Source organism: Halorientalis marina, from assembly GCF_023028345.1.
In the GTDB taxonomy this organism is placed as follows: domain Archaea; phylum Halobacteriota; class Halobacteria; order Halobacteriales; family Haloarculaceae; genus Halorientalis; species Halorientalis marina.
Genome location: NZ_CP095487.1, coordinates 1 through 108595, shown reverse-complemented (window position 1 = coordinate 108595; position 108595 = coordinate 1). Strand labels below are relative to the sequence as shown.

Below are 108595 nucleotides of genomic sequence, written 5' to 3'. Positions count from 1 at the left end.
TGTACGTCGGCGACGCGCGGGTGGTTGTCGAGCGCGTCGATGTCCACGTGTTCCATACCGACCGATACCACGCAGGGATCCCACATACCGTTTGCCCCCACAGTCACGACCCCGGTTCCGTTACCCGCCGTTCTGGACCGCCGCCGCGACGATGCCGACGGTCTGTCCGCCGCCGACGACCGCCAGCCCACCGACCGTCGCCACCGAATCGTCAACGATACCTACGAAGGCAACGGAGTAAGCAGCAGTGCCGAGCAGCGTCAACGCTGCGGCGGCGAGGTACGCCTGGCGGTAGGGTGACCGAACCGTCTCCCGGCCGGTTCGCACGTAGGCAACAGCCGGGAGGAGGAACCACGCGTACAGCGTGACGGGCAGCGCGGGGTTGCTGGCGGGGTCGACGAGCAGGTCGGCGGTGCCGAGCAGGTTCGCCAACAGGCCGACCAGGAGCACCTGCCGCCAGGCCGAGAGGACTGGCCCGGTCATCTCCCCGGACGAGGCGGCGGCGAAGGCGACGAGGAGGACGTCCATCACGCCGAGGCCGATCAGGAGCGTCCGGTCCGAGACGAGCGCCGCGTGGGCGGCGATGGTCAACAGCCACGCCGCCGGCACCATCCCGGCGGGCGCGAGGTCCGTTACGCGTCCCATCGGCCCCGACGACGGCCGCCGGCGACTTCAACCCCGAGGCCGAATCGACCCGGTTTTCACGCTCGGCGTTGCAGGTCCGCACATGACCGAGGCCGACGACGACCCGGCGGTGCCCGTCCACTGTCCCGAGTGCGAGACGACCACGCGGGTCCCGATCTCCGACCTCGCGACGGCCATCGAGCGACACAACGAGAACCTCCACGACGGCGAGGAATGCGCCCGGGTCGACCCGGACGTGGCCGACGAACTGGCCGATATCGTCGCCGAGGAACTCGGCCTGCTGGAGTGACGCCGGGCGGCTACTCGTGGATGGAGTCGTGATCGAGGAGCTGCCGCTCCATGCCCGCCGGCTGTGGGTCGTAGGTGATGACCTCGAGCAGGTTCCCGTCCGGATCGAGGAAGTAGAACCCCTCGAACTCCCCCCAGTCGTAGGGCCCCTGCTTGGGGAACTGGCCGTCGAGACGGTCGATCAGGGCCTCGTAGGTCGCCCGGTCGGTCTCGAAGGCGAGGTGGGCTTTGTCGAGCGGGTGGTCGAGGCCGCGCTCGTCCCAGGCCTCGGCGCGCCCAGTCTCGGCGAGTGTCACGACGGTTTCGCCGGCCTCGAACATCGCGTGGTCGCCCTGGAAGTCCGACGGCGGCCGCAGGAGGTCGAGGTCGAGGACCTCACGATAGAACTCGTAACAGGCGTCGAGGCCGTTCACGTCGACGTTGATGTGGTCGACCGCGTCCATGCGACCGATTGCACCCCGAACCGGCAAAACCGTTTGGGACGGGGAGAGCCGGCGGTTCCGGACCGCCGGTACGCATATACCGCGGGCAGACGTGATTCGGTAGCATGAACCACGTGCGTGGCTCGCTCCTGTCGATCGACGTGGGCGAGCAGGCGGCGGCGACGGTCGCGATTGACGACGAGCGCTCGTCTTTCATCGGCGGACGGGGACTCGGCACACGGCTCGCTCACGAGCGTATCCCGTTCGACGCGGACCCGTTCGGGCCGGAGAACCGGCTGGTCTTCACCACGGGACCGCTCCAGACCTCGACGATGAGCTTCACCGGGCGGATGAACTGCACCGGGCTGTCGCCGCTGACCGACGGCCTGCTGTCCAGCAACGCGGGGGGCTACCTCTCCCGGAACTTCGCGGACACGGGGTACGCGGCGGTCGAGATCACCGGCGTGAGCGACGACCTCCTCGCGGTCCACGTCCGGGACGAGGGCGTCTCCTTCGAGCCGGTCCCTGAACTCGCCGACGCGGAGGTCTCGCGGGTCTCGGCGTACGTCGAGAACGAGCACCACCTCGGTGAGGACGCCGTGGCCTGTGTCGGCCCCGCCGGCGAGCGGCAGGTGCGGTTCGCGTCTATCATGACTACCGAACACCGGACCTTCGGTCGGGGAGGCCTTGGCGCGGTCCTGGGTGCGAAGAACGTGAAGTTGCTGACCGTCGCCGGCGACTCGCGGCGCCCGGTCGACGTGCCCGACGTCACGGCCGACGTCCACCGCGAGGCGGCCACCAGTGACCACATCATGAAACGCCAGGGGACGACGAGCGTCACGGAACTGGCGAACGAACTCGATGCCCTGCCGACCCGGTACTTCTCGGAGCAGTCCTTCGAGGGCGCCGCGTCCATCGGCGGCGACGCCGTCGAGTCGAAGAAATACGAGAAGGGGACCTGCTCGCAGTGTGCCTTCGCCTGCAAGCTCCCGACGAGAGACGAGGAGAGCGGCGTCGAGACGGAGGGGCCGGAGTACGAGACGGTGATGGCCTTCGGAGCCAACGCCGGCATCGACGACGTGGTGGACGTGATGGTGTCGAACGACCTGTGTGACGAACTCGGGCTGGACACCATCTCCTGTGGCGACGTGGTGTCGGCGTACCTCGCCGCCGAGGGCGAGTTCGGCAACGCGGAACTGGCACACGACCTCGTCGAGAAGATCGCCTACCGCGAGGCCGAGGGCGACCTGCTCGCGGAGGGCATCGACCGCGTCCACGACGAACTCGGCGTCGAGAACTGGACGATGAAGGGGATGGAGTTCTCGGCTCACGACGGGCGGGCGCTGAACGGGCAGGGTCTGGCCTTCGCCACCTCGAACCGCGGCGCCGACCACCTCTACGGGAGCATGTACGAACAGGAGTACCCGCTCGTCGACGAGTCCGAGGCGCTCGACCCCGAGGGCGTCGAAGGGAAGGCCGCCCCGCTCGTCGCCAGCGAGAACCACAACGCCGTGCGCGATTCCGGCATCGTCTGTCGGTTCTCCCGCGGGTTCGTCACGGACGAACGCCTCGAACGCCTGCTCGATGCGAGTTTGGACCGGCTCCTGGAGATCGGGGCGCGCGTCATCGACATGGAGCGGCACTTCGCCAACCAGCGGGGCCGCGACCGCCGGGCGGACGAGGCCCTGCCCTACGAGATTTCGGGTCTCGCCGACGAACTCGACGCCTACTACGAGCGACGCGGGTGGAACGCCGACGGTACCGTGCCCGCGGAGCGTGTCCCCTGAGCGGCGACGCGGCCGTCCCGCGGCCGGTCAGTCGTCGGACTCGATCGACTCGGCCCCGCCGGCCGCCTGCTCTCCCCAGTCGGGGGCCTCCCGCGGCGGGCTGAGGACGCCGACACCGACCGCGGGTTCGTCGCCGCGGTTCTCACAGCCGTGGCGTTCCCCACCCGGGAAGACGTACGAGTCCCCCGGCTCGAGGGGTACCTCCTCGCCGTCGACGAGCGCGACCAGCCGCCCGCTGATGAGGTACCCGATCTGCTCGTTCTCGTGCCGGTGTGGCGGAATCCGCTCGCCGGGTTCGACGCGCCAGTAACTCATCGACGCCCGTTCGCCCGCCGCCAGGTCGGCCAGGTGGACGCCCTGATTCACCTCGTCGAACTCCCGGTCGCCCGCTGATACTCGTTCCATGGCTGTCTCTCACACACTGTGCGTGCCTCCACTTATAAAAGTTCCCTCGTTATTTTTAAATACAGAACGGATGTATAACGTTCTCGTGTGTCTATGGGTGACAAATTAAGGTTATTCCAGCTCCCGTTCTCGTTCATGCTGCCCCAGACGGTGGCGGCGGATCGCGGGTACTTCGCCGCGGCGGGGCTCGACGTGGAGTTGGTGGAACGTGACCGGGCTAACGTGGACTGGAAGTACATCCCGGCCGACGAGACGCTGACGGGCGGGCACGACGTCGACCTGTACCCCATCTGCAAGTGGGAGAGCATCAAGCGGACGTGGGACATGGACGACGGGCAGGTGGTGGCGAAAGGGACCTTCGCGGACCAGCCCTACACCGTGTTCACCCGACCCGACTCGGACGTGGTGACGCCGGCCGATCTGGCGAACGTCCCCGTCGGGGTCAACATGCGGACCGGTCAGGAGTACACGGCCCGCCGGGCACTGGAGGAACACGCGCCTGCCGAGGCCGTCGAACTCGAACACCACGGGATGCCGACCGACCGGCTCGCGGCCCTGCGCGACGGCGAGGTCGCGGCCGTGTCGCTGCTGGAACCGCACACGACGCTCGCGCGACACCTCGGGTTCGAGCCGGTCCTGGAGTTCGAGAACCACATGGGCATCGTCGGCGCCGACCGCGTCGACGACGACGTGTTGACGAGGTACCTGCGCGGGTACGGCCGCGCCGTCGAGGCCATCAACGCCGACCCGGACGCCTTCCGCGACCAGTACCTCGCGATGCTGGAGGACGACCTCTCGGTCGCGCCGGACCTGTTCGAGGCTGTCGACCTCGACGCCATCCGCGAGGGCATCGATGTCCCGACCTACGAGGCCCCCGAGCCGGCCGACCGGACGGAACTGGACCGGCACCTCTCGTGGATGAAACGCCGGGAACTCATCGACGAAGACGCCGACATCGACGCCATCGTGGCGTCCATCTAACCATGCGTATCGAGGACCAACAGTCCGCGCTCGACGAGTACCACGGGAACCCCGGCGACCGGCCGGTGATGCGGGCCCGCTTCGAGCACAACGGCAGCCCCCGCTACATGCTCTACACCATCAAGCGACTCGGCCTGGACCACGAGCACGGCTTCCACCTCGACGTCGAGCTCGTCTCCGACGCCCTCGAGGGCGGGATGGAGACCGTCGAGGCCCGCCTCCAGGACGGCGACGCCGACCTCATCGACATCGACTACATCTCTACGGCCCGCGAGCGCGCCGAGGGCGCCGACATCGTCGCCGTCCACCCGTACGGCCGGACCGTCGGCGGCCTCGTCGCCCCCGAGGACACCGACATCGAGGGGCTGGCGGACCTCTCGGGCCACCGCATCGGCGTCGTCCGCCGGCTGGACAAGAACTGGATCCTCTGTCGGGCGGCCTGCCGGGAGTACCACGGGTTCGATCCCGACGAGACGGCCACGCCGGTCGAGGCCGGCTCGAAGGTGGGCCTGACCGAGATGCTCCACGACGGCGAGGTCGACGCTGTCCTCCAGTTCTGGCCCATCGTCCCCGAGATCACCGAGCGCGGCCCCTACGAGGAGGTGTTCCCCGTCTCGGAACTGGTCCAGCGGCTCTCCGGTACCGACAACCGGCTCCCCGTCTCGACGTTCCTGACGAGTGAGTCGTTCCTCGCCGAGAACCCGGGGACCGTCGACGCCTTCCGGGACGCCTACCGCGACGTGGTCGACCGGCTCGTGACCGAGGACGACCTCTGGGCGGAGGTCGGCGAGCGGCTGATGACCTACGACGACCCCTCGATCGTTCGCGCGGTCCGCGACGGCTGGCGCGACATGGTCGTCCGCGACTGGGACGGGGAGACCATCGCGGGCATGGAACGGCTGTTCGAGCACCTGCTGGACGTGGCCGGCGCCGAGGCCCTCGGCGTCGACCACGTCCCCGACGGGACCTTCAGGCCGGGGGACTGACCGATGGAGACCGTCACCTTCCAGCTCAACTGGGAACCGAACGGCTTCCAGGCGCCGTACTTCCTCGCCCGCGACCGCGGCTACTACGAGGACGAGGGGCTGACCGTCGAGTTCGTCCCCGGCCACGGGTCGCCTTACGCCGCCGAACAGACCGCCGAGGGGCGGGCCGACTTCGGCCTCGCGGGGGCCAGCGCCGTCCTCGCGAAGCGGAGCGAGGGGTACGACCCGCTGGCGGTCGCCGCCGTCACCCAGCGGACCCCGGCGGCGGTCTACACCTTCCGCGACCACTTCGGCGAGAAACTCGAACGGCCCGAACAGCTCGCGGGCCGGACCGTCGCGCCCTCCGCGACCAAGACCCGTATCCTGACCGCGCAACTGCTCGAAGCCGCCGGCGTCCGCGACGAGGTCGACCTTCTGGAAGTGGACCCGAATACCCACCACCGCGTCCAGCACCAGTTGCTCGACGGCGAGGTGGACGCGGCCGTCGGCGTCGTCACGAACGGGACGGAACTCGAGTGGGAACACGACCGGGTGGCCGATGAACTCCCGATCGGGCACCACCTCCCGGTCTACGGGATGACCCTGGTGACGAACCCGGCGGCCGCCGCCGACCGCCCGGAGACGGTGCGCTCGTTCCTGCGGGCCACCGCGCGTGGCTGGGAAGCGGCGACGAACGATCCGGAGGCGGCCGTCGAGGCCCTCGTCGCGCGCAACGCGACGCTCGAACGGCGCCGCGACATCGAGCGGCTGAAATTCGAGACGGCCGCCACCGACCTGCAGATGACCGACGCCGTTGAGGAGCGTGGCTGGGGCAGCCACGAGGGCGACCGCTGGCGGACGCTGGCCGACACCCTGGCAGAGACCGACCTCCTCTCGGGACCGGTGGACCCGGACGCCGCGTGGACGAACGAGTACCGGGACAACGACGCGCCCGTGGTCGACGAGTACGCGGCTCGCATCGACCGGTCCTGAGCGGCCGCCCACTCACTCCGCGGACGCGTCGCCGCCGTCGGACTGATCGTCCGACGAGGCCCCGCTCGCGGCGCTCGCGTGACCGCCGTCGGCGACCATCCGGTCGGTCGCCGCGTCCGAGCGGTCGAGGTACGCCTGTCCCGCCTCGGTGGTCGCGAGCAGGTCGTCGAGGACGTCGGCGTCGACGTGGCGCTTGTGGATCGCGGTCAGCTTCGACTGGTCGAACTCGGCGAAGAGGGCGCCGTGCTCCTCGAAGAGGTCGTGCAACCATGACTGGGCCGCCTCGTCGGAGAGGAACGCCGCCGTGAACTGCCAGTGGCGGCCGCTCGCGACCTCGACGAACGAAACCACGTGGGGATCGGCCAGCAACTCGTCGTAACACGCCTCCCGGTGATCGGCGAAGTGCGTGTAGTCGAGCCCGATCTCACACCGGTAGTACTCCAGTAACCCCTCGTCGGGCAGGGCGGGCTGGTCGAACAGGCCGTCGTCGCGCATCCCTCGCAGGATTTCGTTGACGCGGTTGTGGGACAGCGAAATATCGTAGGTGTCCTCTAGACGGTCGCGAATCTCGCGAACGGACGCGTCGGGGTACTCCAGCCTCGTCTTCAGAATGACGGTGTCGCGGGGGGAGAGCTCGGGGTCGTCAGTGACACTTTCCATCTGACTCGGGTACGTTATGTGTATATTAATCCCTTTTGACTCCACAGACTCGAACTATCATCACGGCTCGCCGTGACGCGGGCGCGCCGCCGCTGTCGCCAGTCTTGCCTCCGGTCGTGTGCTGTAATCTCATACCGTGAAAAGAGTTACATCATCACGTACAGAACTGCCCGGTCGGACGCCATGACGACGGACTACCTCATCCTTCGCGAACTGCCGGAAGCAGTCACACACGATGAACTCGACGACGCGGCCGCGGCCTCGGGGGACGCCCTCGAGGAGATGCGCTCAGAGGGGACGGACATCGAGTGGGTCGAATCGGAGGTAATGACCAACGACGACGACGAGGTCGTCGGAACGTTCTGTCACTACCGTGCAGAGGACCAGGCTGCTATCGAGGAACACGGCGACAGGGCGGGACTGCCCGTGACGCGGGTCACGCGACGCGGCGAACCGCTCGGCGGCGAGTGAGGCAGGCGACTGTACCGAGACGACGCGAGAGGAACGGCCGGGTCCGTGCTCAGTCGGTGCGGATCGGAACGGCCTCCTCGTCACCGGTCTCGGCGTCGCTCTTGTGGAGCACGAACGTCCCCTCCGGTGGGGGCGAGACCTTGAACTCGACCGTCTGTGTCAGTCGGTAGTACTTGCGTTGGCTCGTCTCGTAGTACTCGACGATCCCCGCTTCTTCGAGGGTCTGCAAGTGATGGACGGTACTCTTGCCGTCCATCCCGATTCGCTCCGCCAGCTCGGAGACGTACCGCGGCTCGTCCGAGAGCTCCTGGATGATCTTGAGCCGCGATTTGCTCCCCATCACGTCAAATAGTGACATGGATGCTACTGTGAGCCCTTCACATAAAATAACTGGGAGCACGTCATCCTGAGCGGCGACAGCGCAGTGATTTATGTGCCGCTGGCCGGTGAGTAGTGACATGGTCGAACTTCCGGACAACGACAGCAACGAACAGACGGTCGTCACGGAGGGGTACTTCGAGCGCGAGGTCCGGCTCTCGGGTGCGGCGACGGCCGCGTTCCTGCGCGACCTCGCCGACCAGATCGAGGACGGCAACGACCTCACCGTTTCGAGCGACGAGTGGGAGATTCCGTTCGCGTTTCGCGAGCCGATAGAGGTCGAAGTCGAGTTCATAGGTGACGGGAAACGCGAACTCGAGATCGAACTCGAATTCGACTGGGGGGAGGGGGACCAGAAACTGGACGTGAGCTGACGGTTCACTCACCGAGTGGGACGCCACCGAAGACAGCGAGCGCGATCACCCAGTAGGCGACGTAGAGGACACCGAGCAGGACACCTTGCCACCGCTCGACGTTGCCCCGATAAAAGAAGTACGCGGCGAGCGCCGTCACGACGATCATGAACGGCAGGTGGAAGGTGAGGACCGAATCGGAGATGCTCACATCACTGAGGAACATAATTACGCCGACATTGCCGGTCACCGAGAACAGGACGCTTCCGATGACGTTGCCAACGCCGATCTCGGGGAAGCCTCGGCGGACTGGCTCCAGTGTCAGCATGATGTCCTCGAAGGTGAGAATCAGGGTGAGTATGGTCGCCCCAAAGACGGTCCCGGAGAGGCCGAACCCTTCCATCACGACCCCGGACCCGCCCTCCAGGAGCATGGCCGCGAAGACGATACCGGCGAGTGCCAGGACCGACAGGCCGAGCCACACCAACCCGGAGTCCGCGAGGTCACCGAGAATCCGCTCCTCGGCGATCTCATCGAGCGCCTCCGTACGCGTCGCGGTCCCGCCATCCGAGCGGAGCTGTTTTCCGAATTCCGAGTTCCGGAACACTGGCACGTCGCGCTGGCGCTCTCGGAGGATAAAGTAGCCGAACGCGAAAACGAAAAAGAGGGTCAGGACGACCCCGTGAATGGCCGTCAGCGTCCCGAGCAGCACGAAGGGAACGAGGATGAGCGGTCCGAGGCCGAAAATGGCAATGTAGTCCTTGGGCAGGTCGACCGGGAACGGTTCGACGACCGCCGCGAGCGCGAGCGTTATACCGATAATCGCCAGTCCCGTCCCGAGTGCCGATCCCAGCGCGGCCTCCTCCAGTCCGCCGGCCGACAGGACCAGTGCGAGGATCGTGTCGTCGAACTCGAAGCCGGTGAAGACAATCGCGAGCGCGAACAGCGACATCTTCAGATTGAGCGAGGCCCGTGTGAGGTAACTGATGAGCTTCTCCGTCGACGCCGTCAGGAGCACGACGCCGAAGATCAACACGATCACCGCCCCAATGGTGCCCTGTGACTCGATTGCACCCTCGATTGCACCCTCGATTCCGCCCTCTTCCTCTTCCCCTTCTTCGCCGGCTTCGCCGCTCTCCTGAGCCGCGACGGGCACGACGCACAGTGAGAGAACCAGCAGGCCGACGAGTACGACTGCGGGTGTGCGAGTCTTTTCCATAGACTGTCGGAGAGGGGGACGAATATGAAACCAACTTTTCAGGTAGGGAATCCCATTGAATAATTCTACACGGAGACGCTACACGGGCGGATGGACGTGAAAAAACAGAGGTTCAGCAGTCATCTCCGGTAGGCACTCGCGCACGCTGGTCGGCCGATTCGCGGCGTCATCCTGATCGCCGGGCCGGGATGCTCCTGTTGACGGCGTGTGCCGAGAAACTGATCAGCTACCTCACGCGTGCGGCGTTCGGACTACGGATGTCGCTGTTCGCGCTCGCGGTCTTCGGTGGCGTCCCCCTCGGCGGATAGCCGCTCAGGCTCTCCCGCTGCCGGCGTCGGCCTGCCGGAGCGCGGTCAGGAGCCGCTCCCAGCGGTCGACGGACTGCCAGCCCCAGCCGTGGGCCCGGGCGGTGTCGGCGGCCGCTTCCCGCTCCCGGGCGACCTCGAATCGGCGGCGTTCGGCGTCGACGACGCTGTCGCTCCGTCTGGCGACGGCGCGGGCGGCGTCGGCGGGCGACCCCGTCGCGACCGCGAGGCCGTGCATCGTGCCGACGAGGAACCGCTCGACGATCGCCGGGTCCGCGGCCAATCGGTCCGCCCGCGCCACGAGCGCGGGCCCGGGGACGGGGAAGCGGTCGGCGACGGCCACCGTGTCGACGGTGTACCCGTCGGCTTCGAGTTCGGGCGGGTCGGCGGCCATGCCTGTGACCACGTCGGCGGTTCCGTCGAGCAGTGCGCTCCGTTCTTCCCCGTCGCTGTCGACGATCTCGACCGCGTCCAGGACGCCGGCCTGTGCGAGTAGGAGCCGCGCGAGCTGTGCCGTCTCGGACCCGCTCGGCATCGCCACGGTGCGGCCGGCGAGCTGGTCCAGGTCGGTGAACGGGTCATCGAAGACGGACCGGACGGTGTACAGCACCGTCATCGTGCGCTGGTAGAGCAGGGCGACGGGCACCACCGCCGCGTCCGCTGCGAGCGCCCGACAGAGCGTGGCCGCCCCCGCGATACCCACGTCACACCGGCCCGAGCGGACCCACTCCAGGGCCTCCCCGGAGCCGCGCGCCGCGGTGAACGACACCGCGAGGTCGGCGTCGCGGTACAGCCCCCGCTCGGCAGCGAGAAACAGCGGCGCGTGGAACCCGTTGGGGCGCCAGTTCAGCGCCACCGCACTCTCGCGGACCCCCGCTCCATCTCGGGGCGTACCTTCGACGGCAGCATCGTCCCCGAGGGCGGCCGCGACGGTTCGGGCACGGTCCAGGAGGGCGGCCGCGTGGTGTTCGTAGACGAGCGTGCGTGCCACGTCACGGGCGACTGCACACTCCCACCGTTTGGGCGGTCGGCCCGGCGAGGCGTCGTCGACTGTGGTGGTCGTTACCAGGTCTCGTTCCACCAGGGTCGCGAGCGCGTCCCTGGCCGGGTCGGCCCCCAGGTCGGTCCCGATCCTGACGGCGACGCGGGGCGCCGCGCTCGACACGTCGTCGCGGTCGGCACGGAGCAACAGGTACGCGAGCACGCGAGCGGCGTCACGGTCCAGGCCGACGCCGAGCGCGTCGACCAGCGGATCGTCCTCCGCCGCGAGCACGGGGAACGAACGCGTTTGCATACTCGCACTCTTCGGCGCCACCCCGTATAGGTATCGGCGCTACTCGTCCGAGCGCCGCGACAGCAACGCGGCGACGCTCCCGACGCCGGCGAGTGCGGCCAGCACGCCCAGTCCGGGGCCGGACCCGCTCGTCGTCTCGGCGGCCGCCGTCGTCGGACTGCTGTCGCCACCGCCGTCGCTCCCGTCGCCCTCTGTCGTGGTGGGCGCCGCGGTGGTCGTCGGGGTCGGCGTCGCCGTCGTGGTCGGCTCCGGCGTCTCGGTCGGCTGATCCGTCACGACCACGTCCGTGTTCGACGGGATGCCGTCCCCGGAATCAGGAGAAACGACCTCCACGACGCCCTCCATCGATCCCGGGTGGACCTGGCAGTAGTACCGGGTCATCTCGGCGGTCGCCTCGAACTCCACCCGCTGGATGGCACCCTCTTCGGAGACGATTTCGGTCTCGATCAGGTTGTCGCCGGCGTCGTTCTCGATGACGACGTTGTGCGGTGCCGCGTCGACGTTTTGCCACGCGAGCACGTAGGTTTCGCCCTCGTACAGCGTCAGTGTCGGGTTGTCTTCACCGTCTATCGACGACGGCTCGCGCCCCGTCCAGGCTCTCGTCGCTCCGTCCAAGTAGATATCGACCTCCTGCTGGGTCGCGCTTGCGACGGACACCAACTGGCCAGCACCGACGGCTCCCGCGGTCGCAGCGAGGAACCCTCGACGCGAGATGTGCTCGTTCATGAACCGTCTCCGGATATGAAACACTCACACTTAATTTTCGGGACCCGGGAAAACAGAGACCGAATGATAAACCAGGGATGTATTCTCGACCCAGTCCGGGCGCGTGGGTGCCTGGTCAACGGGGGAATTACAGTATCACATATATCTCTCAGAAGGCGGGAACTCTGAGATAAAATACCGATGAAGGCTAAAATCTGGGGAAAAGTTAAGTGATGCGGGTTGCTCACACGGTACCATGCCACAGGTACACGACCGGAGGCAGATTTCCGACGAGGAACGGCGCCGGTTCCTAAAGGCGCTGGGCGTGGTCGGGGCAACGACAGTGGCAGGGGACTTTACACTGGACCAGATACGCGGCGAGGTCGCCCTGACCGGCGGCAGTGAACTCGCAGCCATCGGCGAGGCCATCCGGAGCGACCTCTCGGGCAGCGTGGACGCGTCACTGCTCGCCTCGGAGATGGCGGGTATCACCGCGTCCATCGGTCGCCTCCCGGAACTGGGAGCCGCGGGACTCCCAGCCGAACAGGGCACGGCCTACCAGGAGTTAACCGAACCCGCGTGGAACGTCCACGAACACCTCGTCGAGATCGGGTTCTTCGCGAGTGCGGAGGAACACATGCCGCCGTTCATCGCGGACCACATCGAGGCGTCGGCCCGACAGCTGGTCGGCACCGGCACGCTCTCGGCGGCGCTCGCGGAGGGCGGGTTCGCGTCGGAGGAGATCGCGACGCTCGCGACGACGGTCGTGAACAACGGCGAGCACCTCGCGAAGTGGAAGCCGACCGCCTTCTACGCACAGGAGGGGGTCGAGGAGTTCGACCCCGCCGACATCGCGCCGCTACACCAGCGGGCGACGGAGGGCGCGCTCCTGTGGATCGACGGGCTGGACCACTGGCTCTGGCAGAACCAGGTACTGCTCACCGAGGAGATGCTCTCGAACGGCATCTGGGACGTCAAGGCGATGCTGGGCGGCTATCAGCTGGTGAGCCAGGCCGCCCACGACATGGCCGAGGGAACGATCTCCGACGAGGAGCTGTCGGCGATGATCACCGCCGGCTCGGCGGTCGCGATCATAAGCCAGGAACACCTGGCCTTCGACGTGGCTCGGCCGACGGACGAAGCACGCGCTCCCAGAGGAGGTGCCTGACATGACCCAGGAATCCGGATCGCTCGACAAGCCGGGCGAGGCGACGATCATTCGCAACGACACCGACGCCATCCCCGAGATGGACGTCACGATGGAGATGCTGCGGAACGCCCAGGACAACCCCGAGGCCTGGTTGCTCTACGGGCGCGACTTCCGCCAGCGGCGCCACATGTCCCAGAGTGCCATCACGAAGGACAACGTCGGCGACCTCTCCCAGGAGTGGCAGATCAACCTCGGGAACCTGCCGGGCGAGTATCAGGGGACGCCGCTGATCGTCCCCACGGACCCGCCGATCATGTACCAGACCAACGGGCCGGATCACCTCCGGGCGATCAACGCCCGCACCGGCGACATCCTCTGGTACTACAACTACGACTCGCTGGCGGAGGTCGGTGATCCCTCGGCCAACCGCGGCGTCACCATCATCGACGACACGGTGTATTTCACCCAGCTCGACATGGGCATCGTCGCGCTGGACCGGTACACCGGCGAGGAGAAGTGGTACTACAACCAGGCACAGGAGTACCGCGGGGAGATGGTCGACGACCCGGACACGGAGATTCACCCGGAGACGAACTTCGTCCGTAACGTCGGGTTCTCCTCCGGAATCCCGCCAATTCCCTACGAAGGCAACCTCCTCAAGGGGAGCTTCGGCGGCGAGTACGGCGTGTCGGGCTGGATCGACGCGGTCAGCACCGACGGCGAACACCAGTGGCGGTTCAACACGACACCCCCGGAGCAGTGGGTCGGCGACGCCTGGCGCCACGGCTCGACGACCGTCTGGCAACCGCCGGCTATCGACCTGGAGAGCGGGACCGCCGTCTTCCCGATGGGCAACCCCGGGCCCGACTTCGACGCGACGGTGCGGCCGGGCTGGAACCAGTACTCGACCGGAAAGCTCGCGCTCGACGCCGAGACCGGTGACTACAAGTGGCACTACCAGGAGTCGCCACACGACTGGTGGGACTACGACTCGCCCTCGCCGCCGATCATCTTCGACGCGGAGGTCAACGGCGAGGAGCGGACCCTGGCGACCTGGGGCGGCAAGTCCGGATGGCTGTTCACCTTCGACGTCGAGACGGGGCAGATGGTCGAGCGCAGCGAGGAGTACGTCGACCACGTCAACATGTGGTCGCTCCCCAAGTACCAGGACCTCGAAGGGACGCCCTGGAACGCGCCGAACCTGCTCGGCGGGACGAACCCACAGCCCCCGTCGTACGACCCCACGACCCAGACGGCCGTCGTCAAGGGGGACAACCGGCCCTGGAAGATCACCTGGACCGACGCGGAGTACGAGGCCGGGAAGCTCTACTGGGGAATGGACGGCAATCAGTTCGCCGTGCCCGGCGAGGACGAGATCGAGGGCTGGAGCGGCGACCCCGGCGTCATCGCCGGCATCGACCCCGTCTCCGGCGAACTCAAGTGGCGGAAGTGGACCGACATCACCGAGTGGGGCGGCGTCATGACGACCGACACCGGCATCACCTTCGCCGGCTCCTCGACCGGCATGTTCTGGGCGCTCGACACCGAGACCGGCGACGTGCTCTGGGAGGACGAGATCGGCGTCGGTCTCGGCGGCGACCCGGTCAGCTGGTACGACCCCGCGGAGGGGAAACAGTACGTCGCCATCCAGGGCGGCGGCGAGGGCCCGCTGGGCGGGTACGGTGAGAAAGGCGACGTGCTCACCGTCTACTCCGTCGAAGCCGAGATGGGTGACGGGAGCGGCGACATGACCACCACGACGAGTTCGGGCGGTGACGACGGTGGCGGCGGCGACGACGGCAACGGTGGCGGCGGTGGCGACACGCCCACCGACGCCTCGACCGGCACGACCAGCGGCTCCGGTCCCGGTCTCGGCGTCCTCTCTGCACTGGCCGGCGTCGGCAGTGCCGCGGCGGGCGTCCTCTCCCGAAAGTCCGGCGACGACGACGAGAACTGATTCGGCTTCGGCAGGCGCGGCCGCGGCCCCGTTTTTCGACTGTCTGAATGCCAGGCCCCCGTGCGAGAGTGGCGACGCGGCGTGAGGGGACGGGACTGACGCCGGGCGTGGACGCGGTCACGCCGTGTCGTCGACGCCGTCGTTCGGGCCGAGGTCCTTCGCCAGCCCTCTCCCCGGCGAGGTCGTCGCAGGTCTCCCTGATGGCGCTGGTCGCGGCATCGAGCCCGAGCCGGTCGAGCGGGTCGTCGGGAACCCCGTTCGTGGGCACGCTCGCGAGTACCGGCGCCGGCCGGTTCAGCCCGCTGACCGCCCGCGACGACCGGCACAAGCCTTGTCACTGAGTACGACGAACGTGTTGACGGGTCCCAATGAGTACGGCAGACCGGTTCATGATGATCGTGCTGCTGTTAATTTTCCTGCTTATCGCGGTCGGGTTCGCACTGGCGGTGGTGTGACTAGGCAACCGCCCTGACGAGCCCGAGGAGTTCGTCGCGGGCCGCGGCGCGGCCGGTCGGGGGACGGTCGTCGGCGGGGGCTGCGGCGAGGAGGTCGCCGAGCCCCTGCACCGGGTACGCGCCGCCGGCGATCCGGAACTCGCCGCCGGTCGTCCACACGGCCAGCCACCCCTCGACGTCGAGGGACTCCGTCGGCGCCTCCCCGCCGAGGGGAAGTCTCGCGGTGAGCTTCGTGAGTCGCGCACGGTCGCCGCCCTCGGTCCGGACCCGCTGGGACCGGCCGCGGTCGACCCCCTCGAACCCACGGGCTGTGAGGTCGTCAGTGAACGCCGACAGTGCCTCCGAGCGGACCGTCGGGAGCATCGACGCGGGACCGATCCCCGGCGCCAGCGCCGGACGAAAGGACAGTGCCGTCGCGAAGAAGAACCGCCAGTAGTCGCCGTCACCGGTGTCGACCAGCCGGTCGCCCCCGTCCGCCGTTTCGGCGGCGCGGGCGAGGGCGTCCGCGGTGCCGGCCGCCGCGAGCGCATCCGCCAGCGCGGCGTCCTCGTAGACGAGCGTGCGGCCGACGACGGCCGCCGTCGGCGTCCGGAAGAGCGTCTCTTCCGTCCGGGCACACAGTCGCCAGTCGCCGCCGAGTCGCTGATCCGGAACCGTCGGGAAGCCGTCGACCATCACCCCCTCTAGAGGCGCGAGGCGGGTGTCCGTTTCGGTCGTCCCAGGACCGGCCCCTGCGGCCGCCCTGCCGTGGCTATCAGCGTTGAAAAACGGGGCGAATCCTCAAGTACGGGCTGTGATGTATGTACGATAATGACGACTTCGGAGCCGGTGGCCCGCGATGCGACGCTACGGGCCGCCGTGTACTGCGGGTCCCCGTACGCGGCGCACCGCGACGCCGTCGAAGCCGCGGTGGGCGGCATCGAGCGGGTCGAGGTCGCGACTGTCGAGTCGCTCGGGGCGCTCACCGCCGGCGACGGCATCGCCGGCGATTTCGCACTCGTCTGTGCGGACAGCGTCGTGGACGTGCCCGCCGGGCCGGTCGTCTGGGTGACGACCGACTCCGACACCGTGCGGGCGGCGACGGACGCGGGCGTGCTCGACGTGTTCACGTGGGCACCGACGGACGACGGCGACCTCCTCGCCGCGCAGTTGCGACACCGGCTCGACGCGACGTTCGGGCCGGCGACGAGCGACGACTCGGCGGCCAGCGCGTCGAAACGCGTCGACGACGGCGTGCTCACCCTCGACAGGGACGCGCGTATCACGCACTGTAACGAGACGATGGCGGCGCTGCTCGAACGGCCCGACGCGGCGCTGGCGGGCGAGTACGTCTGGGATCACGTTCCCGAGTCGGTCGCGGCCGATCTCGAACCCGTGGTCGAGCGCGTCCTGACGGAGGGCGTGACCGTCGGGACGGAACTGTCCCTCGACGAGAAGGGCCAGCGGTTCGTCGTGACCGCGTTCCCGTCGGGCGAGGGGACGGCCATCCACGTCCGGACCCCGAGCGCCGGGACGGACGCGGTGGCCGACCGCGGCCTCTACGAGTACCTCATCGAGACGGTCGGCGACGCCGTCTACATCCTCGACGACGAGGGGCGGTTCACGTTCGTCAACGACGCCCTCTGTGAGATGACGGGCTACGAGCGCGAGACGCTCGTCGGCTCGTCGGTCCACATCATCAAGGACGACCACACGGTCGAGGAAGCGGAGGACGCCCTCCGTGACCTCCTCCGGGAGCGGACGAGTGACGACGGCGACGAGGGCATCTCCATCGCCAAACTCGACGTGGACCTCGTCCGGAAGGACGGCGAACACGTCCCCTGCACCGACCGGATGACCATGCGCCCGCTCGGCGAGGACGGCTCGTTCCAGGGAACCGTCGGGACGCTGCGGGACGTTAGCCGGCAGAAGTACCGGGAGAACATCCTCAGCGGCCTGCTGGAGGCGGCCGGTGAGATGGTCACCGCCGAGACCACCGACGAGGTGGCGGAGAACGTCCTCGAGACGGCCGTCGAGGTGCTCGACATCGACCTGGCGGCCGTCCGGCGGTACGACCCGGACCAGGACGGGCTGGAACTGGTCACCACGACCGAGGCCGTCGACGAGGTGTTACCGGACCGCCCGGTCTACGACCCCGGCGAGGGGCCGGTCGGGCGGGCCTTCACCGAGGGCGAACTCGTCGTCGCGGACGCACTCGACCATATGCCCGATTCGCCCGACGACGTCTCCGGGGGCGTGTACCTCCCGCTCGGCGACAACCGGGTCCTGAGTCTCGGCCAGTCCGACGGCGGCAGCTTCGACGAGGACGAAATCCGGTTCGTCGAGTTGCTCGCGGCGACGGCGACGCCGGTTTTCGACCGCGTCGAGCGCGACCAGGAACGGCGGCGCTACGAGGCGGTCATCGAGGCCGCCGACGATATGCTGTTCACGCTCGACGACGAGGGGCGGTTCACCCTCGTCACCGAATCCTTCGCCGCCGCGCTCGGTGTCGACCGCGAGGAGTTGCGGGGTCGCTCGGTCGAGGCGGTCGTCGACGACGCCGCCGTCGCACAGGCTCTCGCCACGGCGACCGAGTGCGACGCGTCCATCTACGAGACGGACCTGCTGACCGCGGACGGCGAGCGACTGCCCGGGCGCATCTCCGTCGCGCCCATCGAGAGCGAGATCGAGGCCGGGGTCGTCGGGACCGTTCGCGATATCTCGGACCTGCGGTCGGCACAGCGCGAGGCCACCCAGCAACGCCGGCGGTTCACCGAACTGTTCGAGACGCTGACCGACCCCGTCGCGGACCTGCTGTACGCCGACGGCGAAGCCGTCGTCCGGAACGTCAACCCGGCCTTCGCGGCCCTCGTCGACGCCGACGACATCCACGACCGCTCCCTCGCCGCGGTCCGGGAGCGCCTCCCGGCGGGGATCGCGGACGCGCTCGAACCGGTCTCGGACACGGGCGAAGCCATCGAGCGGAACGTCTCGACGCGGACCGACGCCGGCGAGCGCTACTACCTCCTCAAGACCGTCCCCTACGAGGGCGACGACTCACAGCGCGCGTTCGTCATCCTGACGGACGTGACCGACGTGAAACAGCGGGAGACACAGCTCCAGGTGCTCTACCGCATCCTGCGGCACAACCTCCGGAACCGGACGACGGTCATCCAGGGGACCGCCGAGGAGATCGCCAGCCGCGACGAGTCCGGGGAGATCGCCCCGCTCGCGCAACGCATCCTCGACGCGAGCAGGTCGCTCGTGAACGCGAGCGAGACCGCACGCACCGTCCAGGGCGTCCTCGAACAACGCGAACCGGTCGAGTCCGCCCCCGTCGAGCGGGTCGCGGCCGACCTGACCGACAGTATCGGCCGGCAGTACCCCGCCCTCGGCGTCACGGTGACCGCAGACACCACCGGCACCGTCCGCTACAGCGAGGACCTCGTGACCGCCGTCCTCGAACTCGTCGATAACGCCGTCGAACACGGGGCGGCCGACCCGACCGTCGAGGTGGAACTGACCGACGCGCCCGACGGCGGCGTCCGGGTCGCCGTCCACGACGACGGTCCCGGCGTCCCCCGCGAGGAGTGGGACATCGTCACCGGCGGCCGCGAGATCACACAACTCCAGCACGCCAGCGGCCTCGGCCTCTGGCTCGTCAAGTGGGTCGCCGACACCCACGGCGGGACGCTCCGCCTCGAACGCGCCGACGAGGACGGCAGCACCGTCGCCATCGACCTCCCGCGGTGAACCGGCCGCCGCGGGGCGCTTCTCACCCGGTGGGAACGACCGGGTGGCTATATCGTTTCGGCCGACGATCTCCTGATATGAACGGCAAGCGACTCGGCGGGAGCGTCCTCGCCGGCACCCTCGTCTTCCTCGTGGCCGCCATCGGCCTGACCGCCCTGCTCGACCCCTACGTCTGGCCGTCGGCGCTCGTCGCACTCCCTATCGCCGTCGCGGCCGGTGTGATAACCGTCGCCCTGACGCACGCGATCCTGACAGACCGCGCGGCTCGTGCCGGCAACTCGTCGATCGACGGGCCCGACCCGGTCCGCGCCAGGGCCCGACTCGTGGGGGTCGTCGTCGGGAGCGTCGCGTTCGTCGTCGCCGGCTCCGCCGCGGCCGTGGTGGTGAGCGTCGGTCTCGGGTTCTCCGTTCTCGTTGCCCTCCTGTTCGTGGCGCTCCCGGTCGGCCTGTTCGCCGGCGTCGTCGCCGGCCTCGCCGCCGTGACGATCCGCTCCGGGCGCGAGAACGGATCGCGCCCGGTTACCTGACCGGCCTCAGACGCCGAGCCACTCGTCGTTGCGAATCTCGTAGCCGTGCTTCCGGCAGTACTTCGCCGCCTCCCGGCGGACGTCACGCGACCCGGGGAGTTTCCCCTTCTCGCGGATGCGCTCGACGATCCAGTCGGCCATGACGTCGATCCCCTCGTCCTCGTCGACGGCGTCGATGGCTACCAGCTCGCGGAACGTCCGCTCGTAGGCCTCCCGCTGTGACCGTTTGAGGTCGGTGTTTTGGAGTCCCTCGCTCGCTTCGACGATCCGTTTCATCGCGGCCGCGACGGTCGGGCGTGCCACCCGCACGCGGACGGCCTCGGGGGCGTCGAACTGCTCTGTTTCGGTCTCGGGGACGAGGTCCGCGACGGTGTAGTCCCCGTCGGCCGATTCGATCGGCCGGTCGCCGATGGTCTCGACAACCTCCGCCCCCGTCACGGGAAAGGACAGCGCGCCGAGTTCCCGCTCGAGATCGTTGAGCTCCGTCTCCGGGACCGGTGGTTCGGTCTCGTCCATCCGCTCCAGTTCGGCAGCGACGTCCCGCTGTCGCTGGCGGCGGTCGGCCGCTCGCGCCTGATCCTCTCGGCCCTGTTTGTCGTCTGCCATCCGGCGAACTACGTCTCCCACCCGCATAACCCTATGCCGGCGACGAACCAGTCGATAAGAAACCCGATGGAACCGGCAACCGATCAGTTCCGGTTCGGCTCGATACCGAAGTCGCTCGGCGCGAACTCCTCGGGCAGGGGCTCATCGCGCTCGCCGTCGATGTCGGCGAGCACTTCCTGGAGCAGTTCGGCGAAGAAGTCCGGCCGTTCGGTCATCGGGAAGTGGCCGACCTTCCGGAGGGCAACCGCGGTCGCGCCCTCGCCGATGCCCGCGGCGGCGGCACGGGCGTCCTCCGGGTTGGTGAGGTAGTCGTACTCGCCGTTCATGAGGTACATCGGCGTCTCGGTCGCGTCGATGTCGTCGAGGCCCTCGCGGTAGTCGTGGTCCATCGAGTAGTAGTAGAGGTCGCCACGGGAGACGCCGCTGGCGCTTTGCTGGTAGATGAAGACGTTTTCGCGGCGGCGCTCCTCCGGGCTCTGGGGGGCCATCAGCCCCGACGGGGCGTAGCCGTTGACCTCGGTGGCGTTGACGTGGGGGTGGTCGAGCCACTGCATGTAGAAGCCGGGGGTGAAGGCGCCGGCTTCGAGGCCGATCAGCGCGCGGAACGTGTCGGGGTACCAGTCGGCGAGTTCGAGCGTGAGCGTCCCGCCCATGCTCGACCCCATGTAGATGGGCTCTTCGAGCGAGAGCGCGTCGGCGATGGAGACCACGGTCTCGGCGAACCGCTCGGCAGTGAGCTGGTACTCCTCGTCCCACCACGTCTCGCCGTCCGGCGGCAGGGAGTTGCCGTGGTGTGGCAGGTCGTAGGCGACGACGCGGTAGTCGTCGGTGATCGTCCCGTCGTTCAGGAGGTGGCGCCACTGGCGGCTGTTCGCGCCGGCGGTGTGCTGACAGAGGAGCGGGATGCCGTCCGCCGGACCGTTCTCCTCGACGTAGACGCGGTGGGTCGTCCCGTCGATGTCGACGTAGACGTACTTCCCCGCGACCGGCTCGACGGCACCGTGGTCGGTCATGCTTCCCCCGTGGGGACTTCCCGCATGAGATTCAGCGCGCGCTGGACCGACCGGAAGTTCTGGAACACGGTCTTGTAGTTGCCCACGAGCTGGAAGTAGCCCTCCTCCTGCCGGACGGCCGACCGATAGACCGAGGCCACGATGTCGTTGTGGTGTGGCGGTGGCACCTCCTCGGTGAACTGTTCCCAGGCCTCACGCGGCCCGAGAACGCCGAAGTCCCAGGCGTCGTCGAAGCCCGGCGGCGAGCGCACGTCCTCGATGCGGCCGTTCTGCACCTCGACGAAGAACCGTTCCTGCCCGATGCCGAGCATGAAGTTCTCGTCGAAGTCGTCGCGGCCGTGCAGTCGCATTTCGTCGTCCTCGTTGACGATGAGCTGATACTCCGCCCAGAAATCGTCGCTGGCGAGTTCTGTCATGTGTTGGGGGGTAGGTACCACGACTGGTACCGATGCCCACAGCCGACGGGCGGCGGGGTGAAATAACTACGGGGCCAACGACCAAGCCGGGTGTGCCCGTCCATGAGGTGTGGACTCACTGGGCACGGGGAAGGGCCTCGTTGCGGCGGCCGAGGACCGGGCGGCGCCGTCGAGGAAGACGAAGACGTGGCCCCGCGGGGGTCGATGCCTTCGAAGGATAGTTACTGCTCGTTCGACTTCGCGGCGGTCTCGGCGAGCGTCTCGCGGTCGGGGAAGTAGGCCGGCGCGTCCCGGTCGACCTCGAACTCGACGATGCGCTCGACGGCCGTCGCGTCGTCCTCGACCGCCTCCTGCAGGTCGGTCGCGAGGTCGACGTACCCCTCGGCGAGGTCCTGGTACGCCGTCAGTCGGGCCTGTTTCGCCTCGACGAGCGCCTGCTTCTCCTCGACTTCCGACTCGGCGTCGACCAGCTCATCCGTCTCGATGCTCTCGGCGCCGGGCTCCGGCGGCGCGGTCGTCCCGTCGGTCGAATCGGGCTCGACGACACGGTCCCGGAGGGCCGCGAGGTCCGAGTCGAGTTCGTCGAGCAGGTCCGCGACCTCCTCCCGGAGCGTCTCGGCCTTCCCGGAGCAGAGCCGGGCCTGAAGGCGGCAGTAGTCGACGAACGCCGCGATGTCGTCCGTGTCCGCGTCCACGTCCCTCGCCCCTTCGTCGGCGTCGCGGTCTCCCGCGGCTTCGTCCGCCGTGCGGTCCCCCGCGCCCTCGTCGCTCATACGTCCCGAACGTGACGGGCGCTGAAGTGGGTTGTGTCCGCCGGCGTCGCAGCGTCAGTCCCAGGCGGGGGCGTCGGCGCGTTTCTCGACGCGCATCGGCATCCCGTCCCGCGGGTGGGCGGTGAGGGTCGGCATGAGCTCCAGCGGTCCATCGCCTTCGTAGGAAAGACGATACCGGCTGGCGGTCGTCGCGAGGATGAGCCGCGCTTCGAGCAGGGCGAGGTGTTTGCCGATGCAGTGGCGCGGGCCGCCGCCGAAGGGGAAGTAGGCGAAGCGGGGGCGGTCCTGGGAGCGTTCGGGTTTCCAGCGCTCGGGGTCGAAGGTGTCGGGGTCGTCCCAGTAGCGGTCCGAGCGGTGCACGGCGTACTGGGGGAGCATGATCGTCGCGCCCTCCGGGATGGTGTAGCCGCCGACCTCGAAGTCCCGTTCGGGCGTCCGGAAGATGGTGTAGACCGGCGGGTACAGACGCATGGCCTCGTTGACGACCCACTCGGTGTACTCCATCTCGCGCACGTCGGCCATCGTCGGCGCGTCGCCGTCGAGTAGCTCGTCGAGTTCGGCGTGGACGCGCCGCTCGGCCTCGGGATGCTGGGAGAGGAGATACCAGGTGTAGGTCATCGTCAGCGCCGTCGTATCGTGGCCGGCAAGCAGCATCGTCATCATCTCGTCGCGCAGCTGGCGGTTGGTCTGCTCGCCGTCGGCGCGGGCCCGCAGGAGGATGGAGAGGAAGTCCATCGGGCCGTCGTCGTCGCCCGTGTCGATCTCCTGGCGGCGGCGGTCGACGATCTCCGCGATCACGTCGTCCAGTTCCTCGACCGCGGACTGGTACTCGTCGTCGCCGGGTAGCGGGACCCACTCGGGGGCGGCAAAGCGGATGGGATCCGGCTCGAACCGGCGGCCGATGGGCTCCAGTTGCGTCTGGACGTGGTCGAGCCGCTCGTCGGACAGCTGTGTGCCCATCATCAGGTCACAGATGACGTCGATGGTGACCTCCGTCATCTCCTGCTCGACGTCGAGTTCGTCGCCGTCCGCCCACTCCGAGAGCAGCGACTCGGTGTGGTCGACGATGCGGTCGGCCATCCCCGAGAGGCGGTTCATGTTGAACGCCGGAGTGGCGAGGTCGCGCTGTTTCTGCCAGGTGTCGCCCTCGCTGAGCAGCAACCCCTCGCCGAGCAGGTCGCCGAGCGCGTCGTCCTGGAACTCCGGTTTGACGAAGTCGTCGGATTCGGAGACGAGAACCCGCTCGATGTCGGCGGGGTTCGTCACCATGTAGGTGTTCAGCGGCCCCATGTCGAATCGGGCCACGTCGCCGTAGGACTGTTCCAGCGCGGTGACGAACCCGAACGGGTCGCGCGCGTACTGCCGGCTGCTCCCGAAGACGGGTCGGCCCTTCGGACCTGGTGGGGTCTGCGACATCACCACAGCTAGGGACTGCACTCGTATGATAGTTCGGCTCGCGGCGGCCCCGCCGCGCGGCGTCGAGGGCCGTCGTCCCGCTCAGTCCCCCGTGTCCCGGAGCATCCGCAGTCGGTACCCGTCGGCGTCGGTCGGGTTCCGCACACGGCCCGCCTCTTCGGCGGCGTCGAGCAACTCGGCGACGAAGGCCTTTGGCACCTCGACGCCGATGAAGTCGCTCTCGCCGGGCACCGTCAGCCGGGCCATCGTCTTTTCGGTGCCGTGGTCGTTGTAGATGCTCCCGACCTGCGTCTCGTCGCGGTACAGCCGGAGGGTCACGTCGGTCGCTTCCACCGCGTCCAGGGACACCTCGAACACCCGGTCCGGTGCCTCGACGCGGGCGAGCAGGCGGCCGTCGTGCTCGGTGACGAGCGTCTCCATGCCCACGGTACGCGGTCGAGGGGCAAAGCCCCGGCGCCCCTCCGTCGGCCCGGGCCAACGGGGGGGTTTTTGCACCGAGCGCCCGTCGAGAGGTGTATGCGCGCAGCAGTCTTTCACGGCCCCGGCGACGTACGTATCGAGGAGGTCCCGAAACCGGAGATCGAGGACCCGGGCGACGCCCTGATCCGGGTCACCCACACCGCCGTCTGTGGCTCGGACCTGTGGTTCTACAACGGCGACACCGACCGCGAAGACGGGTCCCGCGTCGGCCACGAACCGATGGGAATCGTCGAGGAGGTCGGCGAGGACGTGACCAGCGTCCGGCCCGGCGACCGCGTGTTCGCGCCCTTCGTGATCTCCTGTGGCGAGTGCGAGTTCTGCCGCAAGGGTCTGCACACCTCCTGTGTGAACGGCGACGCCTGGAGCGGCGCGAACGGCGGCGCCCAGGGGGAGTTCGTCCGCGCGCCCCACGCCGACGGGACGCTCGTGCGCGTCCCCGACCGCTACGCCGACGACGGGGACGTTCTCGAATCCGTCCTGCCCCTGACGGACGTGATGGGGACCGGCCACCACGCGGCGGTCAGCGCGGGCGTCGAGGCCGGCGGCGAGTGCGTCGTCATCGGCGACGGTGCCGTGGGCCTCTGTGGCGTCCTCGCGGCCCGTCGCCTGGGGGCGCGGCGGATCGTCGCCGTCGGCCACCACGCCGGCCGCCTGGACCTGGCCGCCGACCTGGGTGCGACCGACACGGTCCTCGGAGAGGACGACGTCGATACGGTCGAGCGCGTCCGCGAGGCCACCGACGGCGGCGTCGACCACGTCCTCGAATGCGTCGGTGCGGCCTCGTCCATGCGGCAGGCGGTCGAGATCTGCCGGCCCGGCGGCACGGTGGGGTACGTCGGCGTCCCCCACGGCGTCGACGAGGCGGGCCTGGAGCTGTACGAGTTTTTCGGGGACAACATCGCCCTCAGGGGCGGCATCGCGCCGGTCCGGGCCTACGCCGACGACCTGCTCGCCGACGTGCTCGGCGGGACGCTCGACCCGTCGCCGGTCTTCGACATGGAAGTGGACCTCGACGGCGTCCCCGACGGCTACCAGGCGATGGCCGACCGCGAGGCGCTGAAAGTCCTCGTCAAACCCTGACCGGACAGGGGACACCGGCCCGCCCGCGGCGGCGACCGTGCTATGTCGGTACGACGACAACCGTGTGTGTTGATAACTCTCATTACCCACCGGAAATCGGGTGACATCGGTGTAACTCACTTCTCGATTTGTAGCAAGCACATATGTACCGTCTAGCTGGAAGGTCCAATGGGCATGCAAGAACTCACTGCGTTTCAGCGAGACCTGCTGTACGTCATCGCGGATCTCGACCGACCGTACGGCCTGGGCATCAAGCGGGAACTGGAATCGTACTACGGATCGGACGTGAACCACGGCCGTCTCTACCCCAATCTCGACGAACTCGTCGAGGAGGACTATCTCCAGAAGGAGGCCCTGGACGACCGGACCAACGCGTACCGGCTGACCGACGCCGGCCGCGACCTGATCGACCGGCGTCGCGACTGGGAGGACGACAAACTCGACGGCGAGACGTCGACGGCCTCGACCGAAGACGGCGAGAACATCGCAGCCACCCAGTGACCGACGCTGGCACGTGAACGACGGGACGGGCAGACGTAGCACTCGTTTTATCGAACTGCGGGGGATCGGGCCGACGGTACGGGCGGCGACGCCCGAGCGCTTTTCCACGTGGCGAGCGACCGGTACCGGCATGACGGACGCCGTCACCTACACCGTCGAGTCCGGCATCGCCACGGTCCGGCTCGACCGGCCCGAGAAGTACAACGCGATGACCCTGCCGATGTGGCGGGCAGTCACGGACGCCGTCGGCCGGGCCGCGGCCGACGACGCCCGCGCGCTCGTCCTCACGGGCGCGGGCGACCTGTTCTGTGCCGGCGACGACATCGGCGCCCTCGCCGACATCGAGGACGAACGCGACGTGCGGGCGCTCGTCGACACGCTCTCGGACTGCTTCGAGGCCATCGAGCGGTCGCGAGTGCCCGTCGTCGGCCGCGCGAACGGGTCGGCCTACGGCGGGGGGTTCGAGCTCCTGCTCGCGGCCGACGTGACGGTCGTCCCCGAGGGCGCGGCGTTCGCGCTCCCCGAGACGGAGATCGGTGCGATGCCGCTGTACGCCGCCAAGCGACTCACGGCCGCCGTCGGCAAACAGCGGGCCGCGGACCTCGCGCTCACCGGCCGGGAGATCGACGGCGCCACGGCCGCCGACTGGGGCCTGTTCGCCCGTGCCGTCCCCGCGAGCGACCTCGACGAGGCCGTCGCCGAGGTCGTCTCGGCGTTCGAGCGCGCCTCGCCCGCGGCCACTGCGACGACCAAGGCGTGGCTGAACGCCGGCCTCGGGTCGCCGGCCGAGCGCGTCGGGATGCGGACCGGCCTGGGCTACCTCTTCGCCGGTCCCGACGCCCGCGAGGGGGCCGAGGCGTTCCTCGAGGACCGCGACCCGGATTACGCGGAGTGAGCGACGAAGGGACCCGAACCGATTTGCCGCCGGCTTGCCAAGGGGGCGCACATGACCACCTTCCAGGTCACCGACGGCGTCCACGGCATCGACGCCGAACTGTTCGACTCGGGCTTTCTCTCGGCCTATCTGTTCGACGACGACGAGCCGACGCTGGTCGACCCCGGCCACGCCGCCGGCGCGGGGACGGTCCTCGACGGCGTCCGCGAGTGTGGCGTCGACCCCGCGGACCTCCAGCACGTCGTCTGCTCGCACGTCCACGTCGACCACGCCGGCGCGGCGAGCGCGGTGCTGGACGCCGCGCCCGACGCCGACGTCCACATCCACGAGATGACCGCGCCCCACCTCGCCGACCCCGCGGACCTGATCGCGAGCAGCCGCGAGGCGATGGGCGAACAGTTCGCGGCGATGGGCGAACAGGACCCGGTGCCCGAGGACCGTATCGTCGAGGTCCCGGGTGACGGCACCACGCTCGATATCGGCGCGAACACGCTCGAACTGATCCACGCGCCGGGCCACTCCCCGGACCACTTCGCGATCTGGAACGCCGAGCGGGACCTGCTGTTCGCCGCCGAGTGTCTCGGCGGCTACCTCGAACGCGCGGACAACTTCTTCCCGCCCTCGACGCTCCCGAACTTCGACGTCGGACTCATCGAGGACGCTATCGCCCGCCTGCGCGAGTTCGACCCCGAACACGTCCTGTTCCCGCACTTCGGCGCGTGGCCCGGCGACCCCGGCGCGGTGTTCGAGAACGCCGAGCGCGAACTCCACCGCTACGACGAGCGCATCCGCGAACTCCACGACGAGACCGGGTCGGTCGCCGAGACCAAGGCACGGGTCCGCGAGGAACTGATGGCCGTCTCGCCGCCGTACGACCCCGTCGTCGAGGAGTTCTACACCAGTCTCGTCACCGACGGCTACCTGAAGTACCACGGGCGGTTGTGAACCGCCCGGTGCCGACAGTCCCCGGCAGACGGGGCGGCGCTCACCCGACTCAGCCCGTGTGCGTCACGCCGCCGTCGACCACCAGCGTCTCGCCGTTGACGTAGGACGCCTCCTCGGAGGCGAGAAAGCACACCGCGTCGGCGACCTCGTCGGGCTCGCCGAACCGCGCCATGGGAATCGAGGACTTCGCGTAGCGGTCGCCCTGTTCGGTGCCGACGATGGGCACGTCCTCCTCGGTCATCGCCGTCCCGACGATGCCGGGCATGACGGCGTTGACGCGGACGCCTTCGCCGCCGAAGCGGTCGGCGAGCGAGTAGGTCAGCGAGGTCACCGCGCCCTTCGTGAGGTCGTAGGAGGGGTAGGTGCCGAGCGCCCGAACCGCGCCGATGGAGGACATGTTGACGATGCTGCCGCCGTCGTTTTCGAGCATCCGTTCGGCGGCGACCTGTGCGCCGAAAAATACGCCCTTGACGTTCACGTCGAGGAACGCCTGGAGGTCGGCCTCGGTCACGTCGAGGAACTCCTCGCCCCGGAAGATGCCGGCGTTGTTGACCATGCTGTCGACGCCGCCGAACGCCTCGGCCGCGTCGACGGCCGATTCGAGGTCGGCGCGGTCGGACACGTCACACTCGACGAACGTGGCCTCGCCGCCGTCGGCTTCGATCAGTTCGTGGGTCGGCGTGCCGCCCTGTCGCGGCGTCTCCCGCAGGTCGGCGACGACGACGCTCGCGCCGCGGTCGGCGAAGGTCCGACAGATCGCGCGGCCGTTACCGCTCGCGCCGCCGGTGACGACGGCGACACGGTCTTCGAGTCGGTCTCCCATACCGGGTGTGGGCGGGCCGACGGACCAAAACCGTCCGGGGTCAGTAGTCGCCGAGCACACCCAGCCGGCGGGCGCGGTTCGTCGCCGCCCGGAAGACGAGGTAGCCGGCGAGCAGGTAGCCGACGGCGGTGCCGACGAGTAGCGCCAGGTCGACGGCGGGGAACTGCCAGAGGCGGGTCCCGTCGAGCATCGCCCGCTGGAGGAGGGCACTGCCCTGTGCGAGCGGGAGCAGGCGCGTCCACCCGAGGTCGAAGGCGGGCGCGGAGATGAGCGGGACGAACCCGAACTGGATGAGGTTCAGCCAGTTACCGATCCGCTTGTAGAGGACGGCGACGCCGCCGGCGGCGAAGCCCAACCCGAGCACCGAGGCGATGCTCAGGACGGCCACGGGGACGACGGTGAGCACGTCGAAGGCGATCGGCGTCCCCGTCAGCAGGACCATGACGACCAGCACGACCGTCGAGGTGAGGAAGGTCCGGACGACCTTGGCGACGCCTTTCAGCAGCGCGACCGGGGCGAACCCGAAGGGCGTGATGACGTGGCGTTCGAGGGTGCCCCACTGCACCTCGCTGCCCACGTCGTTCGAGATGGCCTGGTACGCCCCCACCGAGAGCGTCCACAGGAAGTAGCCGACGACGATGCCGTCGATGGAGTCCGTCAGCGCCTGCCCGGCCAGCAGGCGCCCGCCGTAAAAGAGGAGCCCGAACAGGAGCAGGGCGATGACGATGCCACCGATGGCGTTCGCGGGGTAGCGAACGAAGATGAGGTACTCGCGGTAGAGCACGGCCCGCGCGAGCGTCGCGAAGCCGGCCGGGCGCGGGTCGTCGGCGGTTCCGTCGAGGGAATCGGCCTCCGCGGGCTCCCGACTCATCCCTCGCCTCCGGTGAGTTCCACGAGCACGTCTTCGAGCGCCGGTTCGACGGTGTGGATCGACTCGACGTGGACGCCCCGCTCGCGGCAGGCGGCGAGGAAGGCGTACAGCGTCTCGCCCTCGACGGCGGCCTCGACCGTGGTCGTCTCGGGGCCGCGCTCGACGGCGGTGAGCGGGAAGCGCTCGCGGAGGGCGGCCACGGTGTCGGCAGTGAGATCGGGGCTCGCGACGCGGACGCCGCTGGCGGCGAGCCGTGCCCGGAGGTTCGCCACGGTGTCGTCGGCGACGGTCCGGCCCTCGTTCATCACCACGACGCGGTCACAGACCGCCTCGATGGTGTCCATGTCGTGACTGGAGAGCACGACCGTCAGGTCCCGCTCCGTGACGATGCGGCGCAACTCGGCGCGGAGGGTCCGTGACCCCTCGACGTCGAGGCCGAGCGTCGGCTCGTCGAGAAAGACCACGTCGGCCCCGCCGGCGAGGACCGACGCGAGCGACACCTTGCCCTTCATTCCACGCGAGAGGTCGCGCACGGGGTCGTCGGCGCGGTCCGCGAGGTCGAGCCGCTCCAGCAGGCGCTCGTGGCGGGCGGCGATGGAGTCGGGGTCGACGCCGTTGATCGTCGCGAAGTAGCGGAGGTTCTCGCGGACGGTGAGTCGCCAGTAGTCGTTGCGGGCGCCTTCGAGCATGGCGTCGACGTGGGCGTAGGCCGCCCGCGGGTCGTCGGCCACGTCGATGCCGTGGACGCGGACGCGGCCGGCGTCGGGCAGGACCATCCCGAGGATACACTTGATCGCCGTCGTCTTGCCCGCGCCGTTGGGACCGAGCAGGCCGACCACCGATCCCCGCTCGACGGTCAGCGAGAGGTCGTCGACCGCGGTGATCGCGTCCGCGCCGCTCCCGAACCGCTTCGTGAGCCCCTCGACGGCGAGGGCTGGTGGCTCCCGGTCGCCCGTGTCGGCCGTCGCGTCCGCGGGTGAGGTCTCCGCTCGCTCTCCCCGCTGGCGTTTTGCCATCGTGGTCTAGGGAGGGCCGGAGCGGGAAAAGGTCAGTCCCACTCCTCGACGACGACACCCTCCGAGCCACAGAGGATACACGACCCGCCGTGGCGGATGGCGACGACCTGGCCGCCACAGGAAAAGCAGTGCAGGAGCCGTCGGTTGTTCTTCTGTAGCTCCGCCCGGATCTCGTCGGTCTGCGGTGGAATCAGCGACATTGCTCTGCGTGGTTTGACCGTATTGCAGGGCGCCACGGCCAAAAATTCCGGGTCCGTCGGTCGGGACGCGAGCACGGTCGGGGGCCAGAGGCCGCCGGGACCCGAACCACGGATACAAGACGCCGGGTCCCCTACTGTCAGTGTGACCGACACCCACGAGTATCGCTGTCTCGCCTGCGAGGACGCGACAGTCTCCCGTGATTTCGACGTCTCCCATCTCTCCCGGACCTGTGACGCCTGTGGCGAGTTCGGCCGCTTCGTCAACACCATCGTCCTCGACCAGCTCGAGGCGCTGGAAGCCGATCCGCCCGAGCGCCTCCACTGGGACAGCCTCGACCGTGCCCGGAAGTTCCTGATCGCCGAGCGACTCACCCGCGGCGACTACTCCATCGACGATTTCGATGTAACAGCACCCGCGGACGGCGCGGGCGCGACCGAGGGCGACGACGGCCCCGTCGACCAAACCGCCGATGCCAGCGGGACAGACGACGGGGGGATGGATGCCGACGCCGGCGAGTCGAGCGATGCGGACGCCGAGGAGACGGACGCCGCGGACACCGAAGAGACGGACGCCGCGGTGATGGAACGCGATGCGGCGAACGCGAACGGCGCCGGCGAGGGCGGGCAGTAGCCGGCGGGTATCGGGGCCGGTCCCAGGGGGCCGGTCAGCGCTCGTCGAGGACGCCCTCGGCGAACCGCGTCAGCGCCCGCTCGGGGTCGCCGTCGCCGGCCTCCGAGACGCCGACGAGGAGGTGGTCGACACCCAGGTCGTCGAGCTCGTGGACGTACTCGCGGAACCACTCGATCCCGGCGCGGTAGCCCTGGTGGACCGGCTCCGGGTCGGCGGTCGGGTCGTCCGCGAGCACGGCGCGGACGGCCATCGCGTACGGTTTCTCGCCCGCGACCGCGCGCCAGTCCGCGAGGAACGAGTCGAGGGTGTCGTTCGGGAGATGATAGAACAGCCAGCCGTCGCCGTGCTCGCCGAGCCAGTCCATCGACTGGCGGGCACGGCCCGTCGGCAGGAGGGGGACGGTGTCGGTCGTCGGCGTCGGGACGAGGTCGAGGTCGCCGTCGAGTTCGCCCCACGACCCCTCGATCTCGGGGAAGTCCTCGCGCCAGACGGTCCGGAGACAGTCGACGGCCTCGCGGAACAGGCGGTCCCGGTCCTCGCGGGAAACGTCGAAGGCCGGGAACTCCGGGTCGCGGTCGCCGGTGGCGATTCCCATCACGAGCCGGCCCCCGGAGAGGCGGTCGAGCGTGGCGGCGCTTTTCGCGACGTGGAGCGGGTGCCGGAGCGTGAGGACGACGCTTCCGGTCCCGAGCGCGATCTCGTCGGTGCGGGCGGCCACCTGGCTCAGCCAGGGCCAGGTGTCGTAGGTCTGGCCGGTATCGCCGAAGCGCGGCCAGTACAGCGGGACGTCCCGCGCCCACAGCGCGTCGAACCCCAGGGCCTCGGCTCGGGCCGCCAGTTCGAGTTCGCGCTCGACGGGCGGCCGTGACTCCCGCGAATCGGTCAGGGGAAAGCCGGTCCCGACGGTGAGGCCGTCGGTGTCGAACAGGCGCCGGAAGCCCGCGTTCTCGTGACCACTGGACACGTCCGCCCTCGTCGCCGGACGCGTATGTGGGCTGTGGTTTTTCGGGCCGCCGCCGGCCCGCCCGCGTCCGGCGCGACCTGCCGTCCCGGCCAAAGCTTTCAACTACGCAACATCGCTAGCCCCACCCGCGAACAGGATGTCCCCTCTCCCCCACGCTCCCCCACCCTCCGGCGCATCGCACGTCCTCGTGGCCGCCCCGCCGCTCCGGTCGGTCCGGTACGAACTCTGCCGGTCGCTGCTGACGGCGCGGGGCGCCGCGACGGACGTGGTCAGCGTCGCGTACCGCCGCCCGGTCCCCGAACAGTTCACCGACCTCGAACCCGCCCCGAACGCCCAGTCACCGCAGATCAGCGTCGTCAACGTGGGGCCGGCGTCGGCCCCCCTCGAGGACTGTCGCGACGACCTCCCGGTCGAGACGGCCGTCACGTCGGTTCCGGCGACCGATTCGCTGACCGAACTCGGCATGACCGTCGAGGGCCGCCTCCAGGACTTCGCCGACAACTCACGGCCGACAGCGCTCTGTTTCGACTCGCTCACGTCGATGTCGCTGTACGCCGGGCCGTCACAGGCCGACCGATTCCTCGACTGGCTGTGCTCGCGTGTCGACGCCATCGACGGGCACGCCCACTACCACGCGGACCCGGTCGCCCACGACAGCCCGCTCCGCGAGCGGTTCGGCGACCACTTCGACGAGGTGATCGAGGTCGGCGCCGACGGGACGGTCGAGACGAGTTACTGACGGTAGCCCCGGCCCCGTCAGTCGTGCCGAGAACGGTGACTTTATTCGCGTGATTCCCTAGCTACTGGTGTGGCTTCCCCGTTCGAGATTCTCGGGCTCGACCCGAGTGCCGATGACGACGAGATCATCGAGGCGTATCGGCGACGGGTGAAGGAGGTGCACCCGGACCAGGGCGGCTCGAAAGAGGCGTTCACGGCGGTCCGGGACGCCTACGAACAGCTGATGTCGGGCGACGTGACCACGTCGGGGCCGGCCGGTCCGGGCGAGCCCGGGGAGACGGGCGGCCCCAACGCGACGGCCACGCGCGGCGGGCCGCGCGCGCAGTCGACCGACGAGGCCCAGCAGATCGAGTCCCACGTCGAGTACCTCAACTACATGGTCGCAGAGGACAACGGCTGGGAACTCGGCGACGAGAACCTCTTCGGCAAGGCGGCGCGGGCCGGCCTCAGCGACGAGGACCACGGCGAGTTCACCGTCCTCCCCCACGAGTCGCTGCTGGAGGCCGCCGAACGCCGAGGGTTCGCCTGGCCCTTCGCCTGCCGGGGCGGCGCCTGTACCAACTGTGCGGTCATGGTCGTCGAGGGGGACATCCCGACACCGTCCTGGCAGATCCTCCCCGAGGACCTGACCGACCGCGGAATTCGCCTCTCCTGTAACTCCGCGCCGGTCACGCCCGAGGCCAAGATCATCTACAACGTGAAACACCTGCCGGGCGTCGACGAACTCCGCCTGCCCGCGACGCGGTTCAAGAAGGCCCGCTCCGACGACTGACCGGTCGGCGCCCACCGCGGCGAACCGACGACCGATTCAAGCCGCCGGCTGCCGTACTCGTCTCCGTGACCGAGCTCCTGCTCTACGGCGGGAAGGGTGGCGTTGGCAAGACGACGGTCGCGGCCGCGTCGGGGCTTCGATCGGCCGCCGAGGGGTACGAGACGCTCGTCGTTTCGACCGACCCGGCACACTCCCTGTCCGACTCGTTCGAGGTCGACCTCGGCGGCGAACCGACCGCGGTTCGCGAGGGGCTGTGGGGCGTCGAGATCGACCCCGAGTCGGGGGTCGACCGCTACCGGGCACTGTTCGAGGCCCTGGCGGACGAACTCGCCGACGCGGGCATCCGGCTCGACGAGGACGACGTGGCGGAACTGTTCACCGCGGGGGTGACGCCCGGGAGCGACGAACTGGCGGCGCTGGACGCGCTGGCGACGTACACGGACGGCGACCGCTGGGACCGGGTGCTCCTGGACACGGCGCCGACGGGGCACACGCTCCGCCTGCTCGACCTGCCGGCGGTACTCGACCGTGGACTGGCGACGGCCCTCGACCTCCGCGAGCAGGTTCGCCGGCGGGTCGACACCGCGCGCACGATGCTTTTCGGCCCGCTGTCGACGCCCCGGCGCGAGGGCCCCGACGAGTTCGTCGAACTTCGCGACCGCATGGAGCGGGTCGGGACGGTCCTGCGTGACCCCGAACGGACGGACTTCCGGGTCGTCACCATTCCCGAGACGATGGCCGTCCACGAGACGGAGCGACTGGTCGCCCGCCTCCGGGAGTTCGAGGTGCCGGTGACGACACTCGTCGTCAACAAGGTGATCGAGGACCCCGGTGACTGCGAGCGGTGCCGCGGGAAGGCGGCCGTCGCCGAGGCGGCGATCGCCGACCTTCGGGCCGTGCTCCCCGACCTCGACCTGTGGACGGTGCCCGACCAGCCCGGCGAGGTGACGGGGCGTGACGCACTCGACCAGGTTGCGGCGACCCTCGGGCCGGACTGATTCCCGCCGCGCCGGAAGCCGCGGTAATCGTTTTTTTCGTGGCGACCGTCGCTTCGAACGGAGGGAGTGTCATGTTCGGAAGCGACTGGCTCCTCGCACTGCTGGCCGCCGCGTTGCTGGCACACGCGCTGATCGTGTACCACCTCTACGGGGGCCGGCGCCAGCGGTCCGACACCGGGTCCCGGTCGGGGTCGACGGCGACGGACGCCCCCTCGCCGGCAGCGGCCCGGTCGGCGATTACCTGCCAGCACTGCGGGGCCGAGAACGACGACGGCTACCGGTACTGCCGGGCGTGTGCGTCGGAGCTCCCGCGACGCAACACGCTCGCCGATTCGAGCGACGACCCCCTCGGCCGCATCCCGCGGTGACCGACGCCGGACCGCACGCCGACGAGCGCGCTGGTCGCGCCAGCGCCGGCCGTTCTCGCTGGCCGCCCCACCCACCGCCGAGACCGGTTACGGGTTGGTAATATTGTGAGAATTGCACAAAAATATAAAAGAGTGCGGCCCGTACGTCGTGGTGATGAGCAGTGATCAACCGACCCGCGATGCCGGGGACGAGTCAGCGAACGAGCTGCAAGACGACGGGGATAGGACGCCGTCGGAACCGATCCACGTCGACTCGGCGGCCCACCTCGACGAGACGGTGGGGGCCAACGACGTGGTGCTGGTCGACTTCTACGCGGATTGGTGCGGTCCGTGCAAGATGATCGAACCGACGGTGGCGGAGATCGCGGCCGAGACCGACGCAGCAGTCGCCAAGGTCGACGTCGACGCCCACCAGCAACTGGCGGCGGAGTACGGCGTCCAGGGCGTGCCGACGCTCCTGCTGTTCGCCGACGGTGCGGTTGCGGAGCGGATGGTCGGCGTCAAGCGCAAGGAAGCACTGGCGTCCCTGATTCAGGAGTACAGTGCCTGAGGACGACCCGGACGAACGGACGGCCGACGTAGCGGTTATCGGCGGCGGGCCGGCGGGGCTGAGCGCGGCCGTCTACACGGCCCGTGCCGACCAGGAGACGCTCGTATTCGACGACGGCGGGGGAACGACCCGCGATGTCGACCGGATGGAGAACGTCTACGGGTTCCCCGACGGCATCACAGGACCGGAACTCGTCGCCCGCGGCCGCGAGCAGGCCGCGAAGTTCGGCGCCGAGTTCGTCCCCGAGGAGGTCGTCCGTCTCTCGACGACTGACGGGGAGACCTACGCGGTCGAGACGACCGAGCGGACCTACGCGGTCCGCGGGGTGGTCCTCGCCACCGGTGCCTCCTACGAGTCGCCGGCTATCGCCGACGTGGAGCGCTTCGAGGGCCGCGGGGTCTCCTACTGCGTGGAGTGTGACGCCTACTTCTACCGCGACAGCCCGGTCGCCGTCGTCGGCGCCGGCAACTACGCGGCCAGGGAGGCCCTCATGCTGCTCGACTACACCGACGACGTGGTCCTGCTGACGAACGGCGACGATCTCGTGGCCGACCCCGACCTCGTCGACCGTCTCGACGAGGCGGACATCCCGGTCCGCATGGACCGCCTCGACACGCTCGTCGGCGACGAGACGCTCGACGGCGTCGAGACCGGGGACGGCGAGCGGATCACCGTCGACGGCCTGTTCGTCGCCCTCGGCGCGGCCGGCGGGACGGACCTCGCGGAGATGCTCGGCGTCCCCACGGCGAACCGGGCGGTCGAGACCGACGCCGAGATGGGGACGCCGGTCCCCCGCGTCTACGCGGCCGGGGACGTGACCGGCGGCCAACGCCAGATCAACACCTCCGTCGGCGAGGGGACCCGTGCGGCCATCAACCTCCTCGAGGACCTCCGCGACACTGCCGATTACGTCGACTACCGGAAAATCGACACCGACGCGTCCGACGCGCCTGCCGACGACTGACCGACCGCATGTGGGCGGCCACGCCGACGGTTGGCGCAGGCCAAACACAGGGCTATCTCACTGCCGCGCGTACGATGTGGTATGGCGAACACCACGACCGACGAGACGGAGGGGCTCCCGTTGCAGGTCAAGATAATGTTCCTGCTGATCGCGCTCGTGCTGGCGTTCGTGATCGGTATCGACCTGCTTGAGTTCGCGACCGCGCTCTAGCGCCGCATGCGTTTTTCCGTTCTCGGCCCTCGATCTCTCTCCAGCCCACGAGCCGCGGCGCCGCACCGCTATCGGTGCGGTGGGACTGGCCGCCGTTCCCCACCCTCCGTCGCGGAAAAGAACTGCCGTGCCGCTCAGAGCGGCAGCAACGCACCGACGGGCACTGGTGGTGCGCCGGGTGTGAGCGCCCCGTCGCCGACCATCGTCGCAATCGGCACGCCGTAGGCGATGACGACGAGGACGACCGCGATGCCGACCCAGAGACGGACGTCGTCGAGCACGCGTGGGCTCTCCTCGGGGCCGGACAGCGCCGGCGGGAGCGCGCTCGACACCCCGAGTCGCCCGCGGCCGCGCTCGGCGAGCCACGTGCCGAGCATCACGGTGAGGAACATGAGCGCGCCGAGGAAGAGCAGGGTCCCGCCGATGGCGATCTGGAGGCGCATCTCGGCCACGCCACCGACGACCCCATCGTAGACGACCTGCTCGTACTCCGGTTCGGCCGTCCGGCGCGGGACGCCGGCGAGGCCGGCACGGTGCATGGCGTTCGACATCAGGAGCATACCGCCGAACCAGACGTAGGGCTGGAGCTGTGCGATGCCGCGGAACTGGAGTCGTTTCCCGGTCACCTGCGGGTAGAGCCAGTAACTGATGGCCATGAACGTCAGTGCCGACGCTGTCCCGACGGTGAGGTGGAAGTGGCCGGGCACCCACAGCGTGTTGTGGATGAGATAGTTGATATTCATCCCGGCGTTGATGATGCCGGAGAAGCCGCCGGCGGCGAACATGACGCCCGCGAGCGCACAGCCGGCGAACGCGGGGCGTCCCCACGGCAGGGCTTTCAGCCAGCCGAGATAGCCCTCACCGCCGCGCTGGCGCGCGCCGTGTTCGATGCTCGCGACGACCGTGAAGGCCGTCAGGAAACTCGGAAGCAGGAGGAACATCGTGTTCGTCATCGCGACGAATTTGAAGCCCTCGGGGACGCCGGGGTCCATGTACTGGTGGTGGAACCCGACCGGCGTCGAGAGGATCAGAAAGAGGACGAATACGACCCGGGCGAGGGCGTCGGAGAACAGCCGTCCGCCGGCCAGTTTCGGCAGGATGGTGTACCAGACGAAGTACGCCGGCATGAGCCAGAAGTAGACGACTGGATGCCCGAAAAACCAGAACAGCGTCCGCGTCAGCAGGGGGTCGACCGTCCCGATGATGCCCAGCGACCAGGGGATGAGAAAGAAGATGGTCTCGACGGCGACGCCGAGGGTCGCGATGTACCACATCAACATCGTCGTCAGCACCATGAATGTCTGCAGGGGGATGCGCGCGTCGGGGTTGTCGGCCCGCCACGTGAAGTACGAGCGGAACCAGTCGGCGCCGGCGAGCCAGGTGCCGACGATGAACAGCGCGAGCCCGATGTAAAATATCGGGTGGGCCTGCAGGGGCGCGTAGAACGTGTAGAGCACGTCGGCCTCGAACGGGATTTCGCCGACCAATCCGCCGAGGATTGCGACGGTGGTCATGAGCGCACCCACCAGCATGAAGCCGAACCAGACGAGCGAGAACCGCGGACTCCACAGCCGTTGCCCGAGGCTCCGTGCGACGCCCCAGGTGAAGATACCGCCGAGGAAGAAGATCGTGAAAAAGAGCGCCAGGAGGACGCCGTGGCCCGTCAGCACGGAGTAGTACTGCCCGGAGGAGATGAGTCCGCGGAAGACACCGGTCCGGTGGAGCGCCTGGACCACGCCGAAGAGCGCGCCGATGCCCAGCGCGGTGAACGCGACGCCGAAACAGAGCCGCGTGATCCGCGCGGCGAAGGGGTAGCGGTCGACGAAGGCGCTGCGTTCGCGCGTCTCCGATTCCTCTGGCGTCGGATAGTCGTGGTCGTGTGCGTGTGCCATCTCAGGTCCCTCCTGTGGTCGTCGCGGTGTCGCCGGTCATCGTGTTCGTTCCGTTCGCGGTCGTGTTCGTTCCGTTCGCGGTCGTGTTCGCGCTGAACTCCGACTGCGGGACGACGATCACCTCGCCGGCCATCTCGTGGTGACCCTCCCCGCAGTACTCGTTACAGATGATTCCGTACTGGTCGGGTTCGTCGAACTCCGCGGTGAGCGTCGCCACCTGGCCGGGGATCGCCATCGTGTTGACGTTCGTGCCCGCCAGCTCGAAGCCGTGGAGGACGTCCTTGCTTGCTACGTGGAAGGTGACGGTGGACCCAGCCGGGATCCGGATCGGCTGGCCGGTCCCGGGCTGGTAACTGAACCGCTGTGCGAGGACGTACACGTCGTACTCGTCCTCGCCGGTCCGGTAGACGCCCGGCTCCCGGAAGTTCTCGCCGTCGACGGGATCGGTGGTGTTGGTCTGGCCGCCGGAGTCGTCGACCATGACGACCCCCGCGTCCACCGCACCGTAGGTGATCGTCCCGATGAAAAGCAGAACCAGGACGAGCGCGGCGACGATCCAGACCTTTTCGAAGCGGTGGACCTCCATCTATCCCACCACCGTCGGGCCGCTGCCGAGGAACTCGACGAAGTACATGAACAGCCACAGCCCGCTGATCACGAAGAAGTAAATCGCGATCAGGATGGCCGTCCCCACGGGGTCGTACTCGTCGTGGGAGAGCACTCGATGGTGTCGACCGTCGTCCGGTGCTTCTCGCATCGTCCGGTCGTGCAGATAGTCCGGTCTCGTTCGGCCGTCGTCCTCGGGCCCGCCGTACGCGGTGTCGGGCCGCGGTCGCCACTCGAAGACGTACATGACCGCGAGCGTCAGCACCGCGAGGCCGACCCACAGCGAGACGGCGACGATGGGTGGCGGAAGTTGCGCCATACGTCCGTTCGCTTCGACTGGAGGCGCTTACGTCGTGGTTTGTCACAGGACAACTCTCGGCGAGTCTCGCAGCCTCCCGGCCACTCGCCGAGGGAACGTTTAGGTAGGTGACCGGCAAAGAGCCGACGACGCGGGGTCGCCGGGCCGGTCGGTCCCGGCGGACCACCGCCCTACGAACCATGACGCGGGAGGACTATCCGGACGACGTGCTCGTGTCGGCGGACTGGGTCACCGAGCGGCTGGACGCCTTCCGGGCCGACGACCCGGCGTACCGGCTCGTCGAGGTCGACGTGAACCCGGCGTTCTACGAGACTGCACACGTCCCGGGTGCGGTCGGGTTCGACTGGCAGACGCAGTTGCGGGCCGACGACCGGTGTGACCTCGTCGGATCGGCGGCGTTCGGCGACCTGCTCGGCGCACACGGGGTCACCGAGGACACGACGCTGGTGCTTTACGGCGATAACGCCAACTGGTTCGCCACCTACTGCTACTGGCTCTGTCGGTACTACGGCCACGAGGACGTGCGTATCCTCGACGGCGGGCGCCGCTACTGGCTGGAGGAGGGGTTCCCCACGACCGACGCGGTGCCCGACTACCCGGCGGTGGCGTACGACCCGTCCGGCCCCTTCCAGCACCTCCGGGCCTACCGCGAGGACGTGCTGCGGGCGCTCGACACCGGGACGACGCTGCTCGACGTCCGCACGGAAGAGGAGTACCGGGGCGAGGTGATCGCCCCGCCGGGAATGACCGAGACGGCGCGCCGTGCCGGGCACATCCCGGGCGCGACACACGTCCTCTGGGCCGAGAACGTCCGCGCCGACGGGACCTTCCGGCCGCCCGAGAAACTCCGGGACCGCTACGCCGCCGCGGGCGTCACCGACGACCGTGAGACCATCGTCTACTGCCGGATCGGCGAACGCTCATCGATTACCTGGTTCGCGCTCACCGAGTTACTGGGCTACGACCACGTCCGCAACTACGACGGCTCCTGGACCGAGTGGGGCAACCTCGTCGGCGCGCCCATCGAGGTCGAGACCGACGACCCCAAACGCCCCTCAGTCTGAGCCGCGCAGGGGGTCCGGTTCGAGGTCGCTCGGCTCGTCGTCGGTGACGAACCCGTCGAGCGAGAGATCGCCGCCGAACATCAGCCGCAGCGCGACGACGGTGACGCCGACGCTGACCGCAGCCATCACGACGTACGGCGACCGGGCCAAGACGAACGCGGCCACCGGCAGCAGCGCGCCCAGTCCGAGCAACGGGACGGTATCGAGCGGGAAATCGTCCATGTGACGCGCTCCGGCCCGTACGGACTTCGGCATCACGTTGTCGTGTGACAACTCGAGTCCGGTTCGTGGCTTGGCGAACGCCAAATTGACCATTATTCCGTTCGGTCACGTAGATCGAACCACGAGACGGTCGTCGGTATCGGCACACGACAACCGCGTTCCGCCCACTCACCAAAACCAATGGTTGACCCAGTCATCGCCAGCCGACTCCAGTTCGCGCTCACGACCATCGTGCACATCATCTTCCCAGTGATGAGCATGGGGCTCGCCCCCTTCCTCGTCTATTTCACGTGGAAGGAGATCCGCGGCGGCGGTGCCGTCTACGAGCAGTTGCGCCGGTTCTGGACGAAGATCTTCGCGGTGAGCTTCGTCGTCGGGACGGTGACGGGTATCGTCCTGGAGTTCGAGTTCGGGACGAACTTCGCGGCCTTCTCGACGACCGCGGGCGAGCTGTTCGGCGGCCCGCTCGCCGTCGAGGGGATGATGGCGTTCATGCTCGAAGCCACGTTCCTCGGCGTGTTCGTCTTCGGCCGCGAGCGGGTCTCGGACGCGCTGTACTTCGTCTCGTCGGTCGCCGTCGGGCTCGGGACGTGGCTGTCGGCCGTCTGGATCCTGATTGCCAACTCGTGGATGCAGACCCCGCGCGGCTTCGAGCTGGTGACCGAGAACGGCCAGCCTATCGTGAAACTCGTCGACCCGCTCGCGGCCTACGCCAACCCCCGGTTCCCGTGGATGTTCGTCCACATGCAGAACGCGGCCGTCGAGTCGGTCGCGCTGTTCATGGCAGGGCTCGGCGCGTACTACGTCTTCCGCCACCACGTCTGGGGCTACCACATCGAGAACGTCTCCTTCTGGGAGACCACCCTGAAGATCGGCATCGCGGCCCTGCTGATCACCGCGCCACTGCAGGTGCTCCACGGCGACGCCTACGGCCGCCACGTCGCCGAGACCCAGCCACAGAAGTTCGCCGCCATGGAGGCCGTCTGGGAGACCGACTCCTACGTCCCCGAGTACATCGTCGCCTTCCCCACCAGCATCGAGGACCTGACCGACCCGCGCGCCAAGAACATCTTCGGCATCGGTATCCCAGGCGGTGCCTCCTGGCTCGCCAGCGGGGGTGATCCGCAGGCGACCATCACCGGTCTGGAGGAGTTCCCCGGGCCACAGCCGCCCGTGGCGATCGTCTTCTGGGCCTTCCGGCTGATGGTCGCGCTCGGGTTCTGGTTCGTCCTGCTCGCGCTGTGGGGCGGCTACCGCTGGTGGCGCGGCGAACTCCTCGAGGACGACCTGCTCCACAAGGCGCTGATGAGCTCGACCCTGCTCGGCATCGTCGCCGTCGAAGTCGGGTGGATCGTCACCGAGGTCGGCCGCCAGCCCTGGGTCATCCAGGGCGTGATGCGTACCACAGACGGGGTCTCGCCCGGGCTGACCGGCGCCGAGGCGACGCTGACGCTGGCCGGGTTCGCGCTCGGCTACCTCGCGCTGCTCGGGCTGTACACGTACGTCGTCGTCCGGATCGTCCGCGCCGGGCCGCCCGGCGCGGACGAACTCCGGGCCACGGCCCCGGACCACGAGGAACCGCCCGCGGGGGTGGCGGCCGATGACTGACCTCGCCGCCGGCCCGCTCTTCGGGCTCCCCCTCCCCGAGCTGTGGTTCGGCCTGCTGTTCGTCATCCTCGGGACCTTCCTCTTTCTCGACGGGTTCGACTTCGGCGCCGGCCTGCTCTTTGCCACCGTCGACGACGAGCACGACCGCGAGCAGATACTCGCCGCTATCGGCCCGTTCTGGGACGGGAACGAGGTGTGGCTGGTGGTGTTCGGCGGCGCGCTGTTCGCCGCGTTCCCGCCCGTCTACGCCGGCCTGTTCAGCCGCCACTACCTGCTGATGTTCGCCATTCTGGGGGCGCTCATCCTGCGCGGGCTGGCCCCAGAGATGTACGAACAGCGCGAGGATGCCCGCTGGCGGCGCTGGTGGGGGCGCTCGTTCGTCGCCGGGAGCGTCGCTGCCCCCTTCTTCCTCGGGATGTTCGTCGCCAACTGGCTCCTCGGGACCCAGCGGAGCCTCACGCTGGCGGCGGTCGTCGTCGGGCTGGCGGTCGTCGCGCTCACCGTCGTCGCCGGGGCCGCGTTCCTCCGGGTAAAGACCCGCGGGCCGCTCCGGACGCGGCTCGTCGCGGTCGGCCGGCGCGCCGCCGTCGCCTACCTTCTGCTAATCGTGGCCGCCCTTGGCTACGTCTACGCGACGGTCCCGCGGCTCGGGCCCGGTCTCACGAGCGCTCCGGTGCTGGCACTGGTCGCCGCGACGGTCCTGCTGGCCGGCGGGTACGTCCTCGCCGGCCGTGCAGACCGGCCGCGGCTGGAGCTCGCGGCCGCTGCGGGGCAGGTGTACGCGCTGGTCGGCGTCGTGGCGACGCTCCTGTACCCCTTCGTCGACCCGGCGGCGGGAGCGACCGTGCGGGGCGCCATCGTCTCGACGCTCCCGCTGAACCTGATGTCGGTCGGGGCCGCGGTCCTGCTCCCGCTGGTGGCGCTGTACTTCGTGATCCTGTACTCGGCGTTCCGCGGGCCGGTGCGGACGGAGGAGAGCTACTCGTGACTACCGCGCGTCCGTCGCCGCTGGTCTCGCGGGTGCTGGTGACGTGGCTGGAGCTCACCGTCGTCGGCCTCGCCGGGGCGTTCCTGGGGACGACCGTCGGCGGGCTCGGCGCGTTCGTCGTCTACCTCGCGACGACGCTCGTCTCGGTCGGGGTCCTCCTCTACAACGTGGACGCGCTCGTGACGACCCGGCTGGCCGACGGCGGGCGCGACGCGGCCACGACAACGAGAGCGGACGCCGCCGATTCAGAGGCCATCGGTGAGGAATCCGTCGACGAGCTGTGACTCCGCGCGCCGGAGCCGGTAGGAGACGGTCGAGCGCGGCAGATCGAGTTCGTCGGCGATCTCGTCGAGCGTGACCTCTCGGGGCGTCTCGTAGTAGCCACGTTCGGCGGCGACCTCCAGGACCGTCTGCTGTTCGGGCGGGACCGACACCGAGGCGAGGAGGCCGGTCGCCCACGTGGTGGCGTCGCCGACGTGGTCGAACTCGAAGGTCAGGCCGTCCCGGAGCTTCCCGTGCAGGGTGTCGTACAGCAGCCCGACCCGCTCGTCGTCACGCACCAGGATCCGCCAGTGCTGTTCGCCCTCGCGGCGGGTCGTCTCGAACACCAGCCCGCCGGGGAGGTACCGGCTGGCGAGGACCGGGACGGCGTCACACCGCGCGATGTCGTGGACGTACGTGTAGAAGACGCGGCTCCCACCCGTCGCGTCGATGCGGTCGTGATAGCGGTCCCCCTCGCAGGGACGCTCGCTGACCGAGGCACAGCCGCGATCGGGGTCGAGCAGCCGCACCTCCGCCTCGTCGAGCGCGGCCTGAGGCCCGACGACGCGCTCGAGCCGCCAGAGTCGCTCCTCGGTGAGACAACAGAGGAACGCCTCCGAGCGCAGGTCCGGGTGCTCGATGAACACGTCCATGACCGGGTCCGCACCCGGATCGTATGTCACCGAGAAGACGAACTCGCGCATCGACTCTCCCTTCGTACACGGCTCAGTAAGATGTATCGCTCCCGCGTTCGTCGCTCGACAACCCAACATTGGACTGCTGACAGCAGTATTGTGGTATATGGGGAATACTAAGACTCCGAGTGGCCCGGGACACGACTGGGCGTTCGGTCGGCGACTGGCGCACGGTATCGGCGTCGCGGCGCTGGTGGCGTTCGTGGCCGTGGTCGCGCTCGGTTACGCGGCCGGTCGCGGGAAACTGACCGGGATCGTGACGTTCGGGTTCGTCGCGATGGTCGCCGGGGCCGCGGTCCACCAGTCGGCGCGGTTCGCGACGCCGACGCGGCGGCTGTGGGCCGCGGGGCTCGCGAGCGGGGCGATGCTGGCGAGCGCGGCCGCCTTCCTCGCGCCGAAGGCTATCGGGAACCACGCGACACTCGGCGGGTTCGCCATCGCATTCGGCTACCTGCTCGGGTACGCCGGCCACGAACTCGGCCACCTCGTCGGCCACCGCTCGCTCCCTTTGAACGACACCGTCGCGGAACTCACGCTGCACGCCGTGCTCGCGGGCGGGGTCATGGGCGTCGTCTACGGGACGCTCCCCGCATTGACGCCGCTGTTCGGCTACGGGATCGTCGCACACAAGCTCCCGGCCGGGCTCGGCGGTGCGGTCGCGCTGGACCGCGACGGTCTCCCGGCGACGGTGATGGCCCTGCCGGCCGCAGCGGTTGGCTTCGCCGCCATCCCGCTCTCGCTGGCGACGCCCGCGCTATCATCAGTCGCGCGAGCGGTTGTGTTCGGCCTCTCGACTGGCGTGTTCGCCCACGTCGCACTCGACATGTTCCCGGAGTGTGCCGGTGGTGGTTCCGGCCACGGCCACGGCGACGTCACCTGCGGGCCGGACGCCGACCGCCGCCGCCACCACGCGGTCGGGAGCACGTTCGGGGGCGCGGCCGCCGTGGCGCTCCTCTGGGGCGCAGTCACGCTCGCGTAGCCAACTCGAACGGCAGGGACGCGTAGACGAGCGCGTTCCCGCGCAGCGCCTCGACGGTCGTGTACTCGTCGACGGCGTGGACCGTATCGGTCCCGAGCGCGAACTCGACGGTCGGAATCCCGGCGTTGCGGAGTTTCTTGGCGTCGCCGCCACCCGTCGCGCTCCGGCGGTAGACCCGTTCCCCGGTGACCGCTTCGGCGGTCTCCGCGACGGCCGTCACGAGGGGGCTGTCGGCCGGTTCGTACGTCCCGACGCTCCAGCTGACGTCCTCGATGGCGATCCCCTCACAATCGGCCACGCAGGCCCGGATGCGCCCCAGTACGTCGGCCGTCTCGACGCCCGCGGTCAGCCGGATGTCCAGCCGAGCGCGTGCCGACCCCGGTACGCTGTTGATCTTCTCCCCGCCCTCGATGGTGCCGAGGTTGACGGTCGGCTCCTGGAAGAGGTCGCGCGCGGCCTCGGTGCCCATCGCCGGGGCGTAGTAGGCGACCGACTCCTCGACGACAGGCCCGATGGCGGGGTCGAGGTCGAACCGTTCGGTGCCGAACCGCTCTCGAATCGTCTCCACGGCGTCGTAGAGACGGTCGATGGCGTTCTCGCCCAGCATCGGCCGCGAGCCGTGTGCGGGCGTTCCCTCGGCGGTCAGCGTCAGCCAGACGCTGCCCTTGTCGGCGACGGTGACGGAGTGACGCCCCGCCTCGCAGGTCGTCTCGCCGATCACCGCCCAGTCGGCGTCGAGCGACCGCGACTCGAGGACGGCCGGCAGACCCGCGTCACCGGCGACCTCCTCGTCGCTGACGACGAGGAACTGCAGGGTGACGGGCGGGGTCGTTCCCGTCTCGGCGAACGCGGCGGCCGCGGTCAGCATCGCCGCGAGCGGCCCCTTCATGTCGGTCGCGCCGCGGCCGTAGAGCCGGTCACCGTCGCGCTCGCCCAGCGGATCGTACGTCCACGCCGACGCGTCGTACGGGACCGTATCGAGGTGGCCCACGAACAGGAGCGTCCGGTCCGACGCCCCGGGGAGCGTCGCGAGCAGGTTCGGCTTCGCCGGGTCGGCGACGATTCGCTCCGTCCGGAGTCCGAACTCCGCGAGCATCGACTCGACTGCGTCCGCGAGGGCCGCCGTCCGGCCCGGCGGATTGCTCGTGTCGGCGGAGAGCAGTCGCTCCGCGCGTTCGAGGAGCGCCGCCTCGTGTTCCGCGACGTACGTCCGCACGGCCTCACGGGTCACGACGGCTCACCGCCGTTACCGCTCTCGTTCCGTGTCGATGCCCGCGCCGGCGTAGATGGGGCACTTCTTGGTCGTCCCGGTGACGAGCATGATCGCGCCGACGAGCAGCGCGACCGCACCGACCGCCGCGCCCGCCGTCCAGTAGCCGCCGATCGCGAGTGCACCCGCCGCCAGCGCGAGGACGCCGATACCGATTCGAACCGCACCGTCAAGTGAGCCAACGTTTCGCTCCATACCCTCATCTACGTCCCGACGCATATAATATATTGCGCCTATTCCAATACTCTGAAAAATCGTCCGTGGCCTGCGGTTCAGTGCTCGAAGGCGCGCTCCCCGGCCTCGATGCGGACGTCGAGCCAGTTCTCCATCGGCGGGAGCGGACACTCGTAGCGGTCCGAGTACGCACAGGTGGGGTTGTAGGCCTCGTTGAAGTCGAGGATCCACCGGCCGTCGTCGGTCCGGTGGTCGTCGGGTTCGAGGTCGAGATAGCGACCGGCGCCGTAGGTCGCCTCGCCGCTGGTCGCGTCACGGAACGGGACCCAGAGACGGCCCTCGTCGCGCTCGCTCTTGTACGCCGTCAGCGTCACCGGTTCGCCGTCCACCTCGAAGGCGAACTCGCCCCAGGCGAGGTACTCCTGTTCGCCGTCGGCGCTGGTGCCGACGACGACCGGCTCGGGGTCCTCGTACTCGTCGAGTCGGAGCACGAACCGGTAGTCCGGGTCGACCTCGTAGTAGTCCAGGCCGTCGAACTCGGCCTGTACCGCCGGCGGCAACGGCGACCGTCGATCTTCGCCGAAGTACTCGTCTTTCCGCTCGCGCTGTGCCTCGATGACCGCGGTCCAGTCGTGGGTGTCGTAACTCATGAGTCCGGACGCTCCTGTGGCACGCCGTCTCCGTACCGGGCGCACTGTCCGTGTGTAGTTTTGTGCTATAGGTACAAAAACACGCGGGTGGTACTCACTTCACCGCCATCGAGTATGCGAGCAGCGGGATTCCGAAGCGCTGCAGTGTTGCATATGATGGGTTTCCGTGTCCGTGACCCACTCACATCTGGGTTGTATAAGTTTGTGAGAAAACTGCAATACTTTATTGTCGTGGCGGTCGAACTGTCGGGTATGACGGACCCATTCGTAATCGTCGGCGGTGACGCGGCGGGGATGAGTGCGGCGAGCAAGTGCAAGCGCGACGACCCGGACCGCGAGGTAATCGTCTTCGAGAAGGGCGAGTGGGTGTCCTACGGTGCCTGCGGGTTGCCCTACTACGTCAAAGGCGAGGTGGAGACGCTCACGGACCTCGTGTCGGTGACGCCGGAAGCGTTCGTCGAGGAGCGCGGTATCGACCTGCGGACGAACCACGAGGTGACGGCCATCGACCGCGAGGCACGGACGGTGACGGTCGCCGGCCCCGAGGGCGAGTTCGAGCAGGACTACGGCGACCTGCTGGTCGCCACTGGCGCGCACGCGGTCGAACCCCCGCTCGACGGGATGGGCCTCGACGGCGTGTTCACGCTGCACGACATGAACGAGGCCGCCGCGATCCGGCAGTATCTCGGGCTGGAGACGCCGACGGCGGACCTGCCGCCGACGGACGCCGGCGCGGCCGCGAGCGAGTACGCGGCGGCCGAGAACCCCGAGGCGGTGGCCGTCGTCGGCGGCGGCTACGTCGGCATCGAGATGGCCGAGGCCTTCGCCGCACACGGCCTCGACGTGCACCTCTTCGAGATGTTGCCCCACACGCTCCAGCCCTTCGGCGCCGAGGCCGCAGCCGTCGTCGAGGACCACCTCCGCGAGCAGGGTGTTCGTCTCCACCTCGATACGCCCGTCGACGGCTTCCTCGGCGAGGACCGCGTGACGGCCATCGCCGCCGGCGACGTGGACGTCCCGGTCGACCTCGCACTGGTCGGCGTCGGCGTCGCGCCGAACACGGATCTGGCCGCGGCCGCCGGTATCGAGACCGGTCCGACCGGAGCCATCGCCACCGACGAGTACGGGCGGACGAACGACGAACACGTCTACGCCGCCGGCGACAACGCCGAGATGACGCACGTCGTGACCGGCGAGCCGGACCACGTCCCGCTCGCGCTCACCGCGAACCGCGCGGGCCGGGCCATCGGCGCGACGGTCGCCGGCGACCCCACGCCGGTCGGCGAGATCGCCGGCACGGCCGCGGTCAAGGCCTTCGACCTCGAGGTCGCCCGGACGGGCGTCACCGACGAGGAGACGGCGCGCGAGGCCGGCTTCGACCCGGTCTCGGTGACCATCACCGCCGAGTCCCGCGCCCACTACTACCCCGGCGGCGCGGAGATCGAGATCACGATGCTCGGGGACCGCGAGAGCGGGCGCGTGCTCGGTGCGAGCGTGGTCGGCCGCGAGGGCGTCGCAAAGCGGATCGACACCGTCGCCGCGGCCCTGCACGCCGAGCTGACGGCCCACCAGCTCTCGTATCTCGACCTGGCGTACGCGCCGCCGTTCAGCCCCGTGTGGGACCCGGTGCTCACGGCCGCGAAAGTGCTCGACGGGAAACTGGACGGATGACCGACGCGCTCACGCCGTTCGAGTGCGGGCGTGCCCCGACCTCGGCGGCCCCCTGACCATGCCCATCACCACCCCCTTCGAGGAACACACCGACCGGTACGACGACTGGTTCGACCGGCACGAGGCCGCCCACGAGTCCGAACTGGCGGCCCTCCGCGCGGAGTTCCCGGCGACCGACCCGGACCCGGCCGTCGAGATCGGCGTCGGTACCGGCCGGTTCGCCGCCCCGCTCGGCGTGGGACTCGGCGTCGACCCCGCCCCGGCGATGCTCGCCCGCGCCGCCGACCGCGGCGTGTGGCCCATCCGCGGGGTCGCCGAGGCGCTCCCGCTCCGGGACGACGGTGTGGCCCTTGCGCTGCTCGTGACGACGATCTGTTTCGTCGACGACCTCGACCGGACGCTCGCGGAGGCCGCCCGCGTCCTCCGGCCGGGCGGTACGCTCCTGGTCGGGTTCGTCGACCGCGACAGTCCGCTCGGCGAGCGCTACCGCGAGAAACGGGCCGAGAATCCCTTCTACCGCGACGCGACGTTCGTGTCGGTCCCCGAGTTGCTCGACGCGCTCGACCGGGCGGGGTTCGAAGCGCCGTCCGTCGCCCAGACGCTGTTCACGGACCCCGCCGCCCTCGACGGCCCGGACCGCGTCGAGAACGGCTGGGGCGATGGGTCGTTCGTCGTCGTCGCTGCCGAAACCACGGCCTGACCGGCGGGGACAGCCCGTGACGGGGACACCGCCCGCCACCGAGCGCGCGGACTCAGATCGCGCCGTCCGGACCGCCGCGTGGCCGACGCCAATCCTCAGTCGTCACTGTACTCCGTTTCGAAGCCGCGGAACTCGGTGCGGTGTGCTTCTTCGTCGGCCAGTATCGTCACGGCGAGGTCCTCTGTCACCGGGTCATCCGCCTCCCGAGCGAGGTCAACCAGCCGGCGGTACGTCGCGATGGCGTCGCTCTCGGCGTCGAGGACGCCCCGGATGACCGCGAGGACGTCAGTCGAGTCTTCCGGTGGCTGGAGGCTCTCCTGTTTCGCGGTGAACGCGGCGGATCCGGGCGGCCGGTCGCCCAACTGTTTGAGCCGCTGCCCGAGCAACTCCGCGTGGCCGAGTTCCTCCTGAATGTCCGCTTCGAGGCTCTCTTTGATTTCCTGTGCCCGCACCCCGTCGAGGACGATCGAGTTCGTCCGGTAGTTCATCACCGTCTCCAGTTCCTCCATGTACGCACTCTTGAGCACGTCGACGAGCTCCTGATTGTCGTCTCCCATCGTCCCAATATCGTCTCCGCAGGCTGTTCAGCCTGACGTTGGCCTGTGCCAACTCCGCTGGCACGGGTACACGGCCGCCGATGACGCCGACCGCGTGCGCTGGCGTCCGCCCATCGACACCGCCCACGTACAGCGCCGTCGAGACGCGGCCCTGGCCGCTCACCCTTCGCTCAGCTCCCCGCCGAGTGCGTTCGCCAGCGAGAGCAGGTAGGCGAGGCCGGCCTGCGTGTCCTCGTCGCGGAGCCCCTTCGCGAGGCCGAGCAGGCCCGGGGACTCCGGGGGCTGGTCGCCCGCCTCGCCGACGGCGCGGAGGACCGCCTGCAGGGAGTCGGCCACGTCGTCGTCGGCCGCGGTGTCGGCGAGTTCGCCCAGCCGCGAACCCGTCGCGGTCAGGTTCATCACCATCTCGTCGTCCATCGCTGCCGAGACCAGCGAGAGGGTGTCCGCCAGCGCCAGCACGTCGTCGAGCGTCCCCGACCGCTGGAGGCGAGCCAGCGTCTCGATGGCGTCGGCGAGGTCGCCGGCGTTCTCCCCGGCGGCCTCGCCGAGCTGTGCGGCCTCGGGCGTCGCGAGACCGTCGGCGACCGCGCCGAGGTTCGTGCCGGTCTCGGCCAGTGTCTGGACCATCTCGTCGTCGAGCGCGGCCGTGGCGACGGCCGTCCCGTCCAGCAGGTCGTTCACCTCGCCGAGGTTGTCGAGGAAGCGTGCCACCTCCTCGGGATGCTCGGCGACGGCGCTCCGGACCTCCGGCGGGAGGTCGCTCCCGGCGTCCGCCGCGGCCTGCTCGGCGTCGGCGGTCGGCGCTTCGGTGTCGGCGGCCTCGTCGGCGCCGTCGGCCTCGCCCTCCTCGACCGGGTCCTCGGGCTCTGATTCAGCCATGGGTGATCACCTCAGAGGAGCCCCCTGGCGGTCAGCCAGTAGGACTCGTTGTAGCCGAGTTTCGCCCAGTGGACGGGCTTGGAGGGCTCCCGCACCGTGGGCTGGGTGCCGTACTCGAAGTCGACGAACGTGGCCTCGTCCATCCCGCTCTCGATGAAGCAGAGGGTCTTGCCGTCGTAGGTGGCCGTCGGGACCTGGCCGCGGGCGCGGCTTGCCATCCGGTCGGCGACGACGCCGGCCTCGTAGTGGGCGACGCTGCCGGCCTTGCTCGTCGGCACGTCCGCGAGGTCGCCCAGCACGAACACGTCCTCGGCGTGGTCGGATTCGAGGGTGTGTTTGTCCACGTCGGCCCACCCGTCGTCGCCGAGACCCGCCTCGGTCACGAGGTCGCTGCCCTCGTGTGGCGGGATGCCGACGAGCAGGTCGTAGTCGAGTTCCTTGCCCTCCATCGAGTGGAGGACGCCGCTCTCGGGGTCGACCTCGTCGGCGTTGAAGAACGTCTCCACGTCGATGTCCCGCTCGTCGAAGGCGTCGGCGGCCCAGTCGGCGACGTTCTGGATGGCGTGTGGCCGCTGGATGGGGTAGGTGTAGGTGATGTCGACGTCCTCGCGCAGGCCCCGCTCGCGGAACCAGGCGTCGGCCATGAGGACGAACTCGACGGGAGCGGCCGGGCACATGTGTGGCGTGCCGATGACCGAGAGCACGAGGTGGCCCTCGGTCATGGCGGCCATCTCGTCGCGGAGCGCCTCGGCGCCGTCGGGGCCGTAGAAGTGGTGGCCGCCCTCGGCCAGTCCCGGCAGGTCCTCGGGGGCGAGCTGACACCCCATCGCCAGCCCGAGCTGGTCGTAGGCCATCGACCCGCCGTCCCGGAGCGAGAGGCGCTTCCCGTCGGTGTCGATCCCCTCGACGCGGTCGATCTCGATGTCGACCCGCCGGTCGACGAGGTCCCGGAGGGGGCGGTTCGCGTCTTCGACGGTCTTCTTCCCGAAGGGGACGTAGAGGAAGACGGGTTTGTACACGTGGTCCGGGTCGTCGGAGACGAGCGTGACGCTGACGTCACCGCGGTCGATCTCAGGGCCGAGTTTGTCGGCGAGCCGGTTCGCGAGCACGGTGCCGCCGGTGCCGCCGCCGACGACGACGATGTGTTCTGTCATTGGTCTCGATTGGTGGTGGTCGGAAAACGGTGCGTGCGGTTCACGGTCAGTTCACTTCCACGAACATACTCCAGTAGTCGCCGTGGTCGACGACCTCGAGCAGGTCGTGGCCAGCCTCGTCGAGCCATTCCGGGACGTCGCTCTTCGAGCCGTCGTCCGAGGTCTGGAGTTCGATGACGGTACCGGGGTCTGCCTCCTTGACCTTGCCGATGAGGTCCATCAGTGGACCGGGGCAGGTCGCGCCGCGGGAGTCGACCGTAACGTCGGGGTTGAATTCTGTTTCGCTCATGGTTGGATTGTGTATGGGTTGTGTTCGTGTCGTGGTCGGTGGGCGGTTCAGACGAAGACGACCTGTTTGTCCTGGGCGCGGTTGAGGAACCCGGAGACGCCCAGCGTGTCGTCGAAGACGTCGACGTAGTCGTCGAGGTCGTGACCCAGCAGGTCCATCGCCATCTCGCAGGCGTACAGTTCGATGTCGCCGATCCCCTTCGCCTGGGCGAACTGCTCGTGGAACATGGGCATGTCCACGTCCTCGGCCTCGAGCATCCGCGCACCGACGGGGCCGACGTCGAAGTCACCGCTCTCGACGGTCTCCCGCTCGAACGGCAGGAGTCCGTCCATCGTCGCGAAGATACGGACCGGGATGTCCGACGCCGCCGCCACCGACGCGATGGTGCTGACGGCCTGGACGCGCGACAGTTCCCGTGACGCCAGGACGATTGCATAGCCAGTCATGATTCTAGGTAAACGTACTCCGGCCACCTATATAATAGTGCGCACAATTCCCATTACTCTGGAATCGTAGCCGGACGTGATCGTCCGGCCCTCCGCGCCGGTCAGCCGGGGGTCAGTCGGCGGCCGACGGCGGCGACGACCACGCTGGCGAGGATCAGGACCGCGGTGCCGAGGTGGGCGGTGACGATCAGCGCCTGGAGGTCCTGTGTGACCGTCAGGCCACCCAGGAGTACCTGCACTGGCAACAGCAACGCGGCGAGGACGCCGGCCAGTTCGGGACGGCCGCGGGGCTGGCGCCGCCAGGCCGCGACGCCGGTGGCGACGAGCAGGAAACCGGTGGCAGCCGCCAGCAGGCGATGGAACCACTCCGCGAACACCTGCCCCGTCGTGTAGGGGGCCGCGGCCATCACGTCCGGCCGCAGGAAGGGTATCCAGGTGCCGTAACAGGTCGGCCAGTCGGGGCAGGCGAGGCCGGCACCGATGGCTTTCGTGTAGGCACCGACGCACATCAACAGGAACGTGCTCCCGGCCGTGACGGCGGCGAGCCGTCGGAACCGTGCGGCGCGCATACCGGCGCTGACCGGGGGTCGTACAAAAACCCAGTAGTACGATCCTCGAACCCGAGAACGGTCGCGGTATTTTACCATTCGGACACGGATACTCCCGATATGGTCACTGCCTGCGGGACGGAGGCGACGGTCGCGCTCCTTTCGGCCGTCGTGTTCGTCGGGAGCGGCGTCGCCGGATCAGTGCCGGCCGTCGTGGCGATGCCCGTCGCCGTCCTCGGGACGCTCCTCCTGCTGGGCGCGGCGGTGACAGTCCTGATCCGTCGGCGGTCGCTCGCGTACCTGTTCGTCGTCCTCGCGCTCGCCGGCTTCGCCGGGGGTGTCCTGCTCGACCGCCTCGCCGCCGCCGGCGCGATCCCGATGGGGGCCGCCCACGACGCCATGGTCGTGGTCGACGCGACGACCGTGGTGCTCCTGCTCGCGGCCGTCCAGGCCGTCGCCCGGCAGGGCGAGGCGGCCGGTGCCGACGAGGGGGTGGGGCATGACTGAGTCCCGCACCGAGATCGAGCGGTACGTCACGCACAACCCCGGGAGCCACTTCAACGCAATCGTCGACGCCCTCGACCAGGCGACGGGGCAGGTCCAGCACCACCTCTCGCGGCTCGTCCGCGAGGAACGCCTCGACCGCGCCGCCCTCTACGGCCGGACTCACTACTACCCCACCGGCTACGACCAGTGGGAGCGGGAGGCGCTGGCGCTGTTGCGCCGCGAGACCGCCCGCTCTATCGTCGTCCGGCTGCTCGCCGAGGACGGTCGCCGGCCGGCCGCGCTCGCCGACGACCTCGGGGTCGCGCGGTCTACCGTCGAGTACCACCTCGGCCGCTTGACCGACAGCGACGTCGTCGAGAAGCGCCGCGACGACGCGGGCAGGGTGACCGTCCACATCCGCCGCCCGCAGGCGACCGCACACCTCCTCTCGGCGGTCGATCCGGGCTACGCCGACCGGTTCGTCGACCGGTTCATGCAGCTCGTCGACGGCCTCCTCGAAGGCCCTCCCTAGGTCCCGGCTTCGAGGAACGTACTACGGGATTGATGCGTGTCGACGTGGCTACGTTCGGGTATGACGGACCCGACCACGACTCTCGACCGACGGCGACTGCTCGCGCTGGCCGGCGCCGGCCTCGCGTCCGGGCTGGCCGGCTGTAGCGGCGGCGACGGCACCACGACGACGGAGCGAGAGACGACCGCGCCGACGACCACCGACGGGACGGTCACCGACACGGCGACCCCGGAGCCGACGACCACGACGGGCGACCGGACACCGGCGGCCATCGAGCCGGTGTCGGTCCCCGCCGACGCGCGGTGCCCGGTCTGTAACATGGTGCCGGCCGACTACCCGGACTGGAACGCACAGGCGCTCCACGAGGACGGCGAGCGTGCCTTCTTCGACACGAGCGGCTGTGCGGTCACGTACTACGCGCTCCCCGGCGAGTTCGCGGCGACCGACGCCGACCTCGCCGGACTGTGGGTCACGGACTTCGAGACCCGGGAGACCGTCGACGGGACGACGGCCTACTACGCGCTGGAGACCGACAGCGAGCGCGTCGAGGACCCGATGCGGCGCAACCCCGCACCGTTCGCCGACCGGGCCGACGCCGAGGCCTACGTCGACGCGGTCGACTACCTGACGACCGAGGACATCGTCCGACTGGAGGCGTTCGACCGCGAACTGGCGATGCAGTATCGCGCGAACTTCATCGAGGAGTAGCCCCACCTTCGAGGAACGTACTACGGGGTTCATACCGGCCGAGTCGAAGCCCCGCACATGGACCGGACACGGCGCACGTTGCTGGCAACGCTCGGGACCGGCGCGACGGTCGGACTGGCTGGCTGTACCGACGTTCTCGGTGGCGGGGGCGGTGGCGACGGTGGTGGCAACACGTACCTCCAGCCCGCGGAGTGGGAGGTCGATCCGTCGGCACTCCCCTTTCCGACCCACGGCGACCGGCTCCCCGCCGCGACGCTCCCGGCTCCGCTTCGGGACGCCGAGTCGCTCACGCTGCCCGACGACTTCACCGGCCGCGACACGCTGTTGACCTTCGTCTACACCCACTGCATGACGATGTGCCCGCGGCTGACGGCCATTCTCGAGGGCGTGCAGGACCACGTCATCGACGAGGGCTTTCCCGACGAGGTTGCCTTCGTCGAGACGACCTTCGACCCCTCGCGGGACGACGCCGAGCGCCTTCGCCAGTGGGCCGAGGACCACCACGTCGCCATGGACGCGGGCAACTGGTACTTCCTGCGGCCCGAGACCACGGCGCGGGCCAAGGACGTGGTGCAGGACACCTACGGCGTGAGCTTCACGAAGACGACGCCACAGGACATGGACGCCTACATGTTCGCCCACACCGGGTTGGTCCTGCTGGCGAACCGCGACGGGTACGTTGAGCGGGCGTACAAGCTCCAGAGCAGCGGTGAACCGCAGGTGCGCTGGCAGGACGTGCGCGAGGACCTGACCACCCTCCGCGAGCGGGAAGCCTGAGCCGTGGCCTACGCCCTCGCGCCCCAACTCGACCTGGTCGTCTTCGCCCTGATCGGGCTGTTCGGCGGCGCTCACTGTCTGGGCATGTGCGGTCCGCTGGTGACGACCTACACCGACCGCGTCGCCGACGACGGCCCGGTCGACTTCTACGAGGTGCGCCAGCAGTTGCTGTTCAATCTCGGCCGCGTCGTCGGCTACGTCGTCGCTGGCGCGGCCTTCGGCCTGCTCGGTGCGCTCGTCTTCGACGCGGCCGCCGTGGCCGAGGCCGCAAACGGCGTCCGGGCGGTGGTCGGCATCGTCGCCGGCGCGCTCATCGTCGCCGCGGGAGCCAGTTACCTCCGTGGCGGGGCTGGCGGTCCGCTGGCGAGACTCGAAGGGGGCGGCCGCGCCGCGCGCCTGCTGACACGACACGTCGACCGCCTCGTCCGGGGGCCGGGAATCGCCCTGCTCGGGTCGGCCCACGCCCTGCTTCCCTGTCCGCTGCTCTACCCCGCGTACCTCTACGCGCTGTCGCGGGGCGACCCGCTTGAGGGCGCGGTCGCGCTTGGCGTGCTCGGGCTCGCCACGGTCCCGTCGCTGTTCGGGTACGGGACGGCGCTGGGCGCGCTCCCGGCGCGGTGGCTCCGTCGGGTCCACCGGGGGCTCGGCGTGACGTTCGTGTTCCTCGGGTACCTGCCGCTCTCACACGGGCTGGTCCTGCTCGGCGTGCCGGTGCCGATGCCCCCGGTCCACGACCTGCTCTACCAGCCGCTGGAGGCGCTCGTGGGCGCGGCGCAGTACTGTCTGCCTTGAGAAGGGGACGCGACGCGGCTCACTGCTCGGCGGGGACGGGTGTGGCCTCCTCACCGTACTTCTCGCGGAACTCGCCGATGAGGTTCCCGATCTGTGCGTACCAGTCGTTGAGCAGGCGCTGCATATCGTCGGCGACCTCCTCGGGGTCGGTCGGGTAGTAGACGTGGTAGTACCCGCCCTGGTCGTAGTTGACCTGTTCTTTGCTCACGAGCCCCGTCTGGAGCAGGCGCTGGATCGACCGGTACGCAGTCGAGCGCTCGCGGTCGACGCGCTCTCCGATCTCGTCGACCGTCAGTGGTTCCTCCGCGTTCGCGAGGGCCTGATAACACTCCCGGTCGAGGTCTTTCAGCCCGTGGAGACACTCCAGCAGTCCCTCACACTGCATATCCTGCCGCAGCATCTCGGCCATCGAGTCCGGCATACCCTCAACTAAGCACGGTGATAACAAAAGGGTTATGTAAGAACTGCACAACACTCCTGGCCGGTCAGACCAGCAGCTGGATGTCGGCGTCGGCCATGCGTTCGAGCGCTGTCGCGGCGCCGACACCGACGGTGACGTCGTCGTAGAAGTCGTCCTCGTCGTAGCCCATCAGCTCGATCGTCATCTGACAGGCCTGCATCTCGACGCCCATGTCGAAACTGGTCTCGATGAGTTCCTCGATGGTCGCCGTCTCGTTGTCGGCGATCTTCTTCTCCATCATCTTCGTGGTCACGCGGTCCATCCCCGGCAGGGAGGCCACCGCGTTGGGTACCGGCATATTCGGGTTGCCAACGGAACTCATCTGGAGCTCCGTCGACTTCTCCTCGTGGAGGACGTCGAGCCCCCAGAACGTGTGAAACAGGGTCACGTCCCAGCCGAACGCGGCGGCCGTCGAGGCGAGGATCAGCGGCGGGTACGCCATGTCGAGCGTGCCCTTCGTCGCGATGATGACCATCGAGTTCGTGTCGTCGTCGGCGTCGGCCTCGACGGCCGCCAGCTGCTCCTCCAGTTCGTCGACGCGGGCGCGCAGTTCCGCGACGTCGACTTCGGCTGCGTCCGCCGCCGTCGGCCCGTCGCCCTCCGGGGTCTCGTCCGCGTCCGTGCTCATTCTGTCACCTGCACGTAGTGCACGTAGACGGTCTCACCGCCCCCGTCGCGTTCCGTCTGCTCGAGGAGTTCCACGCCGTCGGTTCCGTTCGCCCAGCCGTCGATGTCGCTCGTGCTGCCCGAGTCCGTCGCGAGCACTTCGAGCACGTCGCCCGGCGCGAGGTCGTCGACCGCCTGCTTCGTCTTCACGACCGGCATCGGGCACGAGGCACCTTTCACGTCGAGCGTCTCCGTAACGTCCGTTTCGATACTCATGTGTTGTCTTCAACGCACAATACTACGCCACGGGTTGATAATTGTGTCGGTAATGCCCATCACTCAAAAGGTATACGCCCCTCGAAACCACTTCTGGTGCGCCATTGGGTCGGTATCCCGAAACAGTATTGTATAGTAGACAAAATAGTATGCAAATCCTTTTGCCCGAGCAGCCGGTAGGGGCGAGTGACACATGACTCGAACTCGGCTCGAACCGGCACGCGGCCGTCACGGGGTGGTGCGTCGATGATCGGTATGGAGCTGTTCCCGAACGGCATCGCGCGCTACGCCATCGGCGGTGCGTTCGTCGGCGGTGGCGTGGCGATCATCTACCTCGCCACTGGTATCATCGCGGGCGCGAGCACGTTCCTCGAATCCACGCTGTCCTACGTCTCGAAGGTCCCGCGGTTCAACCGCGGTCCCTACGTCGCGACCCGCGACTGGCGGGTCGTGTTCACGGTCGGTATCGTCCTCGGGGCCGCGGTCTACGCCGTCTTCTGGCAGGGCGGAGCCTGGACGACGGACGTCCAGTGGTGGCGACTGCTCGGCGGCGGCGTCCTCGTCGGGATCGGGACCCGGCTCGGAAAGGGCTGTACGTCCGGACACGGCGTCTGTGGCGTCGGCTCGCTCTCGGGGACCTCCATCGTGAACGTGGCGACGTTCATGGCCGTCGCCATCGGTACCGCTCAGCTGGTGCAGGCCCTGGGGGTGTTGCCGTGAGCGACCGCAGTCCCGCGTTCTACCTCGCGGTCCTCGTCGGTGGGCTCGTGTTCGGATTCGGGCTGGCCTACAGCCACATGGCCCGCCCCGAGGTCGTCCTGAACTTCCTGCAGTTCGAGGACTTCGGCCTCCTGTTCGTGATGGGCGGGGCCTCGGTGGTCACGGCGATTACCTTCGCCTTCGCGACGAACGTGCTCGACCACGCGCCGCTGACCGGGGCCGACTACGTCCGCCGCATGAAGTCCTTCGACCGGAACGTCCTGGCCGGCGGCGTGATCTTCGGCGTCGGCTGGGGGCTCTCCGGCATCTGCCCCGGCGCCGCCTACGCTAGCGTCGGCATCGGGAACTTCACCATCCTCTGGGCCATCGGCGGTATGTTCGCCGGCGCGTATCTCCAGGGGCTGGTCCGGTCCCGGACGACCGACAGCGACGCCGGCCCGACGACCGCGGACTGACGCCCGACCGACGACCGCGGACTGACGCCCGCGGCTCACCTGTTTCCTTCCTGTTGATCGACCGGCAGCCACGCGTGCCAGCAGCCGCGCGTCCCGACCGCCACGTCCCGCACCGACCCGCGCGCCAGCGCCGTTCACGGACGGCCACCGACCGCTGTAGCCACCGATAACTTATGCATCCCTATGGGTCCGTTACGGCGATATAGTATTGTACAGTGGACCCAAAACCGTTATTTATCCCCTCCGGCTACGTCCATCCGTGCAGAATTACACGCGGACCACAAGACTGTCGACGCAGGTGAGTACCGATGTTCGGAATTGAAACCCTCAGCGGGAACGCGCAGGCGGCGGTCCTCGTCGGGATCGTCCTCGCCGAGGCGTTCGTCCTGTACGTGGGCTACGGCGGGCTGGAGACCCTGCTCGGGCCATCGGTGAAACGCGTCCTCGAGGGCCAGTGTGCCGTCCTCGACGCGCTCTTCGGTCGCTGTCCGGCCGCCGAGAACGGAGGGACCAAGCAATGATGGAGCTCTTCGGCGTGAGTGCGATGCTGCTCGCGACGTTCGCCGGCTTCGGGCTGCTCATCGGCATCCTCTTTGGCTTCTTCGGGATGGGCGGCTCCTTCCTGGTGACGCCGGCGCTGCTGGTCATGGGCTACGAGGCGAACGTCGCGGTCGGTTCCGGGCTGGCGTTCGTCTTCGGGACCTCCGTCATCGCGACGCTGAAACACCGCGACCTCGGGCAGGTCGACTACAAGCTCGGCGTGTTGATGATCGCCGGCACGACCGCCGGCATCGAGGTCGGCAAGATCGGGCTGGAGTACCTCCAGCACATCGGGCTGGCCGATACCGTCGTCAGCGTCGCGTACGTCGGCCTGCTGGGCGGGATCGGCGTGTTCGTGACGCGCGAGGCGCTGAAAGACGGCGGCGACGACGGCGGCCTCGACCACGACGCGGACGAGGACCTCGACGATGCGGACATCCCCGACATCGCCAAGAAGATACAGTCCTACCGCGTGCCGCCGATGATGTCGCTCCGCGGCGGGTTCTCGGTGTCGCTGTGGATGATCCTGCTGGTGGCGTTCGCCACGGGCCTGCTCTCCGGCTTCCTGGGCGTCGGCGGCGGGTTCATCCGGATGCCCGCGCTGTTCTACCTCATCGGCGTCCCCGTGCCCGTCGCGGTGGGGACCGACCTGTTCGAGATCGTCTTCTCGGGCGGGATCGGTTCCTTCCTCTACGCGCAGTCGGGCGCGGTCGACCTGAGCATCGTCGTCCCGCTCCTGGCCGGGAGCGCGCTCGGCGCGCGCCTCGGCGCGGCCGCGACGAGCCTCGTCGAGGAGGACGACATCAAAGTGTACTTCGGCGTGATGCTCCTGCTCGGCGCCATCGCCGTCGCCGTGCGTCAGATCGGTGGCGTCCTCGAGATGCCGGTGCTCGACACCGTGAGCCTCGTCATCATCCTCGGCGCGGCCCTGCTGGTCAGCGGTGCGGTGTCCTACAGTGCCGTCCGGGAACTCCGCGCGGCGGCGACCGACCAGTCCGTCGCTGTCGACGCCTGATCGCGCCGGTCGCCAGCCGCCTTTTCGTTTTCCGACCGTCTGCTGGCCGTGCGAGCACTCCGTTTCCACCTGCCCGCGGCCCCGACGCCGTCGCTTCCGCGTCCGGGTGCCGTCGTCGAAAACGGTCCTGGCCCCGCGGCCTCAGCGTGGCGGCGGAACGAGCAGGACGTTGCAGTTCGCCCGGGCGACCACGTCCTCGGACGTGCTCCCGAGCAGGAGCCGGCGCATCCGACTGCGCCCGCGTGACCCCATGAGGATCGTCGTCGGCTGGAACGCCGTCTCGGCCGCGAGGATCTCTTCGACCGCCTCACCCTCCCGGACGGCGGTCCGCGTCTCGATGTCCATCGACTCGAGTTCGTCGGCGAGTTCGCTCAGCCGCGCCTCGGCGTCGCTGACGGTCTCGCTGCCCTCGCTCGACCGCCGTGACGGGGGCGCGACGTGGAGCAGGGTCGCCTCCTGCGTGGCGGTCTGCATGTGCCGGAACTGCTCGAACGCGCGCTCGGCGTTCTCGGAGAAGTCCGTCGCGTACAGGACACGCTGGAACAGGTGTTCGTTCGCGACCTCGTGGGCCGCGTCCGCTTCGGACTCGACGATCCGCTGGAGCAGGAGCGGTCGCACCGTCGTCCGGCTGATGTTCCGGGCCGTACTCCCGATCAACCGCCGTTCGAGCGGACTCTGCCCGCGCGAACCGACGATGGTGAGCGCGGCGTCGACGCGGTCTGCAAGCCCGTTGATCCGTCGGTGTGGCGTCCCACGAACGACGTGCGTCCGGACGGCGAACCCCTCCTCCTCCAGCAACCGCTGCTGGCGGTCCAGGGCCCGCCGCGTCCGTTCGCCCACGTCGCTGCCGGGCATCCCGGCCGTCACGTTCGGGCTCGTGACGGTGATCAGGTCGATCTCGTCGATCCCGTACCGACCGAGACACTCCAGGCACGTCCGCGACCCGATCGCCGTCTCGATAGCCTCGGACAGGTCCGTCGCGTACACTGCGCGCATACCTGACACTACAACCTGTCCGCCTATTAGTATTGTGTGTAGTACGCAAAACAAATCCGCCCGAACCGTCGACGGTCCGATACCCGCGGGGACGGTAACCGTCGCCGAAAAGCGCATATGAGACATTTGTTGCGCATCGATTGCCGGTCTCGTCGCCCGAGTGTCCGCCGGTCCTGTCTGCCACCCGTTCGAAATGGATTATGATATTGTACACTACACACAAGATATAAGGTGTCGAGTCTCCAAACCTGGGGTGTAACATGGAACCCGAGGACTTTCCCACGCCGGACGTGGAGGTCGACGAGATCGAACCAGCCGAACTCAAGCGCCGGATCGACGCCGACGAGTCGGTGACGGTCCTGGATACGCGGATGGAGAGTGAGTTCACGGAGTGGCACGTCGACGGGCCGACAGTCGAGATCGCGAACGTCCCGTACTTCCACTTCCTCGACGACGAGGTCGACGACGACGTGCTCGAACAGGTCCCCGAGGGCGAGCCGCTGGTCGTCCTCTGTGCCAAGGGTGGCGCGAGCGAGTACGTCGCGGGTGTCCTCGCAGAGCGGGGTCGCGACGTGGTCCACCTCGACGACGGAATGAACGGGTGGGCCCGCATCTACGAGCGCGTGCCCGTTACCCGGTACGACGGGCCCGGCGACCTCTACCAGTACCAGCGCCCATCGAGTGGCTGTCTGGGCTACCTGCTCGTCTCGGACGGCGAGGCGGCGGTCGTCGACCCGCTCCGGGCGTTCACCGACCGCTACCTCGACGACGCCGACGAACTCGGCGCTGACCTGACCTACGCCTTCGATACGCACATCCACGCCGACCACATCAGTGGCGTGCGCGATCTGGACGAGCGCGGCGTGACCGGCGTCGTGCCGGAGGCCGCCCGCCAGCGCGGCGTCACCTACATCGACGAACTGGCGACCGCAACGGACGGCGACGAGTTCGCCGTCGGCGACGCGACGGTCGAGACGGTTTACACCCCCGGCCACACCAGCGGCATGACCTCATACCTCCTCGGCGGCAGCCTGCTCGCGACGGGCGACGGCCTGTTCGTCGAGAGCGTCGCCCGCCCCGACCTCGAAGAGGGTGACGAGGGCGCGCCCGACGCCGCCCGCCAGCTCCACGAGACCCTGCAGGAGCGCGTCCTCACCCTCGACGACGACGTGCTCGTCGGCGGGGCGCACTTCAGCGATGCCGCAGAGCCCGCCGCGGACGGCACCTACACCGCTCCTATCGGACAGCTGGTCGACGAGATGGCGGCGCTCACGATGGCCGAAGACGAGTTCGTCGACCTGATCCTCTCGGATATGCCGCCACGGCCCGCGAACTACGAGGACATCATCGCGACGAACCTCGGCCAGCAGGAGGCCGATGACGAGGAGGCGTTCGAGCTCGAACTCGGGCCGAACAACTGTGCGGCCAGCCAGGACGCCCTCACCGGCGACTGACGCGGCAATTACGCTGCTGAATCCGGTATCCATACTCTTGAACACTACTCACACACGCTCTATACACCGGGACGGCACACGGGCCGATACCGATGGGTGACGCCGACCGCGAGGCGGCCGACGATATGCCCCTCGGCGACGAACTGCGCGACGGCCAGGCGCCGCTCGACGAAGGGGTCGGCAGGGGTCTGCTCGACCGCGACATGGGGCCGAGTTCGGCGCTCGCACACCTCTACCGCGGCGAGATCCACCGGATGAAACTCTGGCGCGAGCGGCTGGACCGGACGACCAACTGGGCGGTCCTGCTCATCGCCGCGGTGTTGACGTGGTCGTTCTCGAGCGAGGCCAATCCCCATTACGTCATCCTCGTCGGGGCCGCCGCCGTCGCGATGTTCCTGTTCATCGAGGCGCGGCGGTACCGTGCCTACGACGTGTGGCGCTCGCGGGTACGCACGCTGCAGGAGCGCGTCTGGGCCGTCGGGCTCGACCCGACCATGGCGGTCGACGAAGACGACTGGCGCGAGCAGTTGGCGGACAACTACCGCCGCCCGCAGCTGCGAATTTCGACGGAGGAAGCCATCGCACACCGGCTTCGGCGGGTGTACTTCCCGCTCTTTACGATCATCGCCGGGGCGTGGCTGCTCCGCGTGACGGCCTTCGCCGGGACGCCGTGGCCGGCGAGCGCAGCGGTCGGGACGATTTCCGGCGGACTGGTGACGGCCGTCGTCGCCGTCCTCTACGGCGGTGCGCTGGTGGTCTGCTGTCGACCGCGCACCTGGCACACGCGGGGCGAGCTACTGGCCGAGAACCTGCGGCAGAACGACACGGAGCGGGACTGACCTCACTCCGGTTCCACGGGGATCTCGACGCTCTCGCGAAGCGGGGCGAGGTGTTCGCTCGCCGCCGCGTCCAGCGGGAAGGTCCCGTGGAGGTCGTCGGGCGTCTGTCCGTGGACGAGCCGGCCGAAGGGCGCCGAGAACGGCGGGTACAGTCGCTTGAAAACCTTCGCGAGCTCCCCGTCGATGCCGTACTGCTGGAGCAGGCGCTCGACGGCGGCCTTCCCGACGTAGACCGTGTCGGTCTCGATCAGAAAGAGGGCGAACGGCCGGTCGCCGAACTGTGCATCGAGGAACGCCTGGACCGCGTCTGCGTTCCAGGGTACCGGCCGCACGTCGTCGGCGGCGCTCGCCACGAGGCCGGCGGCGGTTCGCAGCCACTCCGTGCTGCCGTCGTAAACGAGAAGCGACCGTGACACGCCCGTCCGTAGGGACCGGCGCGGTTTGAGCGTTCCTCCTCCACACGCCGCCGGTCGACAGACGGATTGTCATCGAGCCCCTTCGAAGGAGCATGACCGTACACAGCGGAGGGCAGGCGTGACCGGACCGCATCAGGACCAGCAGCTCGTCACCGGCGGGACCGACCTCGCCGACGCCACGGCGGCGCTCGTCCTCGCTCACGGACGGGGCGCGACCGCCCGGAGCATCGCACAGACCGGTCTGGAGTTCCACCACGAGGGCGTCGCCATCCTCGCCCCGCAGGCCGCCCGCAACACGTGGTACCCCAACCCCTTCACAGCGCCCGTCGAGCAGAACGAACCCGGCCGCACCTCCGGCCTGCAGGCCATCGGGGACGCCATCGAGACGGCCACCGACGCCGATATCCCGACCGAGCGGGTCGTCGTCGGCGGGTTCTCGCAGGGCGCCTGTCTCGCCAGCGAGTACGTCGCCCGCAACCCCACCCGCTACGGTGGTCTCGTCGCCCTCAGCGGCGGCCTCATCGGCGAGAGCATCGACCGCGACGACTACGCGGGCGACCTGGAGCGTACGCCCGCCTTCTTCGGCTGTAGCGACGTGGACCCGCACATCCCCGCCGAGCGCGTCAACGAGTCCGTGGCGGTCCTCGAGGACCTGAACGCCGGCGTGGAGAAGCGCCTCTACGAGGGGATGGGCCACGGCATCAACCGTGACGAAGTCGAGTACGTCTCCGGACTGGTCGCCGACCTGGTGGACTGAAGCGCCAGGCGGTCGAGGCAGCCACCCGCTCCTGGCCGCGTGACGGCCACCGGCGCCCTCCTGTTCGGCTCACTCGCGGGTTTCCCGCCCCGCTCCACCCCGAATTAGTTGCGTTACCGACAGGAAATCCCCGATTTTGCCGGTCTCAGTGGGGTAGTGTACCGTGGGTCGTGTTGTGGTATACCGGGGATTTATATAATCGGCACGAAACCGGCCGACAACGGTCCACAAGGGGGCTACGTAGTAGGATGCACCACCGCACACACGGAGTCGGATCGGGCGTAACGACCACGACCGCCGCGCTACCGGAGGGATCGCCGTGAAAATCGGCGTGCCGACGGAGACGGCTGACGGCGAAAAACGCGTCGCGCTCGTCCCGGACGCGGCCGCGGAACTCATCGAGGACGGCCACGAGGTCGTCGTCGCCGCTGGCGCCGGCGAGGGCGCGACCTTCAGCGACGACGACTACGAGGCGGTCGGCTGTGAGGTGCTGGCGGACCGCGAGGCAGTCTTCGAGGCGGCGGACATCGTCTTCCAGGTACAGGCGCTTGGCTCGGTCGGCGAGGACGTCGACCCCTACACCGACGGGCAGGTCGTCGTTGGCCTGCTGGGTCCGTACGACGTCGCCGACGAACAACTGGAGACGCTCGCCGACCGCTCCGTCAGTGCGTTCTCGCTGGAGTTGATCCCGCGAATCAGCCGTGCACAGAGCATGGACGCGCTGTCCTCGCAGGCGAGTCTCGGCGGGTATCAGGCGACGCTCATGGCCGCGGAGGAGTTGCCCAAGATGTTCCCGATGGAGATGACTGCAGCCGGCACGATTCGGCCGGCGAAGGTGCTGGTCATCGGGGCTGGCGTCGCCGGACTCAAGGCCATCTCGACGGCCGAACGACTCGGCTCCGACACGAAGGGCCACGACGTCCGACTGGAGGTCAAACAGGAGGTCGAGAGCCTCGGCGCCGACTTCGTCGAACTCGATCTGGAGACGGAAGGCTCCGGCGACGAGGAGGGCTACGCCGTCGAGATGGGCGAGGAGTTCTACGCCGCCCAGCGCGAGCAGATGGAGAACGTCGTCCCCCGGATGGACGTCCTCATCACGACCGCCGCAATCCCCGGGCGTCCCGCGCCGGAGATCATCACCTCGGGGATGATCGAGGACATGGACGAGGGGTCGGTCGTCGTCGACCTCGCCGCAGCGACCGGCGGCAACTGTGAGCCGACCGAGGCCGGGGAGACCGTCGTCCACGACGGCGTCACCGTCCACGGGCCGACGAACCTGCCCTCGAAGGTGGCTAACACGGCGAGCGACCAGTACGCGAACAACCTGCAGAACTTCCTCGCGAACCTGACCGACGAGGAGGGCGAACTGGACTTCGACTTCGAGGACGAGATCATCGACTCGACGTTGCTCACCCACGATGGCACGATACGCAACCCACACATCGACGATTCGGGAGACGAAGACGAGACCGACGACGGCGAGACGGACGACGACGCCACGGCGGACGAGTCCGCAGCCGATGCCGACGACGAGGAGGGGGCGACCGATGCCGCGTAACGCCCGCTCCGTGGCCGGTCCGGACCAGGGGGTGGTCGCGTGACGTTCATCCAGAACCTCACCCTGTTCGTGCTGTCCGCGTTCGTCGGCTACGAGATCATCACCAAGATTCCGACGAACCTGCACACGCCGCTGATGTCCGGGGCAAACGCCATCTCGGGTATCACGTTGCTCGGGTCGGTCGTGGTCGCCGGGTCGGGGTCGACGATGCTGGCGACGGCGCTCGGCTTCGTCGCCGTCGTCATGGCGACGATCAACGTCGTCGGCGGCTATCTGGTGAGTCACTTCATGCTCGAGCAGTTCAGCCAGCGGGGGCGCTGACACATGGCTGGAGTCCTCGGGGGACTGCCCCAGTCGGTCCTGCAGTTGGTGTATCTCGTCTCCGGCATCCTGTTCATCCAGGGCCTGCGTGACATGACCCACCCCCGCACCGCGACGCGGGGGAACCTGATCTCATCCGGTGGGATGTTCCTCGCGGTCGTCATCACCGTCCTGTGGTTCGAGATCATCTCGCCGGCCGTCCTCGGTGGCGGCCTGCTCGTCGGTGGGCTGATCGGCGCGTATCTGGCCGTGACCGTCGAGACGACCGAGATGCCACAGCTCGTCGGCCTGTTCAACGGGTTCGGCGGTGGGGCGTCGGCGGTCGTCGCCGGCGCGGAACTCATCGACGTGCTGGCCTCGGGTGGCGCCCTCTCGATAGGGCTGACCACGACGGCCTCCATCGCGGGCATCATCGGCGCCGTCACCTTCTGGGGGAGTCTCGTCGCCGCCGGCAAACTCCACGGCGTCGTCGGTGACTCGCCGGTCAGCACCAACGTCGGCCACGCGCTGAAGATACTCTTTCTCGGCGCCGCGGTCGCCGCTGGCCTCCATCTGGTCGTCCAGCCCTCGGTCATCGGCGCGGTCCCACTCTCCTCGTGGGTCCCCTCCTACTGGGTGCTGGTCGCGGCGGCGTCGCTTCTGGGTATCATCCTCGTCGTCCCCATCGGCGGCGCGGACATGCCGGTCGTCATCGCGCTGCTGAACTCGTATTCGGGGCTGGCGGCGGCCACCACTGGCTTCGTGCTGAACAATACCGTCCTCATCATCGCCGGGACGCTCGTCGGCGCGTCGGGGATGATCCTGACGGTCATCATGTGCGATTCGATGAACCGCTCGCTGACGAACGTCCTCTTCGGCGGCCTCGGGGAGGACGCCTCGGGCGGCGACATGGAGGACATCTACGAGGGCAACATCTCCGAGACCTCGCCCGAGGAAGTCGAGATGCTCCTCGAGGTCGCGGACCGGGTCGTCATCGTCCCAGGCTACGGGATGGCGGTCGGGCAGGCCCAGCACGCCGTCGCGGAACTCGCGGACCTGCTCGAGGAGAACGGCGTCGACGTCGAGTTCGGCATCCACCCGGTCGCGGGCCGGATGCCCGGCCACATGAACGCGCTGCTGGCGGAGGCCGACGTCTCCTACGAGAAGATGCGCGAACTCGAGGAGGTCAACCCGACCTTCTCACAGACCGACGTCGTCATCGTCACCGGGGCGAACGACGTCGTCAACCCCCAGGCCAACGAGGCCGACGACAGCCCCATCTCGGGGATGCCCGTCCTCAACGTCTGGGAAGCGGGGACGGTCATCGTCAACAAGCGCAGTCTCAGTCCCGGGTTCTCCGGGATTGCAAACCCGCTGTTCGCCAAGGACAACACGAGCATGCTCTTTGGCGACGCGAAGGAGTCGATGCAGGCGCTGGTCAACGAGTACAAGGAGAACATGTGAAGCATTTCCCCGGGTAGGACCGATTCAGCCGTCGAATCGGGCGGTCGCGAACGCTTCCAGCGGCCCGGAGTACTGCACGAACAGCGAGAACTCGCCGCGTGCGGCCAGCGCAGCGCCGACCCATGCCGAGCGCCGTGCGCTCAGGTCGGCGGCACGACCGTCTGGTCGCCGGATGTCAGTTCGTCCCGTGTTTCGTTCCGGCGCCCGGCAGGTCCGTCTCGGAGACGTCCCGGCTGGAAGGTATTTATTCCCCGGCGACGGAACGCGGGCCATGACCGACGCGAACCAGTGGTTCCTCGACAACCACGACCACCTCGGGGACCTCGGTATCACCATCGAGGACCAGCACGAGGGCTACGTCCGACTCTCGCTCCCGCACGACGACTCGCTCACCAACCCCGGCTCCGACGTGTTGCAGGGCGGCGTGGTCGCCACGCTCATCGACCACGGCGGCGGCGCGGCCATCCGGACGACGCTCGACGAGCCACTCGAGACCGGCCACGCCTCGACGGAACTGAACGTCAGTTTCGTGCAACCGGCAAACGGCGACCTGACCGCGGAGGCCGAGGTGATCCGGGCGGGCGGTTCGATGGCCGTCGTCGAGGTCGAGGTGACGACCGGGGCCGACGACCGCGAACGGACCGTCGCCGTCGGTCGTGTCTCGCTGTTTCTCGACCGGGACTGAGCCGTCGCGGTCTCCCCAGCCGTGGGGACGGGCGCGACCGCCCCGAACGCTTATTTTCCGAGAGCCGCCGTCCCTGTGCATGGGACACCAGGCGGAACCGGACGCGTGTGAGGTCTGTGGCGACGACCTCCCGGAAGACCCGCCCACGGTCACGCTCCCGACCGGCTTCTCGCCGCGGCTGTCGCCCCTCGCCAGCCCCCCGATCCGCCGCGTCGCGTTCTGTAGCGAACGGCACAGACGCGACTGGCTCGACGCCGCCCGCGGCGAGTGGCCCGACGGCGACGATGGCGATGATGGCGACGACGGCGATGATGGCGACGACGGCGATGATGGCGACGACGGCGACGATGGCGACGACGGCGATGATGGCGACGACGGCGACACGTCCGCGTGACGGGGACCGATTTCGACCCTGCCGCGCCCGCGTGCCGAGGCTTGATTCCGACCTGCCGTCCGGATTATTTTTGCTCGTTTCCCCTCCCGCCGTGGGCAAGCTATTTGGTAACGGGTTCCTAGGCGGGCTGTATCACGGGATGTGCTGTCACACCCCGTGAAACGAGGGAACACAACCGATGAGCACTGACGACCAGCCAGAACACGAACCGCGCCTGCTCGCGCTGGACACGGGCGGGACGATGACGGACTCGTTCATCGTCGACGAGGAGGCGAACTACACGGTCGGCAAGGCACAGACGACTCCCGACGACGAGGCGGTCGGCGTCCGGGACTCATTCGACAACGGGTTGGGCTACTGGGGCACCTCCTTCTCGGAGAGCGCGGCGTCGCTCGACGGCGTCGTCTACGCCGGGACGGCGATGCTCAACCGCCTCCTCGAACGCGAGGGGGAAGGCGACATCGGCGTCATCACCACCGGCGGCTTCGAGGACCATCACCGGATGGGCCGGGCGATCCAGTCCTGGGCCGACCTCTCCTACGCGGGCCGGCTCCACGCACGGGAACACGAACACCCCGAACCCATCGTCCCACGGGAGAACATCAAGGGCGTCCGCGAGCGCGTCAACATGCTCGGGGTCCCCGTCGTCAACATCTACGAGGACGAGATTCGGGAGGCGGTCCACGACCTGCTCGACCGGGACGTGCGCGTCATCTGCGTCTGCATGATCTTCTCCTACGCGAACCAGTCCCACGAGCAGAAAGTCAAGGAGATCGCCGAGGAGATCAAGGACGAACGCGACGACGACACGCCGGTCTGGCTGTCGAGCGAGCAGAACCCGGTCCGGGGCGAGACGCCGCGGCTGAACACGCTCGTCCTGGAGGCCTACGCCGTCGAGCCGTCGCGCGAACAGCTCTACAGCATCGAGGACTCCCTCGAAGCGGAGGGCCTGGACTCGCCGTTCCGGGTCCTCACCTCCTCGGGGGGAACCATCTCGCCGGACCACGACTGGCTCGTCGAGACGATGCTGTCGGGCCCCATCGGCGGGGTGTTCGGCGGGGAGTTCCTCGCCGACGAACTCGGCATCGACAACCTCGTCTGTTCCGACGTCGGCGGGACGAGCTTCGACGTGGCGATGATCACCGAGGGCCACTACCCCACCCGGTGGGACCAGAGCCTCGCGCAGTTCCTGACGAACATCCCGATGACGGCACTCGACTCCATCGGCTCGGGCACGGGCTCGTACCTCCGGGTCGACCGCGCCTCGAACCGCATCGAGGTCGGGCCGGACTCGGCGGGCTACCTGGTCGGCGTCTCCAACGAGGACGCCGACGTGACCACGCCGACGGTCACCGACTGCACGGCCCTGCTGGGCTACATCAATCCCGACTTCTTCCTCGGCGGCGATATCCCCATCGACGTCGACGCGGCGCGGGATGCCATCGACGACCAGCTCGCCAGCCCGCTCGACGAGGACCCCATCGAGACCGCTCGCGGCGTCCTCGACGTGGTCGAGCGTGACATGGCTAACGAGCTCCGGTCGATGGTGCTCGGGCTGGGCTACTCGCCGGAGAACTACAGCCTCATCAGCTACGGCGGCGGCGGGCCGCTGCACGCCGCCGGCTACAGCCAGCCGCTGGACTTCCAGGACGTCCTGATCCCGGACTGGGCCGCGGCGTTCTCGGCCTTCGGCTGTGCCTGTGCCGACGCGGCCTACCGCTACGACCAGTCGCTGGACGTCATCCTCCAGCCCGACTTCAGCAACGCCGCGGCGGTCGCCGACCAGCTGACCGAGGTGTTCGAGGACGTCCGCGAACAGGCCGCCGAGGCGTTCCGGCGCGACGACATCGACCCCGCGGACATGGCGTTCGAGCCGTCGATCCGCGCCCAGTACACCGGGATGCTCGACGACCTCGAGGTGTCGGCGGCGGAGGTCTGGGACGGCGGCCTCGACGGCGACGACGTCGAACGCCTCATCGAGAAGTTCGAGGAGGAGTTCGGCCGCGTCTTCCAGCGCGCCGCCCGCTCGCCGGAGAACGGCTACCAGATCACGGTCGCCATCGGCGAGGGCGTCGCGCCGTCGCCGAAACCGGAACTGCCGAACGAGGACCCGGTGTCGACCGAGACGCCGCCCGAGGAGGCCCACAAGGGCACCCGGGACATCTACTGGGACGGCGACTGGCACGAGGCGGACATCTGGCGGATGGACCCCATCCAGGCCGGCAACGTCGTCGAGGGGCCGGCGGTCACGGAGGCCCCGGCGACGACGATGCTGGTCCCGCCGGGCTTCGAGGCACCGCTCGACGAGAACCGTATCTACCACCTGCAACAGACAGACACATGAGCAAACAGGACCGCCAGGGGTCGGACCTACACGACCCCGGCACGACGGTGCGGGAACGGAAGTTCGACGACGCCGAGCCACCCATCGGCTGGGACGGGCAGACGCTCCAGGAGATGCTCGACGAGAGCGAGCGCCTCGCCGAGGAGACCGGCCACTACCAGGGGCTGGACGAACTGGAGATGAAAGAGGAGGACCGCTTCACCTACGAGCGGCTCTACTCCCGGCTCCGGGGGGCGCTGGTCTCGGCCCGCGAGACCGCCCTCCACGTGAGCGCGTCGCCCATCGTCCGCGAGATCGGGGAGCTGTGCTTCCAGGTCTACACGCCCGAGGGCGACTCCATCGCCGTCTCGACGGGGATCATCGTCCACGTCCACACCGGCTCGCTCGCGATCAAGTACATGATCGAGCAGGACTACGAGCACGACCGCGGCATCCAGCCCGGGGACGTGTTCTGCAACAACGACAACGACCTCGGGAACGTCCACACGACGGACGTGCACACGTTCGTCCCGATCTTCTACGACGACGAACTGGTGGCCTGGGCCGACGGCGTCACCCACGAGATCGACATCGGCGGGATGACCCGCGGCCACGACCAACTGGCGTCCACCAATCGCCACGAGGACGGGCTGTACGCCACCTGCGAGAAGATCGGCGAGGACGACAAGCTCTACCAGGACTGGCGGGACCGCGGCCAGCGGGGCACGCGGACGCCGATGTACTGGGACCTGGACGAGAAGTGCCGGCTCGCGGGCTGTCACATGATCCGCGAGGCGATCCACGACATGATCGACGAGGTCGGCGTGGACACGTTCAAGCAGTTCATCTACGAGGCCGTCGAGGAGGGGCGCCAGACGATGGAGTCCCGCGTCCAGGAGCGGCTGTTCCCCGGCACCTACCGCGAGGCCAGCTTCCTGCCCATCACCTGGGGGGACAAGGCCTGGCAGCCCGGCTCCCGGCAGGACATGATGAACCACCTCCCGGTCGAGGTCACCGTCGACGAGGACGGCGGGATGGAACTCGACATGGAGGGTGCGAGTCCCCCCGGCCCCCACGCCTTCAACTGCGCCGAGGGGTCCATGGAAGGCGCGCTCTGGGTGTCGCTCACCCAGTGTCTGCTCCACGACGGGAAGGTCAACGACGGCGCGCACATGGCCGTCGACACCCACTATCCCGAGGGCAGCGTGACGAACCCACAGGACCCGGAACTGTCCTATCACACGCCGTGGGCGACCATCTTCCCCACGTATCAGGGCGTCTGGAAGTGCATCTCCCGAGGCTTCTTCTCCCGTGGCTTCCGCGAGGAGGTGGTCACGGGCTACGGGGAACCCTCCGACGCCATCCAGGGCGGCGGGAAACTGATGGATTCGTTCGCCGACGCCATCCCGGACGCGCTCGGCGACTACTTCCCCGTCGGCCCCTTCGAGCTCTCCTGTCAGGGGCTCGGGGCCTCGGCCTGCCGGGACGGCCTCGACTACGCCTACGCGATGTTCAACCCCGAGGCCGACCTCGGGGACGTCGAGGAGTGGGAGCAGACCCAGTGGGGCCTCATCCAGCTGGGCCGGAAGGTCAAGCCAAACACCGCGGGCCACGGCAAGTACCGCGGCGGCACCGGCTGGGAGGGCATGTACACGGTGATGGGCAGCGAGGACGTCTCGCTGTACTGCCTCTCGCTCCCGGACGTGACGTGGTGCTCCTCGGGGATGTCGGGCGGCTACCCCCACAGCACCAGTTACTCGGTCCGGGCCCACGACACCGACCTCGCGTCGCGGACCGTGAAGGGCGAACCGTACTCCATCGGCGACGACCGGCCCGGCGACCACCAGTTCGAACAGAACATCGAGGCCGAGGAGATCATCCGCGACCAGTCGGGGATGTTCTGGCCCGAGGAGTTCGACAACTACGACATGCTCCACTACAAGATGAGCGGCGGGCCGGGCTGGGGTGACCCGCTCGAGCGGCCGCCCGAGAAGTGCAAGGAGGACATCGAGGACGAGGTCTTCACCCCCGACATCGTGGAGCAGGTCTACGGCGTCGTCGGCGAGTACGACGCGGACGACCGCGAGTTCACCATCGACGAGGACGCGACCCGGGAACGGCGCGCGGAGATCCGCGAGGAACGCGCCGAGGAGACCCAGTCCTTCGAGGAGTTCTTCGAGGAGGAAAAAGACCGCGTCAAGAAGGGCGACTGGAACGACGGCGTCCAGTGGATGTACGAGGGCGTCTTCGAACTCTCGGAGGAATGGGCCGACGAGTTCCGCGGGTTCTGGGACCTCGGCGACAACTACTCCCCATAACCATGACTGACCTCAGCAACGACCGCGTGCGGTCGCTGATCGACGGAGAGATGGCCTGGGACGAGCTTCGCAACGAAGTGCTCCCGGACCCGAAAGACCCGAACCGCTTCGAGAAGACCCGCGAGGTCCTCCAGGACCGCGTGGACTGGGACGACCCGATACTCGTCCCGCTGAACGACCACCTCTACGTGGTCGGGACCGACGAGGGCCGCGTCGTCCGGACGGAGTGTGGCGAGGACCTCTGTGACGTCGACGAGAACTGGAAACGCTCCTGTCGGATCCGCGTCCGCGACGAGGACGAGGAGTTCGAGGAACTGTACCCCAAGTACATGCACGTCGACCCGGACTGGGCCTTCGAGCTCCGGGAGTGGTACTGCCCGGAGTGTTACAAGCTCGTCGACGTGGACGCCGTGCCGGTCGGCTACCCGGTGATCAAGCCGTTCGACCCGGACATCGACACCTTCTACGAGGAGTGGCAGGGCCGACCCGCCCCCGACCGCGAGGGTGACGACGCGGCCGCCGACTGACCGGCGCTCTTTTTTGCGGCTACCGAGTGGAGCCAGCGGTCGCTTGTCGCCCGCTCCGGACCGACTGGTCACTCCCCGTCGACCGGTTCGAGCGGCTCCAGGTCGACGACGCCACGATGCTCCCAGTCCTCGGGCTGGCCCGGTTCCCGGCGCGTGTGGAGGTGGACGTCGCCGTCGGCCCGGAGCAGGAGTGCGTGCTGGAACCCGTCCTCGTCCATGACGAGGGGGCAGGCCTCCCAGTCCGACTCCTCGTCCACGCCGAGGGTCCGGTTCATGCCGATGATCCGGCCGGACTCGTGTGTGAAGACGAACTGCTGGACGCCCGGCGCCACGTCCGCGGTTTCCTTGGGTCGGTAGACGATGACCGAGACGTCGCCGATGTCGGGGTCCGTCACCCGGACGGAATCCCCGTGGTCCAGGTTCCGGACGACTGTGGCAGGTGTTGGCATGACATCGGTAGCAGGGCGCACGACGGTTTATAGCTGGGGGCGGACGCTGTGCGCGCTCACCCCATGTCGACCGTCCCCGAGGCCTCGTCGAGCACGCCCTGCTCGAACTCGTCGGCGTACTGCTCTTCGACCCACTCCTGGACCCGGCTCTCCTGTCGCTCGACGGTCCACTCGTCGTCGTCGAACGCGTCGAACTGCACCCAGCCCCCCTCCGTCTCCGCGTACCCGAGAAGGTGGACACGTCCCGGATCGTCGCGGTAGATCGCGAGCGTGTAGATCACGTAGGGGTCGTCGCCGCCCTTGAGGACCGATAGGGGCACGATACGGCCGTCCTGGCGTTTGAGGTGTTCGGCCTCGTCGTCCGTCAGTGGGCGGTCCGGGAGCGCGTCGATCACGGTAGCTGATCCGGCCAAACGAACAAAACAGTTGGGGCGGGACGCCGGCGCTGTGGCGGCGTCGCGGCCGAAGCGAACGGCAGGCTCTCGACCGACCGGACTACCGCCCTCGCGAGCGCAGCCAGCCGACCGACAGCTCCGACGCCCGACCGACGGCGAACCGGGCCGCGCCGGAGGTCGCGAGGAGGACGGCGAGGAACGCGGTCCCACAGAACACTGCGGCCGCGACGGCGACGGCGGTTGGCGAGAAACCGGTCCGCTCGAGGAGGGCCACGACGCCGGTCGTGACGCCGACCGAGAGGACCAGTCCGAGCACGAACCGCGCGGTCAGCGCGAGGTCGACCGGGACGCGGCCGAACAGGTCCCGGGCGAAGTAACAGACGTAGCCGAAGACGACGAGATTCATCGCGGCGTAGCCCGCGGCCCCGGCGACCGCGCCGAACTCGGCGCCGAAGACGGCCGGGATCGGGACGCTCACCAGCAGGCCGTACAGCTTCGTGCGGAAGCTCACGCTTGGCTTCCCGAGTCCTTCCATCGCGTGCGAGGCGAGCGTCCAGAACCCCCGCAGGACGTTGATACCACCGACGAGGAGGACGGTGATGGAGAAGACCCGCTGTGCCCCGGCGAAGGCGATCTCGGCCACCACGCCGTGGGTCGTCAGGAGGTACCCGAGGACGGCGACGGTCACGCCCGTCCCACCGGTGATCGCGCCGTCGAGGTAGGGCAGGTCGTCGGCGCCGGCGGACGTGTCGCCGCTCACCTTCGTGAGCAGGGGCGAGGAGAGCCGCCAGGCGATCGTCGCGCCGAAGTCGGCGAACCGGTCGGCCGCCTCGTAGACCCCGACGGCCGCCGGCGTCGCGACCACGCCGAGGACGTAGACGGGCATGTTGTACGAGAACCGGTCGAGGATCTGGTCGGGGACGCTCCACCGGGCGAACGTCCAGGCGCGGTCGAGCGCGTGTCGGTCTGGTCGGCCGGGGACGACCCCCAGCGCCAGCGCGACCGGGACGAACAGCGCGAACCGCACGCCGGCGACGACGAGCATGAGGTCGCCGGCCGTCGCCACCGCACCGTCGAACACGAGGACGACGCCGACTTGGACGGCACTCGCCGTGCCGGTGAGCCAGGTCTCGGCGCTGGGATAGCCGATGGCGGCGACGAGGCTCGTGACGATCGACACCAGCGCCACCGAGCAGGCGTACAGCCCCGCCGGGACGAGCAGCCCGGCCTCGAAGACGGTGCGACGGGCGAGCGCCTCGCTCCCGACGACCGCGATCACGCCCGCGACGAGCAGGTAGCCGACGGCGAACGGGACGGCGATGCCGAGGTAGGATTCGACCCGTTCGCCCCGCTCGCTCCCGAGCTTCTGGAGCGTCTGGCTGATCCCTTTCACCGGCCGGAGGACCAGCGCGGCCGAGATGGTGACGAAAAAGAACGTGCCCGTCGCGGCGGGCGAGGTGACGAAGGCGTACACGACGCCGCTCAGGACGTACAGCGTCGTCGACAGGGTCGCCCCGCCGGTCGTCCGGATGGCGGCGTCGAGGAGGTCGATCTCGTCGCCGTCGCGGCGTTCGACCATTCATCCACGACAGGGGCCGGCGCGGCAAGATGCTGTCGGTGGCCGTCCTCACGAACGTCTGCAGGGACGGGGGTCCCACGGCGACCCGCTCACCTCGTCTCGCCGGTGACACCGGCGACGACGACGTAGAGGCCGAAGGTGGAGATGATCGTCCCGGCGAGCTGGGTGCCCGCGGTCGGGAGAAAGCCCACGTCGCCGTACAGAAGCGGCGCGAGCATGAACCAGCCGCCGAAGATCGTCGTGAGCACGGCCGGCGGCAGGCTCGGCCGTCCGTTCGCCCTGAGCAACTGCACGTTCCGAACGGTGAACACCAGGCCGAGCAGACCGCTCGACGCGACGCTGCCGGTGAACGCCTGCGAGGCACCCGTCACGACCGGGATCACCACCGCGCTCGCACACCCGAGCACGCAGACGACCGTCGAGACGAGCAGGAACCGTGATGGCGCTGTTGCTGACACGACCGCCCGTTGGGTCCGGACCGGGTAAAACGCTCGCCCGGCGCGAGGCCGACCCGCATCCGGTCGTCGCCGCGATGCCGATAGCGACCCACGGACACCCACTCCGCGGCGGTCCGGGGGAGCCGTCCGTGCAGTCGGGTGGGGCGCGCTACTCGGCCCGCCGTCGTGGCCGGGCGCTCGCCCGTCGTCACCGCCCGCTCTCGGGGCGCGATCGGTACGCGCGGCGCCGTCGAACGAGGACGACGCCGGCGCCGAGCCAGATGCCGACCTCGAGCAGGAACGACGGACTCCAGAGGTACTGTTGTACGAACGGGATCGGTGCGAGCGCGAGCGGTGCCGGCGGCACCGCGACCGGCCAGAGGAGAAAGAGCGCGTCCAGCGGCCGGCCGTTGACGACGACGTGTGCCGCGTCGAGCAGCACGTGTGACACCCAGCCGACGGCGACCGCGACGGCGGCGCGGTCGACGAACGCAGCGGCGAGGACGACGACCCCGAACAGGGCGCTGTGGCCGACGGTGTGATAGAGCGTGGTAACGCCGAGTGTTGCCAGCGGCTTGTCGAGCAGGTCGGGAAGCGCCGCCCCGACGACGAGCCACGCCACGGACAGCCGCGTGTACGCGCCGAGGACGGCACCCGCGACGAGGTGCGTCGGGAAGAGCACGCGGTCACGTAGGCAGCCGCGCAGTAATTCAGTTGTGCTCGGGCTGCTCGGCACGAGGGAGCCGCCCGGAGACGTAGAGGAAATCACGGACGAAGACCGCAAGCGACGGCGCGAGAACGACTGGGGCGGCGGTCCCGACCAACGACGCCGGCACCGTCGGGACCAGGGCGACGGTCAGAAACGCCATCTGGACGCCGGCCAGGATGCGGCCGAGTTCGCTGTCCGGCCGGTCGACCAGCGGGCGACCCCGGAACCGGCGCCAGCCACAGGCGCCACGGTAGACGAAACGGGCGGCCGACAGCGCGAGATACCAGCCCGGAAGGATGCCCCAGACGACGGCCACGAGCGGTGCAGCGACGAATCCGAAGGTGTCGAACGCCATGTCCAGTCGCTCGCCGAATTCGGTCTCGCGGCCGACCGTTCGGGCCACGAGGCCGTCGACCCTGTCGAGGACGGCACCGATCCCATAACAGACTGCGGGCACCCATCTGAGCCCCGCGTCCGGCGGGACGACGACGAACCCGGCGACGACCGCATAGAGGCCCCCGCGGACCATCGTGACTGCGTTGGCGATCCCGAGCCGGCGGACACGCCCGGGGACTCGCCCCCGACGACGCGCGACCGTGAGGTAGCCAACCTGTGTCGTCCACAGAACCGTGACGACGAGGCCGGGAACGAACGCGCCGGCGTGCGCCCAGGCGGCCGCGGCGAACAGCCGGACGGGTGCGAGGAGCTCGACGCTCATTCCCGCCCTCCGGTCCGGCCTGTCTCTGTCATCGAGACTCCTCCTATAGTTGGGCCGAAGTCGATTAAACCCCCGCATTCAGGCCGTTATCGCAGCAAGCGGACGAGGACGACGAGCAGGACGATCTGCGCGAGCTTGTCGACCGCACCGAGTCCACCCACGTCCGCGGGGAAGGCCTTCGGCCCGGCGGCGAAGTTCAGGACGTACCACAGCCCGATCTGGGCGAGCGTGAACGGGATCCCGAGGGCGTAGACCGCCCGGCGTCGGTAATCCGCGAGCACGAGCACGATCCCACCGAGGAACCCGACCCCGGCGAGTACGAAACTGATCCCCAGCCCCTCGGGCAACAGGCGCACGCCGAGCAGGAGATGTATCCCCGCCGAGACGAGTGCGGCGGCCACGCCGAGCCAGTCGAGCCCGGTCATCGCGTCCGTTCGCGGCCAGCCCTGCCGTGTATCGGTCGCGCCCATACCCACACGTTCGATTTCCGCCGACATAGGCGTGGGGGGACCACCTCGGACTGCCGCGACGGTTCCCTCACCGCTCGAAGTCGGTGTCTTCGAGCGTCTCGATTCGGCCGCGTTCCTCGTCAGTGAGCCGCAGGCCGCCAGCGGCGAGGTTCGTGACGACGTGCTCGGCGGTCGTACTCGACGGGATCGGGACCACGCCAGCGGTGACGTTCCAGGCGAGGACCACTTCCGCCGGCGACCAGCCTCGCTCGGCTGCGATCGCCTCGAGGACCGGTTCGGCGAGCAGGCCCGGTGCCGACAGCGGCGAGTGCGCGATCACGCGGATCCCCCGCCGGTGACACCACCGCACGAGATCGGTTCGCGGCTGGTAGGGGTGGCGTTCGACCTGGACGACCGCTGGCGGGGCCGTCCCCGCGTCGCAAATCGTCCGCAACTGTGCCAGCGAGACGTTGCAGACACCGAGCGTCCGTGCCAGGCCCCGCTCGTGGACCGTTTCGAGGTTGGCCCAGGACTCGGCGAGTGAGACGTCCGCGGTCGCGCGCTCGCCGTCGTCGTCCTCGGGGAAGACCAGCGCCTCCATCTCCTCGACGGGACGTTCGGCCAGTCGGTCGAGCGGGCCCTGATACGCCCACGCGTCGGGCCAGTGGAGCGTGTAGCAATCGAACGCGTCGATCCCGAGTTCGTCGAGGCTCCCCCTGCAGGCTTCGAGGACGTGCTCGTGATTGGTGTTCCAGACCTTCCCGAGCAGGAAGAGCGACTCGCGGTCGGGCGTCCCGGGGGCATCGAGCAAGCCGCCGATGCGATGTTCGTTACCGTACAGTTCCGCGGCGTCAAGCAGGCGGTAGCCGGCGTCTAACGCCGCCGCGATGCTATCGACCCGGTCGACGTACTCGCCGTCACCCCGGTAACGGGAACAGCCGAACCCGACCGGCGGGAGCCTGATCGCGCTCCCGGTCGCCCCCGGGTCAGCCGTGGCGGCTCCGTCCCCACCGCGGTGGGGCCACCCCTGGTTGGGCCGTACGACCGGGCGCGGGACGGGGTCGGCCCGCGCGCCGTGATCGGCCACCGACACCGGGCCGCCGTCGGCACCCGCTCGCTCGATGGCCGCACAGACGGCGACGACGTGTGCCCCGCGTCTGGCGGTCGCACGTGGCCGCCGCCCGTCGGCGAGCGCGGCCGCGAACCGGGCGACGCCGTCGAGATGTGTCGCCGCCTCGACCGGCGTTTGTGGTGGCATCGGGGTGTACTCGCGGCCGACGCGCCCGAACGATACCGACGAGCGATCGACGGCCATCGCGCCGGCGTCGTCCACGTAGAGCGATCCGTCGTCGCCGTGGACCTCCAGCCCGTAGAACTCGCGGCTCCGATGGGGCGCGTAGAAACTGGCCGTCAGCCGCGCGACCGGGCCGTCCGCGAACGCGAGCGTCGCCTCGACGTGACTCGGTGCCGACGGGCGCTGGGCCTCGCGGGCCGGCCAGGTGTCGAGCGTGTCGGCGACCCGGACCGTCTCGACGGGCCCGAACCACGACACGAGCGCCGACAACGGGTAGACGCCGCCGTCGTACAGTGGCCCGACCCGGAGGAACCCGTCCGGCCGGTCGTGCCAGTCGGTCACCCGGCCGACGTGGGCGTGCGCGTAGACCAGGCCGACACGGCCCAGGCGACCGTCGGCGAGCGCCCGGCCGGCGAGCCGTTGTGCGGGACAGTCCGGTGTGATGGGGGCACAGGCCAGTCCCAGCCCGTCCCGCTCGGCCAGCGCGACCAGGTCGGCGGCCGTCTCCCCGTCCAGCGCGAGCGGTTTCTCCGAGTAGACGTGTCGGCCAGCGTCGAGACACTGCCGGGTCACGGACGCGTGGGCGCCGTGGCTCGTGAGATTCACGACGAGGGCCGCGTCACAGTCGGCCAGTGCCGTCTCGAGATCGGTGAACGCGGCGGCGCCGGTGCGGTCGGCGAGGGCCGTCGCTCGTTCGGGATCGGTGTCACAGACCCCGGCGAGCGACAGCGGGCTTCCGGCCAGCGCGCCCGCGTACTGGTCCGCGACCGCCCCGGCGCCGACGAACAGACACTGCACAGCACAATCCGGGGCCGGACGCGTTATAAATACATCCGCACTGGGCCGTCCACCCCCCCGGCACCGCGGCGGTACCCCTATGCCACCGCCAGCCCTGTCGTCGACCGTGTCAGGAAGCGCGGACCTACAGGCCGGACGCGGGCCGCTCCGGCGCTGGTATCTGCGGGCCATCCAGGCCGTCGGCCGCCGCCTCAGCTACGGTACGCCCGCCTACGAGGCCGACTGGGACCTGCTGGTCGTGCTGGACGGCTGCCGGCCGGACACGCTCCGCGCGGTCGCCGACGACTACGCGTTCGTGGACGCGGTCGCGACCCGGCGGTCGGTCGGCAGTTGCTCCTCGGACTGGCTGACGGCCACGTTCGGCCCGGACCGGTACCGCTCGCTCGTCGCCGAGACCGCGATGGTGACGGGGAACACGTGGACGGACCGGTATCTGGACGCCGACGCCTTCGCGGCGCTGGACGAGGTCTGGAAGTACGCCTGGGACGAGGACCTCGGGACCGTCCCCGCGCCCGCGGTCACCGACAGGGCGATCGCCCTCGCACGCGAGCGCGACCCCGAGCGACTGGTCGTCCACTACATGCAGCCCCACCACCCGTTCGTCCCGGACCCGCTCGAGGGCGACACCGGCATGGCCCGCACCGGCGCCGAGAGTAACGCCGCGAACCCCTGGACACTCCTCCGGCGCGGGGCGGTGTCGGCCGAGCGCGTCCGGGCGGCATACACCGCGAACCTGTGCTACGCGCTGGACTCGGTGGCGGTGTTACTCGACAACGTCGCAGCGGACCGTGTCGTGATCACGGCGGACCACGCCAATCTGTTCGGCGAGTGGGGACTGTACGGTCACCCGATCGCGACGCCGGTGCCGACACTGCTCCGGGTGCCCTGGGTCGAGACGACGGCAACGGACCGGGGGACGCGCGACCCGTCGCTGTCGCCGCCGACCCCCCTGCCCGTCCCGCACGTGATCGGCGAGACCGGCGTCACCGACCAACTCGACGCGCTGGGCTACCGGTGACGGGGGCGGCGACCGGACGCCGGCGGGCGCTTACCGGCAGGCGTACTTTTTAGAAGGAATCGCCCGTGATGTGTCTATGGCGCTCTCAGGCGGGGGACTCCCTCCCACGGGTCGCATCGACCACGAACGAGTCCGCGGCGTCGCGACGGACGGGTGACCGATGCCCGCCCGCTCGCTCTACTTCTCCGACCCGGAGTCGGTGTCGGTCGAGGAGCGACCGGTCCCGGACCCGGACGACGACCAGTTGCTCGTCCGGACGGAACGGTCGTTCATCAGCTCGGGCACGGAACTGCTGATCTATCGGGACGAAGCGCCGGCTGACATCCAGACCGACGAGACAATCGACGCCCTCGATGGGACGCTGTCGTACCCGCTCCAGTACGGGTACGCGGCCGTCGGCCAGGTGTCGGCTACGGGCGCGGCCGTCGACGACGACTGGATCGGGCGCCGCGTCTTCGCGTTCCACCCACACGAGAGTCACTTCCTCGCGACGCCCGCCGAGGTGGTCCCGGTCGACCTCTCGCCCGACCGGGCGGCACTGGTCGCCAACGCCGAGGCGGCGGTCAACTTCGTCATGGACGGCCGGCCGAAGATCGGCGAGCGCGTCGCCGTTTTCGGGCAGGGTGTCGTCGGCCTGCTGACGACCGCGTTCCTCTCGTCGTTCCCGCTCGGTGAGCTGACGACCGTCGACTGCTACGAACACCGTCGGTCGGTCTCGCGACAACTCGGTGCCGACAGGACCCGCTCGCCGGACGCCGACGTCGGCGACCGGATCGGCGACACGCACGCCGACGGCGCGGACCTCTCGTTCGAGGTGTCCGGCAACCCCAACGCGCTGGACGAGGCGATCCAGGTGACGGGCTACGCCGGCCGTGTCGTCGTCGGGTCGTGGTACGGAACCAAACCCGTCCAGCTCGAACTGGGTGGGAAGTTCCACCGGAGCCACGTCCGCGTCCGGAGCAGTCAGGTGAGTCACGTCGACCCCGACCACGGCGGCCGCTGGGACAAGGACCGCCGGCTCGCCCTCGTCCAGGACCTGCTGGCCGATGTCGATCCGGACACCCTCATCACCGACGAGTTCCCCGTCGAACGTGCCGGGGAGGCCTACGAGGCCCTCGACTCGACCCCCGAGACGACACTCGGTGTCACGTTGACCTACGACTGACACCGTGCCAGCGACCGGCCCGTCGACTCAACCCTGCACCACATTTAGGATGACTTCGCCCTCAATACGAGTGTATGTACGAAGTCACGGCGCTGGACGATTTCGTCGCCCAGCACTACCTCACCGTGCCCAATCCGCCGGCCGGCGAAGGGGAGCCACACTCACATCACTTCGAGGTCGAGTTGACGTTCCGGGGTGGAGAGCTGAACGAGTACGACTACCTCGTCGACATCGACGACGTCGAGGCCGCACTGGCCGAACTGCGCGAGCGGTACACGGACGCCCTGCTCAACGACCTGCCGGAGTTCGAGGGGAGGAATCCGAGCGTGGAACGGCTCAGTCGCGTCGTCTGGGACCGGGTGGCCGACCGCGTCACTGACGAGACTGTCGAGGCAGTGACGGTCACCATCTGGGAGGACGACCAGGCCAACGCAGCCTACGACGCGCCGGTCTGATGCACGTCGGCCTCGCCCTCTACGGTGGCCTCGACGGCCAGTCCGGCGGGTTCCGGTACGACCGCCGACTCGTCGAGGAGTTGCGTGCCGCCGGCGACACGGTCGACGTGATCGATCTCCCGTGGCGGTCGTATACGCGCGGCCTGCTGGACAACCTCTCGGGGTCGCTTCGGAAGCGACTCGACGGCGGGTTCGACGTCCTGTTGCAGGACGAACTCGCTCACCCGTCGCTGGTGGGGGTGAACCGGCAGCTGTCGTGTCCGACCGTCAGTATCGTTCACCATCTCCGGGCGGACGAGGGTGGCCGGCTCGCGCCGCTGTACCGGGCCGTCGAGCGACGCTACCTCGCGACCGTCGACGCCGCGGTCTGTAACAGCGAAACGACACGCGAGCGCGTCGTCGCGACGAGCCCGCTCTCGGCCGCGCGAACGCTCGTCGCCCCGCCGGCCGGCGACCGGTTCGATCCAGCGATCAGCGACGGGACCATCGAGGAGCGTGCGCGGACGGTCCCGCTCCGGCTCGCCTTTCTCGGCAACATCGAGCCACGGAAAGGACTGGACACGCTGGTGGCGGGGCTCACGCGGGTCGCAGAGCCCTGGCACCTGACCGTGGTCGGGCGCGCGACCGACCAGGGGTATCGCGACCGCGTGGCGGAACGCGCCACGGCAGCCGGGTGTGCGGATCGCGTGTCGTTTACCGGCCGCCTTCCCGATACCGAACTGGCCGCTGTCCTCCGTCGGGGACACGTCCTCGCGATCCCCTCCAGATACGAGGGGTTCGGCATCGCGTACCTGGAGGGGATGGCGTTCGGCCTCCCGGCCATCGCGACGACGGCCGGTGGCGCCGCCCAGATCGTGACCGACGGGGAGACGGGACTGCTGATCGCCCCGGAAGACCCGGCCGCGGTCGCCGACGCCGTCACGACGCTGGCTGCCGACCGCGACGAGTTGGCTCGCATGGGCCGCGCCGCTCGCCGTCGGTACGAGGCGCACCCCGACTGGGCAGCGACGGCCGACCGCGTCCGCTCGTTCGTGGCCGACCTGGCCGGAACGCGGCCCACGGAGGCAGTCTGATGCCCCCAGCGGATTTCCAGCGGTATCTCCGGGCCAAACGGACGGTCGACGACCGTAGCCTCGACAGACGCCTCCTCGACGCGCTGACGACCGGGCTGGCCGACCTGGCGACCGACCGTGACGGCCCGGTACGGGTCCTGGAAGTGGGTGCCGGCGTCGGCACGATGATCGAGCGATTACTGGCGTGGGACCGGCTCCCGCAGGGACCGGTCGAGTACACCGCGGTCGACGTCGATCCAGCCAACACGGCGGCGCTTCCGGACCGCCTCCGCGACTGGACGGCCGACCGCCCGGTCACTGCCACGGAGCAGGCCGGCGGAATCGTCCTCGACGGCGAGGACCGCCGCGTGTCGGTGACGGTCGGGACGGCCGACGCCGCCGACTTCGTCGCCGGGGCCGACCGCGAGTGGGACCTCCTGATCGGGATGGCGTTTCTCGACATCGTCGGCCTCGACCGGCTTCCCCTCCTCCTCTCGGCGCTCGCACCCGGCGGGTACTGGTACTTCCCGATCACGTTCGACGGCGGCACGCGGTTCGGGCCGGACCACCCCGCCGACGACGCCGTCGAACGACAGTACCACCGACACATGGACGCGAAACCGGGCGGGGACAGCCGTGCCGGTCAGCACGTGCTCGACCGACTGCACGACCGTGACGGCGTCACGGTCACTGGCGTCGCCGGGTCCGACTGGGCGGTCTACCCGCAAGGCGACGGCTACCCGGCCGACGAGGGCTACTTCCTGCGGTACGTCCTCGGGACCATCGAGACGGCGCTCGGTGAACGCGACCACGGGGAGGTCCTCGACGACGCGACGCTCGCCGACTGGCTCGACACCCGCCGCCAGCAGGTCGCCGACGCCGAGCTGGTCTATCTGACCCACCAGCTCGACCTCCTCGGCCGTGCCCCGTCGCCGCCGGCCCGCGACTGAGCGACCGGCGGCAGGCGTCCCGATGCCGGGGCATGGTGTGGTGTGTCAACACATACTTGTTCCTGGCACCGAAAGGTAGCCACCATGCCGGCCGAGAACGAACGGGCGGACGACGGCGGACTGCCGGAGTGGGTCGTGGCGGACCTGTTTGCCGCGCCGACCCGGGAGCGTATCCTCTGTCGCCTCCGGCGGGCGGACGGCCCGGTACTGCTGTGTGACATCGTCGCGGAACTCGCGGCGTCGTCGGCCGAGACGCGACGGGAGGTACGGATGACCCTGTTTCAGGAGCACCTGCCGAAACTAACGGCGACGGGCGCGGTCGAGTTCGATTCGGCACGGGGAACGCTCAGTCCGGGCGGGGCGGCCGACGCGCTGGCGCCGCGGCTCACGGACTGTCCGGAGGCCCCACTCCAGGATCGTGTGTAACCGGTTGGCGTGTCCGTCTTCCAAAGAACAATACGAAATACGTCCCAAGTAGTGGTACCGTGACACAAACGCAGGTAACGCTGATCCAGATCGACAACTACGGGCCCTGGACTGTCACACCGGAACCGAGGCGCGAAGTCGACCTCCAGACGCTGCAGTCGCGTCTCTACGCCGACGTCTCCCAACTGGTCGGGAATCGGCAGGGGTACGCGTTCTTCGGCCGCTTCGACAACATGGTCACGATAACGAACGGACTCGATGTCGAGGACCACGCGCTCGTGCAGGAGTCCATCGCCAACCGGTACCCGGTCACCGCGAGCATGAGTATCGCGACGGACGCATCACCCGTCGCGGCACTCGGCCGCGCGTCGGACCGGCTCCAGAGCGCCGGGAGCGCACAGGACGCGGAACGGCGAGAGATCCTTCGCGGCGAGCCGCTGGCCGAGTCCGACCGGGCCGACGACGACGTCCAGCTCGCTCACTTCGACGTGAACGACGCCACCGGGAAATACACCGACGAACTCAACGAGTTCGACACGTTCATTCGGATCGAGCAGAGCTACGCGGAGCTCATGCGACACATGCGCGAGGCGCACGACTCCCTCTCGTTTTTCGTCGGGGGTGACAACATCATCGCCGTCTGTTCGTCGCTCACCCGCGAGGACTATCAGGACGCTATCGACCACGTCAACGACGCGGTCGACGTCGAACTCAAGGTCGGTGTCGGGCGCTCCGCCGTCGCACAGACCGCGGGCATGGCCGCGAAACACGCGCTGGAATCCTGTCGCGAGGACGGCGCAGACGTCGAGTTCGCCGATATGGACCACTCGACACCAGCCAGACAGAACGTGGATTGAGCGAGCCGACGAGACCGGCCGTACTGTGGGAGCGGTCGCGGAGCGACAACTCGTACGAGCCACGCTCACCCGTCAAGCCCGCCGATCTATCGGCCCCGGCCGAAGGTTTTTCCACGTCTCGCCGAAGGACCGGGTGTGAGTGAACGCGCACACAGCCCGCCCGGGCTTCCGGTCGTCGGGAGCGTCACGCAGCTTGCCCGGGACCCGCTGCGGTACCTCGCCGGCGTCCAGGCTGCTTACGGCGGGCAGTATCCACTCGTCAGACTCGATCCGCCGGGCGGGCAGACGGTGTCGGTCGTGCTCGACGCGTCGCTCGTCCACGAGATTCTCGAGGACCGCGACCGGTTCGCGCGGCCCGGAACCGGGCCGGACCAGCAGCGCCGCCAGGGACTGCTCACCAGTCGTGGTGCCCTCTGGGAGCAACAGCGGTCGGTGCTCGACCCCGAGTTCGTCGGGGGGCGACTGGCCGACTACGCCGACGTCGCGGCCGACACCGTCGAGTCGATGCTCGCGGACTGGCCCGCGGACGGCCGCATCGATCTGGTGTCGGAACTGTCGACGATGACGATGCGGGTCATCACGCGGACGCTGTTCAGCCAGGACACGACCCGGGAGCAGAGCCGAACGGTCGAGGAGGCGCTGTCCGCCGTCGCCGACGAGTTCGAGCCAGACGTGACCGATTTCCTGCTGCCCGACTGGCTCCAGCCCGGCCCCTCGGCGGCGTTCGAGGCGGCCAACGAGACGCTGGACGCGGTCGCCCAGGGGTTCGTCGACGACCACGTGAACGCCGAGGACCCGCCACAGGACATGATCACGGCGCTGATGGCGGCACAGGCAGACCCCGACGTCGAACTCTCGGACAACGAACTGATCGACGAGGCGGTGCTGTTCATGACCGCCGGCCAGGAGACGACGGCCCTGACGGTCACCTACGCCTTCCACTGGCTGTCGAAGCACCCGGAAACACGCCGACGTGTCGCCGAGGAGGCCCAGCAGGTCCTCGACGGGGACCCGCCGGGCTGGGAGACGCTGCCGGAACTGACCTACACGGAGAAGGTGGTCCGGGAGACGCTCCGGCTCACGCCCGCGGCGTGGAACATCACGCGGGTCGCCCGCGAGCCGACGACCGTCGGCGGCGTCCAGGTCGCGGCCGACGAACCACTGCTGCTGTCGACGTACGCGCACCACCGCGACGGTCGCGTGTGGGACGACCCGGAGACGTTCGACCCGGACCGCTGGGGCGACACTGCGAGTCGAGCCGACGAGTCGTACTTCCCGTTCGGGGCCGGGCCGAGGGTGTGTATCGGTCGCCAGATCGCGCTCACCGAGGCACAGTTCGCGCTCGCACACGTCCTCCAGCACTACCGCGTCGAGACCGTCCCCGATACGCTCTCGTTCCAGCCGGGCGTGACCCTCAGACCCGAGGGTGCCGTCGACGCCACCGTCCGCCGGCGAGCCGATGGGTCCGACTGACCGCCACGGGCAGCACGTCCACACTCGCATCGTCCGCATCGGCCACGAACACGTCTCCGTCTCGGAGCCGCGCGGTCGCTCGGAGTCCTGTCCCGGCCGTGAGACGTGGTGTTCGTGGCCTCGAAACGGCGGTATTCGGATACCGTCGAAAGACGAGGTGGCCGGGGCCTTCCATGCCGCACGTCGAAAACCGCCCGCAGTCCGCCCGTGGCGGGACCCGGTCAGAATCCGAATATCGGCACGAACCGGAAGAAGAGATACGCGCCGACCGTCGCGATCGCCGGGACGATGTTCTGCATCAGGACGACCCGGGCGGTCGTCGCGGGGTTGAACAGACTCCCTGCGCTCGGGATATCCTCGGGGTCCTCCTCGCCGATGGGCGGCAGTTCCTCGCCCTCCTCGTCACCAGCGAGTGCGTCGACGGTAACCGGCGGCGATTCCTCCCTGGAAACGACCTCGGGAACGGTTACCGGTCGAGTCGCTCGTCCCCAGCCGAGTCCGACGATGGACATCGTCGCGATGATGACGAAACTCGCCGGAATCCCCAGTGCCGAGAGAAAGATCACGAGCGACGAACTGACGGAGGCGACGACGATGGCGGCCGTCAGCGGGAGTTCCGTGATGTCGCTGCCCATCGTCTCCAGGGTCCGCCTGGCGATGGTGAACGCGCCGATGGCGACCGCGATGCCGCCGAAGATGATCGCCGGGTCCATCCGCAGTTCACCGCTGCCGACCAGCGGCGCGACGGCGTTGGCGATGTTCGAGGTCCCGGAACTGAACGCCATCAGACAGCCGATGGCGACGACGGTGATCGTCCCGATCAGTTCTCGGCGGTTCGTCGTCCGGTGTAACCGCGGGATCGGCACGACGCCGGAGCGGTCGATATCGAACAGCGGTCCCGTGCTGCGCTCCATCGCCACCATGCGGTTGAGCCGCGCGTAGAGGTACCGGCCGATGATCAGCGAGACCCAGAAGCCGATGATCGGCGAGACGACCCACCAGGTGAGTATCTCGGCCATGACGGCGAGGTCGAGGACGCCACCGGCGAGGCCCAGCCCCGCAATCGCCCCGACTGCGGTCATCGACGTCGAGGCCGGGACGCCGAAGAGGTTGCCCATGAGGAGCGCGATGCCGATGAAAAAGAGGACCGTGATGGACGATTCGAGCGTGAAGACGCTGGTACTGACCACCAGTTCCGTGCCGAGTTTGGTCACGACGTTCCGGCCGATGGTCCAGGCGCCGATGAAGAAGAAGACGGCCATGAGCGCCGCTGCGGCGGTCTTCGAGATCGCGTCGGCACCGACGGCCGGGCCGAACGCCGGCCCCGTCGTCGAGCCGCCGATGTTGTACGCGACGAACATCGCCACGAGGACGCCGACGACGAGGAGGACGTCGACCATCAGTTGTCCTCGTCGGTATCGTCCGCGTCTTCGTCGGTATCGTCCGCGTCTTCGTCGTCCCAGACATCGGCTTCGTCCTCGTCTTCCCACTGTTCGTCCGATTCCACGTCACTGGCCTGCTCGTCGTCCCATACCTCCTCCCGAGTCCCTTCCCACTCGTCGCCGGCCTGTGGCTCCAGTTCCTCCTCCAGCGTCTCTTCGACGGTTTCTTCGACGGTGTCGTTGACCGTCTCTTCGACAGTCTCCTCGACGGTTTCCTCCACCGTCTCGCTCACTGTCTCTTCGACCGTCTTTTCGACGGTTTCACCGACTTTCTCCTCGACAGTTTCTTCGACCGAGTCGCTCACGGTTTCCTCGACGGTTTCGCCGACTTTCGCCTCGACAGTCTCCTCGACAGTATCGCTGACCGTTTCCTCGACGGTTTCGCCGACCTTCGCTTCGACTGTCTCTTCGACGGTATCGCTGACAGTCTCCTCGACGGTATCGCTCACGGTTTCTTCGACGGTTTCGCCGACTTTCGCCTCGACGGTCTCCTCGACGGTATCGCTCACGGTTTCTTCGACGGTTTCGCCGACTTTCGCCTCGACGGTCTCCTCGACGGTGTCGCTGACCGTCTCCTCCACCGTCTCGCCGACCTTCTCGTCCATGGTCTCGTCGACGGTCTCCTCGACGGTCTCTTTGACCGCCGTTGTCATCCAGTCGGGGTCGAACCTCGCCATCTTCCAGACGACGTGGATGATATACGAGATCAGGACACCGAACCCGAACGCCAACCCGACGGCATTATTGGCGACCAGGATCAGTCCGACCGAGACCGCAATCAGCAGTCCGTACACGAGGTCGATGATCGAGTCGACCCGACTCGGGTTCATAGCCCGCCCGGGAACCGCCCGGAGAGTGCCGTTACGATAGATGTTCGTCGCCCATTGGATGTGAAAAAGTGCATGTATATATTCGTAGCACGCTGTAAGTCAAGTACCTTGGCAAAGACGGATTCCGGGGGCGCGGGAGGGTCCCGGCTCCAGCGAGCGTGGCGTGATACGTCCCGTCGATGTCGGCACGGTCCGGCACGGCCGGCGGCCCTGCACAGAAGGCTTATCCGCACAAATACCGTATATAAAGCGATGAGACGGAACTCGGACGACGACGAGGACTCGTTCGGTGACATCTTCGACGAACTGCTGCCCGGGATGGCCGGCGACGAGACGGAACCGGTCGACGTCCACGAGTACGACGACGAACTCCGCGTCGTCGCCGATATCCCCGACGCCAGCAAAGACGAGATCGACATCCAGTGTGACGGCCGAATCCTCGCCATCGCCGTCGCACGCAAGCCGCGCCCGATGGTCAAACGCGTCGACCTGCCGGCCTACGTCGACGAGGGGTCCGTCGAGGCGAGCTTCAACAACGGCATCCTCGAAGTCACGCTCGACCGCGAGCCCGACCCCGCGGACATCGGGTTCCACTGACGGGACCCGGAGCGACGTTCGCCCGCGTCGCGGCGACACCGTTCTTTCGGGTGACAGATCGCGGAGCCGCCCGTGGATTTATTTCGTCGTGTGTTCTCTTGGCACACCATGTCACCCACCCACGAGGCGATGGCAGCGGAGTTCGCGGTCCCCGACGACATCCAGCCGCTCATCGACCGCGTCCACGCGTTCATCGAGACGGAAATCGAGCCCCTGGAGGACGACAATCAGGAACTGCTCGGCGGGCCGATGGCGTACCTCGACGAGAACGAGCGGATGCTGGACGAGGTCCACGAACTCCAATCCCAGGTGCGTCGGCGCGCGGGCGAGGAGGGGCTGTACGCCCTGCACATGCCCGAATCGGTCGGTGGCGGCGGCCTCTCACAGCGGGAGCACTTCTACGTTCAGGAGGAGATTTTCCGGTACGGGACGGGCCACGGCTCCGGGCTCACGCGGGCGATGATGGCCTGGACGGAGGGACCGGCACCCATCCTCGCGAATCTCGACGAGGACCAGCGGGCGGAGTGGCTGGACCCGCTCGTCGAGGGCCGGGAGACGGCCTGTATCGGGATCACCGAACCCGAGGCCGGCTCGGACATCCCGAACATCGAGACGACGGCGACGAAGGACGGCGACGAGTGGGTAATCAACGGCCGGAAGGGCTACATCACCAACGCCGTGTTCGCGGACACGGCCCAGATACTGGCGAAGACGGACCAGGCCGACGGCATCGGCGGGATGGCGATGTTCCTCGTCGACACCGACAACCCCGGCTTCGAGGTGGGGTCGATAAACCAGAACATCATGATGGACGGCATCACCGCCGACCTGAAACTGGAGAACTGCCGCGTCCACGACGACCAGATGGTCGGCGAGATCGGCGACGGCCTCCCACTCGCACTCGGCTGGATCAACTGGCGGCGGGTCAATCGCCCCGGGATGTGCGTGGGGATGGGGCGGTACCTCCTGGACAAGATGCTCACCCACGCCAAAGACCGGGAGACCTTCGGCGAGCCAATCGGGACGAACCAGGCCGTCTCGTTCCCCATCGTCGACACGGCGACGGAACTCCGGGCGGTCCGGGACATGGCGCTGTCGGTGCTGGGGGACATCGACTCGTCGAGTGACCTGACGCGGCTGGACCAGCCCCAGCACGTCCGCCGGAAGATGTGCCAGCTGAAGTACTACTCCGAGAACCACCTGTTCGAGTGGGCCGACCGGGCGATCCAGACGCTGGGCGGGCATGGGCTGATGCGCGAGGGCGGCGTCGAGCGGGTGTTCCGCGTCGCGCGCAACCTCCGCATCCCGGCGGGAGCGACCGAAATCCAGAAGCGAACCATCGCGGAGACGCTCGGCCTCACCGAGTGAGATGCGCGGGAAAGACCGGACGATCTGCTGGCTCGTCCTCGACGGCGTCGCGGACCGCCCGGCACCGGCACTCGACGGGCAGACGCCGCTCGAAGCCGCGGCCACGCCGAACCTCGACCGCCTCGCGGCCGCCGGCACCAACGGCACGATGGACGTGAGCCGGCCGGGCACGCCGCTCTCCAGCGACCGCGCGCACACCCTGCTGTTCGGCTACGACCACGACGAGGTGCCCGGCCGGGGCGTCCTCGAAGCGACCGGACTGGACGTGCCCGTCCCGGAGGGCGCCGTGGCCTGTAGCGCGAGTTTCGCCCGCGCCGACGCCACGGCCGAGGGCTGGACCGTCCGCGACCGCCACCTCGATGCGGACGCCGCGGACTACGAGCGCACCGCCGAACGCGTCGCCGACTTCGAGACCGACGCGGCGACGGTGTCGTTCACGTACACCTGGAAGAACCGCGGCATCGTCGTCCTCGAACCGACCGACCCCGACCGGCCGCTCAGCCCTGCCGTGACCGACGTGGACCCCTTCGAGGTTCCGGCGCCGGTCCTCGACCCGCGGCCGCTCGATGCGGCGTCAGCGCCGGCTGCGGCCGCGAGAACTGCCGAGGCGCTGGCGGCGTACACGCGCTGGACGGCCGACCGGCTCGACGCCGAACCCGTCGACGTGGTGCTGTCGAAGTGGGCCGGCGCACCCGGGCCGCCCGAGTCGTTCGAGACTCGCCACGGCCTCCGGGCGTGCAGTCTCACGGCCAAGCCGGTGCTGGCCGGCCTCGCCGAGACGCTGGGTATGGCCGTGCGCACGCCGCCGGACCAGTACGCGGCGCGACCGGACGCTATCGCCGACGCCGTCGACGACTACGAGTTCGTTCACGTCCACTACCCGGAGCCGGACGAGGTGTCCCACGCGGCCGGTCCGGCGGCCAAGCGCGACGAGATCGCGGCCATCGACGAGACGCTGGCGCCGGTCGTCGACCGCGCGCTCGCCGCCGACGACCTCGTGACCGTCGTCACCGCCGACCACACCACGCCGAGCACGGAGGACGTGGTCCACTCCGGCGAACCCGTCCCGGTGACGATGGTCGCTGAGGGCGTCCGGACCGACGACGTGTCGGCGGTCGGCGAGCGGCCCGCGGCGACGGGCGGCCTCGGTCGAGTTCGGGGGCGTGACTGCCTCCGCTTGAGCCGCGCCGCCGCCGACCGGGTCCTGCTCGACGGCCTCCGTCGCTCGCCGGCGAACCGCGACTACCCGAACCAGTCGCTCACACCCCTGTCCAGAGGCCCATGACGGACGCACGCATCGACGCCCTTGCCCACGTGTGTGGCTGTGCCGGGAAGACGCCCCTCGACCGGGTCGTGTTGCCCGCTCGCGAGCGGATGCGACCCCGGCTCCGCGCGAGCGGCGTCTCGCTCCCGGACCTCCCGGACGCGACGCTCCTGCCGAACACGACCGACCTGCGTCGCCGGACCGACGAGTGCGCCCTCGGCGGGCGGCCGGCACCCGTCGAGCCGACGACTGCGCCGGCGACGTGGACGCTCGCGGCGACGTTCGCCGACCGCGTGCTCGGTGCCGACCCGGAGACGTTCGCAACGCGTGTGGGTGACGCCTACGCCGCGCTCGGAGCGGCCGACGCTCGGGTCGTCCTCGGGAAGGGCCACGCCGTCCAGATCGCCGATGCGACGACCGCCCGCCAGTGGTTCGAACACCTCGTCCCGGCGGGCGAGCGCCGGCCGGGCTACCGCGTCGCGAACGTCGACGTGGTCCATGCCTTCCCGGACATGGACCCGGTTCAGCAGGCGGGCGTCGCCGCCGCGCACGCGCTCAACGACTGCTACGCCGCCGGCGGGACCGACGACCGGACCGTTCGCCCGCTCGTCGCTGCGCCCGCCGACGCGGCGCCGGCCCCCGGGCCCGTCCGCGACTGGTATCGCGCGGGGACCGACGCGGCCGTCCGGCCCGCGGCGGTCGTGGGCCACGACGGCGAGGGGTGGCTGTTCGGGGCTACCGCCACCGCGACGACGCCCCGTGCCCCCGCCGTCCGACCCGGCGCACTCGAAGCGGGCATGGCCGTGCTCGCCACGCGACCGTTCGGCGCGCTCGCCTGCTACAGCCACGCGCTCGCCACCGGCGACGAGGCCACGCGACGGGAAGCAGCCACTGCCCTCACCGCCGACCACCGGCCGGTGGCCCGCGCGCTCGCCCCGTTCCGGCCGGCCGGCGACGAGTCGTTCGACCCGGAGCGCCACGTCGCGGCCGTCACCGACGTGTCCGGCCCTGGCGTGGGCGGCGTCGCCGACCTCGTCGCCCGCGCCGGGTACCGCGTTCACCTCACCGACCTCCCGCTGTTCGACCGGGCGACGCTGGACGCCGCCCGCGACGACTGGCGCGTCCCCGACGTGACCGTCGAGACCAACGGCCCGCTGGCCGTCGTCGGCCGCCCGGCGGTCCTCGAGTCCGTGACGGCGCGACTGGCCGCACTCGACGGCCCCGATCCGAGTACCGTCGGCGAGATTCGCCCCGGCGACGACCGCCGGCTCTCCGTCGCCGACGACGAACTGCTCGCGCCCTACGCCGAGTGGGCCATCCGCCGGGGTGAACCGCCGTGACCCGCCTCGGGCACGTCCACGGTCGCTTTCAGCCGTTCCACGACGAACACCTCTCCTACGCCGCCTGGGCGGCCGACGAGTGCGACCGCCTCGTGGTCGGTATCACGAACGCCGACCCCTCGCACGTCACCGAAGAAACCGCGGACCCGAAGCGCCACGAATCCCAGCACAACCCCTTCCGCTACCACGAGCGCCACCGGATGATCCGCGCCGCCGTCGGTGCCGCCGACTTCGGGGTGCCCGTGGAAATCATGCCGTTCCCCATCAATCGCCCCGACCTCTGGGACGACTACGCCCCGACGGACGCACACCACTACGTCAACGTCCTCGAGGACTGGCACGAGGTGAAAGCCGACCGCCTGCGCGAGCACGACCGGACGGTCGTGACGAAGCAGGGAACGCGGACGGTCAGCGGGACCGACATCCGCGAGCGGATGGCCGACGGCCGGGACTGGACCGACGACGTCCCCGCGGCCGTCGCCGACGTGATTCGCGACGTCGACGGCGTCGAGCGGGTGCGCCGTCGCTGGCAGGAGTGACTGCGGTTCACGGAACCGAAACGGGCAAACCGTTAACAGCGTGCTGTTGAACCCTCTATTCACGACTCGCCGTCCATCGCTTCCGGGACGAACTCCCCCCGCGGCCCCGCCGTTCGGCGTCCCGTGAGCGCCACGCGGTGACATCGCTCTCCGAACCACCAATGTACGACGACTACGACTACGACTCCCACTGGGTGAGCGGACAGATCGAGAACGGGTTCCTCGGCATCGAACACCCGCTACTCGTCAGCATCCTCGAGTTCAGTATGCCGTGGAACGTACTGGCCGGGATTTACACCGTCCTCTACTGGGACACGCTGGCGCTGTCTTTCCTGTATCCCTCGGCACTGGGCCTGCTCTGGGTGAACCTCGCCCCCTTCCTCATCTGGTACTACGACGAACGGGTACTCCCCGAATTTTTCGCACACCTCTCGGAACTGGTGTCCGACCCCGACGAGCGCCACGCGCTCGCGGAGAAGTACAACCGGTTTTTCGGGACGCACCGCCTCTCCGTGTCGCTGTTCTGGGCCGCGGCCGCCGTCGCCATCATCTACGTGAGCGAGCCAGTCCTCCAGAGTCAGGGGATGGCCGCTGGGGGAGCCGTCTTCCTGTGGACGACGTACGCCTACGCCGTCTACGTCGGGGCCGTTCTCAGCCACGGGTTCGTCGGGCCGGTGATGACGCTCCTCCTCGTCCGTGAGGTGACGGAGTACGACCTCGAGATCGACCCGCTCCATCCGGACGGCCTGGGCGGGCTCAGCACCGTCGGTTACGTCTCGATCCGGACCACGCTGCTTTTCTCCTCGGGGTCGCTCTTTCTCCCACTGCTGTTTTACTTCTCCTCGGCGGGCGGCGCGTCGACGGTCATCTTCGGATTCACGGGGCTGTACGTCCTCATCATCCTGCTATCGTTCGTGTACCCCACGGCCATCGTCAACCGGCGGGCAGGGGAGTACCGCGACGCGGTCCTCGACGACCTCCGGCAACAGTACGCCGAAATCGAACGTGAGATCGAGGGGCCCGACCGCGACGAGATTTCCGAACTGAACAAGCGACTCGAACTGCAGCGCGTCCAGCGGAACTACGACAACTACAGTTCGGTGAGCCTGTATCCGCTGCAGCTGAGCATCCTGACCAGGCTGGCGGGCTCGATTTTCCTCCCGATACTGTTCATGGTGATCGAAATCTATCTCCCGAACCTGCTGTGAGCGGTCCGGAAGCACCGGCCGGTCGCTGATGGCCGTCCCGGTCGAGTCCCCGCTCCGGGTCGAGTCCTCAGCCCCGGCCGACTATTACGGACAGTCACTCGCGTCGAAGGACTGGGGCTCGGGTCCCTGGTCCACCGACCGTGTCGCCCCCGACGCGATGTCGAGCAGGACCGCCACCCCGCCGTAGCCGTGGGTCTGGTCGTGGCCGCGGACGACGACGCAGCCGACGCCGTCGGGGATCTCGATGGTCTCCGACCGCGTGAACGGCTGCTGGGAGTGGGGGTGGAGCAGTTCGCGGCGGCCGAGCTGTGTCCCGTCCAGTCGTTCGACCTGCCACCAGTTCGCGTAGCCGTCCTCGCCGTCGTCGTCGTGGTGCAGCGCCACGTCGACGGTGTACGTCCCGTTGCCGCCCTCGACGGCGACGCCGACGACGTTGGCCTCACGGAGGTCGAGGCCGCCGTCGTCGGTCCCCCCGTCGGTCGCGGTGGCTGTGTCCGGCGTGCCCGGAGTGGGGTCGGCGGTCTCGGCAGCACCCTCGGTTTCCGCCGCGGTCGTCGCTCCGTCGCCGGTGTCCTCCCCAGTGGTTGCCCGTCCGTCGCCGGTATCCTCTTCGGTGGTTGTCCGTCCGTCGCTGGTGTCCGCGTCCGCGGCCGTGTCGGGCTCCGTCCGCTCTCCCGTCGCCGTGTCGTCGGTCGTCGGGTCGTCGCCGGTAGCGTCCCCGCTTTCGCCGCCACACCCGGCCAGGGCAGCGAGCGCGAGGAGACTCGACTGGCTGGCGAGCAGTCGCCGCCGGGACAGGCTCACAGTCGCGTCCATGGGTCGCGTTCCACGGGCAACAAAAATAGCGTACCCCTCGCGTCCCACCGGCCGCCGCTCGGGGACCGTCTCGGCGTCAGCGACTCGGTTCAGGCCTCGCCCGATGGGGCGTCGAAGTAGCCGAGGGCGTCGAGAATCGCGCCGATGATGAAACTGATGACGGCGACGACCAGGACGAGGCCGGTGAGCAGCAGCGAGATCGGCGCCGGGAGCGCGAACTGGAAGACGGCGACGAACACGCAGGTGACGATCCCGACGACGAGCAGAAACGAGCCCGCGCTGGGGTCCTCGCCGGTGAGGAACTCGATGCCCGCGAGGAAGGGCGAGGGCTGTGGTTCGTCCTCGACGGCGTCGGCGCTCATCGGGCCGCCTCCGGTGCCCGCCGATCGGCGGCCCGCTGGACGATCTGGACGAGATGTGAGACCCAGATGCCGGCGGTGAAGCCGAACAGCGTGGCGACGAGTACGGCCTTGACGAGCAGTTCGAGCGGCGCGACCGCCGCGAGCAGGCACAGCGTCCCGAACAGCCCCATCAGGCCGTACTGGATTCGCGTTTCGAGGTCGAGTCGTCGGAGTGTCGTGGTCAGTGGTTCGCTCATGAGAATCGTGTTCGTCGCCGTCGGCATCGGTACCGCTTGCCGCACCCGTGTGTCAGTCGTCGGCTCGCCGGAGCAGGCGCAGGACCTCGTCTAGCTTGAGGTAGACGGCGAGCCCGAGAATCGTCGCCGGCCACAGCCCCACGAACTGTCCGCGCTGTTTGTCACCGCGGACGTAGTAGTAGTACAGTGCCAGGGCGACGGACCCGACCGAGGCCAGTGCCGCGGGTCCGAGTCCGCGCCCGTCGAGTTCCTGTGCCAGTCCGTCCGTGCTGTCGTCCGGTGACTCGCTCACACCGCGTGTAGGTCCCACGGACGTATTAACTGTAGTAATGGTCGGGTTCCATAGGATGAGTCGAATGACGAGTATCGACGAGGGAGTGATGGCATGCGATTCCGTGCCACTGACGCCGCAACGCCGCAGTCGCCGACTCGCTCGCGCTCGAAACCGACGCTTTCGACGGCCGCCCCTCTCCGATCCGACAGGACTGCCCTCGCTGTGGCCCGGAAACTTATACGCTGGGCCATCGACCCCCGTGCCATGCCAAGAGGGAGCATCCCATGACGATACTGAACGTCGGCGGCGGGGGGTTCATCGGCTCCGCACTGACGGATCGGCTGGCCGACAGCGGGGAACGGGTCGTCGTGCTCGACCGCGACCCGCCGGCGGCGGACCGCGAGTCGGTCACGGCCGTCGAGGGCGACGTGACCGATGACGACGACGTGGCCGACGCCATCGCCGAGCACGACCCCGACGCCGTCGTGACCTTCGCCTACCTCCTGGGCGCGGAGTCCGACGAGAACCCAGCACAGGCCGTCCGGGTCAACTGCGTCGGGATGGACAACGTCTTCCGGGCCGCGACGGCGGCCGGCGTCGACCGCGTGGTCTACGCCAGTTCCATCGGCGTCTACGGGCACCCCGAGTCCCACGACGGCCCCATCGCGGAGACGGCGGAGTCGCTCGCGGCCTACCGGGAGTACCCCCTGCTGTTCTACAGCGCGACCAAGCAACTGAACGAGTATCAGGCCCGCCTCTACGCCGACCGAAGTGACACGGAGTTCGTCGCCGTCCGCCCGAGCATCGTCTTCGGTCCCGGCCGCGAGGGCGGACTGACGGAGTGGGCCTCGGCGCTCGTCACCAACCCCGTCCACGGCGAGTCCGTCCACCTGCCCTTCCGCCCGGACCAGCGCCTCGGCCTCGTCTACCGCGACGACGTCGCCGACCTCGTCGCGGCCGTCCTCGACGCGGACGAGGTGGCCCATGACGCGTACAACACCGGCGACATCACGCTCACGGCGCGGGAACTCGCCGACGCCGTCGCCGACGAGTTTGACGGGACGGTGACCTTCGACCACGACGCCGACCCCCTCCCGCTGGTGGCCGACGCCAGCCACGAGCGGGCCGCCGCGGAGTTCGACTACGCAGTCACCGACCTCCGCGAGGCGATGGCCCGCCACGCCGAGGCCGTCCGCTGACCCGCGACACGGTCCCGACCGCTCCGGTCCCGCTCACTCCACCAGCGCCGTGACCGCGGCGGCGATGTCGTCGACGTCCGGCAACACCTCGTCTTCCAGCGGCGGCGCGAACGGCACGGGAACGCCGGGGTTGCCGAGGCGACGCGGCGGGGCTTCCAGGGCGTCGAACGCTTCTTCGGCGACCGTCGCAGCGATCTCGCCCTGGATACCGCAGGGGAGGTACGCCTCGTCGACGACCAGCAGGCGCCCGGTCTTCTCGACGGACTCGACGATGGTGTCGGTGTCCAGGGGCGAGACGGTCCGCGGGTCGACGACCTCCACCGAGACCCCCGCGTCGGCGAGGTCCTCGGCGGCGGCCAGCGCGTGGTGGACCATCGCGAGCGTGGCGACGACGGTCACGTCCGTCCCCTCGCGGCGGACCGCCGCCTCGCCGAACGGCGGCGTGTGGTCGGGGTCGTCCAGTTCCGCGGTCCGCTCCCAGCGGGTGCTGTACAGCGACTTGTGCTCGAAAAAGAGCACGGGGTCGTCGTCGCGGACCGCGGTCTTGAACAGCCCCTTGGCGTCGGCGGCGGTCGCCGGGAGCGCGACCTTGACGCCCGGTGCGTGGGCGAACCACGAGTACATGGCCTGGGAGTGCTGTGGGCCGGTGCTCTCGCCGCCGCCACAGGGGAGCCTGACGACGATAGGGACCGAGACCTGCCCGCCGGTGAGGTGTCGGAGCATGGCGGCCTGGTGGGTCACCTGGTCGATAGCGACCGACAGGAAGTCACCGAACTGGAGTTCGACGACCGGGCGCAGACCGTCGATGCCGGCGCCCGCGGCCGCGCCGATGACGGCGACCTCCGTGGCCGGCACGTTCCGAATCCGGTCGGTGCCGAACTCCTCGGCGAGGCCGCTCGTGACGCCGAACGGCGGCGCGGTCGCGATGTCCTCGCCCATCTGGAAGACGCCCTCGTCGCGTTCCATCTCCTCGCGCATCCCCGCCCTGATAGCGGCGCGGAAACTGACGCTGTCTTCCTCGGCTCCCGATTCGGGGGCGTCCCGCCGGAACAGGTTCCGCTCGAACAGGCGACTCCGGTCGATCACGCGCCGTCACCCCCGCGTTCACCGCCGCCCTTTCCTTCGCGGGTATCCCCACCATCGCCGGCACCGCCCGCCGGCGGGTCCGCCCAGCAGTCCTCGTACGCTTCTTGAGGGTCCGGGAACGGGCTCTCGCGGGCGAAGGCGACGGCCTCGGCGATTTCGGTTTCGACCCCGCTCTCTATCTCCTCGAACTCGCCCTCGTCGATGACTCCCTCGGCTTCGAGTCGACGGCGGAATCGGTCGATGGGGTCCCGGGCGCGGGCGTCGGCCAGTTCCCCCTCGGGGCGGTACCGCTGGGGGTCGTGTGCGAGGTGGCCGGCGATGCGGACCGTCCGGGCCTCGACGAAGGTCGGCCCGTGGCCGGCGCGGGCGCGCTCGACGGCCTCGGCGACCGTCTCGGCGACGGCGAGGGGGTCACAGCCGTCGACGACCTCGCCGGGCATCCCGTAGCCGGGGGCGCGGGCCGCGACGGAGGAGCCCTGCACGGCGTGGCTCGCCGGCTGGGAAATGTTGTACTCGTTGTTCTCACAGAGGAAGACGAGCGGGAGGTCCCACATCGCCGCGAGGACGGCGGCCTCCTGGACCGCGCCCTCGTTGCTCGCGCCGTCGCCGAAGTACGCGACGCTCACGCGGTCCGTCCCGCGGAGTTGCTGGCCCAGCGCCTTCCCGGCGGCGACGGGCACCTGTGCGCCGATGATGCCGCCCATCCCGATGACTCCGCGGTCGGCGTCGGTCACGTGATAGGACTTCCCGCCGTTGTAGCCGTCAGCCCGCATGTACAGTTCCGCAAGGATACGGTCGGGATCGAGTCCGGCGGCGACCTGTGGCCCCTGGCCGCGGTGGGTGGTGAACTGGCAGTCGCCGTCCGAGAGGACCGCGTTCGTCCCGACGTAGACCGCCTCCTGCCCGGTACTCAGCGACGGCGGCAGCCCCTCGACCTCGCCGTCGAGGTAGGCGTCCGCCCACGCCTCCTCCAGCCGCCGGATGCGAACCATGTCCTCGAGCATCGTCCGCTTCTCCGCCGCGGAAGCCGCGAACCGGTCGGCGACCCCGCCGTCCGGCGATAGGCGCTCGGTCCTGGCTTGGGTATCGTTGTCCATCGCCACGGTCTTCGCCACACACCCACCTCACGTTTTGGGAGGCGATGGGGGCCGTCGGGAGTCGATTATGCGAACATCTGGTGCCGCCGCAGGAGCGCGTATCCACAGACGCCGGCCACGACCGCGGTGGCGCCGCCGAGGACGATGAGGGCCCGGTAGCCGGCGACCGTCGAGGCGAAGAAGCCGTCGGCGGTCGCGGTGAACGCCAGCGGGCCGACCGTCTGCCCGAGCCGGAGGACGCTGGTCCGGAGGCCCATCATCCCGGCCCGGAGGTCGGCCGAGACGAGCGTGACGACCGTCGTGTCGATCGAGGGGATCAGAATCCCGAACCCGACGCCGAAGACCAACAGCGACGCGCCGACGGAAAGCGGTGACGGCGCGAGCCAGACGCCGACCAGACTCACGCCGTAGGCGACGAACCCGAGCGCGACCAGCTCCTCCGGCGAGCGCCACTGCCCGATGCGGCCGTACTGCGAGGAGACGAGCGCGCTCGCGACTGCGACCGCTGACAGCAGCGGGCCGATCTCGCTCGACCCGAGCCCGAACTGGTCGCTCAGGAGGAGCGGGAGCGCTGTGAGGACGGCCCCGTAGAAGACGAAAAACGCCGCGAAGAGCGCGACGAAGACCGCGATGGCACTGGGCATCCGTGCCACTGCTTCGAGCCGGCTGAGGTAGGTGAAGACCGGGTCCGGGTCGCTGCTGGGGGTCGGTTCGAGCACGAGCAGGGCGAAGACACCGGCGAGGACGCCGACGCCGAAAAACAGGAAGGGGACGTTCCAGCGGATCGCGGCCAGCGCACCGCCGAGCAGCGGGTAGACGGCGGCGCCTGCCCCGGTCACGCTGCCGTTGACGCCGATCAGTGCGTCGCGCTGTGTGCCCTCGAAGGCATCGCCCACGATGGTGATCGCGAGCGTGATCAGTGCGCTTGCCCCGATGCCCTGAAGGAAACGCAGTCCGAGGACGTACCGGAAGTCGGTGACGAACGCGATGCCGGCACCGGCGATCCCGAAGGTGAAAAGGAGGGGGACGAGCACGCGCCGGCGGCCGAACCGGTCGGCCGCGAGACCGGCGAAGGGCGCGATGACGGCGCCGGGGAGCGTGTAGACGGTGATGAGGAGACCGACCTGGCCGTCCGTGACGCCGAAGACGGACCGGAGTTCGGGGAGGACGGGGCTGATCAGCGACACACCCATGACGCCCATCAGCGAACTCGCGAGGACGACGTAGAGGACGCCGGAGCGCCAGGGAATCTCCGACGACACGGAGGCAGTCGGCTGGGACACGCCCCGCTGGTTCGGTCGGCCCCATCCTGTATCTTCCCTTTCAGGCCACCCGGATCGCCCGCACGCCGAGTTCCCGGCAGACGTGGCTGACGTGGGCGCTGTCGGTATCGCTGACGAGCAGGCGCTCGTCGACGGTCCAGTCCCAGTCGGCTTCGAGCAGTTCCTGATAGGCGAGCAAGTCGCCGACGGTCCCGACCGACGAGGCACCGGATTCGACGCCGACGAGGACGGCCGTCTCCTCGGCGAAGGTGTCTTTCTCCCGGAGCGCCCGGAAAGCGTCGACGCGGTCCACGCCGACGCGTTCGTCCTGCTCGTGGACGACGTACTTCGTCCCGTGGTGGTCGGTGTACGACTCCGGGAGTTCCGGCTCGCGGGAAGTGAGACAGACTGCGTCGACGGTGGCGTACGCCCCGTCGCCGCCGACCGAGAGGCCGACCGGCACGTCAACCCACCACTTTCCGTCGGGCGATGCCTCGGACCGAACGAACGCTTCCAAAAGTGCGTCTCGCGTCCCCGCCATCTCGACCGAGCGTACGCGACTGTGGCAATTAGCTCGTTCGGTCGGTCCGCGTCGTCGGCCGGTCAGTCCGCGTCGTCGTCCCCGTCCTCGACCGACGGCCGGGCGTGGATGGGCCCTTCGCGGTCGGTGAGGTGTTTCGGCTCGCGGCCGTGGTGGACGGCGGTCACCTCGGCGACGATGCTCTGGGCGATGTGGAAGGGGGTACCGCCGCCGAGGTCGAGGCCCGCCGGGGTGTAGATACGGTCGCGTTCGGCCTCGGTGAACGTCCGACCGCGCTCGGCGAACTCCTCTTGCATCTCGGCGAAGCGCTTCCGTGGCCCCATCAGCCCGATGTACTCGACTGGAGTGTCGAGCAACTCTTCGAGGGCGATCTGGTCGTCCACGAAGTTGTGCGTCATCACGACCGGGTACGTGTCGGCGTCGAAGGCCACCGCCTCGCGAATTTCGGCGGGCGACGTCGACCGGACGCGGTCCGCGGCGGGGAACCGCTCGGCCTCGGCGTCCGCGCCCCGGAAGGTCACGACGGTCACGCGGAAGTCGACCTGCGAGGCCAACCGTGCGACCGGCGCCACGTCGTGCCCGCTGCCGAACACGACCAGTTCGGGCGGCGCCGTCACGCTGTCGACGAACACCTCGACCGCGTGGCCGTCGCGGTCGACGGTGACTGTGTCGGACGTGTCGGCCGCGAGCAGGCGCTCCGTGGGGCCTTCGAGCGCCGTCAGAACGCCGTCGGGCCAGCCGGGGGCCTCGAAGGCCAGTTCGTCGCCGGTCGGCGACGCGAACGCGCGGTCGCCGCGTGCGAGGTCCCCGTCGCCGTCGAGGACGGTCAGGGCGGCGATGTCCTCTCCGTCCTCGTACGCGTCGACGACCGGCCGGTAGCCCTCGTCCAGCGGTTCGAGCAGGATGTCGATGACGCCGTTACAGCCGACGCCGAGGCCCCACACGTCGTCGTCGCCGGTCAGGTCGAACCGCTCGATACGTGGCTCGCCGTCGGCGAGCACCTCCTCGGCCATCGTCAGGACGACGTCCTCGAGACAACCGGCGGTGACCGAGCCCACGCCGTCGCCCTCGTCGGCGACGATCATCTTCGCACCCGGTCGGCGGTAGGCACTGCCCTCGACGGCGACGACCGTCGCGAGGACGGCCCCCTCGTCGTCGATCACCTCGCCGATCGCGTCCATCACCTCGGTCTCGGGGACGCTCCAGTCACCGGCTGTCATTCGGGACACCTCGCGTTTCGCTCATACGTCGTACTGTCGTTCGCTCGGTCATACGTCTGTCCTCCGTGTGTCGTGTGTGTCACGTGTGTCGCGTGTGTCGGTCCGCCCGCGCACGCGGCGCGGGTCGTGTTCGAAGCCGACGGGCCCGCCGGCGCCGTACCGGGTCAGCTGGCGCGCGATCTCGACGACGTCGTCGGGGCCGGTGAACGCGAAGAGGCCGTCGACGAACGGGAGCGCCGCCGCCATGCCCGCCGCGGTCGGTTCGTAGGCCGGACTGGCGGCCAGCGGGTTCAGCCACAGCACCGCCGCTGCCCGGCGCGCGAGCCACGGCATCCCGTCCGCCAGGGTCGAGACGTCGCCCATCTCCAGCCCGTCGCTCACCACGACGACGACCGTCCGGCGGTCGACGCGGGTCGGGTGGTCGCGCCGGACGGTCTCGACGGCGTGGCCGATGCGGGTACCGCCGCCCCACGCCGTCTCGGCTGCCTCGAGTTCGCGGAGCGCGTCGGCCGCCGTCGGCGCGTCGAACGCGTCGGTCACGTCTCGCACCTCGCTGTCGAAGAAGAACACCCGACAGTCCCGGAGGTGGGCCGACACCGTCCGCAGGAACCGCAACAGGAACCCGCGGTCGACGGTATCCAGCACCGACCGCGACACGTCCGCGAGGACGAGCGCGCGGAGGTCGGTCGCCCGACGCGCCCGCTCCGGGACCGACACGACCGCACCGCCCGTCGAGACGCTCCGCCGGAGCGCCCGCCGAGCGTCGGCCCGTCGACCGGACGGCGCCCTCTGCCAGCGCCGCCCGCGAAGGGTCGCGAGGGCGTCCACGAGCCGCTCGACCGCGGCGTCGAGCGACCCCTCGTCGGCCAGCGGAGCCGCGTCGACCGTCACCGTCTCCGGGCGACCGGCGGGGCTGTAGGTCGCCGTCGTCGCGTCCTCCCCGTCCGCGCCCGGCCCGACACCGAGCGCGCTGGTCATGGCGGCCGTCTCCGACCTGTCCGAGCCGTCCCGGCCGGAATCCGAATCGTCGCTCTCGTCTGCCGACTCGGCCGCAGGCCCGTCGTCGGCACCCATCGGCGCGAGCGCGCCGTCCGGGGTGTCGTCGGCGAGACCGGCGGCGGCGTCGCCGTCGAGGTGCGCGTCGAGTCGCCGCCAGAACTCCGCGAACATCCGGTCGAACGTGTCGGCGTCCTCCGGACTGGTCACGAACGCCGCCCGCAGGGCCGCTCGCGCGCGCTCCTCGTCGTCGAACCCGACCTCGACCAGTGCGCGGGCGGCGACGAGCGCGGCGTTCGAGGGGACGTCCACGCCGGCCCGGCGGAGCGAGCGGACGAACGTCAGGAGCGCGTCGACCACGTCGTCTCGGACGCCCGCCACGTCGGGCACGTCGTCGTCGGCGGGTTCGGCGGGGACCATCGTCACTCGCTCACCCGCGTCTCCCGGGCGGCGTCGGCGAGCGTCTCCAGGAACGTCTCGTCGACCCGCTCGACGTCCTCGACTTCCTTCAGGAGACAGCCGATGGTGTGCTCGATCTCCGTCGTCGAGAGCGGTTCGTCGCCGTCGTCGGCCCGCAGTTGCGCGACCGCCCGCGCCCAGTCCAGCGTCTCCGCGACGCCGGGCTGTTTCCGGAACGGCTCCTCGCGCAACCGCTGTGTGACCGCACACAGTTCCGCCGCGACGGCGCCGTCCAGTTCCGGCACCTTCCGCTCGACGATGGCCCGCTCCTTCTCGAAGCTCGGCGGCTCGACGTGGAGGTAGAGACACCGCCGTTTCAGCGCGTCGCTCAGGCCGCGCGTCCGGTTCGAGGTGATGACGACTACCGGCGGCGTTCGCGCCCGCACCGTCCCGAGTTCGGGGATGGAGACCTGGAAGTCCGACAGCACCTCCAGGAGGAGTGCCTCGAACTCCTCGTCGGCCCGGTCGACCTCGTCGATGAGCAACACCGGCGGCCGGTCGCCCTCGCTCGACAGCGCCTCCAGCAGGGGCCGTTCCAGCAGGTACTCCTCGGTGAACACGGAGGTTCCGCCGTCGTCGACGCCGCCGTCCTCGGCCTGGACCGCGAGCAACTGCTTCGTGTAGTTCCACTCGTAGAGGGCGTTCTCGGCCGCGAGCCCCTCGTAGCACTGGAGCCTGACGAGGTCGGTCCCGAACCCCTCCGCGAGCACCTTCGCGAGTTCGGTCTTGCCCGCGCCGGGGTCGCCCTCGACCAGCAGCGGGCGGCCGAGCCGGAGCGCCAGGAGGACCGTCGTGACGATGTCGTCGTCTGCCACGTAGTCCGTCGCCCGGAAGGCGCCCCGGAGTTCGTCCTCGGTCACGTCGCCGAAGCCGCCGTCGGTCATGTCACTCGATCACTCCTGCCGACGGATATCGCTCTCGGTGGCCGACCGCGGACCCGTCG

Annotated in this window: 125 protein-coding genes and 1 pseudogene (1 of these 126 cut by a window edge); 65 read left to right on the top strand and 61 right to left on the bottom strand. The window is 69.1% G+C overall.

Annotated features, from left to right (window positions below; all coding sequences use genetic code 11):
• Both MUG96_RS00625 and MUG96_RS00620 read right to left on the bottom strand, forming a co-directional pair.
• A protein-coding gene (locus tag MUG96_RS00625; protein ID WP_246985578.1) for a cupin domain-containing protein crosses the window boundary here: on the bottom strand, positions 1 to 56 show its 5' portion. Its footprint begins 397 nt before the window's first position; 56 of the gene's 453 nt are visible here — the first part of the coding sequence; it begins with the start codon at positions 54 to 56; its stop codon lies beyond the left edge, outside the window.
• A 64-nt stretch (positions 57 to 120) separates the two neighbouring features.
• Positions 121 to 645 (bottom strand): hypothetical protein, encoded by a 525-nt coding sequence (locus MUG96_RS00620; protein ID WP_246985577.1) that lies wholly within the window; start codon positions 643 to 645, stop codon positions 121 to 123.
• An 82-nt stretch (positions 646 to 727) separates the two neighbouring features.
• Here MUG96_RS00620 and MUG96_RS00615 point away from each other — a divergent pair, with 82 nt between their 5' ends.
• Positions 728 to 934, top strand: coding sequence for a DUF8149 family protein (locus tag MUG96_RS00615; RefSeq protein WP_246985575.1), 207 nt, complete (start codon positions 728 to 730; stop codon positions 932 to 934).
• A 10-nt stretch (positions 935 to 944) separates the two neighbouring features.
• Here MUG96_RS00615 and MUG96_RS00610 read toward each other — a convergent pair whose 3' ends face one another.
• Positions 945 to 1376 (bottom strand): VOC family protein, encoded by a 432-nt coding sequence (locus MUG96_RS00610; protein ID WP_246985573.1) that lies wholly within the window; start codon positions 1374 to 1376, stop codon positions 945 to 947.
• Positions 1377 to 1480: 104 nt separating this feature from the next.
• Here MUG96_RS00610 and MUG96_RS00605 point away from each other — a divergent pair, with 104 nt between their 5' ends.
• Complete coding sequence (locus tag MUG96_RS00605; protein ID WP_246985571.1) at positions 1481 to 3142, top strand: aldehyde ferredoxin oxidoreductase C-terminal domain-containing protein; 1662 nt, start codon at positions 1481 to 1483, stop codon at positions 3140 to 3142.
• A gap of 27 nt (positions 3143 to 3169) precedes the next feature.
• Here MUG96_RS00605 and MUG96_RS00600 read toward each other — a convergent pair whose 3' ends face one another.
• The gene (locus MUG96_RS00600; protein WP_246985569.1) at positions 3170 to 3547 is read right to left on the bottom strand and encodes a cupin domain-containing protein; all 378 of its coding nucleotides are present in this window, start codon (positions 3545 to 3547) and stop codon (positions 3170 to 3172) included.
• Between the two features lie 93 nt (positions 3548 to 3640).
• On the opposite strand from MUG96_RS00600, the gene MUG96_RS00595 reads away from it, so the two are divergent.
• Genes MUG96_RS00595 through MUG96_RS00585 form a run of 3 tightly spaced genes read left to right on the top strand, consistent with a single transcriptional unit; the run spans position 3641 to position 6486 of the window.
• Entirely contained in the window at positions 3641 to 4528 is an 888-nt protein-coding gene (locus MUG96_RS00595; protein WP_373222014.1) for an ABC transporter substrate-binding protein, read from the top strand.
• A gap of 2 nt (positions 4529 to 4530) precedes the next feature.
• A complete protein-coding gene (locus tag MUG96_RS00590) occupies positions 4531 to 5514 on the top strand; it encodes an ABC transporter substrate-binding protein (RefSeq protein WP_246985565.1) in 984 nt (327 codons plus the stop codon).
• Between the two features lie 3 nt (positions 5515 to 5517).
• Positions 5518 to 6486 carry an ABC transporter substrate-binding protein gene (locus MUG96_RS00585; protein WP_246985564.1) on the top strand — a complete coding sequence of 323 codons (969 nt, stop codon included), beginning with the start codon at positions 5518 to 5520 and terminating at the stop codon, positions 6484 to 6486.
• 12 nt (positions 6487 to 6498) lie between these two features.
• Here the strand turns inward: MUG96_RS00585 and MUG96_RS00580 are convergent, their stop codons facing one another.
• Complete coding sequence (locus tag MUG96_RS00580) at positions 6499 to 7146, bottom strand: helix-turn-helix domain-containing protein (protein WP_246985563.1); 648 nt, start codon at positions 7144 to 7146, stop codon at positions 6499 to 6501.
• Between the two features lie 183 nt (positions 7147 to 7329).
• Between MUG96_RS00580 and MUG96_RS00575 the strand changes: the two genes are divergently transcribed.
• On the top strand, positions 7330 to 7617 hold the full coding sequence (locus MUG96_RS00575; RefSeq protein WP_246985562.1) for a nickel-binding protein: 288 nt from the start codon (positions 7330 to 7332) through the stop codon (positions 7615 to 7617).
• Positions 7618 to 7666: 49 nt separating this feature from the next.
• Here the strand turns inward: MUG96_RS00575 and MUG96_RS00570 are convergent, their stop codons facing one another.
• On the bottom strand, positions 7667 to 7975 hold the full coding sequence (locus MUG96_RS00570) for an ArsR/SmtB family transcription factor (protein ID WP_246985561.1): 309 nt from the start codon (positions 7973 to 7975) through the stop codon (positions 7667 to 7669).
• 100 nt (positions 7976 to 8075) lie between these two features.
• Between MUG96_RS00570 and MUG96_RS00565 the strand changes: the two genes are divergently transcribed.
• Entirely contained in the window at positions 8076 to 8369 is a 294-nt protein-coding gene (locus MUG96_RS00565) for an amphi-Trp domain-containing protein (protein ID WP_246985560.1), read from the top strand.
• Positions 8370 to 8373: 4 nt separating this feature from the next.
• Here MUG96_RS00565 and MUG96_RS00560 read toward each other — a convergent pair whose 3' ends face one another.
• The 3 genes from MUG96_RS00560 to MUG96_RS00550 form a co-directional block, all read right to left on the bottom strand.
• A complete protein-coding gene (locus MUG96_RS00560; protein ID WP_246985559.1) occupies positions 8374 to 9567 on the bottom strand; it encodes a sodium:calcium antiporter in 1194 nt (397 codons plus the stop codon).
• Positions 9568 to 9879: 312 nt separating this feature from the next.
• A complete protein-coding gene (locus MUG96_RS00555) occupies positions 9880 to 11166 on the bottom strand; it encodes an ABC transporter substrate-binding protein (protein WP_246985558.1) in 1287 nt (428 codons plus the stop codon).
• A gap of 39 nt (positions 11167 to 11205) precedes the next feature.
• Positions 11206 to 11892, bottom strand: coding sequence for a plastocyanin/azurin family copper-binding protein (locus tag MUG96_RS00550; RefSeq protein ID WP_246985556.1), 687 nt, complete (start codon positions 11890 to 11892; stop codon positions 11206 to 11208).
• 235 nt (positions 11893 to 12127) lie between these two features.
• Here MUG96_RS00550 and MUG96_RS00545 point away from each other — a divergent pair, with 235 nt between their 5' ends.
• Positions 12128 to 13039, top strand: coding sequence for a hypothetical protein (locus MUG96_RS00545; RefSeq protein ID WP_246985554.1), 912 nt, complete (start codon positions 12128 to 12130; stop codon positions 13037 to 13039).
• A 1-nt stretch (position 13040) separates the two neighbouring features.
• Positions 13041 to 14978, top strand: a complete 1938-nt coding sequence (locus MUG96_RS00540; RefSeq protein ID WP_246985552.1) for a pyrroloquinoline quinone-dependent dehydrogenase — start codon at positions 13041 to 13043, stop codon at positions 14976 to 14978.
• A gap of 455 nt (positions 14979 to 15433) precedes the next feature.
• On the opposite strand, the gene MUG96_RS00535 is transcribed toward MUG96_RS00540, so the two are convergent.
• Positions 15434 to 16108: a DUF6517 family protein gene (locus MUG96_RS00535; RefSeq protein WP_246985550.1), complete on the bottom strand. Its 675-nt coding sequence runs from the start codon at positions 16106 to 16108 to the stop codon at positions 15434 to 15436.
• Positions 16109 to 16243: 135 nt separating this feature from the next.
• Here MUG96_RS00535 and MUG96_RS00530 point away from each other — a divergent pair, with 135 nt between their 5' ends.
• Together MUG96_RS00530 and MUG96_RS00525 are read left to right on the top strand one after the other, a co-directional pair.
• Positions 16244 to 19165 (top strand): PAS domain S-box protein, encoded by a 2922-nt coding sequence (locus tag MUG96_RS00530; protein WP_246985548.1) that lies wholly within the window; start codon positions 16244 to 16246, stop codon positions 19163 to 19165.
• A gap of 77 nt (positions 19166 to 19242) precedes the next feature.
• Positions 19243 to 19692, top strand: a complete 450-nt coding sequence (locus tag MUG96_RS00525) for a DUF8147 domain-containing protein (RefSeq protein WP_246985546.1) — start codon at positions 19243 to 19245, stop codon at positions 19690 to 19692.
• A 6-nt stretch (positions 19693 to 19698) separates the two neighbouring features.
• Here MUG96_RS00525 and MUG96_RS00520 read toward each other — a convergent pair whose 3' ends face one another.
• The 6 genes from MUG96_RS00520 to MUG96_RS00495 all read right to left on the bottom strand — a co-directional run bounded on the left by MUG96_RS00520 (position 19699) and on the right by MUG96_RS00495 (position 24336).
• Positions 19699 to 20298 (bottom strand): DUF5789 family protein, encoded by a 600-nt coding sequence (locus tag MUG96_RS00520; protein ID WP_246985544.1) that lies wholly within the window; start codon positions 20296 to 20298, stop codon positions 19699 to 19701.
• A gap of 83 nt (positions 20299 to 20381) precedes the next feature.
• Positions 20382 to 21311, bottom strand: coding sequence for an alpha/beta fold hydrolase (locus tag MUG96_RS00515; RefSeq protein WP_246985542.1), 930 nt, complete (start codon positions 21309 to 21311; stop codon positions 20382 to 20384).
• The gene (locus MUG96_RS00510) at positions 21308 to 21727 is read right to left on the bottom strand and encodes a hypothetical protein (protein WP_246985540.1); all 420 of its coding nucleotides are present in this window, start codon (positions 21725 to 21727) and stop codon (positions 21308 to 21310) included. The genes MUG96_RS00515 and MUG96_RS00510 overlap by 4 nt, the downstream gene beginning before the upstream one ends.
• Before the next feature lie 221 nt (positions 21728 to 21948).
• Positions 21949 to 22500, bottom strand: coding sequence for a hypothetical protein (locus tag MUG96_RS00505; RefSeq protein ID WP_246985538.1), 552 nt, complete (start codon positions 22498 to 22500; stop codon positions 21949 to 21951).
• Between the two features lie 54 nt (positions 22501 to 22554).
• A complete protein-coding gene (locus MUG96_RS00500) occupies positions 22555 to 23916 on the bottom strand; it encodes a cytochrome P450 (protein ID WP_246985537.1) in 1362 nt (453 codons plus the stop codon).
• A gap of 81 nt (positions 23917 to 23997) precedes the next feature.
• Positions 23998 to 24336, bottom strand: a complete 339-nt coding sequence (locus tag MUG96_RS00495; RefSeq protein ID WP_246985535.1) for a hypothetical protein — start codon at positions 24334 to 24336, stop codon at positions 23998 to 24000.
• 96 nt (positions 24337 to 24432) lie between these two features.
• On the opposite strand from MUG96_RS00495, the gene MUG96_RS00490 reads away from it, so the two are divergent.
• From MUG96_RS00490 to MUG96_RS00475, 4 genes are all read left to right on the top strand, one after another.
• Positions 24433 to 25476: a zinc-dependent alcohol dehydrogenase family protein gene (locus MUG96_RS00490; RefSeq protein WP_246985533.1), complete on the top strand. Its 1044-nt coding sequence runs from the start codon at positions 24433 to 24435 to the stop codon at positions 25474 to 25476.
• A gap of 174 nt (positions 25477 to 25650) precedes the next feature.
• Complete coding sequence (locus MUG96_RS00485) at positions 25651 to 25977, top strand: helix-turn-helix transcriptional regulator (protein WP_246985531.1); 327 nt, start codon at positions 25651 to 25653, stop codon at positions 25975 to 25977.
• 130 nt (positions 25978 to 26107) lie between these two features.
• Positions 26108 to 26872: an enoyl-CoA hydratase/isomerase family protein gene (locus MUG96_RS00480; RefSeq protein ID WP_246985529.1), complete on the top strand. Its 765-nt coding sequence runs from the start codon at positions 26108 to 26110 to the stop codon at positions 26870 to 26872.
• A 51-nt stretch (positions 26873 to 26923) separates the two neighbouring features.
• Positions 26924 to 27817 carry an MBL fold metallo-hydrolase gene (locus MUG96_RS00475; RefSeq protein ID WP_246985527.1) on the top strand — a complete coding sequence of 298 codons (894 nt, stop codon included), beginning with the start codon at positions 26924 to 26926 and terminating at the stop codon, positions 27815 to 27817.
• Positions 27818 to 27866: 49 nt separating this feature from the next.
• Here the strand turns inward: MUG96_RS00475 and MUG96_RS00470 are convergent, their stop codons facing one another.
• From MUG96_RS00470 to MUG96_RS00455, 4 genes are read right to left on the bottom strand one after another with little or no spacing between them, the layout of a single operon-like run.
• Positions 27867 to 28640: an SDR family oxidoreductase gene (locus tag MUG96_RS00470; RefSeq protein ID WP_246985525.1), complete on the bottom strand. Its 774-nt coding sequence runs from the start codon at positions 28638 to 28640 to the stop codon at positions 27867 to 27869.
• A gap of 40 nt (positions 28641 to 28680) precedes the next feature.
• A complete protein-coding gene (locus MUG96_RS00465) occupies positions 28681 to 29511 on the bottom strand; it encodes an ABC transporter permease (RefSeq protein WP_246985523.1) in 831 nt (276 codons plus the stop codon).
• Positions 29508 to 30527, bottom strand: a complete 1020-nt coding sequence (locus MUG96_RS00460) for an ABC transporter ATP-binding protein (protein WP_246985521.1) — start codon at positions 30525 to 30527, stop codon at positions 29508 to 29510. The genes MUG96_RS00465 and MUG96_RS00460 overlap by 4 nt, the downstream gene beginning before the upstream one ends.
• A gap of 32 nt (positions 30528 to 30559) precedes the next feature.
• Complete coding sequence (locus tag MUG96_RS00455; RefSeq protein ID WP_246985519.1) at positions 30560 to 30727, bottom strand: hypothetical protein; 168 nt, start codon at positions 30725 to 30727, stop codon at positions 30560 to 30562.
• 142 nt (positions 30728 to 30869) lie between these two features.
• On the opposite strand from MUG96_RS00455, the gene MUG96_RS00450 reads away from it, so the two are divergent.
• Positions 30870 to 31358: a hypothetical protein gene (locus MUG96_RS00450; protein WP_246985517.1), complete on the top strand. Its 489-nt coding sequence runs from the start codon at positions 30870 to 30872 to the stop codon at positions 31356 to 31358.
• Between the two features lie 34 nt (positions 31359 to 31392).
• Here MUG96_RS00450 and MUG96_RS00445 read toward each other — a convergent pair whose 3' ends face one another.
• A complete protein-coding gene (locus MUG96_RS00445) occupies positions 31393 to 32322 on the bottom strand; it encodes a TIGR03571 family LLM class oxidoreductase (RefSeq protein ID WP_246985515.1) in 930 nt (309 codons plus the stop codon).
• 187 nt (positions 32323 to 32509) lie between these two features.
• On the opposite strand from MUG96_RS00445, the gene MUG96_RS00440 reads away from it, so the two are divergent.
• The 7 genes from MUG96_RS00440 (at position 32510) to MUG96_RS24075 (ending at position 36922) form a co-directional block, all read left to right on the top strand.
• Positions 32510 to 33061, top strand: coding sequence for a DUF7504 family protein (locus tag MUG96_RS00440; RefSeq protein WP_246985513.1), 552 nt, complete (start codon positions 32510 to 32512; stop codon positions 33059 to 33061).
• Positions 33062 to 33130: 69 nt separating this feature from the next.
• Complete coding sequence (gene fer / locus MUG96_RS00435; protein ID WP_246985511.1) at positions 33131 to 33832, top strand: ferredoxin Fer; 702 nt, start codon at positions 33131 to 33133, stop codon at positions 33830 to 33832.
• Between the two features lie 65 nt (positions 33833 to 33897).
• Positions 33898 to 34830: an ArsA family ATPase gene (locus MUG96_RS00430; RefSeq protein ID WP_246985509.1), complete on the top strand. Its 933-nt coding sequence runs from the start codon at positions 33898 to 33900 to the stop codon at positions 34828 to 34830.
• Between the two features lie 71 nt (positions 34831 to 34901).
• Entirely contained in the window at positions 34902 to 35198 is a 297-nt protein-coding gene (locus MUG96_RS00425) for a zinc ribbon domain-containing protein (protein WP_246985508.1), read from the top strand.
• 154 nt (positions 35199 to 35352) lie between these two features.
• Positions 35353 to 35748 carry a thioredoxin gene (trxA, locus tag MUG96_RS00420; RefSeq protein ID WP_246985507.1) on the top strand — a complete coding sequence of 132 codons (396 nt, stop codon included), beginning with the start codon at positions 35353 to 35355 and terminating at the stop codon, positions 35746 to 35748.
• Complete coding sequence (locus MUG96_RS00415; RefSeq protein WP_246985506.1) at positions 35741 to 36712, top strand: NAD(P)/FAD-dependent oxidoreductase; 972 nt, start codon at positions 35741 to 35743, stop codon at positions 36710 to 36712. Before trxA ends, MUG96_RS00415 begins: the two co-directional genes overlap by 8 nt.
• An 81-nt stretch (positions 36713 to 36793) precedes the next feature.
• The gene (locus tag MUG96_RS24075; protein WP_256465411.1) at positions 36794 to 36922 is read left to right on the top strand and encodes a hypothetical protein; all 129 of its coding nucleotides are present in this window, start codon (positions 36794 to 36796) and stop codon (positions 36920 to 36922) included.
• Positions 36923 to 37056: 134 nt separating this feature from the next.
• On the opposite strand, the gene MUG96_RS00410 is transcribed toward MUG96_RS24075, so the two are convergent.
• Genes MUG96_RS00410 through MUG96_RS00400 form a run of 3 tightly spaced genes read right to left on the bottom strand, consistent with a single transcriptional unit; the run spans position 37057 to position 39739 of the window.
• On the bottom strand, positions 37057 to 38814 hold the full coding sequence (locus MUG96_RS00410; RefSeq protein ID WP_246985505.1) for a b(o/a)3-type cytochrome-c oxidase subunit 1: 1758 nt from the start codon (positions 38812 to 38814) through the stop codon (positions 37057 to 37059).
• Between the two features lies 1 nt (position 38815).
• Positions 38816 to 39400, bottom strand: a complete 585-nt coding sequence (locus MUG96_RS00405) for a cytochrome c oxidase subunit II (protein WP_246985504.1) — start codon at positions 39398 to 39400, stop codon at positions 38816 to 38818.
• On the bottom strand, positions 39401 to 39739 hold the full coding sequence (locus tag MUG96_RS00400; protein ID WP_246985503.1) for a halocyanin: 339 nt from the start codon (positions 39737 to 39739) through the stop codon (positions 39401 to 39403).
• 179 nt (positions 39740 to 39918) lie between these two features.
• On the opposite strand from MUG96_RS00400, the gene MUG96_RS00395 reads away from it, so the two are divergent.
• Positions 39919 to 40803: a sulfurtransferase gene (locus MUG96_RS00395; protein WP_246985501.1), complete on the top strand. Its 885-nt coding sequence runs from the start codon at positions 39919 to 39921 to the stop codon at positions 40801 to 40803.
• Here MUG96_RS00395 and MUG96_RS00390 read toward each other — a convergent pair.
• Positions 40795 to 41025, bottom strand: coding sequence for a DUF8131 family protein (locus MUG96_RS00390; RefSeq protein ID WP_246985499.1), 231 nt, complete (start codon positions 41023 to 41025; stop codon positions 40795 to 40797). The two genes, MUG96_RS00395 and MUG96_RS00390, sit on opposite strands and share 9 nt — an antisense overlap.
• Before the next feature lie 180 nt (positions 41026 to 41205).
• Here MUG96_RS00390 and MUG96_RS00385 point away from each other — a divergent pair, with 180 nt between their 5' ends.
• Genes MUG96_RS00385 through MUG96_RS00375 form a run of 3 tightly spaced genes read left to right on the top strand, consistent with a single transcriptional unit; the run spans position 41206 to position 43905 of the window.
• On the top strand, positions 41206 to 42633 hold the full coding sequence (locus tag MUG96_RS00385) for a cytochrome ubiquinol oxidase subunit I (RefSeq protein WP_246985497.1): 1428 nt from the start codon (positions 41206 to 41208) through the stop codon (positions 42631 to 42633).
• Positions 42626 to 43621: a cytochrome d ubiquinol oxidase subunit II gene (gene cydB, locus MUG96_RS00380; RefSeq protein WP_246985495.1), complete on the top strand. Its 996-nt coding sequence runs from the start codon at positions 42626 to 42628 to the stop codon at positions 43619 to 43621. The genes MUG96_RS00385 and cydB overlap by 8 nt, the downstream gene beginning before the upstream one ends.
• A complete protein-coding gene (locus tag MUG96_RS00375) occupies positions 43618 to 43905 on the top strand; it encodes a hypothetical protein (protein ID WP_246985493.1) in 288 nt (95 codons plus the stop codon). The genes cydB and MUG96_RS00375 overlap by 4 nt, the downstream gene beginning before the upstream one ends.
• On the opposite strand, the gene MUG96_RS00370 is transcribed toward MUG96_RS00375, so the two are convergent.
• Positions 43867 to 44586: a helix-turn-helix domain-containing protein gene (locus tag MUG96_RS00370; protein WP_246985491.1), complete on the bottom strand. Its 720-nt coding sequence runs from the start codon at positions 44584 to 44586 to the stop codon at positions 43867 to 43869. The two genes, MUG96_RS00375 and MUG96_RS00370, sit on opposite strands and share 39 nt — an antisense overlap.
• 97 nt (positions 44587 to 44683) lie before the next feature.
• Here MUG96_RS00370 and MUG96_RS00365 point away from each other — a divergent pair, with 97 nt between their 5' ends.
• Positions 44684 to 45556, top strand: coding sequence for a ZIP family metal transporter (locus MUG96_RS00365; RefSeq protein ID WP_246985489.1), 873 nt, complete (start codon positions 44684 to 44686; stop codon positions 45554 to 45556).
• Here the strand turns inward: MUG96_RS00365 and MUG96_RS00360 are convergent.
• The 3 genes from MUG96_RS00360 to MUG96_RS00350 form a co-directional block, all read right to left on the bottom strand.
• Positions 45543 to 46787, bottom strand: coding sequence for a M20 family metallopeptidase (locus MUG96_RS00360; protein ID WP_246985487.1), 1245 nt, complete (start codon positions 46785 to 46787; stop codon positions 45543 to 45545). The two genes, MUG96_RS00365 and MUG96_RS00360, sit on opposite strands and share 14 nt — an antisense overlap.
• Before the next feature lie 15 nt (positions 46788 to 46802).
• Positions 46803 to 47021, bottom strand: a complete 219-nt coding sequence (locus tag MUG96_RS00355; protein WP_246985484.1) for a YgaP family membrane protein — start codon at positions 47019 to 47021, stop codon at positions 46803 to 46805.
• Between the two features lie 77 nt (positions 47022 to 47098).
• Positions 47099 to 47650, bottom strand: coding sequence for a DUF1684 domain-containing protein (locus MUG96_RS00350; protein ID WP_246985482.1), 552 nt, complete (start codon positions 47648 to 47650; stop codon positions 47099 to 47101).
• Positions 47651 to 47902: 252 nt separating this feature from the next.
• Between MUG96_RS00350 and MUG96_RS00345 the strand changes: the two genes are divergently transcribed.
• The gene (locus MUG96_RS00345) at positions 47903 to 49321 is read left to right on the top strand and encodes an FAD-dependent oxidoreductase (RefSeq protein WP_246985479.1); all 1419 of its coding nucleotides are present in this window, start codon (positions 47903 to 47905) and stop codon (positions 49319 to 49321) included.
• 58 nt (positions 49322 to 49379) lie between these two features.
• Positions 49380 to 50021, top strand: a complete 642-nt coding sequence (locus tag MUG96_RS00340) for a class I SAM-dependent methyltransferase (protein ID WP_246985477.1) — start codon at positions 49380 to 49382, stop codon at positions 50019 to 50021.
• 95 nt (positions 50022 to 50116) lie between these two features.
• Here MUG96_RS00340 and MUG96_RS00335 read toward each other — a convergent pair whose 3' ends face one another.
• The 6 genes from MUG96_RS00335 to MUG96_RS00310 all read right to left on the bottom strand — a co-directional run bounded on the left by MUG96_RS00335 (position 50117) and on the right by MUG96_RS00310 (position 53915).
• Entirely contained in the window at positions 50117 to 50578 is a 462-nt protein-coding gene (locus MUG96_RS00335; protein WP_246985475.1) for a ferritin-like domain-containing protein, read from the bottom strand.
• Positions 50579 to 50737: 159 nt separating this feature from the next.
• A complete protein-coding gene (locus MUG96_RS00330; protein ID WP_246985473.1) occupies positions 50738 to 51457 on the bottom strand; it encodes a helical membrane plugin domain-containing protein in 720 nt (239 codons plus the stop codon).
• An 11-nt stretch (positions 51458 to 51468) separates the two neighbouring features.
• Entirely contained in the window at positions 51469 to 52611 is a 1143-nt protein-coding gene (locus MUG96_RS00325) for an NAD(P)/FAD-dependent oxidoreductase (protein WP_246985471.1), read from the bottom strand.
• A 46-nt stretch (positions 52612 to 52657) separates the two neighbouring features.
• Entirely contained in the window at positions 52658 to 52900 is a 243-nt protein-coding gene (locus tag MUG96_RS00320; RefSeq protein WP_246985469.1) for a sulfurtransferase TusA family protein, read from the bottom strand.
• A gap of 47 nt (positions 52901 to 52947) precedes the next feature.
• On the bottom strand, positions 52948 to 53346 hold the full coding sequence (locus MUG96_RS00315; protein ID WP_246985467.1) for a DsrE/DsrF/DrsH-like family protein: 399 nt from the start codon (positions 53344 to 53346) through the stop codon (positions 52948 to 52950).
• Positions 53347 to 53447: 101 nt separating this feature from the next.
• Positions 53448 to 53915 (bottom strand): COX15/CtaA family protein, encoded by a 468-nt coding sequence (locus MUG96_RS00310; protein ID WP_246985465.1) that lies wholly within the window; start codon positions 53913 to 53915, stop codon positions 53448 to 53450.
• Between the two features lie 99 nt (positions 53916 to 54014).
• On the opposite strand from MUG96_RS00310, the gene MUG96_RS00305 reads away from it, so the two are divergent.
• The 5 genes from MUG96_RS00305 to MUG96_RS00285 are packed head-to-tail and all read left to right on the top strand — an operon-like array spanning position 54015 to position 57189.
• On the top strand, positions 54015 to 54401 hold the full coding sequence (locus MUG96_RS00305; protein ID WP_246985463.1) for a DUF7471 family protein: 387 nt from the start codon (positions 54015 to 54017) through the stop codon (positions 54399 to 54401).
• Complete coding sequence (locus tag MUG96_RS00300; RefSeq protein WP_246985461.1) at positions 54394 to 54912, top strand: winged helix-turn-helix transcriptional regulator; 519 nt, start codon at positions 54394 to 54396, stop codon at positions 54910 to 54912. The genes MUG96_RS00305 and MUG96_RS00300 overlap by 8 nt, the downstream gene beginning before the upstream one ends.
• A gap of 60 nt (positions 54913 to 54972) precedes the next feature.
• Positions 54973 to 55620, top strand: a complete 648-nt coding sequence (locus MUG96_RS00295; RefSeq protein WP_246985459.1) for a nitrous oxide reductase accessory protein NosL — start codon at positions 54973 to 54975, stop codon at positions 55618 to 55620.
• Positions 55621 to 55677: 57 nt separating this feature from the next.
• Positions 55678 to 56397 carry an SCO family protein gene (locus tag MUG96_RS00290; protein ID WP_246985457.1) on the top strand — a complete coding sequence of 240 codons (720 nt, stop codon included), beginning with the start codon at positions 55678 to 55680 and terminating at the stop codon, positions 56395 to 56397.
• Between the two features lie 3 nt (positions 56398 to 56400).
• A complete protein-coding gene (locus MUG96_RS00285; RefSeq protein WP_246985455.1) occupies positions 56401 to 57189 on the top strand; it encodes a sulfite exporter TauE/SafE family protein in 789 nt (262 codons plus the stop codon).
• A 19-nt stretch (positions 57190 to 57208) separates the two neighbouring features.
• Here the strand turns inward: MUG96_RS00285 and MUG96_RS00280 are convergent, their stop codons facing one another.
• From MUG96_RS00280 to MUG96_RS00270, 3 genes are all read right to left on the bottom strand, one after another.
• Positions 57209 to 57610 (bottom strand): helix-turn-helix domain-containing protein, encoded by a 402-nt coding sequence (locus MUG96_RS00280; RefSeq protein WP_246985454.1) that lies wholly within the window; start codon positions 57608 to 57610, stop codon positions 57209 to 57211.
• A gap of 64 nt (positions 57611 to 57674) precedes the next feature.
• Positions 57675 to 58277 (bottom strand): DsrE/DsrF/DrsH-like family protein, encoded by a 603-nt coding sequence (locus MUG96_RS00275; protein WP_246985453.1) that lies wholly within the window; start codon positions 58275 to 58277, stop codon positions 57675 to 57677.
• Positions 58274 to 58531 carry a sulfurtransferase TusA family protein gene (locus tag MUG96_RS00270; protein ID WP_246985452.1) on the bottom strand — a complete coding sequence of 86 codons (258 nt, stop codon included), beginning with the start codon at positions 58529 to 58531 and terminating at the stop codon, positions 58274 to 58276. The genes MUG96_RS00275 and MUG96_RS00270 overlap by 4 nt, the downstream gene beginning before the upstream one ends.
• Before the next feature lie 246 nt (positions 58532 to 58777).
• Between MUG96_RS00270 and MUG96_RS00265 the strand changes: the two genes are divergently transcribed.
• The 4 genes and pseudogenes from MUG96_RS00265 to MUG96_RS00250 all read left to right on the top strand — a co-directional run bounded on the left by MUG96_RS00265 (position 58778) and on the right by MUG96_RS00250 (position 61261).
• A complete protein-coding gene (locus tag MUG96_RS00265; RefSeq protein ID WP_246985451.1) occupies positions 58778 to 59251 on the top strand; it encodes a YeeE/YedE family protein in 474 nt (157 codons plus the stop codon).
• Complete coding sequence (locus tag MUG96_RS00260; RefSeq protein ID WP_246985450.1) at positions 59248 to 59706, top strand: YeeE/YedE family protein; 459 nt, start codon at positions 59248 to 59250, stop codon at positions 59704 to 59706. Before MUG96_RS00265 ends, MUG96_RS00260 begins: the two co-directional genes overlap by 4 nt.
• A 308-nt stretch (positions 59707 to 60014) precedes the next feature.
• Positions 60015 to 60161, top strand: a pseudogene (locus MUG96_RS00255) (DUF7512 family protein); the annotation flags it as partial.
• Positions 60162 to 60223: 62 nt separating this feature from the next.
• A complete protein-coding gene (locus MUG96_RS00250; protein WP_373222000.1) occupies positions 60224 to 61261 on the top strand; it encodes a sulfite exporter TauE/SafE family protein in 1038 nt (345 codons plus the stop codon).
• Between the two features lie 141 nt (positions 61262 to 61402).
• On the opposite strand, the gene MUG96_RS00245 is transcribed toward MUG96_RS00250, so the two are convergent.
• Positions 61403 to 62257 carry a universal stress protein gene (locus MUG96_RS00245; RefSeq protein WP_246985449.1) on the bottom strand — a complete coding sequence of 285 codons (855 nt, stop codon included), beginning with the start codon at positions 62255 to 62257 and terminating at the stop codon, positions 61403 to 61405.
• 260 nt (positions 62258 to 62517) lie between these two features.
• Between MUG96_RS00245 and MUG96_RS00240 the strand changes: the two genes are divergently transcribed.
• On the top strand, positions 62518 to 63711 hold the full coding sequence (locus tag MUG96_RS00240) for an MBL fold metallo-hydrolase (protein ID WP_246985447.1): 1194 nt from the start codon (positions 62518 to 62520) through the stop codon (positions 63709 to 63711).
• A 125-nt stretch (positions 63712 to 63836) separates the two neighbouring features.
• Positions 63837 to 64550 carry a DUF2270 domain-containing protein gene (locus MUG96_RS00235; protein ID WP_246988719.1) on the top strand — a complete coding sequence of 238 codons (714 nt, stop codon included), beginning with the start codon at positions 63837 to 63839 and terminating at the stop codon, positions 64548 to 64550.
• Between the two features lie 2 nt (positions 64551 to 64552).
• On the opposite strand, the gene MUG96_RS00230 is transcribed toward MUG96_RS00235, so the two are convergent.
• The gene (locus MUG96_RS00230; protein ID WP_246985445.1) at positions 64553 to 64966 is read right to left on the bottom strand and encodes a hypothetical protein; all 414 of its coding nucleotides are present in this window, start codon (positions 64964 to 64966) and stop codon (positions 64553 to 64555) included.
• A gap of 118 nt (positions 64967 to 65084) precedes the next feature.
• Here MUG96_RS00230 and MUG96_RS00225 point away from each other — a divergent pair, with 118 nt between their 5' ends.
• The 9 genes from MUG96_RS00225 to MUG96_RS00185 all read left to right on the top strand — a co-directional run bounded on the left by MUG96_RS00225 (position 65085) and on the right by MUG96_RS00185 (position 75292).
• Positions 65085 to 65723, top strand: coding sequence for an alpha/beta hydrolase (locus MUG96_RS00225; RefSeq protein ID WP_246985443.1), 639 nt, complete (start codon positions 65085 to 65087; stop codon positions 65721 to 65723).
• Positions 65724 to 66042: 319 nt separating this feature from the next.
• Positions 66043 to 67281 carry a Re/Si-specific NAD(P)(+) transhydrogenase subunit alpha gene (locus tag MUG96_RS00220; RefSeq protein ID WP_246985441.1) on the top strand — a complete coding sequence of 413 codons (1239 nt, stop codon included), beginning with the start codon at positions 66043 to 66045 and terminating at the stop codon, positions 67279 to 67281.
• A gap of 39 nt (positions 67282 to 67320) precedes the next feature.
• Positions 67321 to 67602 carry an NAD(P) transhydrogenase subunit alpha part 2 gene (locus MUG96_RS00215; RefSeq protein ID WP_246985439.1) on the top strand — a complete coding sequence of 94 codons (282 nt, stop codon included), beginning with the start codon at positions 67321 to 67323 and terminating at the stop codon, positions 67600 to 67602.
• A 3-nt stretch (positions 67603 to 67605) separates the two neighbouring features.
• Complete coding sequence (locus MUG96_RS00210) at positions 67606 to 69045, top strand: NAD(P)(+) transhydrogenase (Re/Si-specific) subunit beta (protein WP_246985437.1); 1440 nt, start codon at positions 67606 to 67608, stop codon at positions 69043 to 69045.
• A 271-nt stretch (positions 69046 to 69316) separates the two neighbouring features.
• On the top strand, positions 69317 to 69730 hold the full coding sequence (locus MUG96_RS00205) for a PaaI family thioesterase (protein WP_246985435.1): 414 nt from the start codon (positions 69317 to 69319) through the stop codon (positions 69728 to 69730).
• A 79-nt stretch (positions 69731 to 69809) separates the two neighbouring features.
• Entirely contained in the window at positions 69810 to 70124 is a 315-nt protein-coding gene (locus tag MUG96_RS00200; RefSeq protein ID WP_246985433.1) for a hypothetical protein, read from the top strand.
• A gap of 178 nt (positions 70125 to 70302) precedes the next feature.
• Complete coding sequence (locus tag MUG96_RS00195; protein ID WP_246985431.1) at positions 70303 to 72468, top strand: hydantoinase/oxoprolinase family protein; 2166 nt, start codon at positions 70303 to 70305, stop codon at positions 72466 to 72468.
• Complete coding sequence (locus tag MUG96_RS00190; RefSeq protein WP_246985429.1) at positions 72465 to 74765, top strand: hydantoinase B/oxoprolinase family protein; 2301 nt, start codon at positions 72465 to 72467, stop codon at positions 74763 to 74765. Before MUG96_RS00195 ends, MUG96_RS00190 begins: the two co-directional genes overlap by 4 nt.
• A gap of 2 nt (positions 74766 to 74767) precedes the next feature.
• Complete coding sequence (locus tag MUG96_RS00185) at positions 74768 to 75292, top strand: acetone carboxylase subunit gamma (protein WP_246985427.1); 525 nt, start codon at positions 74768 to 74770, stop codon at positions 75290 to 75292.
• Positions 75293 to 75360: 68 nt separating this feature from the next.
• On the opposite strand, the gene MUG96_RS00180 is transcribed toward MUG96_RS00185, so the two are convergent.
• From MUG96_RS00180 to MUG96_RS00145, 8 genes are all read right to left on the bottom strand, one after another.
• Positions 75361 to 75741 carry a hypothetical protein gene (locus MUG96_RS00180; protein WP_246985425.1) on the bottom strand — a complete coding sequence of 127 codons (381 nt, stop codon included), beginning with the start codon at positions 75739 to 75741 and terminating at the stop codon, positions 75361 to 75363.
• A 56-nt stretch (positions 75742 to 75797) separates the two neighbouring features.
• On the bottom strand, positions 75798 to 76136 hold the full coding sequence (locus MUG96_RS00175; RefSeq protein ID WP_246985424.1) for a DUF7964 domain-containing protein: 339 nt from the start codon (positions 76134 to 76136) through the stop codon (positions 75798 to 75800).
• A 100-nt stretch (positions 76137 to 76236) separates the two neighbouring features.
• On the bottom strand, positions 76237 to 77715 hold the full coding sequence (locus MUG96_RS00170; protein WP_246985422.1) for a transporter: 1479 nt from the start codon (positions 77713 to 77715) through the stop codon (positions 76237 to 76239).
• Positions 77716 to 77804: 89 nt separating this feature from the next.
• Positions 77805 to 78146, bottom strand: a complete 342-nt coding sequence (locus MUG96_RS00165) for a hypothetical protein (RefSeq protein ID WP_373222125.1) — start codon at positions 78144 to 78146, stop codon at positions 77805 to 77807.
• A 214-nt stretch (positions 78147 to 78360) separates the two neighbouring features.
• Entirely contained in the window at positions 78361 to 78834 is a 474-nt protein-coding gene (locus MUG96_RS00160) for a metal-dependent hydrolase (RefSeq protein WP_246985418.1), read from the bottom strand.
• 28 nt (positions 78835 to 78862) lie between these two features.
• A complete protein-coding gene (locus tag MUG96_RS00155) occupies positions 78863 to 79579 on the bottom strand; it encodes a CDP-alcohol phosphatidyltransferase family protein (RefSeq protein ID WP_246985416.1) in 717 nt (238 codons plus the stop codon).
• 86 nt (positions 79580 to 79665) lie between these two features.
• On the bottom strand, positions 79666 to 80049 hold the full coding sequence (locus MUG96_RS00150; RefSeq protein WP_246985414.1) for a DUF7475 family protein: 384 nt from the start codon (positions 80047 to 80049) through the stop codon (positions 79666 to 79668).
• Between the two features lie 67 nt (positions 80050 to 80116).
• Positions 80117 to 82120, bottom strand: coding sequence for an aldo/keto reductase (locus MUG96_RS00145; protein WP_246985412.1), 2004 nt, complete (start codon positions 82118 to 82120; stop codon positions 80117 to 80119).
• Positions 82121 to 82226: 106 nt separating this feature from the next.
• On the opposite strand from MUG96_RS00145, the gene MUG96_RS00140 reads away from it, so the two are divergent.
• From MUG96_RS00140 to MUG96_RS00105, 8 genes are all read left to right on the top strand, one after another.
• Complete coding sequence (locus MUG96_RS00140) at positions 82227 to 83138, top strand: alkaline phosphatase family protein (RefSeq protein WP_246985410.1); 912 nt, start codon at positions 82227 to 82229, stop codon at positions 83136 to 83138.
• 160 nt (positions 83139 to 83298) lie between these two features.
• Positions 83299 to 84303, top strand: a complete 1005-nt coding sequence (locus tag MUG96_RS00135) for a zinc-dependent alcohol dehydrogenase (protein ID WP_246985408.1) — start codon at positions 83299 to 83301, stop codon at positions 84301 to 84303.
• Between the two features lie 74 nt (positions 84304 to 84377).
• Complete coding sequence (locus tag MUG96_RS00130) at positions 84378 to 84758, top strand: 6-pyruvoyl trahydropterin synthase family protein (RefSeq protein ID WP_246985406.1); 381 nt, start codon at positions 84378 to 84380, stop codon at positions 84756 to 84758.
• Positions 84758 to 85831 carry a glycosyltransferase family 4 protein gene (locus tag MUG96_RS00125; protein WP_246985404.1) on the top strand — a complete coding sequence of 358 codons (1074 nt, stop codon included), beginning with the start codon at positions 84758 to 84760 and terminating at the stop codon, positions 85829 to 85831. Before MUG96_RS00130 ends, MUG96_RS00125 begins: the two co-directional genes overlap by 1 nt.
• Positions 85831 to 86760 (top strand): class I SAM-dependent methyltransferase, encoded by a 930-nt coding sequence (locus MUG96_RS00120; protein ID WP_246985402.1) that lies wholly within the window; start codon positions 85831 to 85833, stop codon positions 86758 to 86760. Before MUG96_RS00125 ends, MUG96_RS00120 begins: the two co-directional genes overlap by 1 nt.
• Positions 86761 to 86844: 84 nt before the next feature.
• Complete coding sequence (locus tag MUG96_RS00115) at positions 86845 to 87186, top strand: DUF7344 domain-containing protein (protein ID WP_246985400.1); 342 nt, start codon at positions 86845 to 86847, stop codon at positions 87184 to 87186.
• Positions 87187 to 87245: 59 nt separating this feature from the next.
• Positions 87246 to 88043 (top strand): GTP cyclohydrolase III, encoded by a 798-nt coding sequence (locus MUG96_RS00110; protein WP_246985398.1) that lies wholly within the window; start codon positions 87246 to 87248, stop codon positions 88041 to 88043.
• Between the two features lie 135 nt (positions 88044 to 88178).
• Positions 88179 to 89516: a cytochrome P450 gene (locus MUG96_RS00105; protein ID WP_246985396.1), complete on the top strand. Its 1338-nt coding sequence runs from the start codon at positions 88179 to 88181 to the stop codon at positions 89514 to 89516.
• 221 nt (positions 89517 to 89737) lie between these two features.
• On the opposite strand, the gene MUG96_RS00100 is transcribed toward MUG96_RS00105, so the two are convergent.
• Positions 89738 to 90916, bottom strand: coding sequence for an inorganic phosphate transporter (locus tag MUG96_RS00100; protein WP_246985394.1), 1179 nt, complete (start codon positions 90914 to 90916; stop codon positions 89738 to 89740).
• The gene (locus MUG96_RS00095) at positions 90916 to 91788 is read right to left on the bottom strand and encodes a hypothetical protein (RefSeq protein ID WP_246985393.1); all 873 of its coding nucleotides are present in this window, start codon (positions 91786 to 91788) and stop codon (positions 90916 to 90918) included. The genes MUG96_RS00100 and MUG96_RS00095 overlap by 1 nt, the downstream gene beginning before the upstream one ends.
• A 252-nt stretch (positions 91789 to 92040) precedes the next feature.
• Between MUG96_RS00095 and MUG96_RS00090 the strand changes: the two genes are divergently transcribed.
• The 6 genes from MUG96_RS00090 to MUG96_RS00065 all read left to right on the top strand — a co-directional run bounded on the left by MUG96_RS00090 (position 92041) and on the right by MUG96_RS00065 (position 98104).
• The gene (locus tag MUG96_RS00090) at positions 92041 to 92385 is read left to right on the top strand and encodes an Hsp20/alpha crystallin family protein (protein ID WP_246985391.1); all 345 of its coding nucleotides are present in this window, start codon (positions 92041 to 92043) and stop codon (positions 92383 to 92385) included.
• A gap of 108 nt (positions 92386 to 92493) precedes the next feature.
• A complete protein-coding gene (locus MUG96_RS00085) occupies positions 92494 to 93753 on the top strand; it encodes an acyl-CoA dehydrogenase family protein (protein ID WP_246985389.1) in 1260 nt (419 codons plus the stop codon).
• Between the two features lies 1 nt (position 93754).
• Entirely contained in the window at positions 93755 to 95038 is a 1284-nt protein-coding gene (locus MUG96_RS00080) for an alkaline phosphatase family protein (protein WP_246985387.1), read from the top strand.
• Positions 95035 to 96357, top strand: a complete 1323-nt coding sequence (locus tag MUG96_RS00075; protein ID WP_246985385.1) for a hypothetical protein — start codon at positions 95035 to 95037, stop codon at positions 96355 to 96357. Before MUG96_RS00080 ends, MUG96_RS00075 begins: the two co-directional genes overlap by 4 nt.
• Positions 96354 to 96896 (top strand): adenylyltransferase/cytidyltransferase family protein, encoded by a 543-nt coding sequence (locus MUG96_RS00070; RefSeq protein ID WP_246985383.1) that lies wholly within the window; start codon positions 96354 to 96356, stop codon positions 96894 to 96896. Before MUG96_RS00075 ends, MUG96_RS00070 begins: the two co-directional genes overlap by 4 nt.
• A gap of 161 nt (positions 96897 to 97057) precedes the next feature.
• Complete coding sequence (locus MUG96_RS00065; protein WP_246985381.1) at positions 97058 to 98104, top strand: hypothetical protein; 1047 nt, start codon at positions 97058 to 97060, stop codon at positions 98102 to 98104.
• Between the two features lie 84 nt (positions 98105 to 98188).
• Here the strand turns inward: MUG96_RS00065 and MUG96_RS00060 are convergent, their stop codons facing one another.
• The 4 genes from MUG96_RS00060 to MUG96_RS00045 all read right to left on the bottom strand — a co-directional run bounded on the left by MUG96_RS00060 (position 98189) and on the right by MUG96_RS00045 (position 99810).
• Positions 98189 to 98920: a hypothetical protein gene (locus MUG96_RS00060; RefSeq protein WP_246985379.1), complete on the bottom strand. Its 732-nt coding sequence runs from the start codon at positions 98918 to 98920 to the stop codon at positions 98189 to 98191.
• 89 nt (positions 98921 to 99009) lie between these two features.
• Complete coding sequence (locus tag MUG96_RS00055; protein ID WP_246985378.1) at positions 99010 to 99282, bottom strand: hypothetical protein; 273 nt, start codon at positions 99280 to 99282, stop codon at positions 99010 to 99012.
• Positions 99279 to 99518 carry a hypothetical protein gene (locus tag MUG96_RS00050; RefSeq protein WP_246985377.1) on the bottom strand — a complete coding sequence of 80 codons (240 nt, stop codon included), beginning with the start codon at positions 99516 to 99518 and terminating at the stop codon, positions 99279 to 99281. The genes MUG96_RS00055 and MUG96_RS00050 overlap by 4 nt, the downstream gene beginning before the upstream one ends.
• A gap of 52 nt (positions 99519 to 99570) precedes the next feature.
• Positions 99571 to 99810 carry a hypothetical protein gene (locus tag MUG96_RS00045; RefSeq protein WP_246985376.1) on the bottom strand — a complete coding sequence of 80 codons (240 nt, stop codon included), beginning with the start codon at positions 99808 to 99810 and terminating at the stop codon, positions 99571 to 99573.
• 266 nt (positions 99811 to 100076) lie between these two features.
• Here MUG96_RS00045 and MUG96_RS00040 point away from each other — a divergent pair, with 266 nt between their 5' ends.
• Positions 100077 to 100991, top strand: a complete 915-nt coding sequence (locus MUG96_RS00040; RefSeq protein ID WP_246985375.1) for an NAD-dependent epimerase/dehydratase family protein — start codon at positions 100077 to 100079, stop codon at positions 100989 to 100991.
• Between the two features lie 33 nt (positions 100992 to 101024).
• Here the strand turns inward: MUG96_RS00040 and MUG96_RS00035 are convergent, their stop codons facing one another.
• From MUG96_RS00035 to MUG96_RS00005, 7 genes are all read right to left on the bottom strand, one after another.
• Positions 101025 to 102077: an alpha-ketoacid dehydrogenase subunit beta gene (locus MUG96_RS00035; RefSeq protein WP_246985374.1), complete on the bottom strand. Its 1053-nt coding sequence runs from the start codon at positions 102075 to 102077 to the stop codon at positions 101025 to 101027.
• The gene (locus MUG96_RS00030; protein ID WP_246985373.1) at positions 102074 to 103192 is read right to left on the bottom strand and encodes a thiamine pyrophosphate-dependent dehydrogenase E1 component subunit alpha; all 1119 of its coding nucleotides are present in this window, start codon (positions 103190 to 103192) and stop codon (positions 102074 to 102076) included. The genes MUG96_RS00035 and MUG96_RS00030 overlap by 4 nt, the downstream gene beginning before the upstream one ends.
• 47 nt (positions 103193 to 103239) lie before the next feature.
• Complete coding sequence (locus MUG96_RS00025) at positions 103240 to 104457, bottom strand: MFS transporter (protein WP_246985372.1); 1218 nt, start codon at positions 104455 to 104457, stop codon at positions 103240 to 103242.
• A gap of 40 nt (positions 104458 to 104497) precedes the next feature.
• The gene (locus tag MUG96_RS00020) at positions 104498 to 104977 is read right to left on the bottom strand and encodes a hypothetical protein (protein WP_246985370.1); all 480 of its coding nucleotides are present in this window, start codon (positions 104975 to 104977) and stop codon (positions 104498 to 104500) included.
• 62 nt (positions 104978 to 105039) lie between these two features.
• Complete coding sequence (locus tag MUG96_RS00015) at positions 105040 to 106197, bottom strand: XdhC family protein (RefSeq protein WP_246985368.1); 1158 nt, start codon at positions 106195 to 106197, stop codon at positions 105040 to 105042.
• A gap of 48 nt (positions 106198 to 106245) precedes the next feature.
• Positions 106246 to 107613: a VWA domain-containing protein gene (locus MUG96_RS00010; protein ID WP_246985366.1), complete on the bottom strand. Its 1368-nt coding sequence runs from the start codon at positions 107611 to 107613 to the stop codon at positions 106246 to 106248.
• Between the two features lie 2 nt (positions 107614 to 107615).
• Positions 107616 to 108536 (bottom strand): AAA family ATPase, encoded by a 921-nt coding sequence (locus MUG96_RS00005; RefSeq protein WP_246985364.1) that lies wholly within the window; start codon positions 108534 to 108536, stop codon positions 107616 to 107618.
• Between the last annotated feature and the right edge of the window lie 59 nt (positions 108537 to 108595).

Excerpts from the sequence above, each read along its gene's own strand:
- MUG96_RS00620 (WP_246985577.1), bottom strand. The coding sequence starts at position 645 with ATGGGACGCGTAACGGACCTCGCGCCCGCCGGGATGGTGCCGGCGGCG.
- MUG96_RS00615 (WP_246985575.1), top strand. The coding sequence starts at position 728 with ATGACCGAGGCCGACGACGACCCGGCGGTGCCCGTCCACTGTCCCGAG.
- MUG96_RS00610 (WP_246985573.1), bottom strand. The coding sequence starts at position 1,376 with ATGGACGCGGTCGACCACATCAACGTCGACGTGAACGGCCTCGACGCC.
- MUG96_RS00605 (WP_246985571.1), top strand. The coding sequence starts at position 1,481 with ATGAACCACGTGCGTGGCTCGCTCCTGTCGATCGACGTGGGCGAGCAG.
- MUG96_RS00600 (WP_246985569.1), bottom strand. The coding sequence starts at position 3,547 with ATGGAACGAGTATCAGCGGGCGACCGGGAGTTCGACGAGGTGAATCAG.
- MUG96_RS00595 (WP_373222014.1), top strand. The coding sequence starts at position 3,641 with ATGGGTGACAAATTAAGGTTATTCCAGCTCCCGTTCTCGTTCATGCTG.
- MUG96_RS00590 (WP_246985565.1), top strand. The coding sequence starts at position 4,531 with ATGCGTATCGAGGACCAACAGTCCGCGCTCGACGAGTACCACGGGAAC.
- MUG96_RS00585 (WP_246985564.1), top strand. The coding sequence starts at position 5,518 with ATGGAGACCGTCACCTTCCAGCTCAACTGGGAACCGAACGGCTTCCAG.
- MUG96_RS00580 (WP_246985563.1), bottom strand. The coding sequence starts at position 7,146 with ATGGAAAGTGTCACTGACGACCCCGAGCTCTCCCCCCGCGACACCGTC.
- MUG96_RS00575 (WP_246985562.1), top strand. The coding sequence starts at position 7,330 with ATGACGACGGACTACCTCATCCTTCGCGAACTGCCGGAAGCAGTCACA.
- MUG96_RS00570 (WP_246985561.1), bottom strand. The coding sequence starts at position 7,975 with ATGTCACTATTTGACGTGATGGGGAGCAAATCGCGGCTCAAGATCATC.
- MUG96_RS00565 (WP_246985560.1), top strand. The coding sequence starts at position 8,076 with ATGGTCGAACTTCCGGACAACGACAGCAACGAACAGACGGTCGTCACG.
- MUG96_RS00560 (WP_246985559.1), bottom strand. The coding sequence starts at position 9,567 with ATGGAAAAGACTCGCACACCCGCAGTCGTACTCGTCGGCCTGCTGGTT.
- MUG96_RS00555 (WP_246985558.1), bottom strand. The coding sequence starts at position 11,166 with ATGCAAACGCGTTCGTTCCCCGTGCTCGCGGCGGAGGACGATCCGCTG.
- MUG96_RS00550 (WP_246985556.1), bottom strand. The coding sequence starts at position 11,892 with ATGAACGAGCACATCTCGCGTCGAGGGTTCCTCGCTGCGACCGCGGGA.
- MUG96_RS00545 (WP_246985554.1), top strand. The coding sequence starts at position 12,128 with ATGCCACAGGTACACGACCGGAGGCAGATTTCCGACGAGGAACGGCGC.
- MUG96_RS00540 (WP_246985552.1), top strand. The coding sequence starts at position 13,041 with ATGACCCAGGAATCCGGATCGCTCGACAAGCCGGGCGAGGCGACGATC.
- MUG96_RS00535 (WP_246985550.1), bottom strand. The coding sequence starts at position 16,108 with ATGGTCGACGGCTTCCCGACGGTTCCGGATCAGCGACTCGGCGGCGAC.
- MUG96_RS00530 (WP_246985548.1), top strand. The coding sequence starts at position 16,244 with ATGACGACTTCGGAGCCGGTGGCCCGCGATGCGACGCTACGGGCCGCC.
- MUG96_RS00525 (WP_246985546.1), top strand. The coding sequence starts at position 19,243 with ATGAACGGCAAGCGACTCGGCGGGAGCGTCCTCGCCGGCACCCTCGTC.
- MUG96_RS00520 (WP_246985544.1), bottom strand. The coding sequence starts at position 20,298 with ATGGCAGACGACAAACAGGGCCGAGAGGATCAGGCGCGAGCGGCCGAC.
- MUG96_RS00515 (WP_246985542.1), bottom strand. The coding sequence starts at position 21,311 with ATGACCGACCACGGTGCCGTCGAGCCGGTCGCGGGGAAGTACGTCTAC.
- MUG96_RS00510 (WP_246985540.1), bottom strand. The coding sequence starts at position 21,727 with ATGACAGAACTCGCCAGCGACGATTTCTGGGCGGAGTATCAGCTCATC.
- MUG96_RS00505 (WP_246985538.1), bottom strand. The coding sequence starts at position 22,500 with ATGAGCGACGAGGGCGCGGGGGACCGCACGGCGGACGAAGCCGCGGGA.
- MUG96_RS00500 (WP_246985537.1), bottom strand. The coding sequence starts at position 23,916 with ATGTCGCAGACCCCACCAGGTCCGAAGGGCCGACCCGTCTTCGGGAGC.
- MUG96_RS00495 (WP_246985535.1), bottom strand. The coding sequence starts at position 24,336 with ATGGAGACGCTCGTCACCGAGCACGACGGCCGCCTGCTCGCCCGCGTC.
- MUG96_RS00490 (WP_246985533.1), top strand. The coding sequence starts at position 24,433 with ATGCGCGCAGCAGTCTTTCACGGCCCCGGCGACGTACGTATCGAGGAG.
- MUG96_RS00485 (WP_246985531.1), top strand. The coding sequence starts at position 25,651 with ATGCAAGAACTCACTGCGTTTCAGCGAGACCTGCTGTACGTCATCGCG.
- MUG96_RS00480 (WP_246985529.1), top strand. The coding sequence starts at position 26,108 with ATGACGGACGCCGTCACCTACACCGTCGAGTCCGGCATCGCCACGGTC.
- MUG96_RS00475 (WP_246985527.1), top strand. The coding sequence starts at position 26,924 with ATGACCACCTTCCAGGTCACCGACGGCGTCCACGGCATCGACGCCGAA.
- MUG96_RS00470 (WP_246985525.1), bottom strand. The coding sequence starts at position 28,640 with ATGGGAGACCGACTCGAAGACCGTGTCGCCGTCGTCACCGGCGGCGCG.
- MUG96_RS00465 (WP_246985523.1), bottom strand. The coding sequence starts at position 29,511 with ATGAGTCGGGAGCCCGCGGAGGCCGATTCCCTCGACGGAACCGCCGAC.
- MUG96_RS00460 (WP_246985521.1), bottom strand. The coding sequence starts at position 30,527 with ATGGCAAAACGCCAGCGGGGAGAGCGAGCGGAGACCTCACCCGCGGAC.
- MUG96_RS00455 (WP_246985519.1), bottom strand. The coding sequence starts at position 30,727 with ATGTCGCTGATTCCACCGCAGACCGACGAGATCCGGGCGGAGCTACAG.
- MUG96_RS00425 (WP_246985508.1), top strand. The coding sequence starts at position 34,902 with ATGTTCGGAAGCGACTGGCTCCTCGCACTGCTGGCCGCCGCGTTGCTG.
- trxA (WP_246985507.1), top strand. The coding sequence starts at position 35,353 with ATGAGCAGTGATCAACCGACCCGCGATGCCGGGGACGAGTCAGCGAAC.
- MUG96_RS24075 (WP_256465411.1), top strand. The coding sequence starts at position 36,794 with ATGGCGAACACCACGACCGACGAGACGGAGGGGCTCCCGTTGCAGGTC.
- MUG96_RS00410 (WP_246985505.1), bottom strand. The coding sequence starts at position 38,814 with ATGGCACACGCACACGACCACGACTATCCGACGCCAGAGGAATCGGAG.
- MUG96_RS00405 (WP_246985504.1), bottom strand. The coding sequence starts at position 39,400 with ATGGAGGTCCACCGCTTCGAAAAGGTCTGGATCGTCGCCGCGCTCGTC.
- MUG96_RS00400 (WP_246985503.1), bottom strand. The coding sequence starts at position 39,739 with ATGGCGCAACTTCCGCCACCCATCGTCGCCGTCTCGCTGTGGGTCGGC.
- MUG96_RS00395 (WP_246985501.1), top strand. The coding sequence starts at position 39,919 with ATGACGCGGGAGGACTATCCGGACGACGTGCTCGTGTCGGCGGACTGG.
- MUG96_RS00390 (WP_246985499.1), bottom strand. The coding sequence starts at position 41,025 with ATGGACGATTTCCCGCTCGATACCGTCCCGTTGCTCGGACTGGGCGCG.
- MUG96_RS00385 (WP_246985497.1), top strand. The coding sequence starts at position 41,206 with ATGGTTGACCCAGTCATCGCCAGCCGACTCCAGTTCGCGCTCACGACC.
- cydB (WP_246985495.1), top strand. The coding sequence starts at position 42,626 with ATGACTGACCTCGCCGCCGGCCCGCTCTTCGGGCTCCCCCTCCCCGAG.
- MUG96_RS00370 (WP_246985491.1), bottom strand. The coding sequence starts at position 44,586 with ATGCGCGAGTTCGTCTTCTCGGTGACATACGATCCGGGTGCGGACCCG.
- MUG96_RS00365 (WP_246985489.1), top strand. The coding sequence starts at position 44,684 with ATGGGGAATACTAAGACTCCGAGTGGCCCGGGACACGACTGGGCGTTC.
- MUG96_RS00355 (WP_246985484.1), bottom strand. The coding sequence starts at position 47,021 with ATGGAGCGAAACGTTGGCTCACTTGACGGTGCGGTTCGAATCGGTATC.
- MUG96_RS00350 (WP_246985482.1), bottom strand. The coding sequence starts at position 47,650 with ATGAGTTACGACACCCACGACTGGACCGCGGTCATCGAGGCACAGCGC.
- MUG96_RS00345 (WP_246985479.1), top strand. The coding sequence starts at position 47,903 with ATGACGGACCCATTCGTAATCGTCGGCGGTGACGCGGCGGGGATGAGT.
- MUG96_RS00340 (WP_246985477.1), top strand. The coding sequence starts at position 49,380 with ATGCCCATCACCACCCCCTTCGAGGAACACACCGACCGGTACGACGAC.
- MUG96_RS00335 (WP_246985475.1), bottom strand. The coding sequence starts at position 50,578 with ATGGGAGACGACAATCAGGAGCTCGTCGACGTGCTCAAGAGTGCGTAC.
- MUG96_RS00330 (WP_246985473.1), bottom strand. The coding sequence starts at position 51,457 with ATGGCTGAATCAGAGCCCGAGGACCCGGTCGAGGAGGGCGAGGCCGAC.
- MUG96_RS00325 (WP_246985471.1), bottom strand. The coding sequence starts at position 52,611 with ATGACAGAACACATCGTCGTCGTCGGCGGCGGCACCGGCGGCACCGTG.
- MUG96_RS00320 (WP_246985469.1), bottom strand. The coding sequence starts at position 52,900 with ATGAGCGAAACAGAATTCAACCCCGACGTTACGGTCGACTCCCGCGGC.
- MUG96_RS00315 (WP_246985467.1), bottom strand. The coding sequence starts at position 53,346 with ATGACTGGCTATGCAATCGTCCTGGCGTCACGGGAACTGTCGCGCGTC.
- MUG96_RS00310 (WP_246985465.1), bottom strand. The coding sequence starts at position 53,915 with ATGCGCGCCGCACGGTTCCGACGGCTCGCCGCCGTCACGGCCGGGAGC.
- MUG96_RS00305 (WP_246985463.1), top strand. The coding sequence starts at position 54,015 with ATGGTCACTGCCTGCGGGACGGAGGCGACGGTCGCGCTCCTTTCGGCC.
- MUG96_RS00300 (WP_246985461.1), top strand. The coding sequence starts at position 54,394 with ATGACTGAGTCCCGCACCGAGATCGAGCGGTACGTCACGCACAACCCC.
- MUG96_RS00295 (WP_246985459.1), top strand. The coding sequence starts at position 54,973 with ATGACGGACCCGACCACGACTCTCGACCGACGGCGACTGCTCGCGCTG.
- MUG96_RS00290 (WP_246985457.1), top strand. The coding sequence starts at position 55,678 with ATGGACCGGACACGGCGCACGTTGCTGGCAACGCTCGGGACCGGCGCG.
- MUG96_RS00280 (WP_246985454.1), bottom strand. The coding sequence starts at position 57,610 with ATGCCGGACTCGATGGCCGAGATGCTGCGGCAGGATATGCAGTGTGAG.
- MUG96_RS00275 (WP_246985453.1), bottom strand. The coding sequence starts at position 58,277 with ATGAGCACGGACGCGGACGAGACCCCGGAGGGCGACGGGCCGACGGCG.
- MUG96_RS00270 (WP_246985452.1), bottom strand. The coding sequence starts at position 58,531 with ATGAGTATCGAAACGGACGTTACGGAGACGCTCGACGTGAAAGGTGCC.
- MUG96_RS00265 (WP_246985451.1), top strand. The coding sequence starts at position 58,778 with ATGATCGGTATGGAGCTGTTCCCGAACGGCATCGCGCGCTACGCCATC.
- MUG96_RS00250 (WP_373222000.1), top strand. The coding sequence starts at position 60,224 with ATGATGGAGCTCTTCGGCGTGAGTGCGATGCTGCTCGCGACGTTCGCC.
- MUG96_RS00245 (WP_246985449.1), bottom strand. The coding sequence starts at position 62,257 with ATGCGCGCAGTGTACGCGACGGACCTGTCCGAGGCTATCGAGACGGCG.
- MUG96_RS00240 (WP_246985447.1), top strand. The coding sequence starts at position 62,518 with ATGGAACCCGAGGACTTTCCCACGCCGGACGTGGAGGTCGACGAGATC.
- MUG96_RS00235 (WP_246988719.1), top strand. The coding sequence starts at position 63,837 with ATGCCCCTCGGCGACGAACTGCGCGACGGCCAGGCGCCGCTCGACGAA.
- MUG96_RS00210 (WP_246985437.1), top strand. The coding sequence starts at position 67,606 with ATGGCTGGAGTCCTCGGGGGACTGCCCCAGTCGGTCCTGCAGTTGGTG.
- MUG96_RS00205 (WP_246985435.1), top strand. The coding sequence starts at position 69,317 with ATGACCGACGCGAACCAGTGGTTCCTCGACAACCACGACCACCTCGGG.
- MUG96_RS00200 (WP_246985433.1), top strand. The coding sequence starts at position 69,810 with ATGGGACACCAGGCGGAACCGGACGCGTGTGAGGTCTGTGGCGACGAC.
- MUG96_RS00195 (WP_246985431.1), top strand. The coding sequence starts at position 70,303 with ATGAGCACTGACGACCAGCCAGAACACGAACCGCGCCTGCTCGCGCTG.
- MUG96_RS00190 (WP_246985429.1), top strand. The coding sequence starts at position 72,465 with ATGAGCAAACAGGACCGCCAGGGGTCGGACCTACACGACCCCGGCACG.
- MUG96_RS00185 (WP_246985427.1), top strand. The coding sequence starts at position 74,768 with ATGACTGACCTCAGCAACGACCGCGTGCGGTCGCTGATCGACGGAGAG.
- MUG96_RS00180 (WP_246985425.1), bottom strand. The coding sequence starts at position 75,741 with ATGCCAACACCTGCCACAGTCGTCCGGAACCTGGACCACGGGGATTCC.
- MUG96_RS00170 (WP_246985422.1), bottom strand. The coding sequence starts at position 77,715 with ATGGTCGAACGCCGCGACGGCGACGAGATCGACCTCCTCGACGCCGCC.
- MUG96_RS00155 (WP_246985416.1), bottom strand. The coding sequence starts at position 79,579 with ATGAGCGTCGAGCTCCTCGCACCCGTCCGGCTGTTCGCCGCGGCCGCC.
- MUG96_RS00150 (WP_246985414.1), bottom strand. The coding sequence starts at position 80,049 with ATGGGCGCGACCGATACACGGCAGGGCTGGCCGCGAACGGACGCGATG.
- MUG96_RS00135 (WP_246985408.1), top strand. The coding sequence starts at position 83,299 with ATGCCCGCCCGCTCGCTCTACTTCTCCGACCCGGAGTCGGTGTCGGTC.
- MUG96_RS00130 (WP_246985406.1), top strand. The coding sequence starts at position 84,378 with ATGTACGAAGTCACGGCGCTGGACGATTTCGTCGCCCAGCACTACCTC.
- MUG96_RS00125 (WP_246985404.1), top strand. The coding sequence starts at position 84,758 with ATGCACGTCGGCCTCGCCCTCTACGGTGGCCTCGACGGCCAGTCCGGC.
- MUG96_RS00120 (WP_246985402.1), top strand. The coding sequence starts at position 85,831 with ATGCCCCCAGCGGATTTCCAGCGGTATCTCCGGGCCAAACGGACGGTC.
- MUG96_RS00115 (WP_246985400.1), top strand. The coding sequence starts at position 86,845 with ATGCCGGCCGAGAACGAACGGGCGGACGACGGCGGACTGCCGGAGTGG.
- MUG96_RS00100 (WP_246985394.1), bottom strand. The coding sequence starts at position 90,916 with ATGGTCGACGTCCTCCTCGTCGTCGGCGTCCTCGTGGCGATGTTCGTC.
- MUG96_RS00095 (WP_246985393.1), bottom strand. The coding sequence starts at position 91,788 with ATGAACCCGAGTCGGGTCGACTCGATCATCGACCTCGTGTACGGACTG.
- MUG96_RS00090 (WP_246985391.1), top strand. The coding sequence starts at position 92,041 with ATGAGACGGAACTCGGACGACGACGAGGACTCGTTCGGTGACATCTTC.
- MUG96_RS00085 (WP_246985389.1), top strand. The coding sequence starts at position 92,494 with ATGTCACCCACCCACGAGGCGATGGCAGCGGAGTTCGCGGTCCCCGAC.
- MUG96_RS00080 (WP_246985387.1), top strand. The coding sequence starts at position 93,755 with ATGCGCGGGAAAGACCGGACGATCTGCTGGCTCGTCCTCGACGGCGTC.
- MUG96_RS00075 (WP_246985385.1), top strand. The coding sequence starts at position 95,035 with ATGACGGACGCACGCATCGACGCCCTTGCCCACGTGTGTGGCTGTGCC.
- MUG96_RS00065 (WP_246985381.1), top strand. The coding sequence starts at position 97,058 with ATGTACGACGACTACGACTACGACTCCCACTGGGTGAGCGGACAGATC.
- MUG96_RS00060 (WP_246985379.1), bottom strand. The coding sequence starts at position 98,920 with ATGGACGCGACTGTGAGCCTGTCCCGGCGGCGACTGCTCGCCAGCCAG.
- MUG96_RS00055 (WP_246985378.1), bottom strand. The coding sequence starts at position 99,282 with ATGAGCGCCGACGCCGTCGAGGACGAACCACAGCCCTCGCCCTTCCTC.
- MUG96_RS00050 (WP_246985377.1), bottom strand. The coding sequence starts at position 99,518 with ATGAGCGAACCACTGACCACGACACTCCGACGACTCGACCTCGAAACG.
- MUG96_RS00040 (WP_246985375.1), top strand. The coding sequence starts at position 100,077 with ATGACGATACTGAACGTCGGCGGCGGGGGGTTCATCGGCTCCGCACTG.
- MUG96_RS00020 (WP_246985370.1), bottom strand. The coding sequence starts at position 104,977 with ATGGCGGGGACGCGAGACGCACTTTTGGAAGCGTTCGTTCGGTCCGAG.
- MUG96_RS00015 (WP_246985368.1), bottom strand. The coding sequence starts at position 106,197 with ATGACAGCCGGTGACTGGAGCGTCCCCGAGACCGAGGTGATGGACGCG.
- MUG96_RS00010 (WP_246985366.1), bottom strand. The coding sequence starts at position 107,613 with ATGGTCCCCGCCGAACCCGCCGACGACGACGTGCCCGACGTGGCGGGC.
- MUG96_RS00005 (WP_246985364.1), bottom strand. The coding sequence starts at position 108,536 with ATGACCGACGGCGGCTTCGGCGACGTGACCGAGGACGAACTCCGGGGC.